Source organism: Sphingomonas sp. Ag1 (genome assembly GCF_000980895.1).
In the GTDB taxonomy this organism is placed as follows: domain Bacteria; phylum Pseudomonadota; class Alphaproteobacteria; order Sphingomonadales; family Sphingomonadaceae; genus Sphingomonas; species Sphingomonas panaciterrae.
The window spans coordinates 338383-452632 of the sequence record NZ_LAZX01000094.1 but is presented as its reverse complement, the minus strand read 5'-3'; the positions used below and the strand labels follow the sequence as shown (position 1 = coordinate 452632).

Sequence of the window (114250 nt, the reverse complement as noted above, 5' to 3'; positions counted from 1 at the left end):
ACCGGTCGCTCAGCCCTGTACCGGACGGGAAGATCGCGACGCGATCTGACAGGCGATAGCTTTGTCCGATGTTGGCCGTCGCGCTGAAGCCCGGAAGATCTAGAGCATACTCAAAGCCATAGGTCGCGCGGGTCGAGTCTTCCCAGCGATCATAGCCGTTGAAGCGGTTGAGCGCGAAGAGGTTCGAATCCTCCAGGTCGATCGATCGTGCGTCCTCGTTGGGAATATCGAGATTCTTGACCCTCGGCGAGGCGACGATCTGGAGGCGGGGCGAGATGCGTTGCGTGCCATTGCCGACCGCTCCAACAAACGGCCAGCGCACGTCCACCGCCAGGGCACCGATGGCGCGTGTGTGGAAACCGTCCAGCCCGCGATAGCTCGCGATCCGCGTCGCCGCCGTGTCGCTGGTGTTATAGGCGTCGCCCCGTGCGAATGCCGTAAAGGTGACTTCCTGGCCCCAGTTGGTCAGGCGCCTGAGATCCCATCGCGCGCTGGCGAAGGCACGCTGGGTATCCTGGCCGGCCTTGCGCCCGATCGCGAGTGTATTGACGTGCAGCTGCACCGTCCCGCCAAGCACATTTTCCTGCAGGCGCCGGCGATAGTCCATTTCCGGCAAGGCAACCGGCTGCATACCCTGGCGTTCACCGACGCGAAGTGTCTGGGTCGCCCATCCGGCAAGCGAGAAGTAGCTATCCTGATCGATCCGCTCCAGCGCCGCGGTCGTCCGCAGACGATCGGCGTTCGAGATGTCGTATCGGCGCAAGAACGTGCGATCGGTTGCCAGCCGCAGCGATCCGGAAAGGCTCCAATTCTCGTTGAACTGAAAACGTCCGACACCGTCGAGATAGCCGCGGAATGCCTGTTCGGTCGAAGAATTGAAGCCACTTGCCAGATCGTCGCTCCGCCGGCTGACCGTCCCATAGCCGGTCACGCTGAAGGCGCCCAGTTCGTCCAACTGCTCATAATTGGCCTGCATCATCGGCAACACCGCCGAATAGACGTGCGGTGTCACCGTCAGCTTTCGGTTGGGTGCGAGGCTGAACAGATAGGGTGTGGCCACTTCCAGACCGTTGACCCGGTCATAGCGGATCGTGGGCGAGAGCAGCCCGCTCGCGGTCGCTTCTCCAACTGGATGCGAGAACTTGGGGAGCGGGATCGACGGCAGCCCAAACAGATGAACCTGGGCGCCGACGTAATAGACTCGCTCCCGATCAGGGCGGTAGGTTACGCGGACCGCCGTGACCTTCCACGTCGGCTCCTTCGGGCAGCCATCCGAGCTGACGACCGAACAGGCCGTATAAGCCGCACGATCGAGCGAGATCGTCCCGTTTTCCTGCCGTGTCCCCCGCTCCGCCGCGAGCCGCCCACCACGCTCCAGCACGACGAGCATGTTGTCGATGACGCCGTCTTTCAGCGAGTCGGTCAGTTCGATCGAGTCGCCATAGGCAGTGTCGCCTTCGGGGCTGGTCACGGCGATGTTGCCGCTCGCCACGACCCTGCCGGTCTTTCGGTTCCAGACCACCTTGTCCGCACGCAGCCGCTGGCCGGCGCGGAACATCCGCACATCGGTCAGCGCGGTAACCACATCGGCTTCATAGTCATATTCGAGCGAGCCGGCGCTGAAGTCGATCTGATCCTCGTCAGTCGGCTGCGCTGAAGGGCTCGCCACCGCTTGCGGAGGCGGGGGCGGCACGGTGCGATCCTGCAGATCCTGTGCGCTGGCTGTGCCGGCGAGCAGGGCTAGCGAAAACGCGCAACTGGCCAAAAGCTCGAGACGCGTCACTCGATTACTCGCAAAACTGGAAACCCCTTTCCGAAGCCCGTCGGGGCACCGGTAGAAAGCCCTATCGCATCGTGCGCGAGCCGCTGCAACGCTTTGCCACCGGCAGGGTCAGTCCCTATCTGCGTCGCGAAACAAGAGGAAGAGCCATGAACGTCACCTTTGCCGACTCCCGCCCCACGGCATCGCCAGTGCTTGCATTCCCCGTGAAGAAGGATGCGGCCGGGACGATCTCGCTGCCTGGCATGGATGCCGAAGCAAGCGCGATCATCGCTGCTGCCGCTGCGGGGCAGCGGTTCAAGGGTGAAGCGGGTTCGGTTGCCGAGGCCTATGTCAGCTCCGGCCGGATATTAATGCTGGGCGTGGGTGAGGGCGACGACGCGGGCTATGAGCGGGCGGGAGGCGCGCTGACCGCTCGCCTGCTGACGTCAGGTGTGACGGAGGTGACCGCCGACCTCTCCGGTAGCACGGCCGTTGCCGCAGCACGGTTCGCAGCGGGTGCCGCTCAGCGGGCGTGGCGGTATGACGTTTATCGCACGAAGCTTGCCGAGGATGCGAAGCCGTCGCTCACCAATGTCACCATCGTCGGCGCACCGGCCGATGCGAAAGAGGCGAGGGTGGCGCGTGATGCGGTTACGCAGGGTCTCGCGCTGACGAAGACGCTCGTCACCCTTCCGCCCAACATTCTTTACCCCGAAAGCTTCGTCGACCTGGTGACGAAGGAAGTCGACGGGCTCGGCCTTGAAGTGACCGTGCTGGACGAGGCGGCGATGCGGGAACTCGGCATGGGTGCGCTCCTTGGCGTGTCGCAAGGCTCCCGGCGCGAGGCGCGGCTGCTCGCCTTGCGCTGGAACGGCGCGGGCGAAGGTGATCCGGCACTTGCGCTGGTCGGCAAGGGCGTAACGTTCGACACCGGCGGCATCTCCATCAAGCCTGCGGCCGGTATGGAGGACATGAAGTGGGACATGGGCGGTGCGGGCGCCGTCGCGGGCGCAATGAAGACGCTGGCCCTGCGCAAGGCAAAGGCGAACGTCATCGGCGTCATGGGCCTGGTCGAGAATATGCCCGACGGGAATGCGCAACGGCCCGGTGACGTGGTGACGTCGATGTCGGGGCAGACGATCGAGGTCATCAATACCGACGCAGAAGGCCGGCTGGTCCTGTGCGACTGCGTGACCTGGGTACAGCGCACCCACAAGGTGAAGACGATCGTCGACCTTGCAACGCTGACGGGCGCGATGATCATCAGCCTCGGCAACGAACAGGGCGGCCTCTTCGCCAACGATGATGGGCTGGCGGATCAGTTGCTGTCGGCGAGCAAGGCCAGCGGGGACGCCCTGTGGCGACTCCCGATGGGGCCTGCCTACGACAAGCTGATCGACAGCGCGATCGCCGACATGAAGAACGTCGGGCCGCGTGGCGGTGGCTCGATCACGGCTGCGCAGTTCATCAAACGGTTCGTCGAGGACGACGTTCGCTGGGCCCATCTGGATATCGCCGGCATGGTATGGTCTGAAAAGGATGGACCGACATGGGGCAAGGGCGCGACCGGCTTTGGTGTCCGGCTGCTCGATGCCTTCGTTGCCGATAATTTCGAGAAGTGATGGTCTGAGCGCGGTGCAGGTCGACTTCTATCATCTGACCAGCATGCCGCTTGAGCGCGCGCTGCCGCGGATTGCGGAGCGCGTGCTCGAAAGCGGTGCCCGCCTGCTCATCGTGGCCGGCGACGATGCGCAGCGTGCCGCGCTCGATCGGTTGCTGTGGGAATATTCCAGCGACAGCTTCCTGCCGCACGGCTGCGAAGGCGGGGAGGAAGATGCTGACCAGCCCATCCTGATCGCGGGGGATGTGAATGCCGCAAACAATGCCCAGCATGTCGCTCTCGTAGACGGAAACTGGCGCGACGATGCGCTCGATTTCGACCGGGCCTTTCACTTCTTCGATGAGGAGCGAATTGCCGAGGCACGGGCTGCTTGGCGATCGCTGGGCGAACGTGACAATGTCGAGCGGCGTTACTGGAAGCAGAATGACGCCGGGCGCTGGGAGCAGGCGGCATGACCGCGCAGCTGGATCGGGTCTGACGTCTCTGCGCGTCGGCGATCATCCCGACAGTTGCGCTGAACGCCGCTCACGGGTAACGGCGCCGCTGTTTCCGCACATCTTCAACTACAGGAGCGACCATCATGGCCGCCAATCGCACGTTTTCGATCATCAAGCCGGACGCCACCCGCCGCAACCTGACCGGCGCCGTCACCAAGATGCTGGAAGAGGCCGGGCTTCGCGTCGTCGCATCCAAGCGCATCCAGATGACCAAGGAGCAGGCAGAGGGCTTCTACGCGGTGCACAAGGAGCGCCCGTTCTTCAACGACCTGGTGTCGTTCATGATCTCGGGTCCGGTCGTCGTACAGGTTCTCGAGGGTGAGAACGCCGTGCAGCGCAACCGTGACATCATGGGCGCGACCAACCCGGAGAACGCAGCGCCGGGCACGATCCGCAAGGAACTCGCCGAGTCGATCGAAGCCAATTCGGTTCATGGTTCGGACTCGGATGAGAATGCGGCGATCGAGATCGCCTATTTCTTCAAGCCCGAAGAGATCGTCGGCTGAACCGATGACCGGGAACTGGCGGCTTCGTCGCGCCACTGCGGCTGATGCACAGGCCATGGCGATGATCGCGGCCGCCAGCTTCCTTGAAACGTTCGCCGGCATTCTGCCCGGCGCCGATATCGTTGCGCATTGCGCGCGCAACAGCTCGCCCGAGAAGTTCTCAGGATGGGCCGAAGATCCCGCAAGCATCTTGACCTTGGCAGAGCATCCCCAGGGGTTCGCGCCGGTCGGCTATACGGTCCTGACCACCCCGGACCTTCCCGTTGCGCCGACCCCCGGCGACATCGAGTTGCGCCGGATCTACGCCCTGTCGATCACGCGCGGAACCGGGCTTGGACATCATCTGATGGCTACCGTGATCGCTGATGCCCGTGCTCTGGGCGGACGACGCCTCCTGTTGGGCGTGCTTGACCGCAACCATCGCGCACGCACCTTCTACGAACGTGAGGGTTTCAGCCCGGTTGGCACCCGCCGCTTCAGCGTAGGTGCGGGCTGGTGCGATGACGTGATCTACGCGCGCTCGCTCTGACGTTTCAGTTCGTCTGCCCACAAGCGATCAACCGCTTTCGACGTTCCGCCGAGTTCGCGAACCCGCGCCGCCTCAAGCGAAAGGCTCCGCCCGCGCAGCAGGTTGCCACGGGTACGCCAGACGATCTCCACGATGGCGCTGCCGCTTCTCATTTCATTGCCTGAGCGATAGCTGGCCGTCACCAGCACAGGCAGCCGCCCTTCACGACTGTCGGCGCCGCCATCCATCGCCTGCAGCACGGCGTCGGCGAACCAATCCTTCTCGATGCGTGCCGTGGCGGGGCTCTTCGGGGCGACCTTCAGTTGCGATGGAAAAGTGATTGTTGTCTCGAGCAGGTCGTGCCGGGGGTCGACCAGTTCCACTTCGCTACCATCGCGATTGAGCGACCCTTGCAAGGAGAAGCGCGCTTCAGCTGCGGTAGCCGCCACACGCTCGGCGGCCTTTTCTGACGCAGAATGTCGCTTGTCGCTCCAGTTCATCCACAGCGTCAGCGCGCCGATGATGAGGCCGGAGACGGCGACCAACTCCGCGAGCGAGATCCATCGCCGGCGAGTTGCAGCCTGATCCGGGGTTTCGCTCAACGCCCGCCCATTTCCAGCAGGCGTCGTGGCGCCGCCAGTTCCCAGCTCTGCGCGACTCGGTCCGCTACGCGCTCCCAATCCGTATCCGGACCGCCGACCCGCAACGCGACCCAGCCCGACGGGCCAAGATACGCGGGTTTGTAGTAGAGGGCAGGATCGTTTTCGATCAGCATCGTCTGTTCATCGAGGCCGCTGGTCTTCACGACCACGGCTGTCTCACCATCCTGATGATGATCGTGCCAGAAATAGGCGAAGAACTTGCCGCCCTCGATGTAGAAGCCTGGGGAGCCGTGCGACGGGCGCTCGGCAGCCTCCGGCAGAGCGAGCGCGATGCCGCGCACCCGCTCAAGAGCCTCTTCAGATGGGGTCAGCGTGTCAGCCATTCCGCCAGAACGCGCGGATAGAGCCGATGCTCCTCGTCAAGGACGCGCGCCGCCAATGTCTCCGGTGTGTCACCGGATTGGATTGGCACACGTGCCTGACCCAGAACCGCCCCGCCATCCAGTTCTTCGGTGACGATATGCACGGAACAGCCCGCCTCCGCATCTCCTGCGGCAATGGCGCGGGCATGGGTGTCCAACCCCTTATACTTCGGCAGCAATGACGGGTGGATGTTGATGATCCGGTCGCGCCAACGGGCAACGAAGTCGTCGGAAAGCAGGCGCATATAGCCGGCCAGGGCGAGATATTCGGCGCCAGCCTCCCGCAACGCGGCGTCCAGCGCGGCCTCATAGGCTTGCTTGCCGACTTCCTTCGGCGACAGGGCGAACGTGGGGATGCCCTGCTCACGCGCCCAGATCAGCCCTTCCGCCGACGGGCGGTTCGATGCGACAACGACGACCTTATATGCGTCCGTCGCGTTAGCGACGAGCGACCGCATGTTCGATCCTCGGCCGGAGATCAGAACGCCGACGTGGGCGGTCACGCGTCGTGGCTCGCCCGCCACGGCGCGCGGGCGCTCCATGTTTCGGTCGACCCCGTCACGGTGCAGCCGCGCTCACCATTGATGATGCGCCCGATCTGGAACACCTGCTCACCGGCAGCGGTCAGTTCGGCCGCGACGGCATCGGCGGCTTCTGGCGCGGTGACGACCACCATGCCGATGCCGCAGTTGAAGGTGCGGGCCATTTCTTCCGGCTCGATCGCGCCTTGTGCCTGGAGAAAGGCCGTCAGTCGGGATTGCGGCCATGCATCGGCATTCACCTCGGCGCGAACACCTTTCGGGAGGACGCGCGGGATATTCTCCAGCAAACCGCCGCCGGTGATATGCGCCAGGCCCTTCACGCGCCCAGCGCGCAGCAGCGGAAGAAGACTGCGGACATAGATGCGAGTCGGAGCCATCAGCGCATCGATCAGCAGCACCTCGGGATCGAACAATGCCGGTCGATCCAGCTTCCACGACTTGTCCGCCGCCAGACGCCGCACAAGGGAGAAGCCGTTCGAATGGACGCCGGAGGATGCGAGACCCAGCATCACGTCACCCTCCGCGATATCGCGGCCGGTGAGCACATGATCACGTTCCACCGCGCCGACGCAGAAGCCCGCGAGGTCATAATCTCCATCGGCGTACATGCCGGGCATCTCGGCCGTCTCGCCGCCGATCAGCGCGCAGCCGGCGATCTGGCAACCCTCCGCGATCGACGCGATTACCTGCTCCGCTACCTGCGGATCCAGTTTCCCCGACGCGTAATAATCCAGGAAGAACAGCGGCTCGGCACCCTGGACAATGAGGTCGTTGACGCACATTGCGACCAAATCGATGCCGACGCCGGCATGACGGTTGTAGTCGATCGCCAGCTTCAGCTTGGTGCCGACGCCGTCGTTCGCCGCCACCAGCAGCGGATCGCTGAAGCCCGCGGCCTTCAGGTCGAAGAACCCGCCGAAGCCACCAAGGTCGGCATCGGCGCCCGGTCGCCGGGTGGCGCGCGCCAGCGGCGCGATCGCCCGGACCAGCGCGTTGCCGGCGGCGATCGACACGCCCGCTTGCTCGTATGTGTATCCGCTGTCGCTCATGTGGAGCCGCCTAGCCACAACGCGCTTGGATTTCCACGCCTCCTTCGCCAAAAGACGCGTGATTATGCGTTTGAAGCCCTTGTTCCTCGTTCCTGCTGCCGCGGCGCTCGCGCTTGGTGCGGGGGTCGGTGTCGCCCAGATCGAGGGTGGCGGCAGAGGCGTGGCGCCCGTCGACAGCTCACGCGACTATGAGATTTCCGGCATTCGCGTTGATGTCGCGGCGAAGGACGCCGATGCCGCGCGCCTGGGCGGCTGGCGGGTGGCCCAGCGGAAGGCTTGGGCACAATTATCCCAGCGGCTTGGCGGCGGAAGCCGTACGCTCCCGGATTCGACGCTCGATTCGATCGTGAGCGGCATTGTTGTTGAGAATGAACAGATCGGGCCGACGCGCTATGTTGCCCGCCTGGGCGTGTTGTTCGATCGCAACCGAGCCGGCGCGATTCTGGGCATCTCCAATTACGTGATGCGTTCGCCGCCGATGGTGGTCATCCCGATTGTGTGGTCGGGCGGCGTGGCGACGGGATTTGAACAACGCACGCTTTGGCAGGAAGCGTGGGCGCGCTACCGGACTGGGGCGAGCGCGATCGACTATATCCGCCCGACCGGTAGCGGGCCTGATCCGCTGCTGCTGAACCTCGGCCAGACCCAGCGACCCGCGCGCGGATGGTGGCGTGCCGTTCTCAATCAATATGGCGGGTCGGATGTACTGATCCCGACGGTGAAGCTGTACCGCCAATGGCCCGGTGGGCCGGTTGTTGGGGTGTTCCAGGCCCGCCAGGGGCCCGACAATCGGCTTCTTTCGCAATTCAGCCTGCGAGTCGGCAGCGTGGCTGGCGTTCCCGCCTTGCTTGATGCGGGTGTGAAGCGGATCGACGAGATCTACCAACAAGCACTGCGCGCCGGGCTTCTCCGCAGCGATCCGGGCCTCTCCTACGTGCCACCGGAAGAGGTGCCGCAGGACGACGATGAAGCTGGCGAGACCGTCGTGACAGATACGCCGTTGGTCCCCACGGCCAATGTCTCGGTCCAGTTCGATACGCCCAATGTGGCGGCTGTTACGGCGACTGAGGCGGCGCTGCGCGGCGTGCCGGGCGTTTCCGCGGCGACGACCAGCAGCCTCGCGCTGGGCGGGGTATCGGTGATGACGGTCGGGTATGTCGGGCCGCCTGAGGCGCTCAAGGCGGCGCTGGAGGCGCGTGGCTGGCAGGTATTCGGGTCGGGAATGACCATCCGCATCCGCCGCGCGCCGCGTCTGTTGCCGCAGGAGCTGGTGCCCGACAATGCGACCGCCGGATGAGGCATCGGCGACCAGCGGTGGTCGCATGATGAGCCAAATCGCCTTGCCGCTCGTCTGGCCCGCGGATCCCCGCGACGATGAGTTCCTGGTCACCGAATCGAACGCTCGCGCCGTCAGCGCGCTGGATCACTGGGCGACATGGCCGGTCATGACGTCGTTGCTGGTCGGCCCGCGCAAGTCCGGCCGCAGCCTCCTGGCGCGCATATTCGCGGCGAAGAGCGGGGGAATGATCATCGACGACGCGCCGTTGCGCGCGGAGGACGAGCTTTTCCATGCCTGGAACGACGCGCAGGCATCTCGTCGCCCACTGCTGCTGGTAAGCGATGCCGCGCCACCCGCGTGGGACATCGCCTTGCCCGACCTGCGGTCGCGGATAGCGGCGACTCCGCTCGCGGTGATCGGGCCGCCCGACGATGCGCTGCTTCGTGCGCTGCTGGAACGTGAATTCGCGCGTCGCGGCGTCGACGTGCGGTCTGACGTGCTCGACTGGTTGGTTATACGGATTGAACGCAGTCACGTGGCTGTCATGCGCACGGTGGATGCGCTTGATCAGGAGGTAATGGAACGCCGGAAGCGGTTGTCCATTCCCTTGGCCCGGGAGACGTTGCTGGCTGCAGCGTTGATCCCCTCGACACCGGAGCCGTGATGACCCGTTCCCTTCGCCAGGCCCGCCTCGACTCGGACGATGATCCCTTCGAGGAGCGCGACAATGAGCGCTATTTCAATCGCGAACTGTCGTGGCTGGCGTTCAATCGCCGCGTGCTGGAGGAGGCGTGCAACACCGAGCATCCGCTTCTCGAGCGGTTGCGGTTCCTGTCGATCTCTGGATCGAACCTCGACGAATTCTTCATGGTGCGCGTCGCCGGGCTGAAGGGGCAGCAACTGCTCGACGTGGAGGCCAGGTCAGCCGATGGCTTGACGCCCTCGCAGCAGCTGAGCGCGATCACGACGGAGGCAGACGCGCTGCTCGCCAGCCAGCAAAACGTATGGCGCGACATTCGTCACGCGTTGTCGGCGAGCGACATTGAGGTTCTTTCCTCCAGCCACATGGATTCGCGGCTCTCGCCCGAGGACATGGCATGGCTGGAGACGCATTTCCGCGAGCAGATTTTCCCCGTCATCACACCGCAGGCGCTCGACCCCGCGCATCCGTTCCCGTTCATTCCCAATGCCGGCCTGGGAGTGATGTTCGATCTGGTGCGCCTGTCAGATGACGAACCGATCCGCGAACTCGTGATCGTCCCCAACGGGATGGCGCGCTTCGTCAGGCTGCCTGGGGAGTCGGCACGCTATATTGCGGTCGAATCGATGCTGAAGCGGTTCTCGATCATGCTGTTCCCCGGTTACCGGGTGGACGGCGCCGCGGAATTTCGGGTGTTGCGAGACAGCGACATCGAGATCGAGGAGGAAGCGGAAGATCTCGTCCGCTATTTCGCCAATGCCATCAAGCGGCGGCGACGCGGGCGGGTCATCCGTCTGGAGCTGGAAACGGGCATGCCGGAATCGCTAGCCCGGGTACTGAAGGAAGAACTCGGCGAGCAGGCGCTCGTTACCGAATCCGGGTCGTTCCTGGGTATCGCTGATCTCGGCAAGATCGTTGACGAGGACCGCCCGGACCTGAAGTTCGTGCCCTTCACGCCACGGTTTCCCGAAAGAATTCGGGAGTTTGGCGGGGATTGCTTCGCGGCCATCAGCGCCAAGGACATCATCGTCCAGCACCCATATGAGACGTTCGACGTCGTGCTCGCCTTTCTGAAACAGGCGGCGAACGACCCCGATGTCGTTGCCATCAAGCAGACGCTGTACCGTGCGGGCAAACAGTCCGCCGTGATCAACGCGCTGATCCAGGCGGCTGAGGCGGGCAAGTCAGTGACCGCGGTGGTGGAGTTGAAGGCGCGGTTCGATGAGGAGCAGAACCTGCTCTGGGCGTCCGCGCTGGAGCGCGCCGGGGTTCAGGTGGTCTACGGCTTCATCGACTGGAAGACCCATGCGAAGGTCTCCATGGTGGTTCGTCGCGAGGCCGGGCAATTCCGGACCTACTGCCACTTTGGGACGGGCAATTATCACCCGGTCACGGCAAAAATATATACTGATCTCAGCTTCTTCACAGCCAATCCTGCGGTCGGACGGGATGCGGCCCGCCTATTCAACTACATCACTGGCTATGTCGAGCCGGAGGACATGGAGCGCATCGTATTGTCGCCGCGCTCACTCCGCGCCCGTTTGATCGAGGAGATCGACGCCGAGATCGCCCATGCACGCGCCGGACGACCGGCGACCATCTGGGCGAAGATGAACAGCCTGGTGGACCCAGCGATCATCGAGAAGCTCTATGAAGCGAGCGGGGCAGGGGTCCAGATCGACCTCGTCGTACGGGGCATCTGTTGCCTGCGCCCGCGCGTACCGGGGCTTTCCGAAAATATTCGGGTAAAATCCATCATAGGCCGTTTCCTTGAACACAGCCGTATCGCGGTTTTCGGGAACGGGCAGACCCTCCCAAACGATGATGCGCATGTCTTCATTTCGTCAGCGGACTGGATGCCGCGCAACTTTGACCGCCGGGTCGAATATATGCTGCCGCTGGAGAGTGGCACCGTTCACGATCAGGTTCTCGATCAGGTGATGGTTGCCAATCTCATCGATACCGAACAAAGCTGGGACCTGTACGCCGATGGCAGCTATCAGCGCACAAGTATCGGCGATAAGCCGTTCAACCTTCATCGTTATTTCATGACGAACCCCTCCTTGTCAGGGCGTGGGGCCGCCCTTGCCGAAGGGGGCGAGGTACCGAAGCTCTCGCTGCGGCGCTGATGGTGAGGGAAGCGCGAACCGCCATCATCGACATCGGGTCGAACTCGATCCGTCTGGTCGTTTATCAGGGGCCTCGGCGCCTGCCGACCGTGCTGTTCAACGAGAAGGTGCTGGCGGGTCTCGGGCGCAGCCTCGCGAAGACAGGGGCTATCGACGGGCAGGCGATGGCGCTTGCTGGCACCGCGCTGTCGCGATTTGCGGCGCTGGCGCGTGAGATGGAGTGCGATGAAGTGCGGACCGTTGCGACTGCAGCGGTGCGTGATGCCGCCAATGGTGCGGAGTTGATCGCACTGGCGGCGAAAAACGGCCTGCCCGTCGAACTGCTATCGGGTGAAGAAGAGGCACGATCGGCCGGTTATGGGGTACTTTCGGCCATTCCCGATGCTGACGGCATTGTCGGTGATCTGGGGGGCGGCAGCCTTGAACTGGTGAGGGTCTGCAAGGGCCGTGTAGATGAGCATGCCTCTTTCCCGCTCGGGGTTCTTCGTCTTGCTGATCTGCGCGCAAAGGAAGGCTTTGATCGCCGCGTGGGCGCCGTCCTGCGTGATGCGGGTTGGTCGAATGCGGGTGCCGGCAAGCCATTCTACTTGGTCGGCGGGTCGTGGCGATCGCTGGCGAGGGTAGACATTCGGGATCGGGGTTATCCGCTGCCGATCCTTCATGGCTATGCCATGCCTCCCGCGCGCATTTCGTTGCTGCGGCGCAAGCTGCCCACGCTGGAGAAAGGCTGGTTCAGAAGCGTGCCGCATCTCTCGGGTGGTCGCGTCCCGACGCTTGGCGCCGCCGCTGATCTGCTTGATGTATTGCTGCCGGTGATTGGATCACGCGAGACCGTGGTGTCGGCTTTCGGGCTGCGCGAAGGCCTGTTGTATCGGCAATTGTCCCCGGCCGAGTCTCGACTGGATCCCTTGATTGTTGCCGCACGTGACGAGGGCCGGCACCGGGGACGGTTTCCCGAGCATGGCGATCTTCTGAACAACTGGATCTCACCCCTGTTTGTGGATGAGTCGCCAGCGGATGGGCGCTTGCGCCATGCGACATGCCTGCTGGCGGATACGAGCTGGCGGGCCAACCCGGAGTTCCGGGTTGCGTTGGGGATCGAGACAGCCCTGCATGGCAATTGGGTAGCGGTCGACGGGCGCGGGCGCGTCATGATGGCGGCCGCGCTGGCCGCGAGCCTGGGTGCGCAGCCGCCTTATCCTGATCCACTGCCCGCGCTCGCAAGCCCTGACGATCTTCAGCGGGCAACGTGCTGGGGGCTTGCGATCCGGCTGGCACAGCGACTGTCGGGCGGGGTCGCGGGCCCGCTCAACCGCAGCAGCATTCGCCGCGCGGAGGGCGCGGTCGAACTGGTCTGGCACGACGCAGACCGCGCGCTGTGCGGCGAATCGGTCGAGAAACGGCTGAAAGGGCTTGGTGCCGCGCTTGGGTTGCCGGTCGGGAGCCGACTAGCGGCTGCAGGCGCCTAGGTCGATCCTGCGTTAGCCGCAGGACACCTGGGTGATAATACCCTCGGGAGTGGTCTCGATGTTCAGACGATCCTGCCGAAAATCCATCGTGAGCGCCGAGCCCGTGATGTAGGTCCGGACGACGCGAGCAGCCGCCGCACGTTGAGCAGCTTCCTGGTTTCCTTCAAGCGGCCGGCCCACGAACTTTTCCGCCGCGTTGGCGTTGCACATTGCACCCTCGGCTGAAGAGGATCCAGACGTACCGGTGGCACATCCGGAAAGCAGGACGGCCGCTGCCAGGATCGCTCTCATGCCTCATTCTCCGTTCGCGTCATCTTGAGCTTGCCGCCCAGAACAGCGAAACCAAGCCGACCCTCGACAAGATCCAGCGCGTCGCGCCCGAACTGATCAAATCGCCAGCCCTCAAGGATCGCCAGGTCGTGACGCACGCCAGCGGCGAGCGCCTCCAGCTCCTCGCTGCGGGCGAGCAATCGCGGCGCAACATCGATGTCGCGCGCGCGGATCTTGAGCAGCAGCTTCAACAGGTCGGCGACCAGCGAGCCATCCTTGCCAAGTCCAGGCTTGCGATCCTCGCGAAGCGGCATTTCGCTGGCGGGCAGCGGCTCCGCCGCTTCGATAACGCCCATCAGGCGCCGGCCGATATCGTTGCTCGCCCAGGTGGCCGAGAGGCCGCGCACCTTGGCGAGGTCGCTCTGCCGCTTGGGGGGATGGCCTGCGAGATCGGCCAGAGTCTCGTCCTTGACGATGCGGCCGCGGGGCAGGTCCTTTGCCCGCGCTTCCACCTCTCGCCAGCGGGCGATCGCCTTCAGCCGACCGAGAACGTCGGCGCGCCGGCCCGAAATGCGCACGCGCTTCCACGCGAGGTCGGGATCGTTGGCGTAGTTGGCGGGATCGGAAATGCGCTCCATTTCCTGATCGAGCCACGCCCCGCGCCCGGTCTTCTTCAGACGCTCCAGCATGCGCGGAAAGATCTTTGACAGATGGGTGACGTCACCGATCGCGTAATCGACCTGTCGCTGATCGAGCGGGCGGCGCGACCAGTCGGTAAAGCGCGCGCCCTTGTCGATCTGAATACCGAGCCAGCTGTCGACCAGGTTGGAATAGCCAATCTGCTCCCCCTGGCCGAGCGCCATCGCCGCGACCTGGGTGTCGAACATCGGATGCGGGGTCTTGCCGGTGAGATTGTAGATGATCTCTATGTCCTGCCCGCCGGCGTGGAAGACCTTCAGCACGTCCTCGTTATTGACCAGCAGATCGAGCAGCGGCTGCATATCGAGTCCAGGCGCCTTGGGATCGATCGCCGCGGCCTCTTCCGTGTCGGCGATCTGGATCAGGCAGAGTTCGGGCCAATAGGTATTCTCTCGCATGAATTCTGTGTCGACGCATACGAAGGGAGCATCGGCGAGGCGCGCGCACAGATTGGCGAGGGTGGCGCTGTCGGTAATTAGCGGGTGAACATGCATAAGTGCCGCCCCATAGCGGGGAGCGACCGGGTTGACAAAGAGAGGTTGGAAGGGGAGGGGCGCGGACCTCCAAACAAGCTTTTTCAGAGATTGCGGCCATGCACGCCTATCGCTCGCACACTTGCGCCCAGCTCAACGCCAACGACGTTGGCGCTGAAGTTCGTCTGTCCGGTTGGATCCACCGGAAGCGAGATCACGGCGGCGTGCTGTTCGTCGATCTTCGCGACCATTACGGCATCACCCAGATCGTCGCCGACAGCGACTCCCCGGCACTGCCGACGCTGGAATCGCTGCGCGTCGAGTCGGTGATTACCATCGACGGCGTGGTGAAGGCGCGGTCGGACGCGACCATCAATCCGAACCTGGCAACGGGCGCGATCGAGGTGTTTGCGCGCGGCGTGACGGTGCAAAGCCAGGCGCAGGAACTTCCGATGCCGGTTGCCGGTGAGCAGGAATATCCCGAGGATATTCGCCTGCGCTACCGCTTCCTCGACCTGCGTCGCGAAAAGCTGCACGCCAACATCATGCTGCGGTCGAGCGTCGTCTCCTCGATCCGTCGCCGCATGGTCGACCAGGGCTTCACTGAATTCCAGACGCCGATCCTGACGGCCTCCTCGCCGGAAGGCGCGCGAGATTATCTCGTTCCCAGCCGCGTGCATCCGGGCAAGTTCTATGCGCTGCCGCAGGCGCCGCAGATGTTCAAGCAGCTGCTGATGGTCGCTGGCTTCGATCGCTATTTCCAGATCGCACCGTGCTTCCGCGATGAGGATGCGCGCGCCGATCGCTCGCCGGGCGAATTCTATCAGCTCGATTTCGAAATGAGCTACGTCACGCAGGACGATGTGTTCGCGGCGATCGAGCCGGTGCTGCACGGCGTGTTCGAGGAGTTCGCCAATTGGCAGGGCAAGGGCCGCACGGTCAGCCCGCTGCCGTTCAAGCGCATTCCGTACCGGGAATCGATGCTGAAGTACGGCAACGACAAGCCCGATCTGCGCAACCCGCTGATCATCTCTGACGTCAGCGGATTTTTCTCGGGTTCCGGATTCGGGCGCTTTGCCTCGATCGTTGAGGCCGGCGATGTCGTGCGCGCGATCCCGGCGCCGAAGACGGCGGACAAGAGCCGCAAGTTCTTCGACGACATGAACGCCTGGGCGCAGTCCGAAGGGTTCGCCGGCCTTGGCTACGCAACCCGCAAGGGTGGCGAATGGGGCGGGCCGATCGCCAAGAACCACGGTGACATCGGTATGCGCGAACTGGCCGAGGCGCTCGGCCTTGGGCCGGATGATGGCGTGTTCTTCGCCGCCGGCAAGGAAGCACAGGCGGCGAAGCTCGCCGGCCTGGCGCGCACCCGCATCGCCGAGCAGCTGGACCTGATCGACAAGAACCGCTTCGAGTTCTGCTGGATCGTCGACTTCCCGATGTTCGAATATGACGAGGAAGCGAAGAAGGTCGACTTCAGCCACAATCCCTTCAGCATGCCGCAGGGCGAACTGGAGGCGCTGGAGACCAAGGATCCGCTCGACATCCTCGCCTACCAATATGACATCGTCTGCAACGGTATCGAGCTGTCCTCCGGTGCGATCCGTAATCACCGGCCGGAGATCATGTACAAGGCGTTCGAAATCGCCGGGTACACGCAGGCTGATGTAGACACGAACTTCGCCGGCATGATCAATGCGTTCAAATATGGCGCGCCGCCGCACGGCGGCTCGGCCCCCGGCATCGATCGTATCGTCATGCTGCTGGCTGACGAGCCGAACATCCGCGAAGTGATCGTCTTCCCGATGACGCAGAAGGCGGAGGATCTCATGATGGGCGCGCCCAACTTTGCCACTGCCAGGCAATTGCGCGAACTCAACATCCGCGTAACCGCGGATACGGCGAAGGACACAAGCAAGCTGGTGGCGCCCGACGCGGGCTAAGGGAACCGCGCGCGGTGGTAAGCGCTGAAAGCCTATGTCGCTTACCGCCTCGCGAGCCGCACTTCTCCATATCGCGCTTCAGGATCTGCGTGCCGGCAAGCAATTGCTGGTCACGCGGCTGGAGCCGCTGGCGGATGCGGCCAGCGATCCGGCGCTACAGGAAGTGATTGAGCGGGACCGCTTCAATGCGAAGCGCCACGCCGCCCGATTTGATGAGATGGCGACGCTGGATGGCGCGCCGGAAAACCTGTGGATGACCGGGATCCTGAACGATGCGGATCGCGATGCGCAGTCGCATCAGCGCGGGCCCTTGCTCGACACGGCGCTGATCGGCGCGTTGCGCAAGGCGAAGGCCGCGGAAATCGTTTCGATCGAAACCGCAATGGCGCTGGCGGCGAGCGAGGCGCCGGCGATGATGCCGGCGCTCACCGCCAATCATGCCGAGGACCGCGCGGTAGAGATGCGGCTGGCGCGTCTCCTGGGAACGATCGGCGGTCACATACCGGTGATTTGAGGCAGAGGCGTCAGCTCGCCGGCGCGAAGGCGCCGTCCTCCCCCATCACCCACAAGACGCCTTCCTTGATCGAGAACCAGGCACCGTGGAGCGATAGCTGCCCGGCATCTTCCGCAGCCCGCACGAACGTGAAGGTGCGCAGGTTGGCGATGCTGACCTTCACCGTTTCGAGTTCCAGCGCACGGATCGCGTCCTCTCCAGTGCCGTGATCGGTGGTGATCCGGTCGCGTGCCTCATCCAGCAGGCCGATCCAATTGGCGATGAAGCCGCCCTCGCCAGGCGTGGCCTCGGCAAAGCGCTTCGTCATTGCCGCATAAACGCCGCCGCACATGCCGTGGCCCATGACGACGATTTCCTGGACCTTCAGCTGGGTCACCGCAAATTCCAGTGCGGCGGACACGCCGTGGCGGCCGCCGCCCACCTCGAACGGGGGGACCAGATTGGCGACGTTGCGCACCACGAAGATCTCGCCGGGCGACGTGTCGAACACGGTGGTCGGATCGGTGCGGCTGTCGGAGCAGGCGATCACCATCACCCGGGGTGACTGCCCCTCAGCGAGGGTCGCCCAGCGATCCCGCTGGGTTGCCCAGCCCTGCTGGCGGAAACGGCGGTATCCGGCGATCAGATCAGTGAAGACGGTCATGCATCCTCCTTACCGCGTTGTTTCGTCCCGCGTCAGTCGCTATCTCGCGCCCGACATGACCGAAACACTGCCTCTCGCCCGGCCCGAGCGCGCCCGCAAGCCTGACTGGATCAGGGTCAAGGCGCCGACCTCCGTCGGTTTCGCCGAAACCAAGCAGCTGATGCGTCGGCTGAACCTTGCCACCGTGTGCGAGGAGGCGGCCTGTCCGAACATCGGCGAATGCTGGACCAAGAAGCACGCGACAGTGATGATCTTGGGGGACACGTGCACCCGGGCCTGCGCCTTCTGCAACGTGAAGACGGGCATGCCGCGCCCGGTTGATCCGCTGGAGCCGGAGCATGTGGCGGTCGCGGCCGCCGAAATGGGTCTGCAGCATATCGTCATCACGTCGGTTGATCGTGACGACCTGCCTGATGGCGGCGCGGCGCAGTTCGTGAAGGTGATTGAGGCGCTCCGCCGCAACACGCCGAGCACCACGATCGAGATCCTGACGCCGGACTTCCGCAACAAGACGCAGGCGGCAGTTGAATCGATCGTTGCGGCCCGGCCGGACGTGTACAACCACAATCTGGAGACGGTGCCGCGGCTGTACCCGACCATCCGCCCGGGCGCGCGCTATTATGCCTCTCTGCGGTTGCTGGAGAGCGTTAAGCGGCACGATCCGTCGATCTTCACCAAGTCGGGCGTGATGCTGGGCCTCGGCGAAGAGCGGTTGGAGGTTCACCAGGTGATGGACGACATGCGTTCCGCCGACATCGATTTCTTGACCATGGGGCAGTATCTGCAGCCGACGCCGCGGCACGCCAAGGTCGCCGATTTCGTGACGCCCAAGACGTTCGACGCCTACGCCGCCATCGCGCGTGCGAAGGGGTTCCTGCTGGTAGCGTCGTCGCCGCTCACCCGTTCGAGCTACCACGCCGGCGACGACTTCGAGAAGCTGCGCGCGGCGCGTGAGGTCCAGCTTGCCAAAGCATAGCGAAACGCGGGCCATGCCATACACGCCCGAGCAGATGTTCGATCTGGTCGCGGACGTGAAAGCCTATCAGGATTTCTTGCCGTGGGTCGTCGCGATGCGCGTTCGGCAGGACAGCGCGGAGGAAACGCTGGCCGACATGATCGTCGGGTTCAAGGGCCTGCGCGAGACGTTCACGTCGCGGGTCGAGAAGCATCGGCCCGATCGGGTGTACGTCGATTACGTCGACGGCCCGATGAAGTATCTGCACAACGAGTGGCGGTTCCGCCCGGACGGCGATGGCTGCCTCGTGGATTTCAGCGTCGACTTCCAGTTCAAGAACCGGATGTTCGAGATGCTGGCAGGGCAGGTATTCGGCCTGGCCCTGCGCAAGATGATCGGCGCCTTTGAGGATCGGGCCCGCGCGCTCTACGGTGAGGGCTCGTCCGACGGCGGCATCAACAGGTCGAGCGCGCACAGCGCCGCCTGAAGGCGCACGCCGGAGCGGCCGAGATCGCCAAAGGCGCGCTTGTCGGCGACCACGTCGGCGGGATCGCCGCCGCGTTCGGCGCGCGCAAACACCACGGTGCCGACGGGCTTCTTTTCTGAGCCGCCGCCGGGGCCGGCGATGCCGGTGATTGCCACCGCAACATCGGCACCGGTCGCCTCAAGCGCGCCCTGTGCCATGCTCCAGGCGGTGGCGATCGACACCGCGCCAAATGTCTCCAGCACATCGGTCGAGACGTGAAGCAGCCGCTGTTTGGCCTCATTGGAGTAGCTGACGATCGAGCCTTCGAGCACGTCGGAGGATCCCGGCACTTCGGTTAGGGCCGCCGCCACCAGCCCGCCGGTGCAGCTCTCTGCCACGGCGATACGGCGGCCTTTTGCGCGATTGGCCTCGATCACGCGCTGCGCAGCGTCGACGAGGTTCTGGGGGAGCAGGCTGTCGCTCATCGTTTCGCCGTGCAGACCGGCAGATCGGGAACGTTGGCCACAGAGGCTGTGCCCCGCGCCTTTTCCGCCTTCAGATGCTGAATCGTTGCGACAACGATGCCAGCGGTGTTGCGCGCGGGAAGGGGCTCCAGCAGCGTGACGATCCGGTCGATCGTGCCGCAATCGCTCTGCTGGATCTGCCCGACGACCATCGGTGCGATCAGGGAGGTGATCAGCGGGCGCGCGTAGTCCGACTGAAGGAGCAACATGGAGACACGCGGATCGCTCAGCTTCGCAATCGCCTGACGCGCCGTCGGCCAGGCGCGATCCGCCTCGGCCTGATAGCGCGCAAGGAACGGGCCGGAGGTACGTCGTACGATGCTTGTGGCAGGAAGCGCGGTACAGACACGCCCGGTTTCCAGGATGATGTCCGGAAACGTGACCGCTGCAACCGCCTCTGCTTCGGCTGCATTCAGGCACGGCGTCTGCGCCAGCGCGGTGGTCGGTACGGCAACCGCCGCCAGGGTGGCGGCGCACAGGTAGCTGAAACGCCTCATTGCGCGACTCCCGGCAGCCGAATGGTTGCCGCTGCCTGTGCCGCAATGCCTTCGCCTCTACCAGTGAAGCCCAGCCGCTCGGTCGTTGTCGCTTTCACACTCACGCGATCGGTTGGCAGGCCAAGAAGTTCCGCGACACGATGCTGGATGGCCGAACGATGCGGGCCGATTTTAGGCGCTTCGCACATGATGGTCAGATCGACGAATATGATCTGCCCGCCGCGCGCCGCGATGAGATCGGCCGCATGACGCAGGAACTGCCCGGATTCGGCACCGCGCCACTGCGGATCGCTAGGCGGGAAATGAAGCCCGATATCGCCCGCAGCGATGGTGCCCAACAGAGCGTCGGTCAGCGCGTGAAGTGCGACGTCCGCGTCACTGTGGCCGCTAAGCCCCTGATGATACGGAATCTTGACGCCGCCAAGCCACAGGTCGGCATCATCGACCAGGCGATGGACATCGAAGCCGGTCGCCATCCGCGTTTCCCAACCGATCCGCGCCTCGGCGGAGGCCAGGTCACCGGGCCAGGTTACCTTCTCAAGCATGGCGTCGCCCTGCACCATGGCGACGGATCCGCCAAGCGCCCGGACCATCTGAGCATCATCGGTTGGTTCACCACCCTCCCATTGGGTGTGGGCGCGGGTGAGGATGGCGCGACGAAAGGCTTGCGGCGTCTGCACGCGGGACAATTGCTCCCGAGGCAGCGTCGCACCGTCGATCGATATGATCGTGTCGGTGACCGGAAGGGTGGGGATGGCGCAATCTGCTGTCTCAAGCGCCCGCAGCAGGCGGTCGATGACATCCGCGGCAAGGAACGGCCGCGCCGCATCGTGCACAAGGATGCGATCCGCGTCCGACACTGCCGCGAGTCCGCGCGCCACCGACTCGCGCCGTGTTGCTCCGCCAAGTACAAAGCGTGCGTTCGGCAGGCAGTCGGCTAGCAATTGTTCCTGACCGGCGCCGATGACCAGCACGATCTCGTCGACAGCGGGATGGGCCGCTAAGGCTTCATGGCTCCACAGGAGCATTGGGCGGCCGGCAAGGTGCGCGAATTGCTTGGGCAGCGTGCCACCAGTGCGTTCTCCCTTGCCAGCGGCAACAATCAGGGCGACGGTTTTCATGCGCGGGCGCCTAGCGAGAAGCGCGACGCCTTGCCAGCGCCACGTTGATCGCCTACCTGCCCGTTTTTCAGGCAGACTGTTGATGCGTAAGCTCGCCCCTATCCAGATCGGACCCGTGCGGATCGACGAGCCGGTCGTGCTCGCGCCGATGACTGGCGTCACTGATCAGCCGTTCCGGACGCTGGTGCGGCGCTATGGGTCGGGCCTGAACGTGACCGAGATGATCGCCAGCCAGGCGGCGATCCGCGAGACGCGGCAGTCGATTCAGAAGGCGGCGTGGCATCTGTCCGAAGAGCCAGTCTCGATGCAGCTGGTCGGTTGCACGCCCTATGAAATGGCGGAGGCGGCCAAGCTCGCGGAGGAAAAGGGCGCCGCGATCATCGACATCAACATGGGCTGCCCCGTGCGCAAGGTCACCAGCGGGGATGCGGGATCTGCGCTGATGCGTGATCTGAAGAACGCGGGCGCGATCATCGACGCGGTGGTGAAGGCCGTGTCGGCGCCGGTGACGGTGAAGATGCGCATGGGTTGGTGCCACGACAGTCTGAACGCGCCAGAGCTTGCCCGCATTGCGCAGGATCTCGGCGCGAAGATGATCACGGTTCACGGCCGTACCCGGAACCAGATGTACAAGGGCTCCGCCGACTGGAGCTTCGTCCGGCAGGTGAAGGACGCGATCGAACTGCCCGTGATCGTCAATGGCGACATCTGCTCAATCGCCGATGCAGAGGCGGCGCTGGACCAGTCCGGTGCCGATGGTGTGATGATCGGGCGTGGTGCTTATGGTCGTCCCTGGCTGCTCGGGCAGGTGATGGATGCGCTGGCGGGCAGAACGCCGCGTGCGGACCCGTCGCTCGACGAACAATATCGCGTGATCGTAGAGCATTATGAGGCAATGCTGAGTCACTATGGCACGGTGACTGGCGTCAACATGGCGCGCAAGCATATCGGTTGGTACACCAAGGGAATCCACGGTTCTGCCGAGTTCCGCAACGCGGTGAACCAGCAGGCCGATGCGCAGCGCGTGCTCGCCATGCTGGCAGAATTCTACGCGCCATATCGCCTGAACGCCGCTGCCTGATGCAGGCGCGGCGCGGTCCCGATCCGGCCGATCTGTTGGCAGCCTTGCCAGTCGCCGTGATGGTCGTGGACCCGGAGACCAGGATCGCACAGGCTAATGCCGAGTGCGAGTTGCTCCTCAACCTTTCCGAACGGGCGATGAGGGGGCGGGCGCTCGGCGACGTACTGCCATTGCCGGATGAGGTGGACGGGCAGGAGGGAAGGGCATTCGCGGCCTTTGACCTCGCGTTGACGACGGCACGCGGCCAGCGGCTGCGCGTTGATCTGGCGGCGACGGAATTGCTGGACCAGCCCGGCTGGCGGGTCATCACGCTCCATAATGCCGCGACATCCCGGCGCCTGGGCGTATCCGCCGATCGCGCCGCGGCCGCGCGCTCAGCGGTCGGGGCGGCGGCCATGCTGGCGCATGAGATCAAGAACCCCTTGTCGAGCATCCGCGGCGCAGCGCAGCTGATCGCGGATGGTGCGGAGCCGGCTGAACTGACCCGCCTGGTGATCGATGAGGTCGATCGGGTGACGGCGCTGATCGACCGGATGGAGGATTTCACCGACACGCGTCCGCTCGCCGTGGAGCCGCTCAACATCTATCCGTTGCTGGCGCACGCGCGCGATGCGGCAAGTGCCGGGTTTGCCCGGGGGATCACGATCGAGGAGCGCTTCGATCCGTCGCTCCCCCCGGCGCTCGCAAATCGCGATGCCTTGTTGCAGGTCCTGCTCAACCTGATGAAGAATGCGGCCACCGCCCTTGGCCCGATCGGCGAGCGGCGGATCACGCTGACCACCTCGTTCCGGCTCGGCATGTCGGTTGCCCCTGCGCCGGGCCGCCCGCGCACGCCATTGCCCATCGAGATCTGCGTGATCGATAGCGGTCCGGGGGCGCCCGAGGATATTGCCGAGCATTTGTTCGATCCGTTCGTGTCCAGCCGTCCGGAGGGGAAGGGCTTGGGCCTCGCGCTGGTCGACAAGCTGGTCCGGGATATGGGCGGGATCGTCCAATATTCGCGTGAAGGCATACCGAACGAGACGGTGTTCCGGATCCTGCTGCAGCGGGCCCCCGACTGATGGCGGGCGGCGCGATCCTGCTGGTTGATGATGATGACGCGATCCGGGTGGTCGTGGCCCAGGCGCTGCGACGTGCTGGTCATAATGTGCGCACCGCGTCGAACATCGCCGACCTGGACCGCGAACTCGCCGCCGGCCGGCCGGATGTTCTGCTGACCGACGTGGTGCTGCCCGATGGCGATGGCATCGACGTGACCGAGCGCCTGTCCCGCGAGTTGCCGAACCTTCCCGTCATCGTTCTCTCCGCCCGCAACACGCTGACCACCGCTGTCCGCGCGAACGAGGCTGGCGCCTATGATTACCTGCCGAAGCCCTTCGATCTCGAAACGCTGACTCGCACCGTCGCAGCCGCTCTGGCTCGTCGTCGCGAGCTTGCACCGCGCAGCGAGGACGGGGAGGACGCCAGCCTGCCGCTGATCGGCCGTTCGCCGGCGATGCAGGAGGTTTACCGCGTCATTGCCCGAGTCGTCTCGAATGACCTGACGGTTCTCATTTCCGGTGAGTCGGGGACGGGCAAGGAGTTGGTTGCGCGCGCCATCCACGACTTGGGACCGCGCCGTTCCGCGCCCTTCGTGGCGATCAACATGGCTGCAATCCCGCGGGACCTGATCGAGGCGGAGCTGTTCGGGTATGAACGCGGCGCGTTCACAGGCGCGGCGCAGCGCACGGCGGGGCGGTTCGAACAGGCCGCGGGGGGCACATTGTTCCTTGATGAGATTGGCGACATGCCGATCGAGGCGCAGACGCGATTGCTGCGCGTGCTTCAGTCCGGCGAGTTCACGACGGTGGGCGGTGCGCGGATCATGCGCGCCGACGTCCGGATCGTCGCGGCCACCAATCGCGCGCTCCAGCAGGCCGTTGCCAACGGGCAGTTTCGCGAAGACCTCTATTACCGCCTGAACGTCGTTCCGATCGATCTTCCCGCGCTACGCGAGCGGCGCGAGGACATTGCGATCCTGGCCCGCCATTTTCTCGAGCGCGCAGCGGACGCAGGCTTGCCGCGCAAGGTCCTCGATGATGACGCGGTGACATCGCTGGCTGAGCATGACTGGCCGGGCAATGTCCGCCAGCTCGAAAACCTGATGCGACGCCTGGCGGCGCTGTCACGGGACGAGAGGATTTCGGCGGGCGAAATCGCGGCCATGCTGGGGCAGGGCGGGGGGCAGGCAGTCTCGCTGCCTGCCGATCTCGGGCTGGAGGCTGCGGTCCGCGCCTTCATCGAACGGCTGGCCCGCTGTGATCCGAGGGCGCTGGACGATGGGACGCTCTATGACCGGCTGCTGGCCGAGGTGGAGCGTCCCTTGATCGAGGTGATGCTGGCTCGCCACGGTGGCAATCAACTCCGCGCCGCTCGGGCGATCGGATTGAACCGGAACACCCTGAGAAAACGGCTGGATACGCTTGGGATAGATCCCGCCGCCCGCCCACCCGCACCAGAGGCGCGGTGAACGCACGTATTATGTGTTTTCTCTGCAACACTCTTGTTGTAGCGTTACCGGGATGACTGCCGGCACGGCACCTCGAACAACCGACCTGGTCGCCCTGCCGCGCCGCTGGAGCGTAACGCCTGCGGTCGAGATCGGCGTTCTTGCGATTGCCATCGGCATAGCGTTCGCGACGTATGTCGTCGTGGCCCACACGGGCCGTCCGGAGGGGCTGATCGCGCCTGCGGTTGTGGCACTGTTGCTGGTCGCCAATCTTGTCCCCGGCGTGGCGTTGATGATGCTGCTGGGGCGCCGGATCGCACGCCGCCGCGCGGCGCGCTCGCCGGTTGGCGGCGAGGGGCGGCTTCACGTCCGCCTCGTCGCGCTCTTCTCGATCGTTGCCGCTGTGCCGATGGTACTCGTCACCATCGCGGCCTCCCTGTTGTTCCAATATGGCGTGCAATTCTGGTATTCGGACCGCGCGCGTGCGGTGTTCGAGAACGCGACGACGCTGACCCGCACCTCCTACAACCAGATCCTCCAGCGGTGGGAAGAAGCCACCGTCACGATGGCGAGCGATATCTCGACCGAACTGAACGAGCGGCCGATCGAGGACCCCCAATTCCGCGCGTTCCTGTTCCAGCAAACCTATTTCCGCAGCCTGTCCGAGGCGTTGCTGTTCCAGGTGGCACCGAATGGCGAGTTGCAGACGCTCGCTTTCGTCAACCCCTATGACCTGGATCTGGCACGTCAGGTGTCGGCAGAGGCGGTACGAAAGTTGGCGCGCGGTCAGCGCAGTGTAGTGACAGTGACGGGCGACCGGATACAGACGGTGACGCGGCTGCCGGGGTCGAGCCGCGTGTATCTCTACGCAGCACGCGTGACCAACCCGAAGGAAATGACCACCCAGACCGAGCGGGCCGAGGCCGCACTGGCCAATTATCGCCAGCTTCTGGTGCGCGCCCGCACGCTGCAACTGCGCTTCAACGCTGCGCTGCTCCTGCTGTCGCTGTTGATCGTCGGGGTCGCGGTATGGATCGCGCTGGCCGTCGCGGACCGGCTGGTCCGCCCGGTCGCGGAACTCGTCAACGCGGCGCGGCGGGTGGAAGGCGGCGACCTGACTGCGCGTGTGCCCGAAACGCAAGAGCGGGACGAGGTTGGCACTTTGTCGAACGCGTTCAACCGCATGACAGAGCGCATCGAGGAGCAGAATACGGCGCTGGTTACCGCGAACGCCCAACTCGACAGCCGTCGCTCGCTGATCGAGGCCGTTATGTCGGGGGTCTCCGCTGGCGTCATTTCGATCGCGCCTGATCGGACGATCCGGCTGATCAACAATTCGGCGCAGATGCTGCTGGGTCTCAGCGATCCACCGATCGGCATGCCGCTGTCCGTCGTCGCGCCGGAACTGGCAGCGTTGCTCGACGGGACAGCGCGGGAGGCGATCATTCAGCTGGCAGCGGCCGGCGAGGCGCGCACGCTGGCTGTACGGATCGCCCGTGTTCCAACCGGCCCGATCCTGACCTTCGACGACATCACTCAGCAGTTGCTGGACCAGCGCCGCGCGGCGTGGTCGGATGTCGCGCGGCGTATTGCGCACGAGATCAAGAACCCGCTGACCCCGATCCAATTGGCTGCCGAGCGCCTGCAGCGCCGTTATGGCGCCAAGGTGGAGGAAGGGGACACGACATTCAGCCGGCTGACCGAGACGATCGTGCGGCAGGTCGGCGATCTGCGCCGCATGGTCGACGAATTCTCGTCCTTCGCGCGGATGCCCAAGCCGGTGTTTCGTGAAGAGTCGCTGGTCGACGTCGCGCGTCAAACGATGTTCCTGCACGAGGTCGCGCATGCGGGCATCCGCTTCGAGATGCGACATGACGAACCGGGACCGGTCCTCGTCTGTGATCGCCGCCAGGTCGGACAGGCGCTGACCAATATCGTGAAGAACGCGGTAGAGGCGATCGAAGCGACCGGGCGAGGGGAGGGCACGATCCTGATGACCCTGACGCAAGAGGATGGCCGTGCAGTGATCACCGTCGCTGACGACGGCATTGGGCTGCCCCCTGAGCGCGATCGTATCGTCGAGCCGTATATGACCACCCGCGCGCGCGGCACTGGCCTCGGCCTCGCCATCGTGAAGAAAATCGTGGAGGAACATTTCGGAACCATCACCTTCACCGACCGTCCCGAGGGCGGCACGCTGGTGACCATGACCTTTGACGTGGTCATGCTGGCCGGCGTCGCCGGACGAGAAGACGATCAATCTGAGACCGAAGGCGGCAGTTTCGCCGCCCTGACTCGCAATCGGACCGCATAAGCCATGGCGTTAGACATCCTTGTCGTCGACGATGAACTCGATATCCGCGAACTCGTATCCGGTGTGCTCGAGGACGAGGGGTATGACACCCGCACCGCGGCGGACAGCGATGCCGCGCTGGAAGCGATCTCTGCGCGCCGCCCCAGCCTGGTCCTGCTTGACGTGTGGCTTCAAGGCTCGCGTCTCGACGGCCTGGAACTACTCGCCGAGATCAAGCGGCGGGACTCCTCGATCCCGGTCCTCGTCATCTCGGGCCATGGCAATCTCGACACGGCCGTGGCAGCGATCCGGCAGGGTGCGGCCGACTTCATCGAAAAGCCGTTTCAGGCCGAACGCCTGCTGCTGATGGTGGAGCGGGCAACCGAAACCGAGCGTCTGCGCCGCGAAGTGGCAAATCTTCGCGCCTCCGCCGGCAGCGATACCGACCTGACGGGCAGCTCCAGCGCGATCAATGCCGTCCGCGCCACGTTGAAGCGCGTGGCGGCGACCGGGAGCCGAGTGATGATCGTCGGCCCCGCGGGTGTCGGCAAGGAAGTGGCAGCGCGGCTCCTCCACGGCTGGAGCCAGCGAGCCGCAGCGCCCTTCGTTGTGGTCAGTGCCGCCAACATGACGCCCGAACGTGTCGAGGAGGAATTGTTCGGCGTGGAGGAGGGGGGCGATCTCGTTCGACCCGGTCTCTTGGAGCAGGCCCATGGCGGCACGCTGTTCCTCGACGAGATCGCTGACATGCCGATCACGACGCAAGGGCGGATCCTGCGGGTGCTGACGGATCAGAGCTTCACGCGGGTCGGCGGGACGCGCGTGGTGAAGGTCGACGTGCGGGTGGTGTCGGCGACCGGCCGGGATCTGACGCAGGAGATCGCCGATGGGCGCTTCCGCGAGGATCTCTATTACCGGCTGAACGTGGTGCCGGTCGTCATCCCGTCGCTGGCGGAGCGGCGCGAGGACATCCCCGCGCTGGTGGAGCATTTCGTCGCGCATTATGCGGCACAGCGCCGGGTTACGACGCCGGAAGTCGCAACCGACGCGATGGTGGCGCTGCAATCCTATGATTGGCCGGGCAACGTGCGGCAGCTGCGCAACGTCGTCGAGCGGACCATCATCCTTGCCCCGGGCGATCGCATCGCGCGGATCGATGTCGACCTGTTACCTGGGGAGGTGCTCGGCGATCAGGGGGGCGGCGGTGCGAACACGATCATGGGCGCGCCGTTGCGCGAAGCACGTGAGACGTTCGAGCGGGAATATCTGAAGGTGCAGATCCGCCGGTTCTCGGGCAACATTTCGCGGACGGCGACCTTCATCGGAATGGAGCGCTCCGCATTGCACCGCAAGCTGAAGCTGCTGGGGATTACGGACACGCGCGAGGATTGATCGATCTGGACCAGTATCGGGCGGCTCCCTACATAGGGCGAAGCGTGCCGTTTGGGCCGCATCCGACGCCGGGCACCGGCGCATCGCGGGGAAAACCTCGCCAAAAAAACGAAAGGGCATCGAACGATGGCCGATAAGCAAAGCTCTCTTCAAGATCTCTTCCTCAACGCCCTGCGCAAGTCGAAGACCCCGGTCACGCTTTTCCTCGTGAAGGGCGTCAAGCTTCAGGGCATTGTCACCTGGTTCGACAATTTCTCGGTCCTCCTGCGCCGCGACGGACAGAGCCAGCTCATCTACAAGCACGCGATTTCCACGATCATGCCGGGCGCGCAGATCGATGTGGCCGCAATCGTCGATCAGCTGGGCGAATCGACCAAGAAGCAGCCGCTGCTGCAGGAGATTTTCCTCAACGCGGTGCGTCGCTCCGAGGATTCGGTAACGATGTTCCTGGTCAACGGCGTGATGCTGCAAGGCCAGATCGCCGCCTTTGACTTGTTCTGCATGCTGCTTCAGCGCGATGGCACGTCGCAGCTGGTCTACAAACATGCGGTGTCCACCATCCAGCCGGCTCGCGCGCTGAACCTGGCGGACGAGAACAGCGGGTCTGACGAGGATTGAGCACCGGTTTTGACCGCGATCGCGAGGAATTCGCCCGGGGCGCGCGCGCTATCGTCGTGTACCCCGATCTTGGTGGCTCCTCGCGCGATGCCGATGCGCGGCTTGAAGAAACCGCCGGCCTTGCTGCCGCCATCGGCGTCGATGTCGTCGAACGGCACGCCGTTCGCGTGCGCACGCCGCGTGCTGCCACGCTGATCGGATCGGGGCAGGTTGAACAGCTGGCGACACTCGGGCGGCAGGAAGAGGCCACCTTGTTCGTGTTCGATGCGGCGCTCTCCCCAATCCAGCAGCGCAACCTGGAGACTCAGCTAGAGGCAAAGGTCATCGACCGGACCGGTCTCATCCTGGAGATCTTTGGCGAGCGCGCTGCGACTGCCGAAGGTCGGCTGCAGGTGGAGCTGGCACACCTCGATTATCAGGCGGGCCGGCTGGTACGCAGCTGGACTCACCTTGAGCGTCAGCGCGGCGGCTTCGGCTTTCTCGGTGGCCCCGGCGAAACGCAGATCGAGGCCGATCGGCGACTGATCCGGGATCGCATGGCACGGTTGCGGCGCGAGCTCGATCAGGTGACGCGTACGCGCGGCCTTCACCGGGAACGCCGTCAACGCGCGCCTTGGCCGGTCATCGCGCTTGTCGGATATACCAACGCGGGTAAATCGACGCTCTTCAACCGCCTCACCGGCGCGCATGTAATGGCCGAAGACCTCCTCTTCGCGACGCTCGATCCGACGCTTCGTCAGATCAGCCTTCCGGGCATCGACAAGGCGATCTTGTCGGACACCGTCGGCTTTGTGTCGGAACTGCCGACTCAACTTGTCGCGGCGTTCAAGGCAACGCTGGAAGAGGTGATCTCCGCTGACTTGCTGGTCCATGTCCGCGACGTGGCACATCCCGATACGACTGCGCAGAAGGCGGATGTGGAGGCGGTGCTGGCAGAGATCGGGGTGTCGGAGGCGACGCCGCGGATCGAGGCTTGGAACAAGATCGACCTGCTTGATGGACCCGATCGGGATCATCTGCTCGCCGAGGCGGCGCGTCGCGATGATGTGGTTCCCCTGTCCGCGATCAAGGGGGAAGGGGTCGATGAACTTGTCCGGCTGTTATCCGACCGGTTGACGCAGGGGCATCAGCGATACTCGATCCGTCTCGCCACCAGCGACGGCGCCGGTGCGGCGTGGCTGCACCAACATGGCGAGGTCATCGATCAGGTGATCGAGGGTGATACAGCCATCTATGAAGTGCGCATGGCGCCCGGTGACTTCGCCCGCTTCAACGAGCGTTCCGCAGGAGCGGCAGAGACCTGAAAGGGGGGCGGGGCACGATGCTCCGCCCTCTAGTCTTTCACGGCCGCCTTTTCAGCCTGCTTCACTTCGGACCAGAGCGATTCCTGACCGTCGAGGTCAAGTGCCGCGATCGAACCGCCAGCGGCTGTTTCCATGGCCCGGAAGCGCGTTTCGAACTTGGCATTGGCGGATCGAAGCGCGGCCTCGGCATCCACGCCTAGATGCCTGGCCCAATTCACTACCGCGAATAAAAGATCACCGATCTCTTCCTTGCGGTCCTGATCGCTCGCTTCGATAACTTCCTCTATTTCCTCATGGATCTTTTGAAGCGGACCGGTCGCGTCGGGCCAGTCGAAGCCGACGCGGCCGGCGCGCTTTTGCAGTTTCTCGGCCCGCAGCAGCGCCGGCAGACCAAGCGCAACCCCAGCAAGCGCACTGCCGTCGTCCTTCGCGGCGCGTTCTTCAGCCTTGATCGTTTCCCACAGGTGATGCCCGCCATCGGGGGCGTCCCCGAAGATGTGGGGATGGCGCCGCTCCATCTTGTCCGCGATCGCCGCAGCAACGTCCTTCAGGTCGAAATGGCCCGCTTCCTCAGCCATTCGGCTGTGGAACACGACCTGTAGCAACAGGTCGCCGAGTTCATCCTTCAGCTCATGCATATCGCCGCGGTCGCACGCGTCGGCAACCTCATAGGCTTCCTCAATGGTGTAGGGCGCGATCGATTGAAAGGTCTGCACCTTGTCCCATTCACAGCCCGCAACAGGATCCCGCAGTCGGGCCATGATTGCCTGAAGTCGCACGAGAGCGGAGGGTGCATCTGACATAGGCGGGCGATAAACCGGCCGCACCACTTCCGCAAACGTAGGCCCAGAGCCTAAGTCGAGTAATGCGATAATATATATTATGTTAAATCACGGATATCGAGCGTTGCGGCCCTCTTACGTGGCGCACGCACTGCGTTACCGGGCAAACTGCTCGAGCTGCGTGAACACCAGCGTCACGACCGCGAACAGCACAATCCAGATAAGCGCGAGCTTTATTGACCGACGCATGGGCAACCGCCGCGCAACGAGCGCCGAAATCGGCAGGATCAGCATCAATGCAAGCAGCCACACCTGCGCGCCGCCGGTCACAAGTCGAACTCCAGGCCGTCATATCCCGGCTCAACGTGCGGCGGCAGTTCCGCTCGAAGCGTCGCATAGTCCATCGACTGATCCATGTGCGTGAGAACCGCGTGGCCGGGCGCTAGCTCCTCGATCCATTGCAACGCCTTGCCGAGATGCGGATGGCTCGGGTGTGGTTTGCGACGCAGCGCATCCACGATCCAGAGATCGAGGTTTCCGTAAAGCGCGCGCATCTCTCGCGTCATCCCGCTGAGGTCTGTCGCGTAACCGACAGACTTTCCACCGTGCTCGAACCGCAGCCCCGCCGAGGCGATCCTTCCATGCGGTTGATCCGCCGAACTGATGGTGAGCGGGCCAATGTTGATCCGGTCGGGCAGAGCGCTCAGGGAAACGGTCGGCGGATAACCGCCACGTCCATGAAAGACGTAGCTGAACATGTCGTCGAGGCGCTCGCGCGTCGGTGAACGGGCGTAAGCCGGTACTGGTTCACCACGCTGGTGGAAAATCTGTCGCAGGTCATCGATGCCGAATACATGATCGGCATGTTCGTGCGTCCAGATGACTGCGTCCACGATCCCGACATCGGCCGCCAGCAACTGCTGTCGCATGTCCGGCCCCGTATCAACGAGAACGCGCGTCCCCTCGGCTTCCACCAGCAACGAAACGCGGGTGCGACGGTTGCGCGGTACGTTGGGGTCGCATTCGCCCCAGTCGTTCCCGATCCTCGGCACCCCGGTGGAGGTGCCGCTACCGAGAATGCGGACCTTCATGCCAGTGTTTTATTGAAGAGTTTGTGGAAGTTACGCGCGGTAACCTCTTGTAGTTCGGCGACATCGTCTCCCCGTAGTTTCGCCAGGAAGGCAGCCGTGTCGGCAACGAATGCCGGTTCGCCGGTCTTTCCACGATGGGGAACGGGAGCAAGGAAGGGCGCGTCGGTCTCGATCAGCAGGCGGTCCGCGGGGAGCCGGGCGGCAATCTCCTGAAGCGCGGCAGCGCTCTTGAAGGTGACGATCCCGGAGATCGAAATGTAAAATCCCAGATCCACCGCGATGTCCGCGAAATCACCGGTTCCCGTGAAGCAATGAATGACGCCGGTGAAGGCTCCCTTCTCCAGTTCGTCACGAAGAATCGCAGCGGTATCATCCTCCGCATCGCGCGTGTGCACGACGATGGGCACGCCAGCCTCTCGCGCGGCCGCGATATGGGCACGGAAGCTGCGCTGCTGCTGCTGACGATCCGAGTGGTCGTAGTGATAGTCGAGGCCACATTCGCCAATGCCGACAACCCGCGGATGCTGCGCGCGTTCTGCCAGCCGCTGGGAGTCGATGTGCGGGTGCTGGTCCGCCTCATGCGGATGGATGCCAACGGTGGCCCAGACATCCGGCTCGCGCTCGGCGGTCGCGAGAACATCCGCCCATTCGCTCTCGCGGGTCGCGATGTTAAGCATCGCCGTCACGCCGCGCGCGCGGGCGCGCTCGAGGATGGCTTGCTGTTCCTCCACCAACCCCTTGTAGTTCAAATGGCAATGGCTGTCGGCGAGCATCAGGCCGCCTCCGCCGGGATCTCGAGCCGCGGGAACACGGGCGATGGTGCGGCAACCGGGGCGCCCTCGGCCACACGACGCGCATACCAGCCGTCGTCATCGATCGCGGCATGATCACGATCATCAGCGGCGACGCCGAGCTGGTCGAGGATCGCGCTCGCACCGGCGGGGATGACCGGCATGATTGCGATGGCAAGGATGCGGATGGCCCGCACCAGCGTCCGCAGGACGGCATTCATCCGCTCGGGGTCGGTCTTGCGCAGCGCCCACGGGGCCTGAGCGTCGATATACTGGTTGCAGACAAAAACGCCGCGCATCCATGCCTCAATCCCGTGGCTCAGCATCAGGTCGCCGAACGCCGCCTTCAGCCCGGCGGCCGCCACGATGACTTCCTCGATCAGGATGCCGTCGGCCTCTTCTGCGCGTCCGTCCGCAGGCAGTGAGCCCAGGTTCTTGGCGATGAACGACAAGGTGCGTTGCGCCAGATTGCCGAACGAATTGGCCAGTTCCGCATTGACCCGCGCCACAATCGCCTCGGCCGAATAGCTCCCGTCCTGTCCGAAGCTCACCTCGCGCAGCAGGAAATAGCGCAGCGCATCGACCCCGAATGCTTTCGCCAGGTCGCCCGGATCAATGACGTTGCCGAGGCTCTTCGACATCTTCTCGCCGCGATGGAGGACGAAGCCGTGGCCGAACACCGTCTTGGGCAAGGCGATGTCGGCCGACATCAGGAAGGCGGGCCAATAGACCGCATGAAAGCGAACGATGTCCTTGCCGATCAGGTGAAGATCGGCCGGCCAGTGCTTCATATCGCCATCGGGGTAGCCGACCCCCGTCAGATAGTTCGTCAGCGCGTCGACCCAGACATACATGACGTGCCCCGGACTGTCCGGCACCGGCACCCCCCAGTCAAAGCTGGTGCGCGAGATCGACAGATCCGACAGGCCACCCTCAACGAAGCGCATCACTTCATTGCGGCGCGATTCCGGACGGATGAAGTCCGGATTGCTGGTGTAAAAGTCCAGCAACGGCTGCTGATACTTGGAGAGGCGGAAGAACCATGTCTCCTCCGCGGTCCAGGTCACCGGCGTGCCCTGCGGGGACAACTTCTCGCCCCCTTCCCCCTCGGTCAGCTCCTTCTCGTCGTAGAACGCCTCGTCGCGGACCGAATACCAGCCTTCATAACGATCGAGATACAGGTCGCCGGCCGCTTCCATCGCCCGCCAGATGGCCTGGCTGGCGGCATAATGATCCGCATCGGTGGTACGGATGAAGCGGTCATAGGAAATGTTAAGGCTGTCGCACATCGCCTTGAAATGTGATGACATCTCGGTGGCTAGATCAGCAACCGGTACGCCGCGATCGCGCGCTGTCTGGACCATCTTCAGCCCATGTTCGTCGGTGCCGGTCTGGAAACGCACGTCGCGCCCTGCCTGCCGTTGAAAGCGAGCAATCGCATCGGCGGCGATCGCCTCATATGCGTGGCCGATATGTGGCCGCCCGTTAGGGTAGCTGATTGCGGTGGTGATATAGAACGGGTCGCCCATAGACCCCCGCCTCTACCCTCGCGCGAGCCGCGCGACCACCCCTGCCAGTTCAAACACCGTCCCGCCCGCGTCGAGCGACAAGGCGCGCGCACTAGAGGCGATCTGCCGGGCATCATCATAGGCGTCCAGTGCAGTACGCAGCGCCTGACCGCTACGATACGGCGCCTGCTCCGCGAGGAAGGTGGGAACACGATCAAGGAATGCTTCGTAGCGTGACTGCGCGGCCTTCAGCGAAAGCGCGCGCATCAAGCGAACCCGTTCTGCATTGTCGCGATCCCCGTCTCGCGCGATGCGTTGCAGCGCCTCGTCGATCTTCTCGAGCCCTAGCCCGGCGAAGCGAAGCGCCCGCCCCGGCGAGCCCATCCCGACACGGATCAAGGTGTCACGCTCGTCCGATGTCGCTTCTGGCAGAAGGGCCTCGAGGGCTGCGGCCATGTCTTCCCGATCCAGCGGCTCGAACCGGAGCAGCCGGCACCGCGACCGAATCGTCGGCAGAAGCCGCCCCGGCGCGTGGCTGATCAGCAGGAAGATCGTGCCGGCGGGCGGCTCCTCCAAATTTTTCAGCAATGCGTTCGCGCCCGACCGCTCGAGATCGTCGACCGCATCGATCAGGATGACCCGCCGTGAGCTCAACGATGGCGTGGTCGCGAACAGGGGATTGAGGCTGCGCACCTGAGAAATCGTGATGCTGCGCGCTAATTCGGCGTCGGGCTTGCCGTCCTTTGGCAACCGCTCCAGCACGCGGAAATCAGGGTGCGACCCCGCCTCGATGAGGGCACGGGTTCGCGCGCCACCCAGGTCCCGTGCGGCTTCGCTCAACAGGCTGGTCGCAGCCTCGCGCGCGAAGGTCGACTTGCCAACCCCCTGCGGGCCGGTGAGCAGCCAGGCGTGGTGCAGCGTTCCGCCATCCATCGCGGACCGGAAAAGCGCTTGCGCCGCCGCATTGCCGCGCACCCGGCTCACGGCAGCAGGTCGCTCAGCTCCGCCAGCAGCATGGCGGTCACGTCGCCCGTCGCCCGGTTGGCATCCACGATGCGGAACCGTCCGGGTTCCCGCGACGCAAAGCTGCGGAAGGCGCGTGCCACATTGGCGTGGAAGTGCTCCCCGCGCATGGCGAAGCGGTCCGCCATCTCGCCGTCGCGCATGGCGGCGCGACGCGCACCCTCCGCAACCGGCACGTCGAGCACGAAGGTCCGGTCCGGCAACAGCCCTCGCGTCCCGAAGCCGTGTAGCGCGAGGATCGCGGCGTCATCAATGCCCCCGGCGACGCCCTGATAGGCGCGCGTCGAATCGATGAATCGATCGGTGATCACCCACGTCCCCGCTTCCAGAGCAGGGCGGATGACCTTTTCGACGTGATCGGCGCGGGCAGCGGCGAACAGCAGGGTTTCGGCATGCGCGCTCCAGCGGGCCACATCGCCCTGCATCAGCAGCGCGCGGATGGCCTCCGCACCTTCGCTGCCGCCGGGTTCCCTCGTCACAAGCACCGAAAGACCACGCGCCTTCAGCGCGGAGGCGAGCGCCCGTACCTGCGTCGACTTCCCCGCCCCCTCTCCGCCCTCAAGCGAGAGGAAGCGCCCGCTCAACTGAACAGTCCAGTGAGCCCGGCCCAGGCGCGACCGAAGAAGCCGGCTTCCTCGACATCGGTCTCGGCGACCAAGGGCAGAACCTGCTCGGGCAATCCGGGCGAGGTCACGACCAGGTCGGCGACATGCGTCCCCGCCTTGATCGGCGCCTTGATCGGGCCCTGATACACCACCTTCGCATTCATCGCCGGCACCGCACCCGCCGGAAGCGCAACCTTCAGGTCACGCGGGGCGACCAGCCCTACAGTGGAGGAATCGCCCAGTTGCACGGCAGCGTCTGCCACCTTGCGCCCCTGCTTCACGACCGGTTTTGCCTGCCAGGCGCGGAAGCCCCAATCCATGAAGCGGACTGACTCGCTCGCACGCTGATTAAAGGTATTGAGCCCGGCCAGGACCATCACCAGACGTCGACCGTTCTGTTCCGCCGATCCGGTGAAGCCATAGCCCGCTTCCTCGGTATGACCGGTCTTCAGGCCATCGGCGCCGGCAACGCGGCCGAGCAGCGGATCGCGATTGGCCTGCGTGATCGCGTTCCCCGAGCCCAACGTCTTGCCCCAGGTGAATTCACGCCGCGAATAGAATTGCTTGTAGAGCTTGGGATGCTCCTCGATCGTCGCACCTGCTAGCTTCGCGAGGTCGCGCGCCGTGACATAGGTGACGCCATTGTCAGGCCAGCCGTTCGAGTTGCCAAAATGGCTATTGCTGAGGCCGAGCTTCTGCGCCGCCTCGTTCATCCGCTGGACGAACGCTTCCTCGGTGCCCGAAACACCCTCGGCCAGGACGACACACGCATCGTTGCCCGACAGGACCACCACGCCGTACAGCAGGTTCTCGACCGAAACCTTCTCGCCCGGCGACAGGAACATGGTCGAGCCCGCAGACGGGCCATGCCACTTGCGCCAGGTTTCCGGGCGAACCTCGAACTCCTGATCCAGCTTCAGGTCGCCGCGCTTGATCATGTCGAAGATGACATAGGCCGTCATCATCTTCGCCATCGAGGCGGGTGGCATCCGGCGATCGGCGTCCTTGGCGAAGAGCACGGCGCCCGACGACAGATCCTTCATGAAGGCGACGGGCGCGACGGTCTGGAACTGCGGCGCAGCGGCCACGGAGGGATAGGCGACCGACAGCGCGATTGCGGGCACGGCCAGGTAGGACATTAGCTTGGTCATGGACGCTCTACTCGGTGATATCAGGGCTGAACGATGATGGCAGCATCGCCATAGCCGCGGCGAACGGCGGCGTCACGCGCCCGTTCGGCGTCGATGCGCGACGAAAATGGGCCAAGACGGATCCGGAACAGCGCGCCGCCGCGCTGGGCAGTACCGCCCAACTGCTTGGCGATCGCCTCGGCGCGCGCCTGGTTGCTCAGCGCGGCCACCTGCACGGCGTAGGACCGACCATTTGGTGAGGGGGGCGGCGCAGCTGCCGCAACTGGCAGCGCTCGGGCCGCAATGGGTTCGGGACGGCTGACCGGAGGAACGGTTGCAGGACGCGCCTGAGCAGCGGGCAATTGCCGCCGGAGCGCCGCCAATAATGCTGGCGGCGCATCCAGCTGCGCTGCTGATCCGCCGCCGGCGAGGCTTCCCTGAGGCGTGACGCCGCGCACCCGAACCGCCGACGTCCCTTCTTGCGACAGCGCGAGCATCCGGGCCGCTTCTGGGGAGAGGATGATCTCGACACCTGCCGGCAAGGTGGACCGCTCAGCGACCCGGGTGACGATGGTGCGGCCAGTATCCAGCGACGTGATCTCCACCGCGCTGCCCGGGGCCAATATCGCGTGTGCCGTCACGCCTGCCCCCGCCTTCGACGCGGCATCGGTGCCGCCCACTCCCCCGGCCGTGCGGGCGTAGCCGACGCGATCGTAGCGTGCCGGTCCTGCGCCTGAGGTGCCGACTGGCCCTTCCACCTGCCCGGCTTCGGGCGGCAGAGGAGGACGCGGTGCCCCCGTTTCCTGGTTGCTGGGCGTATCCTGCAGGCCCATCGCCGTTACGGGATACGCCAGCCCGAGCATCAACGACCCGGCAAGGGTCCTAGCGCTCGACCGCATCGGCCAGCAGCCCCACGGACAGCGCGTAGAAATTGGAGCAATTATAGTCCAGGATGACACGATAGTTGCTGGTCAGCAGATAGGCCGTCTGTCCCGGGCCATCAGGCTCCATCAGGGTCGCCAGCACATCGTCCGCTGGCCAGCTTCGGCCCTGCGGCATGATTCCGGCCGCGCGCCATTCCGCCATCGTGCGCCAGTTGCTGTGACGCTCAAATACGCGCGGACACCGCGGGGACACCAAGCGGTTGGTCAGCGTGGCGCGATCGAAGCTCGCCGGGACGGATACGGCAAAGCCCCAGGGCTGCCCCGCCCGCCAGCCGGCGTTCAGCAGGTAATTGCCGATCGATGCCAGCGTGTCGGCCTGGCTGTTCCAGATGTCGACCCGTCCGTCGCCGTCCCCGTCGACGGCGAGGCGCAGGTACATGGAGGGCAGGAACTGTGGATTGCCGGTGGCCCCTGCCCAGCTTCCCTTCAACGTCTCGCGCGGGATCCCTCGATCCATGATCTTGAGCGTCGCGACGAACTCGCCCGCGAACAGCTGCCGCCGGCGCCCTTCATAGGCGAGCGTCGCGAGGCTGCGGAGCAGGTCGAAGTTGCCGGTATAACTACCGTAATTCGTCTCGTGGCCCCAGATCGCCACCATGATCGATTCGGGGACGCCGGTGGTGGCCTCGACCCGCGACAGCTTTGCCCGATTGGCCGCATAGGCCTTCTGCCCGCGTCCGATGCGCGCGGCATCGACATGCCGCGCCTTGTACGGCGCGAACGGGGGGATGCGGGTGGATTGCGGGTTTCCCGGCTGTCCACGATCGAGCTCTACGACGCGCGCATTGTACGTCAGCGTGGGAAGGACGGAGTCCACCGTCGCCGGGCGAACGCCCTCGCGGATCGCCTGCGCCCGAAGCTGCGGCAGATAGGCCTGAAAGCCTGCCTCGTCCTGGGCGACGGCGGGTGCCGCTACGGCAAGCGCGCCTGCACAAGCTGCCAGGGTCGAGAGACGAACGATGAAGTTGGAAACGTGCACCACCTCTGTGTGGCACAGCCACCAGTTCGGCGGAACCGGCAATTGTCGTTGCTGCGGCACAAGTCACCGCACCCTTCCCTCGCCGCGGATCTGTGCCCTTGTGCCATCTGGATCGCTACGATCCGGCGCCATTCACGATGACCGGCACGTCACCGGGCGACCAGGGCGGAAGACGGAACATGATCCGCTCGAACGTCTCGGAGGCGAGATGCTGCGCCAGCCACGCCTTCACCTTGGACAGCGGGAGCGTAGCGAACCAACTTAGGTCGACGGCCGCAAACTGTCGGACGAACGGCATGATCGCCGCATCCGCCAACCCCGGCGCATTCCCGCAAAGCTGCTCGTGCCTGGCGAGACGCGCCTCAAGCTGACGGAGAAAGCCCAGGCCATTGTCGCGGTGAGCGGTCGGATCAGACCCGTGGCGATCGGGATATTTGTACCGATCGAGATCATGTTTGAAGGCCGTGTCATTCGCGTCGATCAGCGCAGGGCCATCCCGCTCAAGCCACCCTTGCGGATCATTCTCGGCCAACGCCCAGCGCATGATCGCGAGGCTTTCATCGATCACCACGCCATCGGACCGCTTCAGTACGGGCACCGTTCCCTTGGACGAAGCCGCAATCAGCTCTTCCGGCTTCTTGGACAGCCGAACCTCGCGCACTTCGTAGCGAATGCCGCTGGCCGACAGCGCAAGCCGCGCACGCATGGCATAGGGGCAACGTCGAAAGCTGTAGAGGATGTGCTCGACCATCAGCGGCTTACTTATAGAGAAAGCTTGGATGATAGTAACTGCTGGCCGCTACCCCGCCGCAGTGAGCCGATCTGACTCCAGCTGACGCTCGGCCGCGGCCAGGACGATATCCAGATCGGCCGCACGCAAGCCGCTCTCCACATCCACCTCGTCCTCATCGTACAGGTTGGCACGAAATCGCTGAAGATGGGCGATAGCCGCCTGTAGTGTCTCCACCTCAATCATGACTGTGCCTCAGGCCGGCTGTCCATTGCCGCCGCTCGCCCCGAATATCTGACCGGTGGAGAAACTGAGTGCTGGATCGGCGGCAGCTACGTAAAGTGCCGCGATTTCCGCCGGTTGCCCCGGTCGGCCGAGCGGCGCGCTCGCGCCAAAGGTGCGTTGCTTCTCCGGAGTGGCGCCGCCGCTCACCTGGAGCGGTGTCCAGAAAGGCCCCGGGGCAACCGCGTTGACGCGGATACCGCGTGACGCCAGCTGCTTTGCCATTCCCTTGGTGAAGTTCAGGACCGCCGCCCGGGTCATCGCATAGTCAACAATATCTTTGGACGGATCGCCCGCCTGTTCAGATGACGTATTCACGATGACAGCGCCGGGACCCATCTTCTCCAGTGCTGCCTTGGTCAGCCAGAATGGCGCGTAGACGTTGGTCTTCATCGTATCGTCGAAATCCTGGCTGGATATGTCGGCGATCGTAGGACGCGTTTGCTGTCGGGCGGCATTGTTGACGAGGATATCGAGCCCGCCGAGTTGCGCGGCCGCTTGTTCGACCAGGCGGCGGCAAAACCGTTCGTCACGCAAATCGCCAGGGATCGCAACGGCTTTCCGACCTTCCGCCGCGATCAGCGCTACGACTTCACGAGCGTCCGGCTCCTCGGCCGGCAGATAGTTGATCGCCACGTCGGCGCCCTCGCGCGCGTAGGCGATCGCGGCCGCACGACCGATGCCGCTGTCGCCTCCGGTGATCAGCGCCTTCTTGCCCGCCAATTTGCCCGAGCCCTTGTAGCTCTGCTCGCCGTGGTCCGGCCGGGGCGTCATCTTCGATGCCAGGCCGGGCCAAGGTTGCCGCTGAACCGGGAACGGCGGCTTGGGATAGGCCGCGGCTGCCGGGGTCATCGCAGCTGGCCGCGACTTGCTCTCCTGCGCTGCTGCCGACGTCGCGGACGCGGCCGACAGTGCGGCAACACCGGCAACAAAGGAGCGACGGTCGGTATCGGGCATGGGGAAGCTCCAGCAAAACGTGCCTCCACAGCGCTCGCGCGATCACAGTAGTTCCCTTGATACCGCAAATACTTGGCGTTTTGCTGGTGCGGCAAAGGAGAGGTGTCCCCAGCTTTGCCACCTGCTCCAGACGAAGCTCAACACCTTTGACGCAAGGGCGCTGTAACTTGGCACCAGCATCATTTTCGAAGGGCCATGATCCAACGCAGGAACGTTCACACTTCACTGCTGTTTGGCACCGTGAGGAGCTTCACATGAACGCCAATGCGCGCCTGACTACCCTGACCCGGATCGGCTTCGCGGCGCGGGGACTGCTATACATCGTCATCGCGGTGCTGGTCCTGCGTACCGGGCGGGCAGAAGACCAGAGCGGCGCGCTGGAATATCTTCGCGAAGGCGGCGGCCAATTCCTGCTGGGCGCGATGGCGGCGGGACTCGCCGCCTACGGCATATGGAGGCTGACCGATGCCGCCTTTGACCTCGAACGCCACGGATCAGACCGTAGAGGCGTTTTCGAGCGGCTGGGGGCCGGAGCCAGCGGTGTCGTGCACCTTTTCTTCAGCTGGCAATCGGTCCGTCTGATGCGCGGCGTGGCGCTGTCGGGTGACGGTACGCAGGAAGGCACACAGACTGCCCTGCAGATGCCGGGTGGATGGGCACTCGTCATCGTGGGCGGCATCATCCTGCTCGCGGTCGCCGCAGTACAGCTCATGAAAGCGGTAAAGGGATCATTCCTGCGCTACATTGACCCATCGATTGCCCGCCGTCCCTGGGTGCAATGGTGCGGTCGTGCCGGCTACGCCGCGCGTGGTTTGGTGTTCTTGATCAGCGGCTACTTCCTTGTTCGCGCCGGAATGGAAGGCCAGGCAGACGAGGCCGGCGGCATGGCGCGTGTCCTCGCATGGCTCAGCAGCCCCTTTGACGTGATCATCAGCGCAGGCCTGCTCGCATTTGGGTTATTCACCCTTGTCGAAGCGCGCTATCGCAGGCTGCACGACGTGCCGGTCGACCAAGCGATCCGCCGCGCGACAAGCTGGTCGTAGCGGGCTGCAGGCGCGTCGACCTCGGCGACGCAACGTGATGGCGGACGGGGTGGGATTCGAACCCACGGTAAGCGTAAACCTACGGCGGTTTTCAAGACCGCTGCCTTAAACCACTCGGCCACCCGTCCGGGGACGGCTCTCCTATCCTGCGATCAAGACAAGCGCCACTGCGTTGTCATCTCCGACAAGCGATTGTGCACAAAATAAAAGGGCCGGCCCATCAAAGGTGCCGGCCCATATGTCAGCCGAGACGAAAAGTCGCGGCTCCTGCGATCAGCAGGTGGAGGTTACTTGCGAAGCGTAAGTCCGCCACCGAAGCGCTTGTTGAAGCGCGCCACCTGACCGCCGGTGTCGAGCATCTGGCCCTTGCCACCGGTCCATGCCGGATGCGCCAGCGGATCGATTTCGAGCGTCATGGTGTCGCCTTCCTTGCCCCAGGTGGAGCGGGTTTCGTACACCGTGCCGTCCGTCATCTGGACCTTGATCATGTGGTAATCGGGGTGGATATCTTTCTTCACAACTCAATCTCCGACGTGGCTGGTTACCGACCAGCCGAAAGGAAGCGGCGCGCTTAACAGAGGAGCGCGGCCCACGCAATCATTGCTATGGTCGCTGCCGATCAGGCCGCAGGTGGATCCGCGATCATGGCGGTGAACTCACACTCGGCCGCCAGCTCGCCTTCGATCAAGGCACGTCCCGCGAACTTGCACACCCGCGCACGCTTTTGAACGAAGCTGACTTCCAGCCGAAGCAAGACACCGGGTTCGACCGGCTTCCGGAACTTCACGCCGTCGATCGACATGAAATAGACCAGCTTACCCGTGCCGGCGAGGCCAAGGCTTTCGACCGCAAGCACGCCCGCCGCCTGTGCGAGCGCCTCGACGATCAACACGCCGGGCATGATCGGCCGACCGGGGAAATGCCCCTGGAAGAATCCCTCGTTGATCGTCACCGCCTTGATGGCGACGATCGACTGATCAGGCACGAGCGTTTCGACCCGGTCGACGAGCAGCATCGGATAGCGATGCGGCAGCGCCGCCATCACCCGCGTCACATCTAGCGGGCCGATGGCGGCCTTGGTCTGCACGTCGGTCATCCCGAGCTGGCTCAGCGGCCCTGCGTCTGCGCAGCAGGAGCCGGTGCGGCGCCCTGCTGGCCCTGGCCGCCCGGATGCCAATTCGCCGGCGGGGTGATCCCGACGCTCGGCACTGCCTTGTCGAGCTCAGCGGTGATCGACGAGGTGATGTCAGCGGCCGGCTGGGCGAAGAGCGCAGCTTCGGGACGCAGCAGCAACGACACGTTGCGGGCGCGCACGGCGGCCTGAACGGCGTCGTTCAGCTTCGCGCTGATCTGCTCGATGGCATAGGCCTCTGCGCGCTGCGCCGGCTGCGTCAGGCGGGTGAGTTCCTGCTGCGCTGCCTGCTGCTTGGTCTGGATCGCCTGCGCCTGCGGACGCAGCGATGCTTCGGTCGCGCCGGGCGCGCGCGCTGCCGTCTGATATGCGGTCACGAGCGGCTGCAATTCGGCCTGAATCGCGTTGCGGCGCGTGTTCGCCTGATCCAGCTGAGTCTTGTACGTCGATTGGATCTGTGCGCGAGCCGCAGTCCACGCCTTCGAATTGGCGACGGCCTGTTCCGGGTTCGCGACAGCGATGCCGGACACCTGCGCAGCGGCGCCGCCGGCAGCAAACGTACCGGGGACTGCGATCGCGGCAGCCATCAGCATGAGCTTGAACTTGGTCATCAGAACTGAGTCCCTACGTTGAAAGTGATAAGCTTGGGGTCATCGCCGCGCTGCTTGATGAGAGCGCGGGCGACGTCGATGCGAAGCGGACCGAACGGCGACGTCCAGTTCACACCAAAACCGATCGACAGACGCGGCTTTGCGGAATTGCCGAGGAAGGTCTCGACAAAGGGCTGAGACGCGATCTGCGGCGAGTTCGGGATGATGCCGTTACAACCGCCGCTGCCATCCGGAATACCGGCGGCGCAGGTGGTCGAGACGTTCGCGCCGGCCGGCGTCGAGTAGAAGTAGAGCGGGTTGCCCGCGGCGTCCTTGAGCGGAAGCGGCAAGACGACGGTGTTGCCGTTCGCATCCGTGGTGGTCGGGAATACCGCGGTCGGTTCCGGTCGTGTGATATTGAACAGACTGCCGGCCTGCACATAAACGGACGGACGCAAGCCCAGCTCGCGCGCGCCCGAACCCAACGGGATCTCGAGTTCGATGCGGCCAAGATAATAGGCTTTGCCGCCCAGCGCGTCGTCGATGATCTGGTCGCGATCGGTGATCAGGACCTGCGCGCCGTTGGCGTCGGTCGTGAAATACTGGCGCAGCACGCGCGGGCCGACGCCGCGGATGTCGAAGCCGCGGAACTGCGGCTCACCCAGATAGAAGCGGTCGGTAATCCGGATCGGATCTACGCCGGGACGCGGGCTGCTTTCAAGCGCGTGAATGTAGCCGCCTTCAGCGAGCGCCGAGAGAATGAACCCGCCGCCGATGCCCCAATATTTCGCCGCGTCAGCGCGCGTCCGCAGGTACTTCACGTCACCGCCCAGCCCGGCGAAGTCCTGGCTGAAGGTAAAGCGCTGCCCCGCCGACGGCCGCAGGCGGCTGTTCAGGCTGTCGTAGATCAGCGAATAACCGACCGACGACGTCAGACGATTGCCCAGAGCGTCGCAGAGATAGCGACCCGCGAGCAGCGGATCGCACTGACCATCGCGGAAGAACGCGGTACGATCCAGCGTCACTTCGTCATACGACAGCCCGTAACGTGCCGAGAGCGACCAATATTCGGTCAGCGGCACGCCGGCACGAACCTGGAAGCCGGTGGACACCTGGCTATACGTGGTTTCGCGGCGGTTGTTGACGAAGTTGAATGCGTTGAAGTCGCGCCGGAACACGTCGACGCCGACGGCGATGTTCTTGTCGAACAGATAAGGCTCGGTGAAGCCGAGCTCGACCGACTTCGAATAACTAGAATAGTTGACGCCGAAGCGCAGTTCCTGGCCCTTGCCGCGGAAGTTGCGCTGCGTCAGGTTGAACTGAAGGATGAAGCGCTCGAGGCTGGAGAAGCCCGCGGAGAGCTGCAGTTCGCCCGTGGCGCGCTCTTCGACGTTGGCGCCCAGGATGACGCGATCCGGCGCTGAACCCGGCGTCTGCTTGATCTCGAACTTGTCCTGGAAGAATCCCAGGCTGTTGATGCGGTCCTGCGAACGCCGCACCTGGAAGCTGTTGAACGCGTCACCTTCCGCAAGACGGATCTCGCGGCGGATCACCTTGTCCTGAGTCTGCGTATTGCCGGTGATGTCGATTCGCTCGACGTAGGTGCGCTTCGCCTCGCCGATGTGGAAGTTGATCGACATGGTCAGCGAGTCGCGATCGCGCTGAAATTCAGGGCTGATCTCGGTGAAGGCGTAGCCGAACAGACCCGTGGTCTGGCTGAGGCTGTCGACCGTGTCCTCGACCAGCTTGGCGTTGTACCAATCACCCTTCTTCAGCGGCAGCGTCTTCGCCAGCGCCTTGTCGTCGAAGTCGCGGATGTCGCTGTCGACCGTGATGTCGCCGAATTTATAGCGGGGCCCCTCCTCCACCACATAGGTGATGATGAAGTCTTCCTTGTCCGGCGTCAGCTCGGCTACTGCGCTCGTGACGCGGAAGTCGGCATAGCCTTCGGTCAGATAGAACTGGCGCAGCTTCTGCTGGTCATAAGCCAGTCGGTCCTGATCATAGGTCGTGTTGGACGACAGCAGGCGGAAAAAGCGCGCCTGTTTCGTTGCCATCTGCTCGCGCAGCTTGTCGTCGTCGAACACCTCGTTGCCGATGATGTTGATCTGACGAACCTTGGACTTGGGCCCTTCGCTGATCTCGAACACCACGTCGACGCGGTTCTGATCAAGCGACACCATCTTGGGCTCGACACTCGCGCCGAACCGGCCCTGGCGGCGATAAAGCTCGACAATACGCGCGACGTCCTGACGCACGGCACTGCGGGTGAAGACCTGCCGCGGCTTAAGCTTGATTTCCTTCGTGATCTTGTCGTCCTTGAGGCGCTTGTTGCCCTCAAGGATCACGCGGTTGATGATCGGGTTCTCACGCACCCGAAGCACGATGTCGCCGGTCTCCGCCCCTGCGACGGTCACATCGGCGAACAGGTCGCTGGCGTACAGATCCTTGATCGCCTGATCGAGCGACTCGTTGGTGTACGGCTGTCCGATCCGCAGCTTCGTGTAGCTGAGCGCCGTATCGGGCTCGATACGCTGCGAGCCTTCGACTCGGAGCGAGCGAATCGTCCGCTCCACCGGCGTAGCGCTAGGTGCCGGCGCGACCTGCTGCTGAGCCGCCGCACCAGGCTGGGCCGTAGCGGGCGCACCTTGCGCAAGCGCGACCGACGGAATGCCGGTCAGCATCGTGCAGCCGAGCAGCATGGCCGCAGCGCGCGGTCGAGCAAACGAAGTGTTCAAAATAGTCACCATTCCACCCCGGTAAGCCCAAACAAGCCCCTGCACGCGCCCTGCCCTCGAATCGTTAGCCGATCAAGCTTGCGAGACTTTGCCACAGTCCGAAATTTCCCAGATCATTGAAGGTCACCAGCAACATCAGGCCGAGAATTGCCGCCAGCCCTCCGCGAAATGCCCATTCCTGCACCTCGGGCCCGACCGGCTTACGACGGACCGCCTCAATGGCATAGAACAGCAGGTGTCCGCCATCCAGCATCGGAACTGGCAGCAGGTTGATGAACCCAAGGTTGATGGACACCAAGGCGATCAGGAACACGAAGGCGTCCGCGCCCAGGGTGATCTGTTCGCCAGAGACCTTGGCGATCGATAGCGGCCCACCCAATTCCTTCACCGATCGCCGACCGGTGATGATCTGGCCGATCGTTTCCACCATCATGGACACGATCTCCCCGGTGCGTCGAACCGCCACCACCGGTGCCTCGAACAAGCTCACGGGAACGGTGACGCGGTCGCCGCGTGCGATCCCGAGCATGCCGATCCGGTAGTTGTTGCCGAACCGGTCGGTCTGCTGGTCCACCCCGATCGTGACCGGGAGCGTCTGAACCTGACCATTCCGTTCGAAGGCGACCGTCGTCTTCTCTGCCGGATGAATGCGGGTGTACGACAGCATGTCCTCGAAGACGTGGATGTCACGATCGCCGAGCCGAACAATGCGATCACCGGGTTGCAACCCTGCCCGCGCGGCTGCGCTGTTTTCCAGCACCGTGCCGACAACCGGCGGTGTCCGCGTGTCGCCATAGGCCATGGCAAAACCGCCAAGGATCAGCATGGCCAAGAGGAAATTCACGACTGGCCCAGCTGCTACGATGATCGCGCGCTGCCATACCGGCTTTGCCTGGAACGTCTGGTTTCGCTCCTCTTCGGGGAGCGCGAGCCATTCGGCGGAAGGCTGGCTCACCGCGTTCATGTCCCCGGCGAAGCGGACGTACCCACCGAGCGGCATCCAGCCGAACTTCCATCGCGTCCCGCGTCGATCGGTCCAGCCGGCGATTTCGCGGCCGAAACCGATAGAGAATGCATCGGCTTTCACACCGAACCAGCGCGCGGCAAGGTAGTGCCCCATCTCGTGCACAAACACGAGCGGGCCAATGACCAGGACGAAGGCAAGCAGCGTAAGCAGCAGGCCAGGAGATTCGATCAAGCGGCGCGTCCCTTCACACGCTTCTCCGCAATAACCCTCGCCTCACGGTCGACTTCAAGGACCGCTTCAAGCGTGTCGGGCGCTGCCGGGGAGAAGCGATCAAGCGTATCGGAAACGATTGCGGCAATTTCGAGGTAGCTGATCCGGCCGCCAAGAAACGCTGCGACGGCAATTTCATTGGCAGCGTTGAGGATGGCCGGTGACCCGCCGCCCTCATTAAGCGCGGCGCGCGCTAGGCGCAGAGCGGGAAAGCGTTCCTCGTCAGGTGCTTCGAAATCGAGCCGCCCGACCTTGATAAGGTCGAGCCGCTCACCAGGTGTCGGCATCCGGTCCGGCCACGCCAACGCACAGGCGATCGGCGTGCGCATGTCCGGCGTGCCGAGTTGGGCCAGCACCGACCCATCGACATATTCCACCATGGAATGGATCACCGACTGCCGGTGGACGACAATCTCGATCTGTTCGGATGTCACCGGAAACAGGTGAAACGCCTCGATCAGCTCGAGGCCCTTGTTCATCATGGTTGCGGAATCAACCGAGATCTTAGCGCCCATCGACCAGTTCGGATGCGCAACCGCCTGCGCGGGTGAGATGTCCTGCATCGCCGCGAGCGAGCGATCGCGAAACGGACCACCGCTGGCGGTCAGGATGATGCGGCTGACCCGCTCCGCCATCCGTGCATCGAGGCACTGGAAAATTGCGCTATGCTCGCTGTCGACCGGCAGCAACGTTGCCCCGCTCTGTCGAACGGCGCGGTTCATCACGTCACCGGCCGAGACCAGCGCTTCCTTGTTGGCGAGGGCCAGCGTCCGGCCCTGCTCCACCGCCGCCATGACAGGTTTCAAACCCGCGCAGCCCACAATTGCCGCTACTGTGATGTCCGCGTCCATCGACGCTGCTTCCTCAACGGCAGCAGCGCCGCCGGCAGCCTCGACGCCAGTCCCTGACAAGGCATCGCTGAGGGCCGTCAGGCATCTTTCGTCCGCGACGACCGCACGCTTGGCATTGGTCCGAATAGCCGCGGCGGCCAGCCGTTCGACATCGCAATTGGCGGTGAGCGCGACCACTTCGAACATCTCGGGAGAGCGTTCGAGCAGGTCGAGCGTCGATGTGCCGATCGAGCCGGTGGCGCCCAGGATCGTGACGGTCTTCATCGGTAAAGGTACGGCGCCACGACGAGGAGAGCTGCGACAGGCGCGACCGGCACGACACCATCGAGCCGATCCAGCAGCCCGCCGTGGCCAGGCAGGATGTTTCCGGAATCCTTCACGCCCGCACGCCTTTTGAGCCAACTTTCATATAGATCGCCTCCCTGCGCAAGAACCGCCAGGAACGGCGTAGCAAGCGTCATCCGCCATGGCAGACCATATTGGACGTGAAGCACAATGGCCAGCAGGCTCGCCGCGACAATGCCACCGATCAGCCCGGCCCATGTCTTGTTCGGCGAGAGCTTCGGCGCAAGCTTCGGTCCGCCGATCGAGCGACCGGCGAAGAACGCGCCGATATCCGTCGCCCAGACGAGCGACAATGCCCAGAATGCCCATAGCAACCCCTCATCCTGGCGTCGCAGAAAGATGAGGGCCAGCACCGGCAACCCGCAGTAGATCACCCCCTGCGCCAGCGACCGTCGGCGGGTCACGATGGCGACGAAGAACGCCGCCCCGACCAGAAGCCCCAAGGCGAAGAAGTCGTGCACTTCCAACACCAGGGTGGCAGGCGCCATCACCGCCAGTGGGACAGACAGGCTATATTGCGCCAGGCGCTTCTCGCGCGCGGTCGCTTTCTGCAGATCCGACCACTCCGCCATCATGAACAACGAGATGACCACCGCCAGCAGCCAAAATGCAATGTCGCCGAACAGCAATGCCATGCTGGCCACCGCAATCATGACCACGCTCGCGATCATCCGCATCCGCAGATTGGACGGCGTTCGCAGCTTCGCGTCGGGGGTCGTCACAACCCGCCAAACCGCCGCTGCCGATTGCCGAAGGCGGCGACGGCCGCGTCCAGATCGGCCGGGCCGAAATCGGGCCAGAGCGTGTCCACGAACAGCAGCTCGGCATAGGCCGCCTGCCACAGCAGGAAATTGGACAGCCGATGCTCGCCGGACGTCCGGATCAGCAGGTCGAGTGGTGGAAGGTCGCGGGTTTCCAACTCCGCCTCGATCGCGGCTGCGTCAATCTCTTCAGGAGCCTTGTGTTCCGCCAGGCGGCGTGCGGCGCGCACCAGTTCTGCCTGCGCACCATAATTGAGCGCAATCGCTAGCACGGGGCCAGTGTTCGCCTTGCAGCGCGCGACGGCGTCGTCGATCAATGCAACCACGTCGCTGGGAAATTTGCGGTAATCACCCAGGATTTTCAGCCGCACATTCTCGCGGATCAGCTCGGCGAGATCACTGCGGATGAACAGCCTGAGCAGACCCATGAGGTCGCCCACCTCTTCAGCCGGCCGTCGCCAGTTCTCCGACGAGAAGGCGTAGATGGTCAGCGCCTCGATGCCGATCGCACGAGCATGGCGAGTCACACGGCGCACGGCCTCGACCCCTGCCTTGTGGCCGGCAGCACGCGGCAGAAGCCGCTTCTTCGCCCAACGGCCATTGCCATCCATGATGATGGCAACGTGGCGCGGCAACGGAGCCGTCCTTCCGCTCGCGAGGACAGGCGCGACGCTCACCGCGACGTCCCCGACGCTCGGGCGGCAGAGGCATGCCCCCTGCACGCCCCCAACAGCAGACGCTGCAGGCCCGTCACTTTCCGAGGATTTCCTTTTCCTTCGCGCTCGCCGCCACATCGATCTCGGCGATCGTCGCGTCTGTCAGCTTCTGCACCTCAGTCTCGTGTCGCTTGCGCTCGTCCTCCCCGAAGACGCCCTTCTTCTCGTCCGTCTTCAGGTTGTCCATGCCGTCGCGGCGGACGTTGCGCACGGCAACCTTGGCCTTCTCCGAGTAAGAGCCGGCCAGCTTGGCGAGTTCCTTGCGGCGTTCTTCGGTAAGGTCGGGGATCGGCAGGCGCAGCGTGGTGCCATCGTTGATCGGGTTGAGGCCAAGGCCAGCCGAACGGATCGCCTTTTCAACGGGACCGACGTTGCTCTTGTCCCACACCTGCACGCTGAGCATCCGGGGTTCGGGCACCGACACGGTGGCCACCTGGTTCAGCGGCATGTGCGAACCGTAGACCTCGACCGTCACAGGGTCGAGCAAAGCGGTGGACGCACGCCCAGTGCGAAGACCTGCCAGATCGCTCTTCAGGGCTTCAACGGCACCGGCCATGCGGCGCTCGAGGTCCGCCTTGTTATACGCGGGCATCGATCATCTCCTGTTCGTTGGTGACGATCGTCGATACGCCCTCACCTCGCAGCACGGCAGCGAAATTGCCATGCTCCCGGATATTGAACACGACGATCGGAATGTTGGAATCGCGGCACAAGGCGACCGCGCTAGCGTCCATCACCTTCAGGTTCTTGGACAAGACATTGTTGTACGAGATCGTCTCGTACCGCGATGCGCCGGCGACCTTCTTGGGATCCGCATCGTAAATGCCGTCGACGCTGGTACCCTTGAAGAGAGCATCGCAGTTCATCTCGGCAGCGCGCAGGGCGGCGCCGCTGTCGGTAGTGAAGAAGGGCGACCCAACACCGGCGGCGAAGATCACAACCCGGTTCTTCTCCAGGTGGCGAACGGCGCGTCGCCGGATGAAGGGCTCGCACACTGACTGCATCGGGATCGCCGATTGCACGCGGGTGTCGACACCGATCTGCTCAAGGGCGTTCTGCACCGCGAGGGCATTCATGACCGTAGCAAGCATGCCCATATAATCAGCCGTTGCGCGCTCGAACCCTTGCGCTGCCGCGGCAAGCCCCCGGAAGATGTTGCCGCCGCCAACGACGACGCACAGCTCATACCCTTCCGCCTTCACGTCAGCGATTTCCTCGGCAACCCGGGCCGTCACCGTCGGATCGATGGACACCCCGTCCGGCCCCATCAACACCTCACCCGAGAGTTTCAGGAGGATACGCTTGTACGTGGGACTGGTCATGGGTTCCGATGTGACTTGGGAAGAGCGGAGCGGACCTTAGGGATGCGATTGCAGGCTCGCAACCACTGTGTCGCTGGCGAGAGTGGTGACGGCGGAAACGAAAATCGGGCCGCCCGCCGCCGCCTGCTCCATGAGAGCAAGCCAGCGGCGGGCGAACCCGAATGATGGCCGTTCACTCGCTTTTCAGCGGAACGGCCGTCAGATCGCGCTATCAGGCGGCCGGTTCGGCCTGCTTGCTCTGCGGCACACCCGAGGCTGCAGCGACTTCGGCAGCGAAGTCAGATGCTTCCTTCTCGATGCCTTCACCAAGCTGGAAGCGGACATAGTCCTTCAGCACGATCGGGGTGCCGGCGTCCTTTCCAGCCTTTGCCACGACGTCGCTGATCTTGGTCTTGCCGTCCATCACGAACAGCTGGCTGACCAGCGCGTGCTCCTTGCGGTACTTGGCGATCGAGCCTTCCACCATCTTGGCGATGATGTCGGCCGGCTTGCCGCTCTCGCCTGCCTTCTCGGCCGCGATGGCGCGCTCGCGTTCGATTTCCGCCTCGTCGAGATCCTCTTCGTTCAGCGCCTTCGGGAAAGCGGCGGCGACGTGCATCGCCAGCTGCTTGCCGAGAGCCTGAAGGACGTCATGGGCCGCTTCGCTCTCCAGCGCGACGAGCACGCCGATCTTGCCCAGGCCAGGTGCCTGCTGATTGTGGACGTAGCCGACGACAGCGCCCTTCGACACTTCGAGCGTCTTTGCGCGACGAAGCGACTGATTCTCGCCGATGGTCGCGACGTTGTTCGTCAGAACCTCGTCGACCGTCTTGCCGCTCGGCATCTTCTCGCCCTTGAGCGCCTCGACGTCGCCGCCGGTCGCTAGCGCGATTTCCGTCACTTCGCGGACGAACTGCTGGAACTGGTCGTTCTTGGCGACGAAGTCCGTCTCCGAGTTCACCTCGACCGCAGCGCCCTTGGTGCCACGAACCGCGATTCCGACCAGACCTTCGGCTGCCGTCCGGCTGGACTTCTTCGCCGCTGCGGCGAGGCCCTTGGTGCGCAGCCAGTCCATCGCCGCGTCCATGTCGCCGCCGGTCTCGTTGAGCGCCTTCTTGCAGTCCATCATGCCGGCGCCGCTCTTTTCGCGCAGCTCCTTGACCATTGCTGCCGTGATATCGGCCATCGTCCTAGTCCTCTTTATCGATCCCGTCGGCAGGATCAGCTCATATGAAAACCCGTTCGTCCGGACCTGTCGAAGTGCCATCTATCTGCGCCGCACAGCGAAGGAAGGATGGTGCCCCGACAAGCCCGGCACGAACGGTGAAAAGCTTGCCGAAGCTGACGCTTATGCGTCGATCTGGCGCGACTCTTCGGTGGCAGCGGCAGGCACGACCGGATCGCTGCCCAGCGATTCCTCGGCCGGCGGCTCAGCCATGGCGCCCAGGTCCGCACCACCACGGCGCTGCTGCTCCGCGTTGCCGCGGGTCGCGGCGATCGCCACTGCCTCGCAATACAGACGGATGGCGCGCGCAGCGTCGTCATTGGCGGGAACCGGGAAGGCAATGCCGTCAGGCGAGACGTTCGAGTCGAGGATCGCCACCACCGGGATACCCAGCGTGTTGGCTTCCTTGATCGCCAGCTCTTCCTTGTTCGCGTCGATCACGAACATGATGTCGGGAATGCCGCCCATGTCGCGAATGCCACCCAGGCTCATTTCGAGCTTGTCGCGCTCACGGGTGAGTTGCAGCACTTCCTTCTTGGTCAGGCCATGCGTGTCGCCCGACAGCTGCTCTTCGAGCGCCTTCAAGCGCTTGATCGAGTTAGAAATCGTCTTCCAGTTGGTGAGCATGCCCCCCAGCCAGCGATGGTTGACGAAATGCTGACCCGAGCGGCGCGCTGCTTCTGCGACCGGCTCCTGCGCCTGGCGCTTGGTGCCGACGAACAGAACCTTGCCACCCGACGCGACGGTCGAGCTGATGAACTCCAGCGCGCGTGCGAAAAGCGGCACCGTCTGCGACAGGTCGATGATGTGAACGCCGTTGCGATCGCCGAACAGATACGGCTTCATCTTCGGGTTCCAGCGGTGAGTCTGGTGGCCGAAGTGCGCGCCGGTTTCAATGAGTTGCTGCATCGAGACGACAGGTGCCGCCATGATCATTCTTCCTTCCGGTTAGGCCTCTGGGAAGCGGCTGGTGCGAGCCTGAAAGGCCGGCACACCGGTGGTTTGATGCTTCCCATGCGGAGTTGAGGCCGCGCGGTTAGCGCCAAAGGCCGGAAGATGCAAGGGCAATGTCCACTTGACGAAGTAGAACAGGAGTGGAACAAGCGTGTTGAACATAGAGTGAACGCAACGGCGGCCCGAGATGAAACGAGCGCTTCGTTGGTCCAATTGTTGTCCCGTGGCGGACTAGGATCGGAACGAGGCGTGTTTCCAGCGGTTTATGGCCCACGGTTCGCAAGTCGAGTTGGAGGCGAGCAATGGTAACGGTACTGAGTTTCGCTGTCTTTGCCGGAACGTTGGGAGTGTCGATCTACGCGCTTGTAGTGACGATTGCGCCGCGAATGGACCGTATCATTGGAGCCTTGCGTGGTCAGCCGGCCCATCGCCATCCACTTGCTACGCTGGTGCGCGCGGAGCAGCGGATTGCCGTCAGGCGATGGGCGGCAACCCCTGTACGCTCGTCACCCTCGTCTTCGCGCGCAGCCGCTTGACCTTGCCATAAGCTGCGATGCTGAATGGGATCGCCAGTAGATAGGCAATGCTGATCGCACTGACGGTGTGCCAAGGCGCCGTAACGGCCGCCGCGGCGATGATTACCACCACCGCCAATGCCTCGAACCGGATGTTGCGACGAAGCCGGAGCGATCCCCATGACCAGGTTGCGATGCTGGACACCATCAGGATCGCGGCGAATGCGGTCCAGGGTGCGACAACATAGGATGAGCGTAGAAGCGGCTCATCGGTCCAGAACCACAGGAACATGGGCAATAGGGCAAGGCCAGCTCCAGCGGGCGCAGGAACACCTGTCAGAAAGCCTGCGGATTTGTGCGGCTGCTCGTCAGAGTCGATCGCCGCATTGAATCGGGCGAGCCGCAATGCGGCAAACACCGCCAGCATCAGCGCGGCGATCCAGCCGAAGCGCGGCAGGGACGACAGCGACCAGAGATAGAGGATCAGCGCGGGCGAGACGCCAAAGGAGATGGCATCAGCCAGCGAATCCAGTTCTGCTCCGAAGCGGCTCTGTCCATGAAGAAGCCGCGCAATCCGCCCATCGATGCCATCGAGGAGACCTGCGATCAGGACGAACATGACCGCAAGCTGCCAGTGAGTGCCGATGCGATCGTGCAGGGCGGCGTATTCCGCGCCGCGCTGGAGCAGCAGATCATTCTCCATCATCCGCGCCTTGATCGCGAACTGCACCCCGCTGAGCCCGGAGCACAGCGCCAGGGCAGTGATCGCGTTCGGCGCCACCGCGCGAAGCGGAATTCCCCGACGGGGGCGAACCGGCCGCCTCATTGCGTCACACCCGAAACAGGAATTGCGCCCGCACGCGCTAGCACAGTCTCGCCTGCAATCGCACGCTGCCCAAGGGCGACCTGGGGTGAATAACCCGCAGGCAGGTAGACGTCGACGCGGCTGCCGAAGCGGATCAGCCCAATGCGCTGACCGGCTGCCACCATGTCGCCTACTTTGACGAAGCCCATGATCCGGCGCGCCACCAGCCCGGCGATCTGGGTGAAGGCGACCTTGCGGCCATCATGCCCTTCTACGACGAAATGCTGGCGCTCATTGTCTTCCGAAGCCTTGTCCAAGTCGGCGTTCAGGAACTTGCCCGAAATATAAACCACTTGCCGGATCGTACCCGCAATCGGTGCGCGATTGATGTGAACGTCGAATACACTCATGAACACCGAAACGCGCGTGAGGCGCTCAGCGCCCAACTCACCGATCAATTCACGCGGTACCGGCACCTCGGCAATCATCGTCACCAGGCCATCCGCCGGTGACACGATCAGGTCTTCCCCGCGCGGCGTGGTGCGGATGGGATCGCGAAAGAAGGCCGCTACCCACACGGTAAGGCCGAACAGCGGCCAGAAGAAGATGTTGTGGACGATCGTCATCAACAGCGTGATGCCGAACGCGATCGCGGTGAACTTCTGACCTTCGGGATGGATGGCGGGGAAGCGCCATCTGACGGTGGTGGTGACAGGCAGACCCTGCTCTTCGGGCTTTGGTAAGGACGGCATATCATCCGTGTAGCCCTGGCGGCCGCAGGGCACAACGCACTCGGCGGGCAGGTCGCGCGGTTGACAACCCTGGCGGTTGATCCCCCGCCTCCTTACCCTTATCGACCGCGCCAAACCCTCCCCTTCAAAGGATACGGACAATGGCGAAGATCAAGGTAAAAACGCCCGTCGTGGAGATCGACGGCGACGAAATGACGCGAATTATCTGGGAATGGATCCGCGAACGCCTGATCAAGCCGTACCTCGACATCGAGCTCGATTATTACGACCTTGGGATGGAGCATCGGGACGCCACCGACGACAAGGTGACGGTCGACAGCGCCAAGGCAATCCAGAAGTACGGCGTTGGCGTTAAATGCGCCACCATCACCCCCGACGAGGCGCGCGTCGAGGAGTTCGGCCTGAAGAAGATGTGGAAGTCGCCGAACGGCACGATCCGCAACATTCTGGGCGGCGTTGTTTTCCGTGAGCCGATCGTGATCAAGAACGTTCCCCGCCTGATCCCGGGCTGGACGCACCCGATCGTGGTGGGTCGTCACGCATTCGGCGACCAGTATCGCGCGACCGACTTCAAGGTGCCGGGCGCGGGCAAACTCACGATGAAGTGGACTGGCGAGGACGGCCAGGAGATCGAGCATGAAGTGTTCGACTTCCCGGGCGCCGGCGTCGCGATGGGCATGTACAACCTTGACGAGTCGATCCGTGATTTCGCTCGCGCGTCGCTGAACTACGGCATCAACCGCAACTGGCCGGTGTACCTGTCGACCAAGAACACCATCCTCAAGGCTTATGACGGCCGCTTCAAGGACATCTTTGCCGAGATCTATGAGGCCGAGTTTGTTGAGAAGTTCAAGGAACTGGGCATCACCTACGAGCACCGCCTGATTGACGACATGGTCGCGTCGGCACTGAAGTGGAACGGCGAGTTCGTCTGGGCCTGCAAGAACTACGACGGCGACGTGCAGTCCGACCAGGTCGCGCAGGGCTTTGGCTCGCTGGGCCTGATGACCTCTGTGCTGATGACGCCCGATGGCAAGACGATCGAGGCGGAGGCCGCGCACGGCACCGTCACGCGCCACTACCGCCAACACCAGCAGGGCAAGGCGACGTCGACCAATCCCATCGCGTCGATCTTCGCCTGGACGGGCGGTCTCAAGTTCCGCGGCAAGTTCGACGGAACGCCTGATGTCACCCGCTTTGCCGAGACGCTCGAGCAGGTCTGCATCGAGACGGTCGAGAACGGCGACATGACCAAGGATCTCGCGATCCTGATCGGCCCGGATCAGAAGTGGATGACCACCGAGCAGTTCTTTGAAGCTGTTCGCGTCAACCTCGAGAACAAGATGGCGACCTGGGCATAAGCCTGCATAAGTCATCGACAGTGAAAGGCCCCGGCACGTTGCCGGGGCCTTCATCGTTGCAGCCTATCCTCCGTGAAGAGCGGATCGATATCCTTCGTGGATGGGCGCTCATCACCATACTGATTAATCACCTGAGCCAGGTTGTCGAAGCCGACGGCCTCACCGCGTGGTTGATCCCTACACCGACCCGATACGGCTATTCCACCGCAGCCGAGCTGTTCGTGGTGATGTCCGGCTATATGGTGGGCCTGGTCTATCTCGCGCGTGCCAGTGCCGCGCGGGCAGTCATCCGGCGCGCAGGAACGCTGTGGCTGTACAACCTCGCACTCCTCGGGCTCGTTCTCCCGCTGGCCCTATTCATGTCTCCAGCGGAACTGCGCTTCTGGCGGCTGGGGCCGTTCCTCGCTGATCCGCTGCAGGCGACGCTGCAATTCATGACCTTGCAGAAGGCGCCGCGGCTACTCGACATTCTGCTGCTATATGTCACGCTGATGCTCATCGCGCCGTTCGCAATCGCGCTTCATCGTCGCTCGCCGCGGCTGCTCCTGATGGCTTCGATCGCCATTTACCTGGTGGCGCAGGTGCTGACGATCCGGCACGTGTCTGCCGATCCGAGCCATAATGATGACGGCATTCTGAAGCTGATGAGTTGGCAGCTCCTGTTCTTCGGGGCGATGGTGCTCGGTGCGTGGCGCGTTCACATGCCCTTGTTCAGATGGCTCGATGGCAACTGGCGGATCTTGGCGCTGCTGTTGGGGGTGTTCGCGGTCGGCGCGGTCGCGAGGGCCGACGATGTGGCCCGGCCAGAGTGGTTCACCGGCCGCTATGGTCTCAACCTCCTGCGCCTGAGCCACACGATCCTCATGCTGCTGCTATATGCCAGCCTGCTTTCGGTTGCCCGCCGCTTTCTCCAGTCGGCTCCTTTGCGATCAATGGCGCTGATCGGCCGCCACAGCCTGGATTGTTTTGCCGCAGGCCTGCTCGCCACCTATGTGCTGGGACTGTTGTGGGAGCGCTTAGGCGGGGGTCTTATCCTGTACTATGCCGCCGTCCTGGGGGGATTGGCGATAACGCTTGCCGTGGCGAACATGCGTGAGTCGCGAAAGAAGGCGGTGAAACACGGCTGCTGACAAGCCGGGACGCAGTCTGCACAATGCGTCATGGCAATAGGTCTCGACAATCCCGGCTTCTCTGACGCGCTGGTAGTTCTAGGGGCGGCGGGATTGGTGATCCCGGCCTTCGCCAGATTCAAGATCAGCCCGGTTATCGGCTTCATCCTGGTCGGGCTGTTGGTCGGACCAGCCGGTCTTGGGACCCAGATTGATCGCGCACCCTGGCTTTATTATGTGACGATTTCCGACCCCGAGTTCGTCAGGCCCTTTGCTGAATTCGGAATTATTCTGCTGCTGTTCTCGATCGGGTTGGAGCTGTCGTTCCGGCGCTTATGGGCTATGCGGCGGCTTGTCTTTGGAATCGGCCCGGCCGAATTGCTGGGCTCTGCGCTCATCGTCGGCATTACGCTTCATTATGTCGGGCAAAGCTGGCCTGGTGCAATCGGGCTGGGTCTCGCACTAGCGCTTTCCTCCACCGCGCTCGTCTTGCCACTAGTCGGATCTGTCAGCGCGGTCGGACGGGGCGCCTTCGCCATGCTTTTGTTCGAGGATTTGGCGCTCGTTCCCATCATCTTCGCGCTCGGTGCACTGGCGCCCTCGGCGGGTGAAGGCGGGTGGGTGAACATCGGGATGGTTGCCCTGAGGGGCGGGCTGACCGTGGTGGCGATGTACGTTGCCGGGCGCCTGATCCTGCCGCGATTGTTCGGTCAGGCCGCCCGAACAAAAAGCCCTGAGCTCTTCCTCGCGGCATCCCTGTTGGTGGTGATCGTCGCCAGTGTCGCGACCACTGCGGCCGGCCTCTCGCCCATCGTTGGGGCGCTTCTCGCCGGCTTGCTGATCGCCGAGACCGAATATCATACTGAAGTCGAAGTCATAACGGCGCCGTTCAAGGGGCTGGCTCTGGGCGTTTTTCTGATCACGGTAGGAATGAGTCTAGACCTGCGATTGATCACCCAGAATTGGGATGAGCTTCTGCTTGCGGTGGCAGCGGTGGTCACGATCAAGGCGATCGTCACCTATTTGCTCCTTCGCGTGGCCAACGTGGGTCGTGGTGTCGCTGCAGAGACTGGGCTCCTGATGGGCAGTCCTTCCGAAACGACGCTGATCGTACTTGCGACGGCAGCGCAGGCCCAGCTTATCCAGCTTTCCACGGCGGCGTTCTGGCAAACGGTGACGGCGATTGGCTTGACCATCACACCCCTTCTCGCCTTTGCCGGACGCGTCATTTCACGTCGTATCGAAGGCCGGGGAGAGACGCTCGACGAGCCGCCCCAGGATGGCAAACGGGCGATAATCATCGGCTTTGGTCGCGTCGGGCAGCTCGTCGCAGAGCTCCTGGCGGTCCACGATCAACCGTACTTGGCCGTAGAGGCCAACATCGATGCGGTGAAGGCCGGGCGCGCGGCCGGCCATCCCATAATATTCGGCGACGTTGTTCGCTCGCAGTTCGTCGACCGGCTGGACCTGCCCAATGTACGCGCGCTCATCCTAACCATGGATGATCCGCCCTTATCTGTTCGACTGGCGCGCAGGATTCGTGCGCTGGCACCCGACCTTCCCATCATCGCCCGGGCCCGTGACGCAGCGCATGCCGCCGAGCTCTATCGTGCTGGCGTAACCGATGCGGTGCCGGAGACGCTCGAAAGCTCGCTCCAATTGTCGGAGGCTGTCCTCGTCGACCTTGGTGTCGCCATGGGACCCGTGATCGCATCGATCCATGAGAAGCGGGATGAGCTGCGGCAATCGATCCGAGAACAGGCGGAGCTCAGCCGGGAGCCGCGCATTCGCCGCCTTCCCCGCTTGTCGGATCTACGGAGCCTCAGCGGATAATAAACCTTTGCCCCGTGATCGCCGCAATCGAGCGGTAGCGGCGCGCCATCATGCAGCCGTCGGACCTTCGTGTCGCGCTCTTCAGCGGCAATTACAACTACACCCGTGATGGCGCCAACCAGGCGCTCAATCTTCTGGTTGGCCACCTGCTCTCGCGGGGCGCTCAGGTGCGCGTCTATTCGCCAACCGTGGACCAACCGGCCTTCCCTCCCACCGGCGATCTCGTCGATGTGCCGGCATTGCCACTGCCGGGTGAACGCGGTGAGTATCGGCTTGCACGCGGCCTTCCGGCCCAGGTGCGACGTGACCTGAAGGCGTTCGCGCCCAATCTGATCCACGTATCTGCGCCTGATATCCTGGGGCATCGCGCGATCAGCTACGCGCGGCGGAACGGAATAGCACGCGTGGCATCGCTCCACACTCGTTTCGAAACGTACCCGCGCTACTATGGTCTTGGCTTCCTTGAGCCGATGGTCGAGCGGCTCCTCACGCGCTTCTACAATCGGGCGGAACGCGTGCTGGTGCCGGGGCTTCTGCTGGGCGAAATCCTGCAAACCTGGGGGGTGCGTACGCCGACTGCCGTTTGGTCGCGCGGTGTTAATCACGATCGCTTCTCCCCTGCCCGCCGTGATCTCGCCTGGCGCCGGCACCTTGGCATCGGCGATGACGAGGTGGCGGTCGGGTTCCTCGGGCGACTGGTCAAGGAAAAGGGTCTCGACATCTTCGCCAATGTCGTCGGCGAGTTACGGCAACGCAATGTGCGCCATCGCGTGCTGGTGATCGGAGAAGGCCCGGCGCGTGATTGGTTTGCGGAGCAGGTTCCGGACGCGGCATTTGCCGGCTTTCAGTCCGGCGATGATCTGGGCCGCGCAGTTGCGTCGATGGACGTCTTCTTCAACCCAAGCGTTACCGAGACCTTTGGCAACGTCACGCTGGAGGCGATGGCTGCCGGGGTTCCTGTTGTTGCGGCGCGTGCATCAGGCGCGGTTGGGCTGGTGGACGAAGGCGAGACCGGTCGGTTAGTCGAGCCGCGCGACGTACCCGGCTATGCGGACGCGATTGCCGAGCTTGTCGCGTCCCGCGATGCGCGGTTGCGGATGGGACGCAACGGAACCACCAAGGCCGCCGGATATCGTTGGGAAATGATCAACGAAGCGGTGCTGTCGGCCTACCTTCAGGTGCTGGAGGAACGAAGCCGCCCCTGAGACGGACAGATGTGACTGCCGTGCGACGAAACGAGGCTTATCGGAGCCAATCCGTTCATCGCTCGTTCCGGGTTTATTATTTAGGCTGAGGTCAGCTTCCGCCGATCTGGCGGGTATCGGAGATGACACAATGAGCATGAACCGTACCGGTCGTAGCCTTTTCCTGGCGGCGGCCGCTTCCGGCGCGTTGCTGGTGGCAGGTTGCGCGACCGAGACGCCGTATCGCCCTGCCACCGGTCAGGGTTTCAATCGTACCGGCTTCAGCGATCAGCGGATCGAGGCCAATCGCTTTCTCGTCACCTTTGCCGGGAACACGGTCACCGATCGTGACACGGTGGAGCGCTATCTCCTTTATCGTGCTGCCGAGCTGACGCTGCAGAACGGCTATGACTATTTCATCACGGTTGATCGCCAGACCGATCGCCAGGCACGTACCTATGCGACGCCGGGCGCTGGCTTCGGCCCGGGTTGGGGCTATGGCGGCTGGGGTGGCTATTGGGGCCCCTCATGGCGCTTCTACGGTCGTCCCTGGGGCGGCTGGGGCGGCTGGGGCCCGTGGGGCGGCGGCTTCAATGACTTCGATGTACGGACAGTTGACCGCTACGAGGCATCGGCCGAGATCGTGATGGGCAAGGGCGCACCGCCAAGTGGCGAGGTGCGAGCTTTCAACGCACGGGATGTCGTCGAACGGCTGGGGCCAACGATCCGTTTGCCCGAGCAGCGCCGCCGCTGACCTGAGATCCACACAAAACAGAAGGGGCTTCGTCACTAAGGTGACGAAGCCCCTTTCGTACCTGCCGGCAGAAATAGCGAGGTGCGGGCGAGATCTGGAACGGTCCGCCCGCGAGCCAGGCTCAAACCGCGCCGTGGCAGTGCTTGTACTTGCGCCCGGAGCCGCACGGGCACGGCGAATTGCGGCTGACCACGCCCTTCCAGCTCTCCGGGTCCTCGCCAACCTCGACGCCGGTAGGCTGCGGGATCTGCATCGGCGGCACCTGCGTCTGAATTAGGCCCAGCGTGCCCGCATCCACGTCCGCCGAATTGTCCTCACCGGAGAACGGGTCGAAGTGGGTCGTAATGAAGTCCGGAAGATCCGGCAGCGGCGGCGGCGCCTGCAGCTGGAACTGGGCATGCGCGATCGTCTTCGTCACGTCCTCGCGAATGGCATCCAGCATCCGCTGGAACAGCGCGAAGGCTTCCTGCTTGTACTCGTTGATCGGCGTCTTCTGCGCATAGGCACGCAGGTGAACCACCTGACGCAACGCGTCCAGCGTCGCGAGATGCTCCTTCCAATGATGATCGAGGTTCTGGAGCAGGATCGACTTCTCGACCTGAGTCCAGGTTTCCGGCTCAAGCTCTGCCGCCTTGGCCGCCACCATCGCGTCCGCCTCAGCCTGCACACGCTCCGTGATCATTTCCGGATCGACCGCGTCCTCGCCGAGCCAATCGTCGATGCGCGGCGTGAGGTTCAGGATCTCGGCAAGCCTGTCCTTCATCCCCTCAACATCCCACTGCTCCGGATAGGAGCCAACCGGGCACGCATCGCCCACGATCGCATTGACCGTTTCCGCGCGCATGTCGGTTACGACGTCACCGACGGTCTCGGCATCCATGATGTCAGCACGCTGCTCGTAAATGACCTTGCGCTGGTCGTTCATCACGTCGTCATATTCGACGACCTGCTTGCGGATGTCGTAGTTGCGCGCCTCGACCTTCTTCTGCGCTGTCTCGATTGCCTTCGTCAGCCACTTGCTGCCGATCGCCTCGCCGTCCTCGATATTGCTGCGCATCATGCGCGCGAATAGCGTGTCGGGTCCGAAGATACGCAGCAGATCGTCGTCCAGGCTGAGATAGAAGCGGCTGAGGCCGGGATCGCCCTGCCGGCCCGAACGACCGCGCAGCTGATTGTCGATACGCCGACTTTCGTGACGCTCTGTACCTAGCACGAAGAGGCCGCCCGCTTCCAGCACCTTCGCCTTTTCAGCCGCGATTTCCGCCCGGATCTGTTCTATTGCGGCGTCACGGTCCGGCCCCTCCGGCATGCCAGCGAGTTCGTCCTCCACGCGGAATTCCAGGTTACCGCCGAGCTGAATGTCGGTACCGCGGCCGGCCATGTTGGTCGCGATCGTCACCGCGCCCAGTCGGCCCGCCTGCGCGACGATGTGCGCTTCCTGTTCGTGGTACCGGGCATTCAGGACGGAATGGTCAACGCCTTCCTGCTTCAGGAACTCGCTGAGCATCTCCGACTTCTCGATCGACACGGTGCCGACGAGAACCGGCTGCCCCTTCTCTGCATGCTGGCGGATCCGCTTGGCGATGGCGCGGAACTTGTCGTGCGTGTCCTTGTAGAACTCATCTTCTTCGTCGACGCGGCGAATGGGATTGTTCGTCGGGATGGTGACGACGTTCATCTTGTAGATGTCGAAGAACTCGGCAGCTTCGGTGGCCGCCGTGCCGGTCATGCCGGCAAGCTTCGGGTACATGCGGAAATAGTTCTGGAAGGTGATCGAGGCCATGGTCTGGTTCTCAGGCTCGATCTGAACCCCCTCCTTCGCCTCGACCGCTTGGTGCAGGCCATCGGACCAGCGGCGCCCGTCCATCATGCGGCCGGTGAATTCATCGATGATGATCACCTTCCCGTCCTTGACGATATAGTCGATGTCCCGCTTGAACATGACGTTCGCACGAAGCGACTGGTTCAGGTGGTGCACCACCTGCGTATTTTCGAAGTCGTAGAGGTTCGCGCCCTCTAGAAGACCGGCCGCCTCCAGCAATCGCTCGACCCGCTCGGTGCCTTCTTCCGTCAGAACGATCGTCTTTTGCTTCTCGTCCTTTTCGTAATCGTCCGGCGTGATCTGCTTCACCACGGCATCAACCGCGATGTACAGTTCGCTTTTGTCGTCCGTCGGGCCCGAGATGATCAGCGGCGTGCGGGCTTCGTCGATCAGCACCGAGTCGACCTCGTCGACGATGGCCATGGCGAACGGCCGCTGCACCATCGACGCGCGATCATATTTCATGTTGTCGCGCAGGTAATCGAAGCCGAACTCATTGTTCGTGCCGTAGGTGATATCGGCAGCATAGGCGGCACGGCGTTCATCATCCGAAAGGTTCGGAACGATCACGCCCACCGTGAGGCCAAGGAAGCGATAGACACGTCCCATCCAGTCCGCGTCACGCGCGGCGAGATAGTCGTTGACGGTGATGACGTGAACGCCCTTTCCTGGCAGCGCATTCAGATAGGTCGCGAGCGTCGCCACCAGCGTCTTGCCCTCACCCGTGCGCATTTCGGCGATCTCGCCGCGATGAAGCACGATGCCGCCGATCATCTGCACATCATAGTGGCGCTGACCAAGAACGCGCCTCGCAGCTTCTCGGACGGTCGCAAAGGCCTCGGGCAGCAGACTGTCGAGCGTTTCGCCGTTCGCCAGGCGCTCGCGAAAGAGCGCCGTCTGGTTGGCGAGCGTCGCATCATCCATCGCCTGCAGCGTCGGTTCGAACGACGCAATCTTGGCGAGAATGGGATTGAGTGAGCGCACGTAGCGATCGTTGGACGAACCGAAGAGCGATTTGGCGATGCTGCCGAACATGGGTCTGTTCCTGATATCATAGCGGCGCGACGGCCACGAAGGCGCGCGCAGAGAAAAGCGATTGCGGTCCGGCTGACCGGACGACGCGCTGGCTTATTCGCGCCGGCGGCCCGCAAAGACCGGCTCGCCCGGGGCAAGAACAAGGGGCTCTCGGCCCGTCAGCCTCGCCGCCTCGGCAAGCGTGATCGATGCCGCGAGCGGACGCCAAGTGGCGACGCGCGTTGCGGTGGCGGTGCGTGCAACCGCAATCGAGCCCTCAGCCACCGCACGTGCTTGCTCCTGCGCACGCGCACTGTTGCTTACGCCGGTGAGCGCAGACAGCAACGCAGAGAGAAGCAGCAGGATGTTCACGCGCCGGGACATAGGGTGGCATAACGATGTGGCCAACCCAAAATTCGCGCTGCGCCGTCCGAGACCGGCGGCGATTTCGTAGAGGGCAGGCGAACACGGGCGGTGCACGGCGTTCGTTAGCGGTCGCGACTGCCGCCGTTGCAGCGCCGATCGCGCGAGATCGGGAACATCCGTGATGACTCTTTTCCCCGATCGCGGCATGGCGCAGGAATGTCTTACGCCGTCTCTCCGCTCGCCCTGCCCTTCCCTGAGTTGCCCGTGATCGCAGGTGCGATCCCGCATGTTGCGCGCGCCCAATACAAGACATGGGATCGCTGCGACCTCACCTTTGTCGCGCTGGAGCCAGGAACGGCGGTCGCCGGGGTAGTGACCCAGTCGAGATGTCCGTCGCCGGAGGTGGAATGGTGTCGCAGCGCCCTTGTCCTCGGTGAAGCGCGGGCGCTGGTGGTGAACGCCGGCAATTCCAACGCCTTCACCGGCGGGCGCGGGCGCGCGGCTGTCGAGGCAATTGCCGCGCGCACGGCCGCGCATCTGAATTGCAAACCGTCCGACGTTTTCGTCGCCTCGACGGGCGTCATCGGCGTTCCCCTGCCAATCGACAAGGCTGAGGCTGGGCTCGACGCTGCCTTTGCAAGCCAGCCGTGCAGTTGGCGTGACGTCGCGGAAGCGATCGGGACGACAGACACCTTCACGAAGGGAGCGACGACGACGGCGATCGTCGACGGCAAGACGGTAACACTGGTCGGCGTGATCAAGGGATCGGGGATGATCGCGCCGGACATGGCGACCATGCTGGGGTTCATCTTTACCGACGCAGCGGTCGATGCCGCGTTCCTGCAGGCCGCGCTTTCCGACGCAAATGCCCGTACCTTTTCCTGCATCACCGTCGATGGCGACACGTCCACCAGCGACACCGTGCTGGCTTTTGCGACCGGTCGCGCGAAGAACGCGCCTTTGACGGGTGATGAGAGTGCCGGCGCCGACGCATTCCGCGCGGCGCTGGCGGACCTGTGCCACCAACTGGCGCATCTGGTCGTGCGCGATGGCGAGGGCGCAACCAAGCTGATCGAGATAACCGTAGAGGGAGCGGAGAGTGACCGCTCAGCCTACCGCATCGCCATGTCGATCGCCAACTCTCCGCTGGTTAAGACCGCCATCGCTGGGGAGGACGCCAATTGGGGGCGTGTGGTGATGGCCGTTGGCAAGGCTGGCGAGCCAGCGGAACGCGACCGTCTGTCGATCCGCTTCGGCGCGACGCAGGTCGCAAAGGACGGTCTGGCGGTCGAGGGTTACGACGAAACCCCAGTGGCGGCTCACCTGAAGGGCCGTGAAGTCACTGTCGGCGTCGAACTAGGTCTGGGCGAGGGCCGCGCGACCGTCTGGACGTGTGATCTGACCCACGGATACATCTCCATCAACGCTGACTATCGCAGCTAGGAGATCAAGGCGGCGACGGCCCCATCTAAGGATCGTCGCCGCCAGTTGAGTATCAGGCGAGCTCACCCTCGAGCCAGGCCTTGATCCGGCCCTTCGGCTCCGCACCGACCTTGGTGGCCGCAGGGTTGCCGCCCTTGAACAGGATCATCGTGGGAATACCGCGCACGCCGTAGCGGCCCGGTGCGTCTGGGTTTTCGTCGATGTTGATCTTCGCGATCGTGACCTGCTCGCCAAGCTCCTCGGAAATCTCCTCCAGGCTCGGGCCGATCATCTTGCACGGGCCGCACCACTCCGCCCAGAAATCGACCAGCACCGGCTTGTCCGACTGGATGACATCGGCGTGGAAGCTGTCGTCCGTGATCTTCTTCGTGGCCATGCTTCAAATCTCCTTTGCGCTCCATTTAGGGGTGCGCAGCCGGACACTCAACGACCCGTGATGAAGCTTTGCTCCGCTCCCGAATAGCCCGGCTTGTGTCGGGCCAGCAGCTCTGGCGGCAAGGTGATGATCCGCGGGCCTGCGGTATAGAGCAGCCCGGCCTCGATCGAGCGCCCGGGGAAGATGACGGCGAGTGCCGCGGCATAGGCCGCCATTTGTCGGATGTGATAGATCGGGACATCTTCGATACGCTCGGGCGCCACTCGCCCCGTCTTGAAGTCGACGACATGCACGCGATCAGGGGTGATCAGCAGCCGGTCGACGGTTCCCGCGATCACCAGGCCGCCATGAATCACCGCACTGATCGGCGCCTCACCGAGTGAACCCGGGCCAAACAGCGCGGCGAAGCGATCATCTGACAGGATACCGCAGACCAGCTGGGTGAGGTGCTGGCGCTCTGCGGGATCCTCTATCCCGCCCACCTGCCGCAGCCAGCGATTGGCGGCGTCTTCTCGCTCCGCCTCCGCCACGCCGGGCAGGCGTTCGAACAGGCCATGGATCAGCCGGCCGCGTTCGGCGGCGGCACGCATTGCCGGCGTGGGCGGTGGATCCGCGACCTCGTCTTCACCGATCGAGGAGGGTGCAAGCGGCCGCGGGGGCCTCGCCTCTGGCGGTGCTACCTCCCGTGCCCAGCCTGGTAGCGGAGTCGGTTCGGCCATTTTTCCTATGGTGCTGGCCTTGGACGCAACGGGCGCCGCGGGCGGATCGCCACGGAATATGCGTGTAGCGCGTTCGCCTGCGTCGTCGGCTGCCACGCCGAGCGCGTCGAGCGCGCGGGCGGCGGCGCGATGCCAGCTCTGCTCAGGTGCGCCGCTGTTGCGGTACTTGGGGCCCAGCGAGCCGGTGATGACCAGCCGTTCCTCGGCGCGGGTCGCGGCGACATAGAACAGGCGCCAATGCTCCTGCCGTTCGCGCAGCGCCGCCGCGGCCGCGAGCTCCGCGATCGGCCCCGCCCGCTCCGTTAGGCGCGGCGGGAGCACGGGGATCGCGCCGTCAGCGCCATCCGGGGTCCACATCAGGTTGCCGCCGCGCGTGGAATCGGGATCAGCAGCGGCGTCGGCCATGATCACGACAGGCGCCTGCAGCCCCTTGGCACCATGCGCGGTCATTACCCGCACCGCGTTGAGGACCCCTTCCGCCTCGCGCTTCACTTCCACCTCGCCGCGATCGAACCAGTCGAGGAAACGCTGAAGCGATGGGGTGGCGGTTGTTTCGAATTCCAGCGCCGCGCTCAGCAATTCCTCGATCGGGTCGCGCGCTTCTTCGCCGAGGCGGGCAAGCAGCCGCTGCCGTCCGCCGAGCGGGCCGGAGAGCAGTTCCTCCAGGAAACGATAAGGTGTCGTGAAGTCGGCTCGGGCCAGCATCGCGTCGAGTGGTGCCAGCAATTCGCGATGATGTTCCGACAGGTGGCGCCACAGACTGCCCGATCGCGGCACCGCGCGCGCGAGCAGCTCCTCCTGCGTCCATCCGATCAGCGGTGACACGAGCAGGCTGGCGAGGCTGAGGTCATCGTCCGGCTGCAGAACGAAACGGACGGCGGCAAGCAGGTCCTGCACCGCGAGCGGCGCGTTCAATCGCAGCCGATCGACACCGGCGACGGGCACCCCTTCGGCATATAGGCGCGCCACGATCAGCTGGGCGATCTCTCCGCGCCGTTTGACCAGCACCATGATGTCCTCTGGCCGGATCGGACGCCCCTTGCTTTCCAGCATCACGCCCCGGTCGATCCAGTCGCGGATCTGCCGCGCGATCCGGGCGGCGTTGCGGCGGACCGCATCGTCGATCCAGTCCTCCGGCCCATCATCTTCCACCTCGCCCGACACGATCGGCGGCCAAAGCTCCACGATGCCGGGCCCCGGCACCTCACTGGCATGTTCGCGAAGTTCGACGCCTGGCCCGAGCGCATCAGGCTCAAGCGCGGCGATGGCCGCGTCGACGAACTGCAGGATGGGACGGGTCGAGCGGAAGGAGGAAACGAGCGACAGGCGCTCGAACGGGAGGCCGCGCTCATCATCCGGCATGCGATCGTCGCCGCGCACCTCGGCAGCCTTGCGCGAAAAATGCATTTCGGCCGCGCGGAAGTTGATTGGGTCAGTGCCCTGGAAGCCGAAGATCGCCTGCTTGTGGTCGCCCACCGTGAACAGCGTGCGGACCGAGGGCGCATAGACTCCGCGGCCGACGAAATATTCGTCGACCAGCGCACGCACGATGCGCCATTGCGCGACGTTGGTATCCTGAGCCTCGTCGATCAGCACGTGCTCCGTCGTCTGATCGAGCTTGAAGCGAACCCATTCACCGATGCCAGGCTGATCAAGAAGGCCGATCGTGGCAGCGATCAGATCATCAAAATCGACGAGCCCGCCGCGACGCTTTGCCGCCGTATACGCGCGCGCATAGTCCCGCCCGACCGTCAGCCCCTCGGCGAGCAGATCGGCATAAGCGGCGCGAACCCTGAGGCTGAGCAGCTCCGAACATTGCCCGTGCAGGCGGGATGCGAGATCGGCATAGGCGGGATCAGGCGGCGCCTGCCCCTTGCCGAACGATCGAGGGTCCCCGTCGACCTTGGCCCATGTGAGGTGAAGCTGATCGAGCGTTTGCGCCCGTTGTTCACTGCCCGCGGCGAGCCAAAGAGCGATTGCCTCTGCGCGGGCCAGCCCACTCTTCGTTCCCCAGGCCGCGTTCAGCCGACCGACCGCCTCGATCGCCGCGCGATCGATCGCATCGTCCCCGCAGGCAGAGCGGATGTGCTCTTCTATATCGCCAGCCGGCAGGTCCAGCTCGCGGCGGAGCCACGGTTGAATGCCGCTGGGGAGCTGCTCCAGCGCGCTTGCCGCCCGCGCGCAATCATTCAGGAATTGTTCGGCACCCGCCTCGCCCAGCCGAAGGCTGAGCTTTCCGATCGCCTCTACCGGGCCAGCGCGCCCTTCCCGCTCCGCCTGCACCAGCAGTTCGGCAAGGGTGGCGCGGGCAAGCACGCCTTCTTCGCGCGCCTCCATCGGGCGAAAGCCGGGCACCAGTCCCGCCTCGGTCGGGAAGGCCGCAAGCAGGCTCTGGCAGAAACCGTGGATCGTCTGGATACGCAGTCCACCGCCCGGCGCATCGAGCACCTTGGCGAACAACGTGCGGGCGCGGTCGCGCTGGACCGGATCGGCTGCCTCGCCAAGCGCCTGGAGATCGGCGAACAGGTCACGGTCCTTCATCCGGACCCAAGCGGCCAATCGCTGGCTGACGCGCGCTGCCATCTCGGCCGCGCCGGCCTTGGTAAAGGTGAGGCACAGGATGGCGGCAGGATCAACGCCCCGGAGCAGCAGCCGGAAGACGCGGGCGGACAACACCTGCGTCTTGCCCGTGCCGGCGGAGGCCGACAGCCACACGTGCGCATCGGGTGCGCTCGCCCGGCGCTGCTCACCGCGCAACGGCGGGAGCGGACGGATGCCCGAGGCGCTACTGGTCACGGCCGTACCATTCGTCGCGACGCATCAGCTGATCATATTCCGTATAGGGCGCATATTCGGGGTGGAGCTTGGCCTTGAACGGCTCGTCGCCCAACAGCCAGAGTTTCGCCGCCTCGGTGAATTCGTGCCGCGCGCGGCCGACGAATTCCGATGTGACGACACGATCGCCCTTTCCGACGGGATCGACCGGGCTCGTCACGCTGCCGAAGCTGTCGCGGTAGCGGGCCAGCGACCAATATTCGAAGGCGCCCGCCGTGCCGCTGATCCCCGCGAAGCCGCCGTCCTCGGCGATCGCGCCGAGCAATCCGAGTTGCATCGAAAACCCCGCGCGAACCGCGGAGGCCGAGGGCGCCTTGCCTGTCTTGTAGTCGACGATCGCGAGCGTGCCGTCACCGAGGCGGTCGATACGATCGAAGCGGCCGGAAAGCTCGATCCCGGCGATGGTGGTCCCACCCTTCCCCTCCGCGGCCAGCACTGTCCGACCGCCGGCCTGCTCGGCCGCCATGCGCTGCGCGATCCATTCGACCGCAGCGAGGAGGCGCGGCTGCCACAAGGCGCGTAGCAACGGGTGCGTCGTGGGATCCGCCAGCATTTCGATCGCGCGCGGCGCCAGAAGGTCGACGCGGCAGGCGTCGTCACGCGCCCACGCCTCCAAAATGGCGTGAACCGCAGTCCCGCGCCAGGCGGCGGTGGGATCGGCATCGACCGGGTCCAGCATGCGCAGGCGAAGGATCTGCTGGGCGTAGAAGGCGAAAGGATCGGCCTTCAGACGGTCCACTTGCGTGACGGACATGGCGGTGGGCCGAAGCCGCCGCGGCGGGCAAGGCGCAGGCCGCTCCGCCGGCTGCGGCGTGCCGCCGTCATCGATCGCCCGGGTCCATTGTTCCAGCGCGACATCACGCGCTCGGTCAAATTCGTCGCCCGCCATTGCGGCGAGGCGAAGCCACAAGCGCGAGGGGATCGCAGGAGAACGCGCGTCGCGGCGGGCGCGGGTGATTAGCACCTCGCGTGCGCCCAGCGCCTGCCCGAAATCATGCGCCGCCACGCCGATCGCCCGTTCCAGACCGGGGAGCCCAAGCATCGCGCGGATGCGGGGCGCCAGCCAGGGATCGGGTGCCGCTGCCCCCGGCCAGACGCCCTCATTAAGGCCGCCGAGGATCATGAGGTCGGCCGATTGCAGTCGCGCCTCGATGAGGCCGTAAATCGCAACGCGGGCATGCCCCCCCTGCGGCCGCACGGCGACCTTGTCCATGAGCAGGCGCAGCAAGGGCCCGAGACCGGATGCCGCCACGTTGGATGGGCCGCGATCCGCTTCCGCCTCAAGTTCCGCCAGAAGATCGGCGGCGGCGCGCCCGGCGGGACCACGCCACGCTTCATCACCAGCGAGTGCTGTTGCCGCATCGCGCAGCGCCGCGATCAGCGTGCCAAGCGAATGCCGCTCGTTATCGAACGCCTCGGCGAGCGGCCCGAGCAGGCCGCGTAGCTCGTGCCACCATGCATCGGCAGTGTCGCCGAGGTGCCCCTCCATGCCGGCGAGCCCTGGCGCGGGCCGCGGTCCGCGCAAGCGGCGGTCGAGCCGGCGCACGCTCTCCAGCCAACGGCCACGCTGCTCACCCGCACGGACCAGCGGGTGCTTCAGCAGGGTCAGCAGGGCGAGTGGCGCGAACCCTTCGGCGGCGGCCTCCACGATGGCGATCAGCAAGGTGCCGGGCGGGAGGATCGACAGGGGGCGACCGGCGCTGTCGTCGACCGCGATATTCCAGCGGGCGCAGTGTGCCGACACCCGGCGCGCGAGGGCGCGGTCGGGGGTGACGAGTGCGGCGGTGCGTTCCGGAACCTCAAGCGCCTGACGCAGGGCGAGCGCGATCGCCTGCGCCTCCTCTGCCGGCGTGGCGAGTTCGGCGATGCGGACGCCGGCGAGCTGGCGTTGCTGGGGCCTGAGCTCCGTCCAGCGGGCGGTATATTCGGCCGGCGCGAGGGCGGTCGCGATCGTCCGGCCGCGTGCCGCCGAGGCGTCGTGATCGCTGCCATCGGCCCACAGGGCAACATCGTCGCGCGCCATGCCCATGCGGGCGAGCAGCTGCTTCAGATGGAATTGGGGGTGCACCTCTATGGCGCGTTCGGAACGTTTCGTGATCGGATCGGCCTCATGCGGGCCCAAGGCGGCCCATTCGTCGTCGGGCATGGCCCGATCCAGTCCAGCGAGCACGACGAGGCCGCGATCCATCACCGCGACGCGCCCCATCATCGCCGCAACGGAGGGGGCCGCATCGGTAATGCCGGCGGCGCAGACGAACCCGTCGGGCGGTGTGGTGCGCCAGCGATCGGCCAGGCGCCGCAACAGGATCACGCGGCGCGCACTCGCGTCGATGCGGCCGAGACGTTCCAACTCGCGCGGCCAGCGTTCGATCACGATGCGGAAGAGGTCGAGTGCCGCGCACCAATGGTCGGTGAGCTCGCCGAGATCGAGCGTGGCGAGCCGGGCCGGATCGACTTCCTCGACGATCAACTGGTCGAGCGCTCGGGCAAGTTCTCCGGCGAGGCGGACCGCTTCGGAGGCCTCCAGCGACGGGCGCTCCTCTTGCACCAGCCGCGCCAGGATCATCTGGCGCGCCAGCGGAGTGATCGCCGGGGGCGGCGGATCGGCATCGGCGGGATCGAGCGCAGCGCCGATCGATTCGCCAATGTCGTCCGCCCCGATCGCGACCAGCCGCGGCAGGATCAACGCGCCCCCGCGGGCGCGCACGAAGGCATTGTTGACCGCGAGCTTCGCGCGGTTGTTGGGCAGGAGGATCAGGCCGCGGGCAAGGCCAAGCGGATCATCGCCAAAGCGCCGGACCAGCCCGGCGACCAGCGCATCGGCGAAGGCCCGGTGCGCGGGGATGGTGTAGAGCCGCGGCCGGCGCCGCTCAGCCATTCTCGAGCAATTCCTCCGCACGGGCGACGGCCCTCGGCGTCCCCACGTCGACCCAGAGCCCCTGATGCACCACGCCATAGGCGCGTCCCGCCGCCATTGCGCGTTCCCAGAACACCATGGTGGAGAACGGCGCCTCAGGCGCGTCGACGAGGATCGCCGGATTCAGGATCTGGACGCCGATGAAGACATAAGGCGCCACGCGCCCCGGCTTGCGCCGCGAGATGATCTTGCCCGCGGCATCGATATGAAAATCACCCTGCCCGCCATGGCAATGCGCACGGGCGAGTGGTACCAGCAGCAAGAGGACATCCATGATCGCCGGGTCCCAGCGATCGGCCATCAGCGACAAGGCGTCGATCGGGCCATCGAGCCAGAAATTGTCGCTGTTGACGACGAAGATCGGGTCATCGCCAAGCAGCGGGCGTGCCTTCATCAACCCGCCGCCGGTTTCGAGCAGCTGGCCACGCTCATCCGACACTTCGATGTCCAGCCCCGCGATCGTCTCGAGATGCGCCTCCAGCGTGTCGGCCAGATAATGAACGTTGACGACAGCGCGCTTGACCCCGGCGGCGCGCAGATGGTCGAGCGCATGGTCGAGCAGCGGCTTGCCCGCAACATGGATCAGCGGCTTGGGCCGGGTGGCCGTGAGCGGGCGCATCCGCTTGCCGAGGCCGGCAGCCATGACCATCGCGGTGGTCGGCACCTTGCCGGGAAGACGGGGACGGATGGCGCGCGGCTTGGTCATCGTGCGCTCAGCTGCAGCGGATCGCCGCGGAGCGACGCGGGGATGTTGGCATCGAACCAGGCAGCGACCGGAGCAAGCGCAGGCTGCGCCAGATCACGCTCCAGATAGGTCCAGACGCGCGGGCAGAGCCCCGGATAGCGGGGCTTCCCATCGCGCTTCCACAGGCGGGTGAAGATGCCGATGATCTTCGCATTCCGCTGCGCGCCGAGCACGTGATAGGCGCGCATGAACGCCTCCCCCTCACCGGTCACGTTGCAATAGCGCTCGATCATCGCGTTTTCGAGTTCGGGCGCCACGTCGCGGCGGGCATCCTGCAACAGCGATACAAGATCATAGGCAGGGTGACCGGCCAGCGCGTCCTGGAAGTCGAGCAGGCCGAGCCGGTGCGGATCGCCCACCAGCATCAGGTTTTCGACATGATAGTCGCGCAGCACCGTGACCGGCCGGGCGAAGATCGCATGATCGAACACCGCGTCCCAGGCGGCGGTATAGCCCGCCAGATCGACGTCGAGGCCGAGCGCCGGGCAATACCATTCGACCAGCAGCGCGGCCTCACGATGCAGTTCCGCACGGTCATAAGGACGCCAGTCACCCGCCGGACAACCACGCAGCGCGATGAGCACGTCAACGGCATTCTGGTAGAGGCCCTCGGTCGCGGCGGGATCGCGATCAATCGCCTCGCGCATGCGATTGTCACCGAAATCCTCGAGCAGGACGAGGCCGCGATCATCATCGGAGGCATAGATGGCAGGCGCGCCAAAGCCGTGATCGGTCAACCAGTTAGCCACCGCCAGGAACGGACGCGGATCCTCCTGCGGCGGCGGCGCGTCCATCAGCACGGCGCGGCGCGTGCCGTCCACCACGCGGAAATAGCGGCGAAAGGATGCATCGCCGGCAAGCGGGAGAATTTCCGCGTCTCCCCATCCATTGGCCGTCAGAAACGGGCGGGCATGCGGGGGCGGAATCATATCGAGGGCCATCGCCGCTCCCATGCCGCCGGCGCTTCCCAAGTCAAGCGCCGCGCGCCATCCGGTTCGATGGAAAGCGCGAGGCGAAGCGCGTCGGGCCATGCCGATGGGCCAGCGCGATCAGGCCATTCCACGATCAGCGCACTGTCGTACAGCGCGTCGTCCAGTCCCAATTCCGGCAGCTCCGACGCATCGTCGAGCCGATAGAGGTCGACATGGAGCACCGGCAGCCGCACCTCCGGCACGTCATAGGGCTGAACGATCGCGAAGCTGGGGCTTGGTGCCTCACCGACGAGGCCGAGCGCCGCAAGCAGGCCGCGCGCGATGCTGGTCTTGCCCGCACCGAGCGGCCCGTCGAGCAGCACCACGTCGCCGGGGCGAAGCACGCTGGCGATTTCTGCGCCGACCGCCTCACTGTCGGCGGCAGTCGCCAGCCGGCGTTCGCCCTTTGTCATCGTGGAAGCTCCACCGTTACCAGCGACCCCATGCTGGGTTCGCTCACCAGGGTGATCGTTCCGCCATGTGCCTCGACGAACTGCTTGGCCAAGGGAAGGCCGAGGTCGGGGGTGCGGCCGTTTTCGGTGTTCGCGGCCTGCGCGAAACGGTCAAAGGCGCGGCTGACCGCATCGGCATCGAGCCCGGCGCCATCGTCTGACACGATGATCCGGGCGGTATTCGGGTCGCCCTCCGCATGCAGCAGCACGCGCCCGCCACTGGTGGTGGCGTTCAGCGCATGGCGCAGGAGGTGATCCATCGCCTCGCGCAGGCGGCCGGGATCGCCGGTCACCTGTCCGACGCTGGCATCGAGCGCGGTGACGAGTTCGATGGCGCGCAGATCGGCATCGCTGCGCCGCGCCTCCGCCGCGCCGGCCAGCAACGCGGGAAGGTCAACCGCCTCTCGCACCAGCGGCGCCTCTCCCTCCGCCTGCGTCAGGTTCAGCACATCATCGATCAGCAGGCCGAGCCGCTCGACCGACTCCAGGATCGCGCCGACATATTGGGTGCCCTGTTCCGACAGGTCGCCCGCATAGCCCGCATGCAGCATCTCCGCGAAGCCGCTGATAGAGGTGAGCGGGGTGCGCAATTCGTAGCTCATGTTCGCGACAAAGGCGGTTCTCACCTTGTCGGCTGCCTCCAGCGCGGCGGCGCGATCGCGCAGCGCCTGCTCCGCACGGCGACTGTCGGTGATGTCGAGCATGGTGAACAGTGCATTGCCATCCGGCAGCGGCACCGCCGCAAATTCGTAATGGCGGCCATCCGCAAGGGCAACGCGGCCACCACGCTGCTGGCGATCGGTGGTCGCGGACCGCACCAGATCAGTGACGAGCTTGGCGCGGTTGGGCGTACGCAGCTTCGGCGCGATCTTTTCCGCCACCGCGTCCACGCGGGGATGGCCGTTGAGGAATTCCTCTTCCAGCTCCCACAGGGCGCGAAAACGATTGTTCCACAATTGCAGCCGGCCATCCGCGGCGAAGACACCCAGCGCCTCGAAGAGATTGTCGAAGGTGGCGGTGCGGACGCGCAGCAAAGTGTCACGCGCGGAGGCGAGCTGCACCTCCTCGGTCCGATCCTCGAAGATCAGCAACAGCCCGCCGTCGGGCAGCAGCTGCGCCACGACGCGGATGTAGACGCCGTTGGGCAGGTGCCACGTCTCCTCGACGGCGGCGTCGGTGCGGGTGAACCATTCGCGACGCTCAGCCTTCCAGCCCGGAAAGTCACGGACCTCGGGCAGCCTGTTCGCCTCGCGCATCCGCTCGATCACGCGATCGAACTCCGGCCGGTCGGACAGCCATTCGCTGCGCATCGCGAACATGCGGCGGAACGGCTGGTTGCAGAAGACGAGCGAACGATCGCGGCCGAACTGCGCCACGCCGGCGGACAGGCGATCGAGCATCGCGCGCTGCGCATCGGCGAAGCGGCGCTCGCGTGCGCGGGCCTGCTCAAGATCCTCGATGTCGATCGCAAAGCCTGCGACGCCGCCATTGGGCAAGGGCACGTCGTGGAGAAGCATCGACCGGCGCGCGCCGCCGATCGTGGCGGGCAGGACCCGCACCTCCGGCCGCCCGGTCTCGCGCGCGGCGATCGCGCCGGCGAGCGGGCCGCCATGCCCAGAACCCTCGATCAATTCCACGCCGCGCGCGACCACGTCGGCGGCCGCGTTGCCCTCCACACCCTGGACATAAGCGGTGTTGACCATCGCCAGCCGCAGGTCGGGCCCACGATACCACATGGGCATGGGCGCGGCCTCGATCAGGCCGGTCAGCGCCTCGAACGCTTCACGCACCTGCGCCTGCTCATTGGCGAGCCGCTCTACCTCCGCCTGCGCGTCGCTTGCGTCATGGACCCAGAGGACCATGTCGGTGCCCTGGCCATGGGTGGGCGAACGTTCGCCATGCAGGGTGAGCGTGCGGGCGGCGCCGCGGGGGCGAACCTGACGCACGAAGGGGCGCCCCGAGCGTTGCAGGGCGAGCAGATCGGCCATGATCCGTTCGACATCCAGCGGATCAAGGCCACCGCCAGCGGAGCTCAGCCCGTCAAGGTCGGTCGCCGGCTGGACGAGGCCGAACAGGTCGGCGACGCGGGGCGGCATGTCGAGGCGCAGGTCCGACCGCACCAGGATCGGCTGCATCGGCGCATGGGCCAGCAGCGCTCGGGCGGCCAGCCACTGTTCACGCTCCCGCGAGGCGGCACCGCTCAGCCGAAGCCCATGGTAGAGCGCTGCGGAAGCGCCGGCGACCAGCAGCAGCAGGATCAGGCCCGCAACGATCAGCATGGGAGTGGTCAAGGAAATCGGCGTGTCCGTTCGGTCGTTCCTCTTTCTACGCGCGGAACGACTAATGTGAACAGCTTACATCTCACCCCGTGCGCGGCGGATGGCATACCATTTGGCGACATTGGCATTGTGCTGCTGCAGCGTGTCGGCGAACACATGCCCGCCGGTGCCGTCCGCCACGAAATAAAGCGCTGAGCTCGTCTCCGGATCGAGCACCGCATCGATCGATTCGCGGCCGGGGTTGGCGATCGGCCCGACCGGCAGGCCGGCGCTGGCGTAGGTGTTGTAGCCGTTCTTCGCCTGAAGCTCCGACCGCAGGATGCGGCGGCCGAGCGGCTTGCCCTTGGTGATCGGGTAGATGACCGTGGGGTCCGCCTGCAACGGCATGCCGCGCTTCAGCCGGTTCGTATAGACCGCGGCGACCATCCGCCGCTCGGACGGCTTGCTGGTTTCCTTTTCCACGATCGAGGCGAGGATCACCGCCTCCTCCGGGGTGGAGACCGCGATGCCGGGCTTGCGCTCCTTCCAGGCGGCGGCGAGGTAATCGGCCATCGCCTTCTGCATGCGGGCGACGACCGCGGCACGGGTGTCGTTCAGCTGATAGGCGTAGCTGTCGGGCAGAATCGACCCTTCGGCGGGGACCGGCACCTCTCCCTCCAGCCCTTCGGCACGCATCAGCGCCTCATGAACGAGGATCGAGGGATAGCCTTCGGGTACTGGCACAAGGCGCTGGCGGACCTTGCCTTCCTCAAGCAGGGTCAGGATGTCGGCTGCGCTGGCGCCCTTCGGAATCGCATATTCGCCGGCCTTGATCGGACGGCCCGTGCCGAACACACGCGCATAGCCGCGGAAGCGCCAGGCGGAACGGAGTGCGCCCTCCTTCTCCAGCTGCGCGGCGGCCCGGGCGAGGCTGGCGCCTTCGGGTACGACGACCGCCAGCGGCTTGGTCGCGGGGCCAGGACCGGACCAGTCGCGCGCGATCCAGAACAGGCCGGCGATCAACGCCAGCCCGATCAGCAGTCCGAAACACCCCGTCTTGCGCATGCCTATACCCTGGTGAGGACGCGCGGCGGAGGCGGGCGGCGTTCTGCCGTCCGCTCACCCCGCCTGCGCGCGGTCGGTCAGATCGCCTTCATCACCAGCGATGCGTTGGTGCCGCCAAAGCCGAAGCTGTTGTTGAGCACGGCACGAACCTGACGCTTCTTCGCGACATGCGGCACGAGGTCCACGCCCGCGCAATTGTCGCTCGGGTTGTCGAGGTTGAGCGTCGGCGGCACGATCTGGTCGCGCATGGCGAGGATGCAGAAGATGCTCTCCACCGCGCCGGCACCGCCGAGCAGGTGGCCGATCGCCGACTTGGTCGAGGACATGGACAGCGAGCCGATATGGTCGCCGAACAGCCGGCGAACCGCGCCAAGCTCCAGCTCATCGCCGAGCGGGGTCGAGGTGCCGTGAGCGTTGATATAATCGATGTCCTCAAGCCGGAGCCCCGACTTGCGCATCGCCATCTCCATCGAGCGGAACGCGCCCGACCCTTCCGGATGCGGCGCGGTGACGTGATAGGCGTCGCCCGAAAGGCCATAGCCGATCACTTCGGCATAGATCTTGGCACCGCGTGCCTTGGCGCGCTCATATTCCTCGAGCACGACGACGCCGGCACCCTCGCCCATCACGAAGCCATCGCGGTCCTTGTCGTAAGGGCGGCTGGCCTTTCCAGGATCGTCGTTGAAGTTGGTGCTGAGCGCGCGCGCCTGGGCGAAGCCGGCGATGCCGAGCGGGCAGATCGCGCCCTCCGAACCACCCGCGAGCATCACGTCCGCATCGTCCATCGCGATCATCCGCGCGGCGTCGCCGATCGAATGCGCGCCGGTCGAACAGGCGGTCACGACCGCATGGTTCGGGCCCATCAGGCCGTATTTGATGCTGACCTGACCCGAGATCAGGTTGATCAGACGACCGTGAACAAAGTGCGGGCTGACGCGGCTGGGACCTTTTTCATGGCGAACGATCGATTCGCTTTCGATCCCCGGCAGCCCGCCGATCCCTGCGCCGATCGAACAGCCGGCACGATAACGCTCCTGCTCCGACATCTCGGTGAGGCCGGCGTCCTCGAGCGCCTGGCCAGCCGCATCGATGCCGTAGACGATGAACGGATCGACCTGGCGCTGGATCTTGTGATCGACCCGCTTGCCGGCGTCGAAGCCGTAGGGGTGATCGGCCGGCTTCACCTCGCAGGCGATGCGGCACTTCTGGTCCGAGGCATCAAATCGCGTGATCGGGCCTGCGCCCGACTTGCCAGCGATGATATTGGCCCATGCTGTTTCCACGTCTGCCCCAAGCGGGGTGACGAGACCAAGACCTGTGACAACGACGCGGCGCATTGCGCAACTCCATGAACATTACAACGAAACGGCCCCCCGCCCTCTAGCCGGGGACGGGGGGCCGCTCAAATCCGGTGCGAAGCAGGAGCGAACGTCATGCCGCCCCACCCCGCGGGCGATCAGCCCTTGTGCTCGTCGATATAAGTAATCGCATCGCGCACGGTGGTGATCTTCTCGGCAGCGTCATCGGGAATTTCCACCCCGAACTCTTCCTCGAACGCCATCACCAGCTCGACAATGTCGAGGCTGTCCGCGCCGAGATCGTCGATGAAGCTCGCGTCCTCGGTCACCTTGTCGGCCTCGACGCCGAGATGCTCGACGACGATCTTCTTCACGCGGTCGGCGGTCTCGCTCATAATAATTCCCTTTGTTTCGTCGGGGGGTTGTAGAATCCTGAACGCAGGTAGAACGGGCCTCGCTGCGATACAAGTCTGCTTTAAATCATCGCCATGCCGCCGTTGACGTGCAACGTCTGCCCGGTGACATAACCTGCCTCGCGCGATACAAGGTAGACGACGGCGGCGCCAATATCCTCGCCAGTACCAAGATCACCAGCCGGAATCTTCGTCAGCAGGGCAGTCTTTTGCGCGTCCGGCAGCACATCGGTCATGGCGGAACGGATGAAGCCCGGCGCGACACAATTGACCGTGACGCCGCGGCTGGCGAGTTCCTGCGCCACCGCCTTCGACATGCCGACAAGCCCGGCCTTGGACGCGGCATAGTTCGCCTGGCCGGGGTTGCCGGTCTGGCCGACCACCGAGGTGATCGACACGATGCGGCCGAAACGCTGCTTCATCATCGGCTTGGCTGCCGCGCGGATGAGGCGGAACGCGGCCTCGAGGTTGACGCGGATCACCTGATCCCATTCGTCATCCTTCATGCGCATGGTGAGGTTGTCGCGCGTGACGCCGGCATTGTTGACGAGGATGTCGAGCCGGCCACCAAGTGCCTCGACCGCGGCCGGCACAAGCGCGTCGACGGCGGCCGCATCGGAGAGATTGGCCGGCACCGCGACGTGATCCGCGCCGAGGCTGGCGCGGAACGCCTCCAGCTTCTCGACATTGGATCCCGATACCGCCAGTCGTGCGCCCTGCGCGGCGAGCGCCTGCGCAACGGCCGATCCGATCCCGCCCGACGCGCCGGTCACCAGCGCCGTCATGCCCGTGAGGTCGAACATCAGATTTCCTCCTTCACAGCGCCTTCAGCAGCGCTTCGATATCATCCATGGACACGATGCTGATCGCATTCGCATCCGGCGAAATGCGCTTCACCATCGGGCCGAGCACCTTGCCGCCGAACTCGACGAAGTCGGTCACCCCCGCATCGGTCAGCGCCAGCACCGATTCGCGCCAGCGGACCATGCCGGTGACCTGTTCCACGAGCAGCCGGCGGATCGTGTCGGGGTCGCTGACCGGCGCGGCTAGGACGTTGGCGTACACCGGGACGAGCGGCGCGGCGATCGCAGCGTCTGCGAGCGCGGCGGCCATCGCGTCGGCCGCGGGCTGCATCAGCGAGCAATGGAACGGTGCGGAAACCGGGAGCGCGATGCCGCGCTTCGCACCGTGATCCTTGGCGATCGCGATGGCGCGATCGATCGCGGCCTTCGTTCCCGAGATCACGACCTGCGAGGGGTCATTGTCATTGGCGACGGTGCACACATCGCCTTCCGCAGCGGCGGCAGCGATCGCCTGTGCCTTGGCCAGATCGGCACCGAGGAGCGCGGCCATGCCGCCCTCACCCACCGGCACCGCTGCCTGCATCGCCTGGCCGCGCAGCTTCAACAGGCGCGCGGTCGTCGCAAGATCGAAAGCACCGGCAGCGCACAGCGCGGTATATTCGCCCAGGCTGTGGCCAGCGACGACATCGGCCTTGTCGGCCAGGCGCACGCCGCCTTCCTTTTCCAGCACACGCAGCGTCGCGATGGCATTGGCCATGATCGCGGGCTGCGCATTCTCGGTCAGCGTCAGTTCGTCAGCAGGCCCTTCGGCCATGAGGCGGGAGAGATTCTGGCCCAGCGCCTCGTCAACCTCGCCAAAAACCTCGCGCGCGGCGGGGCTGGCGGCTGCCAGTGCCTGGCCCATGCCGACGGCCTGGCTGCCCTGGCCCGGAAAGATGAACGCTCGCATCGGTCGCTCCTGAATTGGAAGAGGGGCGCGGTAGGCGTGGCAGGGCGCAGCGGTCAACCGCCGGTGGTGCGGACCAGTACCATTTCGGTGCCCGGCGCGAACATCCTGCGGGCGATCGACGCGGGTACCAGCGGCTCCAACCCAAGGGTGCGGAGCAATGATCCGAGCCGTGTCGGCGGCGGCGGATAGCGGGCGATCACCTGACCGGCCGGTGCCTGATCGACCTGCGCTACCACGAGGTGCGGCGCGGCCTTGTCAGAAGGATCGCGGGGTAGCGCGCGCACGTTGCTCTGCCCGATGAAGGCCATCGATATGTCGGCGCGGCGCACGACGTCGGCATCAGCGGCGATCACCTCCCGGGGATGTGCCTGCGCGGCACGCACCAGCGCCTCCATCGGCCAGCGGGGATGCGCGTTGCCGACGCTCATCAGCAACAGGTTCGTCGACACGAGCAGCGCGATGGTCAGCGCGCCGAGGCGGCGATCGAGTCGATCGAGCCAGATCGCCAGCACGATGACCGCGACGATCGCGGCGAGCATGAAGTAGCGCGGGTTCAGGACCAGTTTGGTGTACAAGGCCGCGACGAGAAGGAAGCTCACCCCCGCCATCGCCGCAAGCAGCGTCAGCGGAGCGCGGCGCTGAGGCGCGGTGAGCGACCATGCGCCGCGCCACAATGCGGCTCCGGCAAGCCAGAAGAGCAAGCCGAAGTCATCGTTGACCAGAAGGACAAGCACGGGGTCGATCGGCGGCCAGAGAAGGAAATTGCCCTCCCGGTTTGCGGCGCGGTTGATGTGCTCGTCGTGATGAAAGGCGATGGTGTAGCGGCGCAGTGGATCGCCCGTCAGGGACCATTGAAACAGCGCCTCACCCGCCAGCACCGCTGCTGCACCGAGGCCGCAGGCGATCAGGAGCCGGCGCGACACGGGTCGGCCGAGAAGAAGCGCAGGGCCGAGGGCGGCGAGCGCGAGCACGCTCGTCTCGCGGCACAGCACTGCCGTGCCGAACAGCGCGCCGCCGAGCGCCGCACGGGTCAAGCCCCGGCGATCGTCGCTGGCGCTGCCGACCAGCCATGCGCCACCGATCAGCGCCGCCACCTCGATAAGATCGACACTGACTGTGGTGGCGTCCGTGACCACTACCGCGAGCGTGGCGGTGAGCAGGGCCGCGATCCAGCCGCTCCGCTCGCCTGCAAGCTGCGCCGTGAAGCGACCGACGACTGCCACCAGCAGAAGGTAAAACAGGACCGCGGTGACCCCGAACGCCGCATAGTTGCGGCCGACCGCTGCGAGCACCGCGGCAAAGCTCACCGTCAGCGGAAAGCGGGTGGACCAGTGATCGCTGCCGGCAAAGGGCGGGTCGGTGAGCCAGCGAACGGCGCCGGCATAATAGAGCGAATCGTCGGACGCCATGAAGCCGACCCAGCCGACGAACAATGCCGCAGCGATGCCGGCCAGCAGGAGCAGCGCCCAGCGCAGCCGCGCACGGGCATCGACCAACGGCATTGCCGACGCCGGTGCACGGGCCGCCCTGCCCCTTCCTTCACACGCAAGAAGAATCGCCATCGCGCCGCTTCTAGGCCGATCCGGTATAGAAATGCTTGTATTCTGAACGTCGATTCAGCTTCGCAACGATCCTGCGACAAATCGCGACCATTTCGCCCGCTCACTGTGACAGGTCGGATACATCCCTGCCCCAGATAGGTCTCCGACGCCGCGCTATCGGCGCCTGCAAGAGAGTGAAGAGGAGCAGTCAGATGTTCAAGAAGCTGATCAAGGCGACGGTTGCAGCCTCGCTGGTCGCCACGCCGGTGATCGCCAGCACCGCATCGGCGCAGCATCGCGAGACCACCACCCGCACGGTTCAGCATCGCGGCAACGGCACGGTCGTGAAGCACACCACCGTCACGCGTCAGCCGACCTATCGCAACTGGCGCAAAGGCGAGCGGTTCGACCGTCGATATGCCCGCAACTATCGCGTGGTCGATTATCGCCAGTTCCGCGGCAAGCGCCTTTATGCGCCGCAGCGCGGACAGCAGTGGGTCCGGTCTGGCCACGACGCCCTGCTGCTGGGCCGCAACGGCCAGATCGTGACGATCGTCCGGGGCGCCTTCCGCTAAGGCTTGCAATTTGACCCGCTCCCGGTACAGGAGCGCAGAGCATGGGCGGGGAGCGTCGACTCCTCGCCTTTTGCTGTTGTGGACGACAGCCGGAGGGGCATGGCACGGGGCCATGTCAGCGATCGGCCAACGAAGGAAAGCACATGGCTCTTTACGAGCACGTGTTCCTTGCGCGCCAAGATTTGGCACAGGCGCAGGTGGACGCGATGGCGGAAGCCGTCACCAAGATTGTCGAAGATCATCAGGGCAAGGTCGTCAAGACCGAGACCTGGGGCCTGCGTTCGATGGCATATCGCATGTCGAAGAACCGCAAGGCTCACTATGTCATGCTCGAGATCGACGCGCCCGGTGACACCGTCGCCGAGATCGAGCGTCAGCATTCCATCAACGAGGACGTGATCCGCTACATGACCGTCAAGGTTGACGCGCATGAGCAGGGCCCGTCGGTGATGATGCGCAAGCAGGAACGCGACCGCGAGCGCGGCCGTCGTCGTGAAGAGGAGAACGCATAATGGCACGCCCCTTCTTCCGTCGTCGCAAGAGCTGCCCCTTCTCCGCGAAGGACGCTCCCCGGATCGACTATAAGGACGTGCGTCTGCTGCAGGGCTTCGTGTCCGAGCGTGGCAAGATCGTTCCGTCGCGTATCACCTCGGTGAGCGCCAAGAAGCAGCGCGAGCTCGCCCAGGCGATCAAGCGCGCCCGTCACCTGGGCCTGCTGCCCTACGTCGTTAAGTAAGGAGAAGAGCAGATGGACGTCATTCTGCTTGAGCGCGTCGAGAAGCTCGGCGCCATCGGCGACGTGGTGAAGGTGAAGGATGGCTTCGCCCGCAACTACCTCCTGCCGAACAAGAAGGCGCTGCGCGCCAACGAAGCGAACCGCAAGGTCTTCGAAGCCAACCGTGCTCGCATCGAGTCGGAAAACGCCAACCGTCGTGGCGAGGCCGAGAAGGAAGCGAAGAGCTTCAGGGACGCACAGGTCACCATCATCCGCCAGGCGTCGAACGTCGGCCAGCTGTACGGCTCGGTCGCGGTTCGCGATCTGGTCGAGGCGCTGAACGAGGCTGGCCACAAGGTCGCCAAGTCGGCCGTCGTGCTCGACCGTCCGATCAAGTCGATCGGCGTGTACGACGTGAAGGTCGCGCTGCACCCGGAAGTGTCCGTGACGGTCAAGGTCAACGTCGCACGCTCGCCTGAAGAGGCAGAGATGCAGGCGGCTGGCGTGGACGTCATGGCGCAGGTCTTCGAAGAAGGCCGGGACCAGGGTGGCTTCCTGGAGAAGTTCGACCCTAACGCAGAGCCCGGCGCCACCGCCGAGGCCCGCGACGAGGCCGAGGAGCCGGCGCAGGGCTGATCGGCTCTTCGCTGTGCGATGCTTGAAAACCCGTCCGGCATCACGCCGGGCGGGTTTTTTCTTGTCTGACGCCCCCCGATTGGCGGCTAATCTCAGGTGCGGAGGAACCGGACCATGTTGATGCTGCTCGTCCTGCTGCTGTTCGTCGCGACAAGCAGTTGCGTCGCCCTCCGCGCGAACAAGCGCTTCCACAGTGCGGATCGCCTTCCAATGCAATGGAGCCTGATGGGCGAGGTAAACTGGTCTGCGCCGCGACGGGTAGCGCTTGCCTTCATGCCCGTGCTCGTCGTTCTCCTGCTCGGCTTCGCGACCGGGTTGTCGCTGTCGGTCGCACCGCGCCCAGGACAAGAGCATTTCGCCCTGCCCGTGCTGGTACTGATGGGCGCGGCGCTACTCGCTGGTCAGCAACTGCATCTCTGGCTGGCTTGGAGGGCGCTGAACCGCGGAAAGTAGCAGCGGCTCTGAAATCAAAACCTGCCCGGGCGGCTGCCGGCACCAACCATTTACCGCACGTCAGCTTTGCCCAGTCAAGCCTTTTCGTTCGCAGAGACGGGAGCGCACAGCCCCTGCCCTTAGGGCCGTTCGGTTACCCCCTGCCAGGCGCTGCGCATCATGCGCTGGACGCGGGCGCGGCTGCGTTCGGACAAGGCGCGTAGCCGCTCGCCAGCGGCCGAGATGCCCGACGATCGATCCAGCCCCTCGACCTGCATCACCCACAAGGCGCGGAAGGCGCCATCCGGGCGGCGCAGCAATTGCTGCGGTGGGCCATCCTCGATCACCCGTCCCTCCGATACGACCACCACGCGGTCGAAGTTGACGATCGTAGAGAGGCGGTGCGCGACGGCGATCACGGTGCGGTTCTGGATCAGAGCCTCCAGCCCGTTCTGCACCTCAAGCTCGGATTCGGAATCGAGCGCCGACGTCGCCTCATCGAGAAGGACGATCCGGGCATTCTTCAGGAAGGCACGCGCGATGCCGATTCGTTGCCGCTGACCGCCGGACAGATTGGTGCCGCGTTCGCCGACGATGCTGTCATAGCCATGCGGCAAGCGGCGGATGAAATCATCGCATCCCGCCGCCTCCGCGGCGCGGAACACCTCCTCATCGTCCGCGTCGGGGCGGGCGAAGCGGATGTTCTCCATCACCGAGCGGTGGAACAGCAATACCTCCTGCGGGACCACGGCGACCGCATCGCGCAAGCTTTCCTGCGTGACGCTGTCGACGCGTTGCCCATCGATCAGCACGTGCCCGGCCTGTGGATCGTGGAAGCGCTGAACCAGCTGCAACATCGATGACTTGCCGGCCCCGGACGGACCGACGATCCCGACCTTTTGGCCGGCGGGGATCTCCAGCGACAGATCGTGCAGGATCGGGTGGCGCGGATCATAGCCGAAGGTGACGTGGTTGAATTCCACCCTGCCCTCACCCACGCGCAGCCGCGTCGCGCCCGGTGCATCGCTCAGCGTCTGCGGCACGCCAATGATATCGAGCGTCTCACGCAGATAGCTGAACTGCTGGCTCACATCGATCAGCGCCATGGCAAGATCGCGCGAGCCGTGGAGGATACGGAAGGTAAGCGTGCTGATGACGACGACGTCGCCGGTCGTGATGTTGCCATCAGACCAGCGCCCGATTGCCCAGATCAATGTCCCGCCGACGAAGATCGCCAGCGACAGATCGTGCAGCCCGCGCATCCGCTCGACAAAGAACCAGCCGCGGCGCTGGGCGATCGCCTCGTCATCGAGGAAGCCGCGCAAACGGGACATCTCACGCTCGCCGGCAGCAAAGGCCTTCACCACCCAGATGTTGCCGATGAAGTCGACGAGCTCACCGCCCACCGTGCCGGCGTGTTCGGCAAACGCCTTGTGATGGACATGGCCGCGCAGCCCGAGCAGCACGAGGCCGAGTGTCACCACCACGAAGATCCCGCCGAGGACGATCGCCATGCGCACGTCGATCGTGATGAAGATCAGCATCGCGCCGGCAAATACGATCAGCGGCGGCGTCACCTCCTGCAGCAGGCGGTGGATGATGGCGCCGAAGATGCCCGCCAGCCCGGAGATACGATGCCCCAGCGAGCCAGCGCGCTGGTTCTGGAAAAACGGCATCTGATGGCCGGTGAGATAGTTCACCATGTCGAGCCGGATGGCGACGCCGGACACGACGGTGGCCTGGCCGAGCGTCAGCGCGGCGAGCCGCTGCAGCAGGCTTTCGATGATGACGAGGCCGAGGAACGCTGCCAGCGCGGCATAGACCGCAGACCGGATGCGATCATCGCCGGTCATGGTGTCGATCAACACCTTCATCGCATATTGGACGCCGATCGAACTGACCGACGCGCCAGCGACCAGAAGGCCCAGCAGCAGGAATATCCAGGGTCGGGCCGCCACATAATGCAGCAGGAATCGCGTGGGATTAACCAGAAAGGGCATTGCTAGATCGTAACTGTTCATCAACGGTAAAGCCCGAGCGAGACGACCGATGCCAAGACGCGAAAGAAACGTTGCGCTTGATCATCAAGGCAACACAACTTCGCTTTATTTCATTGGTTTCGCGCATGCAGGGCAGCATCGCGCCGCCCGCTGCCTCAGGTCGCGCGAAAAGACCAACAATTTGTGCTGAATTGCCGCCACGCCGTGCGTCCGTTGCGACGAGTCAGCGGCGCGGTTGGGGAAGCGGGTAAAACGGACGCGCTTGATCGGACGGTGATAAGGGACGGCTCTGCCGACGGGCAGAGCCGTCCTTTTGTCAGCGCGTCGATACGTTGAGCGCCACGTCAACATTGCCCCGCACCGCGTTGGAATAGGGGCAAATTGCGTGCGCGGCCTGAACAATCTCTTGGGCCTGCGCTTGGTCCACACCAGCGATGGTGACGTCAAGCGCCACGGTAAGCGCGAAGCCCCCGCCGGCCGCGGGCTGAAGCCCCACATCAGCGATCACCTCGATATCGTCGTCGCGGACCTTCACGGCCTTTCCGCGGGTCACATGGATCACGGCGTTTTCGAAACATGCGGCGTAGCCGGCAGCGAACAATTGCTCCGGATTGGTCGCTCCACCCTTTCCACCGAGTTCCTTTGGCATCGCGAGCGAAAGATCGAGGATGCCGTCCTCGCTTCGCACGGTGCCACTGCGGCCCCCGACAGCCGTTACCTTCGTCGTGTACAATGCGCTCATCTCGTTCCTCCAAAGCTTCCGAGAGGCTATATTCGGTTGCGCGCAATGTAATAGCAAGGGTGACCATAAGAACAACGCCCGCCCTTGAGGATCAAGGACGGGCGTCGCTCCATGTCGATGTAATGGCGGATCAAGGAACCGTGACGCACGCTCCCACCACGGCAGCAAGCGGGATCAGGGCGAGCACGATCGGAACGATCTGTTTCATCGAAGCAACCTTGAGTAACGTTTCCGCTACAATGCGGCACTGCCGCAAAGGTTGCGCTAAGCTTAACGACACCTGCCGCGGGCGGGTGGTGCCGACGCCCCGAAGGGCGCCGGCGGGAGCCGTCAGGCGGCCTTTGCGGCCTCCTCCTGGCGCTTCATCAGAACGCCTGCGCGCCAGTAGTGGAAGATGCCCCACGGCGTCAGCATCGCCACCGAGAACATCGCCCAGCGGAGCGATTCACCACCATAGGTGGGCCGCAGGAGATCGCTGATCTGACCGACCGCGAACGGCCCGAGGCCGAGGCCAAGCAGGCTGGTCGCCAGCAGCGTCAACGCCGCCCAGGTGGCACGCAGCCGCAGCGGCGCGAGGTGCTGGATCATGGCGTAGGTCGGGCCGATGTAAGCGCCGGCAAAGATCGCCGCGACGAAGTACGAGCTGAGCGCGAGCCACAGGTGATCGACAAAGTAGAAGCCCAGCGCGAAGGGAAAGGCGATGATCTTCAGGACAACGACGACATAGCTTTGGGCATAGATGCCCTTGCTCTTTGCCACGCGGTCACACAGCCAGCCGCCCAGCATGGCCGAGAAGCCGGCGATCAGCGCCGCGGGCAGTGCGACATATTTGGACACGTCGAGGATCGACATGCCGAGCGAGCGCTGCATGTAGCTGGGTCCCCAGCCGGTCACGGCATAGCCGACCAGCGAGGTGATGGTGATCGCCGCGACGAGGTGGAACGCGGCCCGATTATGCCACATCGAGGCGATGCCCTGCCACATGCCGATGACCGGCGCATCGGCGGGGGCCGCGGGTACCTTTCCGTCGGCGAGGCCACGGCGCGGCTCGACCACGAACAGCTTCATGATGATGGCCAGCACGATCCCGGGAAGGCCAACAACCATCAGCGCCACGCGCCAGCCGTAGGAGTGCGCCACAAACCCGCCGATCACCATGCCGAGCCCACCGCCAAGCAGAACGCCGAGCGAGTAGATCGCCATAGCGCTTGCGCGCTTCTCGGGGGGATAGAGATCGGCGATGATCGACTGGCTGGGCGGGCCAAACCCGGCCTCCCCGATGCCGACGCCAATACGGGCGAACATCAGATGCACGAAATTCTGCGCGAAGCCGCACAGCGCCGTCATGGCGCTCCAGAAGGCAATGCTGATTGCGATGATGTTGCTGCGGCTTGATCGATCCGCGAGGCGCGCGATCGGCAGGCCGAGGGTGGCGTAGAAAATGGCGAACACGAGGCCGGACAGCAGCCCGAGCTGGGTGTCCGAGAGGTGCAGGTCCGCCTTGATCGCCTCCAGCAGGATCGCGAGGATCTGCCGGTCCATGAAGCTGAAGAAATAGGCCGTGGTCAGCAGTGCCAGCGTCCATCCGCGACGGCTGAGTGCCTTCCTGTCACGGTCATCATGCACCCATGTGGTGCTGGCATCCATATCGCTCTCCTACGCTTGTATACGCCCTTCGATCTTTAACGAGGCGAAAGGAATACACCAGTGGCATTGGTACGGGCAGCAATGTTTCGCAACAATGCTGCCCGCCGAAGGTCAAAAGGCCTGTGAAACCGCCGCTTTCAGGGTGAACCCGAGCGGCGACGCAGTGAAGCTGTCGTAATTGGGGTCAAGGCGCGCAAACGGCGGGTCGCGGTTGAAGATGTTGACCGCCGCAAGCGTGAAGGTCGTGCCGGTGTCAAGCGCCAGACGGTACGTCGCGTCGAACGTCCGCCAAGATCCGATTTCCTTGCCGCGGGTTACCGACGCTCCAGCCAGTGCACCCGCGTTGGGCCCGAAAATGGCGGGACCGCGCTGATCGGTATAGCCGTCGACATAGTTGAACTGGAGCCTCAGCGAATGTGGCCCGGTGTCCCCCTGCACGTACCAGTTCCCGCGCCATTGCGGGATCGGGTATGCGGTGGTCTGAAAATTCAGCTTTCCGACCGCGTCGAACGCTGGCTGCACCAGAATGCCTTCGACGAACAGATCCTTGATATCATAATCGATGACATAGGTCGCAGCGCCGCCCACGGTGAGTTCGACGGGGCCGAGTTCACCCCGATAGCTGGCGGTGAAATCAAGGCCGGACGTCTTCACGTCTGCGCTGTTGAACACCTGCGTACGCAGGCGGCTGACATTGTTGATGCCGCAACCCGCTGCGTTGAAGGTGAAGCGCGACTGGAGTGCGGCAAAGGCCGGATTGCCGCAATTGGCGGTGCCACTCGCGCCGAACAGCGCATTGGCCAGCCCGGACACCGGCTCCGATTCGATCGGCCCCTTCAGGTCGTAGCGCCAATAGTCGAGGCTGGCGTTGAACGGCCCGCGATCGATCAGGATGCCGCCATTATAGGTGGTTGCGCTTTCCGGGCGCAGGTTTGGATTGCCGAAGATCTCCACCGCGCGGAAACCGGTGCCGATCACCTGCAGCGACACGCCGGAGCCCGACAGGTTCTGAGGCGGCGGCCCACGGAAACTGGTGCCGACGCCGCCGCGGATGCCGAGCCAGTCGGTCAGCTCGATCTTCAGGCGCGCCTGCGGATCAAAGGTGGAGCCCACGTTGCCGCGGTAATCCTCATACCGCGCCGACAATTGCAGGTTGATCGCGTCGATGATCGGGATCTGCAGCTCGGCGAACAGGGCGTACACATCGGCGTCCGCCGTGCGTTCGGGATTGGTGCCGAGGAAGCCGAGCGCCCCGGTTTGCGGGTTACAGGTCGCATTCGGGTTGAGCGGCGTTCCCGGGCACGGCGTCACAGCGATATTGGCGTCGTTGTTGAGCAGCGTCTGGAACGTGTTCTTGCGATACTGGCCGCCCACCGCAAATCCGATATCCCTGTCGGCCCACAGCCGGATGCCGGTACGGCCCGAAAGCGCGACGTCGCCGACATATTGCTGGGTACGAACCTGCGTGTTGGGCGTGCGGAAGAACAGGTCGATGGTCGCCAGGTCATTGATGAGGCCAGCGCCGGGCGAGAGATTGAAGCCGGCAGGATTGCGCGTGCCCGCGAAGTTAGGGTTGAGGATGCCGGTGACTGCGTTGGCCGGTATCGCGGTCGAGAAAGGGTTGAAGAACGTACAGCCGTTGGTGCCCGCAAGGCCCGCCAGCTGCGCCGGGGTCAGCCCAGCGCGCGAGGCGGTTGACGCATAGGCGCAATTGGGCCCGCCGAAGCCCGCCATCGCGTTTTGCAGCAGATCGCCGAAGGTGTCGGTGCCGTCATAGTCGCGATGATATTCGCTGAAGGTGAAGCCCGTCGTGAAATCGATGTTGCTGCTGACTTCGATATGAAGGTCGGCGGTGAAGCGCATCGCCTCCGTCTCGCGCTTCGACACGGCGGAGCCGCGATCGTTGCTGCGGCTTTCGAACAAGGGATTGCCGCCGAGCAGGAAGGGCCGGAACAGCACCGGCAGCGCGACCGCGCTGTCGAGTGCGCCGGACGCAGAGCGCGAGCACCCCGCCTGCGCGCCGTACAATGCGCAATAGTCACGCAGCGCCGGTGCATAGCCGGGGATGACGAACAGCGAGCCATTGCCGAACGCCGCGTTTGTCGATGGCGGCAGTGTCGGCAGGTAGCTGGGCGAGCTCGTCACCCGGGTGTTGGTGAACGAATACAGCCCCGTCAGGCGAAGCGACGCATTGTCAGCCACGTCGAACTCGGTGTCGAGGAAGGCCTGGAAGCGCTCCTCCGGCTCGATCAGATTATCGAACTGGCCGAATTGCGTGAAGCAACGGTCGGTGTTGGAGCCGGGCGCGCTGCGGAAGCCGCCGAGCCCTTGGCAACCGAGATCAGTCGTGAGATTGATGCCGCCGACCGTACCGTTGAAATCGAAGTTGCCGGGGCTGCCGCCCCCGGTCCACGCACCTTGTGGGTTGGTGGGATAGGGCTGCACCGCGTAATCACGATCGGTGAAGCGAAGCTCGGAGCGCCGCTGATAGCCGATCGAGGCAAAGACACGAAAATTGTCCTGTTTGTGCCCGTACGACGCCGCCGCGCCGTAATCGCCGTTCGACCCCTTGATCCAGCGATAGTCACCGGAAACGAGGAAGCCTTGCTGATCAGTGCGCGTGATGAAGTTCACCACGCCGGCGATGGCGTCCGACCCATAGGTCGCCGCGGCGCCATCTTTCAGGATTTCGACCCGGCCGATCGCGGAGGTCGGGAACATGTTGACGTCGACGATCGGGATGCCGAGCCCGGATGGCACCATGCGCTTGCCGTTGAGGAGCACCAGGGTACGCTGCGGCCCCAGACCACGCAAGTTGACCGAGGCAACACCTTCGGAGCCTTGCGCGCGCGTGTCGAACTGATTGGCGTCACCCACCGTGCCGTTCGCCACGGTCAGGTTCTTGAGCAGATCGACCGCCGTCGGTGCGCCCTGCTTCGCCAGTTCCTCGCTGGAGATGACATCCACCGGCACGGCCAAATTCTCCGGCGTGCCGCGGATCAGCGTGCCGGTGACGACGATGTCTGGTGCTGCCGTGTCGTTGGTGGCCGGTGCCGACTGGATGGCCGTGGGGTCGCCGCCGATCTGTGCGTGCGCCGTTCCGGCGGTGAGAAGGGCCCACGCGAGCGCCGAACATGCGGTGCCGCGGACGAAAAGCGCTTTCGCCATCATCTCTCTCCCGATGCGGTCAGCCTCTATTCGGGCCGTACCGTATCATCGAATAGACGACGCACTTTCCGTAAGGTCAAGCGACAATGCGGCTCACCAGCGTTCGGCAAGTATAAATATGGCGGGTGTTGCAGAGAACACCCGCCTCCATACCGGAATTACTGTAACGTGTTTTAATATCCGTTGAGCCGCGCAAAACGGTCACGATGGTAGCTGGCATTGCCCCACATCGTCTCCAGCACGGCGGAGCGCTTCAGATAGAGGCCGGCATCATATTCGTCGGTCATGCCGACGCCGCCGTGCAGCTGCACCATCTCACGGCTGACAAGACGCAGCGTGTCATTCGCCACCGCCTTTGCCAGGCTGACCGCCTGGTCGACGTCCGAACGATTTGCGTCGATTGCTTCCAACGCGCCCTCAACGGCGGACCGCATCAGCTCGATTTCGGTCTTCATCTTTGCCATGCGGTGCTGCAGCGCCTGGAAGGTCGACAGGACCTGGCCGAACTGCACGCGCTGCTTGAGGTAGTCGAGCGTCTGGCTGAACGCGTTCTCCGCCATGCCAAGCATTTCCGCTGTGGTGACGGCAGTGGCGCGATCGACAATGGCGCGGCTGAGCTCCGGCCCGCCGAGCTTCTCAGCCGGCGCGTTGGTGAAGGTGACGTCGGCATGGCTGCGGCTGTCCGCCATGCGGCGCGTGTGGACGGTGACCCCCTCACCCTTCGCCACGACATAGAGGCCATCAGCAGCGGCCACGACGAACACGTCAGCGCCGTCACCCTCGGCGACGAACTTCTTGGCACCACTCAGCGAACTGCCCGACACGGTAGTTTGGAGATTATCGACACCGGTGTGCAGCGGGCCTTCATCGATCGCGAGCGTGGCAACCGCCTCGCCGCTGGCGAGCTTGCCCAGCCAGTCGGACTTTGCCGCGTCGGACGTGCCCGTCGCGATCGCGCTTGCCGCGACTGCGGTCGAAGACAGCGGGCTCACAGCCAGATTGCGGCCGAGCTGCTCGACCACCAGTCCGAGCGATAGATAACCGAAGGCAGAGCCACCGAATTCCTCGGGGATGAGAATGCCCGCCCACCCCATCTGGCCAATCGTATTCCATGCCTCGGGATCGAACCCCTTGGCCGGTGCTGCGTCGAGCAGCTTGCGGAACGCGGTGGTTGGCGACTCATTGTCGGCCCACTCGCGCGCCATGTCGCGCAACATCACCTGTTCGTCGTTCAGCAACGCCATTTCTCAAACCCTTTAACGAAGGACCTGCCGGGGAGGGCGGACGTCTGTGCGCCCGCTCCTCGACCCGGCCCTCTCCGACGCGTTCGCCCGCGCCTAACCGAATAACAAACCAGCGATTACTGGTGGTCGAGCATCCCCAGGATGCGCTTCGCGATGACGTTGTTCTGGATCTCGGTCGAACCGCCGTAGATCGACACCGCCTTCCCCCACAGCCAAGTGCGGGTTGCCGCCAGTTCCTCGTTGCTGAAGCCCTCGCCTTCCCAGCCGAGGCCCTGCATGCCCATGATCTCGATCGCCAGTTCGGCGCGATCCTGAGTGATGCGGGCGCCGACGTTCTTCATCACGCTGGTGGCGGCGGACGGACCGGCATTGCCCTTGGCCTCGAGTGCCGCACGGCGCAGCGTGAGCGCGAAGGCGCGCTGGTCCATCTCATGCTTGATGATGCGGGTGCGCAGGTCGCTATCGGCCAGCTTCCCTTCGGCATCGACCCCGCGATACTTCTTCGCGATCGACGGGATCTGCTCGCCCTGGTTCATGCGGCCCTGCGAGCCGCCGCCGCCGGAAAGCGAATTACGCTCGTGCTGCAGCAGCCGGGTGCCGATGGTCCAGCCCTGCCCTTCCTGGCCGACCAAATTCTCCTTGGGCACCTTCACGTTGGTGAAGAAGGTCTCGCAGAAGGGCGAGGCGCCAGAGATCAGCTTGATCGGGCGGGTTTCGACGCCCTCGGCATCCATGTCGATCAGCAGGAAGCTGATGCCGGCATGCTTCTGCGTCTTGTCGGTGCGCACCAGCGCGAAGCACTTGTCCGCCCACTGGCCGCCGCTCGTCCAGGTCTTCTGGCCGTTGACGATGTAATGATCGCCCTTGTCCTCGGCGAAGGTCTGCAAGGACGCGAGGTCCGAACCGGCGCCCGGCTCCGAATAGCCCTGGCACCAGCGCACTTCACCGCGGACGATGCCGGGGATGTGCTTCTGCTTCTGCTCCTCGCTGCCATATTCCAGCAGCGTCGGCCCGAACATCATCACGCCCATGCCGCCGATCGGGTTCCAGGCGCCGATGCGCGCCATTTCCTCACCCAGCACGCGCGCCTGTTCGCGGGTCAGCCCGCCGCCGCCATATTCCTTCGGCCAAGTGGGCGTGCCCCAACCCTTGGCGCCCATCGCCTCGCGCCACGCCTTCTGCTCGGCGGTTTCCTCCGTCGGACCATCAACGGCCGACATGGCGTTATCCTTGCCACGCAGGCTTTGCGGGAAGTTCGCTTCGAGCCAGGCGCGCGCCTCAGCGCGGAAAGCATCAATCGTGTCTGCGGAACGGTCCAGTTCGGCGGCGCTTGCCATCAATCATTTCTCCGAAGCCGATTCTGAATATCGGGTATGGCGCATTCATGCCACGTTTCCGATGGCAAGCAAAGCGACAACTGTTACCTGTTCGTCTATGCGGTTTCGCCGGAAGGTGAGCTGATGCGATTCGATCATCCAGCCGTGCCCGTCGCGATCGCAGCGATGCTGATCGATTCCATCGGTTTCGGGATCGTGCTTCCCGTTCTGCCGGCGCTGATCGTAGAGCTCGGACGCGTCGATCTTGCCGATGCGACGCGGATCGGCGGCTATCTGCTGGCGATCTACGCCGTCACCCATTTCTTTGCCGGTCCGGTAATCGGCAGCCTTTCAGACAGATACGGCCGACGGCGCGTATTGCTGATCAGCCTGTGCTGCTTCGGGATCGACTATGCCTTCATGGCCTTTGCGCCGTCGCTCGGCTGGCTGTTTGCAGGCCGCGCCATCGCCGGAATCGCGGGTGCGACCTATGGCCCGGCCAATGCCGTCATCGCGGACGTCACGCCGCCCGAGCAGCGCGGGCGGATGTTCGGCCTGCTGGGCGCGGCGTTCGGTGGCGGGTTCATCCTGGGGCCGGCGATCGGCGGCTTGTTGGGTGACCTGGGACCGCGCGCGCCCTTTGTCGCCGCGGCGGCGCTGGCCTTCGCCAATGCGGCGCTGATCCTGGCGGTGATGCCGGAGACGCTGGTGCCGGAGAACCGCCGCCCCTTCGACTGGCGCCGTGCCAATCCGGTCGGCGCGTTTGTCCCGCTCTTTCACGCCGGCGGTGCTGCGGCGCTGCTGATCGGCGCGTTGCTGTGGCAGATCGCGCATATGGTCTATCCCTCGACCTGGACCTTTTACGTCAGCATCGCGCTGGAGTGGGACAGCAAGGCGATCGGATGGTCGCTGGCCGCGTCAGGCCTGTCGATGATGCTGGCGCAGGTGTTTCTGATCGGGCCGACGATCAAGCGGTTCGGGGAGGATCGTACGGTGCTGATCGGGCTGACGGCGGGGGTGATAGTCTTTGCGCTCTACGCCTTTGCGCAGCAGGGGTGGCAGCTCTACGCGCTGATCGCAGCCGGGGCGGTGACCGGGCTGGTCGGACCGTCGATCAATGCGATCCTGTCGACCCGCGTCGACTCCGCGAACCAGGGTGCGTTGCAAGGCGGGCTGGCAAGCCTCTCCAGCGTCGCGGCCATCGTGGGCCCGCTGGCGATGACCCAAGCACTGGCCTTTGGTGCCGAGCGCGGCCATGCGGGCGGTGCTTTCCTGCTCGCCTCGTTGCTGTGTGCCGTCACCTTTGCCGTGTTCCTGCTGGGCGTGGTGCGGCGTCGCGCGGTGCTTGCCTGATCGGCCCCAGCCCCCATCTGGCCCACGAACCACAAGGGAGAATTGCATGATCGATCTTCATTATTGGCCGACACCAAATGGGCACAAGATCACGCTTTTCCTGGAGGAAACCGGCGTTCCCTACCGGATCATTCCGGTGAACATCGGCACTGGCGAGCAGTTCAAGCCCGACTTCCTGAAGATCGCGCCCAATAACCGGATGCCGGCGATCGTCGATCATGAGCCTGCCGATGGCGGTGCGCCGATCTCCGTCTTCGAATCGGGCGCTATCCTGTTGTATCTGGCCGAAAAGACCGGGCGTTTCGGAGGGGACACCATGCGTGCGCGGGCCGAGGTGAACCAGTGGCTGATGTGGCAGATGGGCGGTCTGGGACCGATGCTGGGGCAGAACCACCATTTCCGCAATTACGCGCCCGAGAAGGTGCCCTACGCAATCAACCGATATCTGAATGAAACCAATCGCTTGTACGGCGTTCTTGATCGTCGCCTGGCAGATCGACCGTTCGTGGCGGGCGACGATTACACGATCGCCGATATGGCGAGCTATCCCTGGATCCTGCCCGAGGCGCAGGGGCAGGACCTGAGCGAATTTCCCAACATCGCGCGTTGGCACGCGGCGATCAAGGCGCGGCCGGCGACCGAGCGCGCCTATGCCAAGGGGAAGGAGATCCAGCCCGCGCCGGCGCCGATGTCCGACGAGGCGAAGAAGGTGTTGTTCGGCCAGACCGCGAACACGGGGCGCTGAGCCGGCCCGCCGTGATACCCCGCCGGCGTGCTGGCGGGGTATCATGGCCTGTTACCAGAGATTATCGGCCGCGAACCGAGACATCGCGGCCAGCAACCTTCAATTCTCCCGACCGGGACGGCGGCTGCCGCCGGTATCGAGGTGGAAGCCGGCATCGACGCGCCAGGTTTCGCCGGTAATCGCGCGGCCGGCGGGGTCGAGCAGCATCTCGATCGGGCCGGCGATATCCTCTGCCTGCGGAGCCATCGCCATCGGGGTACGGCGCGCGACATTGGCGTCGAGCTTTGCTTTGCCCTCCACGCCGAGCGACTTTTCGAACCAGCCGGTGCCGACATAGCCGGGCGCGACGGCGTTGACGCGGATCGCCGGCGCCAGGACGCGGGCGAGGCTTTGCGTCATGGTGATCAGCGCGCCCTTGGAAGCGGCATAGGCGATCGAGGAGCCGACGCCCTGGATGCCGGCGATCGAGGCGATATTGACTACGGCGCTCATCGGCCCTTCGCGCATCGCGGGCGCAGCGGCGCGGACCATCTGGAAGGCGGCAATGGTGTTCAGCCGGTAAATGTCGATGAAATCGTCGGCGTCGAGGCCGTCGAGATCCTCATGCATGACATGTTTGGTACGGCCGGCATTGTTGACGAGGAAATCGAGCCGGCCGAAGGTGTCAGTGGCGGCGGCAACGAGCTTCCGACATTCGGCGTCGTCGGCGATGTCGGCCTGTACCGCGATCGAGCCGTTGCCGACCTCTGCCGCCAGCGCCTCCGCCTCGGCACGGCTGTGCGCATAGTTGATGACGCTGCGCACGCCGCGTGCCGCGAGCCGGCGAACCACCGCTGCCCCGATCCCGGTACCCCCGCCGGTGACGATTGCCACTCCGCCGTCCATTTGACTCTCCTTTAAATTCGAATGTCGCGTATGGCATTCGGCAGCGGCGCCCGCTAGCGCAGGAATCATGGAGAGAGTTGAAGACCTGCTCGCACGGGATTTCGGCACCTTGCCGGACCTGATCCGCCGCCACGCCGCCAACCAGCCCGACAAGCTGGCGATCGCCGATGGCGACGCGCAAATCACCTATGCCGAGCTGGACCGGGCGATGGACCGCGCCGCGGCGGCGCTTCAGCGCGACGGCACGGCGCAGGGACAGGCGGTGGCGATCGTCAGCTATCCGAGCGTCGCGCAGTCGATCGTGTTCCTGGCCGCGGTGCGCGCTGGTTCGATCGCCGCGCCGATCCAGCCATCCGCCACGCCGGAGCAGATCGCCGGCATGGTGGAGGACAGCGGCGCCAACCTCGTCTCCCTCGATCGCGCCAATGCCGATGCGCTGGCCGGCCAGACGATGTCGGCCCGGATCGTCATGCTGGAGGAACTGGACCAGTGGCTGGCGCCGGAGGAGAGCACGCCGACGCCGGTCGAGATCGCGCCGCTCGACGCGTTCAACATCATCTACTCGTCGGGCACGACCGGCATCCCCAAGGGGATTGTGCAGAGCCACACGATGCGCTGGCAGCATCTGTCGCGCAACAGCACGGCCGGGTTCGACACCGCCGTCACGCTGCTGGCAACGCCGCTATATTCGAACACCACGCTGGTCAGTTTCCTGCCGACGCTCGCCTGGGGCGGCACGGTGGTGCTGATGAAGAAGTTCGATGCGCGCCGTTATCTGGAGCTGGCGCAGCAATATCGCGCGACGCACACGATGCTGGTGCCGGTACAATATCAGCGCATCATGGCGCTGCCCGATTTCGACAGTTTCGACCTCAGCGCCTTCCGCTTCAAGACCTGCACCTCAGCGCCGTTCAAGGCCGAGCTGAAGCGCGACATCCTGAACCGCTGGCCGGGCAAGCTGGTGGAATATTACGGCATGACCGAGGGCGGCGCGTCATTCATCCTGGTGGCGGACGAGAACCCCGACAAGCTGCACACCGTCGGCAAGCTGTCGCCCGGGCATGAGGCGTTGCTGCTGGACGAGGACGGCAACGAAGTGGCGCCCGGGGAGATGGGCGAGATCGTCGGGCGCTCGCCGGCGATGATGAACGGTTATCACAAGCGCGAGGGCGCCACGCGCGACGCGGAATATCATGACGCGGAGGGCAGGCGCTGGATCCGCCACGGCGACGTCGGGCGTATCGACGAGGACGGCTTCCTGATCCTGATGGACCGCAAGAAGGACATGATCATTTCGGGCGGGTTCAACATCTACCCGTCCGATCTGGAAGCGGTGCTGGCGCAGCATCCGGCGGTGGCCGATTGCACCGTCGTTGGCGTGCCGAGCGAGGAATGGGGCGAGACGCCGGTCGGCTTCTACGTCCCCCGCCCCGGCGCTGCGGCGAGCGCGGAGGAGGTTCGCGCAGCGGTCAATGAGAAACTGGGCAAAACCCAGCGACTGTCGAAGCTGTACGTCACCGACGAGCTGCCGCGCAGCGCGATCGGCAAGGTATTGAAGCGCGAGCTGCGCGATCGGCTCGCCCAGGGTGAATTCGAAGGGGTGAATGCATGACGAGCCTGAAGCAGATCCTGGACGGCCTGACCCCGCTGGGCGATGGCCCCGGCTGGCGCGGCGAGATCCCGGACGGGTGGCTGCAGGGGCGGACCGGCTATGGCGGGCTGTCGGCGGCGATCGCGCTGCACTGCGCGATGCAGTCCGACACCGACCTGCCCCCGCTGCGGTCGGCGCAGGTAAGCTTCATCGGCCCGCTGGCCGGGCCGATCCTGGTAACGGCGCACCGGCTGCGGCGGGGCAAGAATGCGGCGTTCATCCAGGCCGATATCGAGAGCGAGGCGGGGCTTGGCCTGCGCTGCACCTTCGTCTTCATGCGCGCGATCGAAAGCGAGCTGGATTATGCGGTGACGACCGTGCCCGATTTCGCGAAGCCGGGACCGGAGGAAACGACCTTCAAGGGGCATCCGGCGGTCGCCTTCACGCAGAATTTCGAGTTCCTCGACCGCCGCGACGGGCCGAACCTGCTGCCCGCCGAATGGCTGCGCTGGACGCGGCTCAACGAGCGCGAGGGTCTGGACCCGATGGTGGAATTGCTCGCGGTGGGTGACTGCCTGCCGCCGGCGGCGCTGCGACTGATCGGGCGCAACGTGCCGATGAGTTCACTGACGTGGATCCTGAACGTGCTGGGGCCGACGCCATCGACCGAGGACGGCTGGTGGCTGCTGCGCTCCAACGCCGACTATGCGCGCGCGGGCAGTTCGTCGCAGCAGATGGGCATCTGGAACAGCCGGGGCGAGATGGTCGCCGAGCAGATGCAGTCGGTGGCCGTGTTCGCCTGATTGCACATTGCCGGGCGCCGCGCGATGGCGCAGGCGCCCGGCAGGCACCCTAGCCCTGGCCGGTCATCATGCCCCAGAGCATCCAGCCGTTGAGCAGCACGATCACGGCGGCGATCCCCCAGGCAAGCGCGATCAGCCAGCGCGGGGCGGCCATCGACCCCATCAGGCGCCGGCTGCCGGTGAAGGCAACGAGCGGCAGGACCGCGAAGGGCAATTGCAGGCTGAGCACGACCTGACTGAGCACCAGCAATTGAGTCGCGCCGGAATCGCCGGCGATCAGCACGCCCGCCACCGCCGGGATGATGGCGAGGCCGCGGGTGATCAGCCGCCGCAGCCACATCGGCAGGCGCAGTTCGAGGAACCCCTCCATCACGATCTGCCCGGCGAGCGTGCCGGTGACGGTGGAATTCTGCCCGCTGGCGAGCAAGGCGATGGCGAACACCGCGCTCGCCGCGCCGACGCCGAGCATCGGGGCGAGCAATTGATGCGCCTCCTCGATCTCGGCCACTTCGGTACGGCCGGCGACGTGGAAGGTGGCGGCGGCGAGCACCAGGATCGCGGCGTTGATGAAGAAGGCGAGGCCGAGGCTGACGGTGGAATCGATCGTCGCCATCTTCAGCGCGTCGCGCTTTTCAGCGACCCCCTTCCCCACCGCGCGGGTCTGCACGATCGCGGAATGGAGGTAGAGGTTGTGCGGCATCACCGTGGCGCCGAGGATGCCGATCGCGATGTAGAGCATCAGCGGGTTGCTGATGATCTCGGTCGTCGGAATGAGGCCGGCGGCAGCGGCCGCCCAGTCCGGCCCGGCCCAGGCCAGCTCGAAGGCGAAGCAACCGGCGATGACGATCAGCAAGGCGGCGACGAACGCCTCCAGCCGGCGGAAGCCGTAGCGTTGCAGCGCGAGGATCAGGAACACGTCGACCGCGGTGACGCAGACGCCGGCCACTAGCGGCAGGCCGAACAACAGCTTCAGCGCGATGGCGGTGCCTAGCACCTCCGCCAGATCGCAGGCGATGATCGCGATCTCGCACAGCACCCACAGGACAAAGCTGACGGGCCGCGAATATTGCCGGCGGCACGCCTGGGCGAGATCCATCCCCGCGCCGATGCCGAGCCGGGCCGACAATGCCTGAAGCACGATCGCCATGAGGTTCGACAAGAGGATGACGCTGAGCAAGGTATAGCCGAAGGCCGAGCCGCCGGCGATGTCGGTGGCCCAATTGCCCGGATCCATATAGCCGACGGCGACCAGCCAGCCGGGGCCGACGAACGCGAACAGGCGGCGCCAGAAGCCGGCGCCTTCGGGAACACGGATGGAGGCATAAACCTCCGGAAGCGATCGCAACGGTTCAGTGGCGGCTGGCTTCATCGAAGCTGCCATGCGGGACGTGGAGGAGCGATTCAACCGTTTAGTCGGGCGAGTATGGCGGAATTCTGTGCGGCGAGTGCGGGATCGCAGCGGTCCGGCGCGGTGAGGATCGCGCCGTTCAGCGCCGTGTCGATTGGCGACGGGGTACGCTGCGCCGGCAGCGCGGCGACGAGGGCGCGGATCATCGACCGGGCGATGACGCCGTTCGCCGCCATCTGCGCGACGATCTCGCTCACCTCCACTGGCTGCTCATTCTCGCGCCAGCAATCGTAATCGGTGACCATGCCGACCAGCGCGTAGGGCAGCTCCGCCTCGCGTGCGAGCCGCGCCTCGGGCATGGCGGTCATGCCGATGACGTCGCAGCCCCATTGGCGATACATCTCGCTTTCGGCGCGGGTGGAGAATTGCGGGCCCTCCATCGCGAGATAGGTAGCGCCCTCGGTCACCTTGCCGCCCGCCGCCTGGACCGCGGCGCCGGCGAAGGCGGACAGCCGCTCGCACACAGGATCGGCGAGCGAGACGTGCGCCACCATGCCGGTGCCGAAGAAGCTGGCGGGACGGCCGACGGTGCGGTCGATGAATTGGTCGACGACGACGAAGCGGCCGGGCGCCAGCTCCTCGCGCAAGGAGCCCACCGACGAGACGCCGATCAGGTCAGTGCAGCCGGCGCGCTTCAGCGCATCGATGTTGGCGCGGACCGGAATGTCGCCGGGCGCGATGCGATGGCCGCGGCCGTGACGGGGCAGGAAGCGCAGGCCGACGGGGCCAATGCGGCCGAACAATATGTCGTCCGAGGTCGCGCCCCAGGGGGAGGAGACGGGCCGCCACTCAGCGTCCTCAAGCCCCTCAATCGCGTAGAGGCCGGAGCCGCCGATGATGCCGATCGTCCATTGCGTGTTCATCGCCGTCCCCTGATAAGGCGATCATGAGGATCGCCCGTCTCGCCGCGCCTGGCGCGCTCTCGCTCGCTGCGCTCACCCTTGCCGGGCCGGCGCAGGCCGCACAACCGATTGCGGGCAAATGGCTGACCCAGGATGGCAGCGCGATCGTCCAGATCGGCCAGTGCGGCGGTTCAACATGTGGGCGAATCGCCAAGGTGATCAAGGCGAAGGCGGGCGCGCCTGCCACCGATGTGAACAATCCCGATGCCGCGCTGCGCAGCCGCCCGATCGTGGGGATGCCGATCCTGAGCGAATTCAGCGATGCCGGCGACGAGTGGCGCGGCCGGATCTATGACCCGCGCAACGGCAAGAGCTACAAGTCGATCGTCACCCGCGCCAAGGACGGGTCGCTGAAGGTGAAGGGGTGCATTTCCTTCATCTGCCAGACGCAGACGTGGAAGCCGGCATCCTGATCCGGAACTGAGCGATCGGTCAGACCGGCGCTGCATCGGCATCGGCGCCGGCGCCATAATGATGCCAGGCGAAGATCGCCGCCGCGCCGCGATACGGGCGCCATGCCTCCGCCAGTTCGCGGGTCAATTTCTCGCTGGGCCGCGTCTCCTGTCCCAGAATGCGACCGACCTCTATCTGTACCGCGAGGTCGCCGGCGGGCCAGATGTCGGGGCGGCCCTCGGCGAACAGCAGGTAGATTTCGGCGGACCAGCGGCCGATCCCCTTCACGCGGGTAAGCTGCGCGATCGCTTCCTCGTCATCGAGCGGCAGGCGGTCGAAATCGAGCCGCCCGCTGGTCACTTCCTCCGCGAGGCTGCGCAGATAGCCCGATTTCTGCCGCGACATGCCGGCGGCGCGCAATTCCTCATCGGTGGCAGCCACGAGGCGGGAGAGATCGACGGGATCGCCGATCACCGCCGTCAGCTTGCGCCACATCGCGTCGGCGGCCTTCACGCTGACCTGCTGGCCGACGATCGTGCGCATCAGCGTGACGTGGCCGCGATCGCGGATGCGGGTGGGCGGATAGCCGACGCGGGCGAGCGCGGTGGCGAAGCGCGGCTCGATCGCGGCGAGCGCATCGACGCCGTCGCGCAGCGCGCGCTCGCTCAGCCCCATTGCGGGCGGCCCGCAAGATCGGCAAGGGAACGATAAACTTTCGGGGAGAGCAGCATGCCCAAGCTTATCGTCACTCTGCGTGACGGGGAAGAACGTGAGATCGACGGTTCCGCCGGCCTATCGGTGATGGAAGTCATTCGTGACGGCGGCATTGACGAGATCCTGGCGCTGTGCGGCGGGTGCTGCAGCTGCGCGACCTGCCACATCCATGTCGACCCGGAATTTGCCGCGAAACTGCCGCCGATCAGCGAGGACGAGAACGACCTGCTCGATTCCTCCAGCACGCGCGACGAATATTCGCGGCTGTCGTGCCAGCTGCCGTTCGGCCCCGATCTTGACGGGCTGAAGGTGCGCATCGCCGAGGAAGACTGACCGCCTGCCCCATGAGGGGCCGGTGATCCGGTGAACAGCAAAAGGGGGCGGGCGCCATCGGCACCCGCCCCCTTTCGTCGTTCGGGTCAGCGCGCGGCGGCGGCGTAGAGCGCGATCGCGGCGGCGTTGGAGACGTTGAGGCTTTCGACCTTGGGGCTGATCGGCAGCTTTGCCAGCTGGTCGCAATGCGCCTCGGTATTCTGGCGCATCCCCTCCCCTTCGGCGCCGAGCACGATGGCGACCTTCGCCTCGCCCATCACCTGGGCCAGCGTCTGATCGGCGTGGCCGGTGAGGCCGATGCGCCAGAAGCCGGCCTCGGCAATCTCGTCCAGCGCGCGGGCGAGATTGACCACGCGCACCCAGGGCACCGTTTCCAGCGCACCCGATGCCGCGCGGGCCAGCGCGCCCGATTCGGGCGGGGCGTGGCGATCCTGCGTGACGATGCCGAGCGCGTCGAACGCCGCGGCGGAGCGGAGCACCGCGCCGACATTGTGCGGATCGGTGACCTGATCGAGCACCACCAGTGGCCGGCGATCGTCGCGCCCCTCCATCAGCAGATCACCCAGCCAGATCTCGTCCAGCGGATCGACCTCCGCCACCAGCCCCTGGTGCGGCGCATCGGACGGGACCATGCGGCCGAGATCGGCGACATCGGCATAGACGACCGGCAACACCGGCGGCAGATCGAGCGAGGCGAGCGCCTCACGCGTGCCCCATAATTTGCGCACGGTACGATTGGGATTGGCCAGCGCAGCCGTCACGGCGTGGCGGCCCCAGAAACGGGGCCGGCCGGCCGGTGCCTGGCTGGGACGATGTCCGCGGCGTGCCATCAATTATGCTCCTCGGGGCCAGGATAAGCGAAGGGATCGGTAACCGCCGGGCGCGTCGGCATCGGCGGGCGCGGCAATGCCTTGTCGGCATTGGCGGCATTGAGCAGGAAGGCGGCGAGGATCGTCGAACCCTGGCGCAGATCCTCCTCCTTCAGGTGATCAAAGGTATCGGCGGAGGAATGGTGCGCACGGCTGTTATAGTCGAGCGGATCCTGGATGAACTGGAAGCCGGGCGCGCCGACCGACTGCATGAAGACATGGTCGGTGCCGCCGGTACGACCGATCGCGACGGTGGTCATGCCAAGGCCGTTGAACGGCGCCATCCAGCCGCGGAAGATTTCGGCCGCGGCGGGATTGTTCTCGGCATAGATGCCGCGGAACCGGCCCGAGCCATTGTCGACGTTGAAATAGGCCGCGAGGTCATTGAAGCCGGGGCGCGGGTTGATCGGCCAGCGCTTGCTCCATTCATAATAGCGCCGCTCCCCGACCAAGGGCGGATCATTGGGGCCGCCGCGCGTCGCCAGGTTCTTTTCCACCCAGGCGAGGCTGCCGAGCAATGCCTGTTCCTCGCCGTTCCACAGCGCAAAGCGGATCGTGCGCTTCGGCCGCACGCCAAGCCGCGAGAGGATGCGCGCCGCCTCCATGATGACCGCGGTGCCGGCCGCATTGTCGCTCGCGCCATCGCCCGCGACCCAGCTGTCGAAATGCGCGCCGGCCATCACATAGCCGGCCTTGGGATCGGTGCCGGGGATTTCGGCGAAGATGTTGTACGCCTGCGGATCGCTGTCGTCATAGCGCACGTCGCTGGTGATCTCGAGCGTCGGCGCCGCGCCGGTCTTCGCCAGGCGTGCAAGGCGGCGGTAATCCTCCGCCGCAATCTCGACGCCGGGCAGCGAGGGGGACTTGCCCGCCTCGAACATATAGCCTTCGCCGTGCACCAGCTTTCCGTCCCGATAGGAGATGGTGGCATAGGCGAGCGCGCCCTCCCCCTTCAGGAAGGCGTCGCGCTGCTTCTCGAAATCAGCCTCGCGCAATACCTTTGCGTCGGCGGCAGGATCGTAGCGGGGAAATCTAAATTCGGCGACCTTGCCCAATTCCTCGTCGGTGTAGCGGTGGAACGAGGCGCGCGTGCTTTCCGAGCCGGTGCCGGGCGACGACACGAGCACGATCTTGCCCGCCAGCTGGCCGCGATAGGCGGCGAAATCACGCGCGCTTTTCATCGGCGCGACGATGATCGGTGCGCTGAGCGTGCCCTGCGTCGGCGGGGTCCAGGCGATCGGGATGGCGGTAAGCTGGATCGGGCGCGGCGTGACCATGCGCACGCTGGACCCGTTGATCCACCAGCCACGGCCGAAATCGAACCCTTCCTTGTGGACGTTCTTCAGCCCCCATTCGGCGAACTTCGCCTGGGTCCATGCCTCCGCCTGGCGCATCTGCGGCGAATTGGTGAGACGCGGACCAATGACGTCGGTCAGGTGCTGCGCCGTCGTCATGACCTGCGAATGGGCCAGCCCCTCATCCATGATTCGCGCAGTGTCGTTGCGGTCCTGCGCGTGGACGGGTGCTGCAACCGCGATCGCGGCCAGAAGCAGATGGCGCATAGGTGGTAAATCTCCTGCCCGGATGGCGTGCCGTAGCTATGCGTCGAAAAGAAAGCGCGCAACCATGATGACAGTGCGTTGACAGGACGGCCGGGCTTCGGCATTGGGCGCCCTCGCTTCGACGAAGCAGCCCTGTGGAAGGGTGGCCGAGTGGTTAAAGGCAGCAGACTGTAAATCTGCCCACGCAAGTGTACACTGGTTCGAATCCAGTCCCTTCCACCAAAACTTCAAATCCGTTTGTCTCACAACGTCTCGGAACAGGGCAAAAAGCCCTGTTTTCCGGGTTGTTCGTTGTCTCACAGCATCTCACAGTGTCGCCTAACAGCAAGGCGACTTTGGGGGCACTGTGGGGGGCTTGGATTTTACCGGTGGGGGCACCGGATGCTGACGGACAAAGCGTGCCGTCAGGCGAAGGGCGCCGACAAGCCGTACAAGCTCAGCGACGCCAAAGGCCTCTACCTCTACGTCACGCCGGCGGGATATCGCAGCTGGCGCTGGAAGTATCGCTTCGCCGGCAAGGAGAAGCGGCTGACCTTCGGCCCTTATCCGGACGTGACCCTAGCAGAGGCACGGGATCTGCGGGACGACGCGGCGCGCGAGCTGCGAGCCGGCCACGATCCCTCGCTGGAAAAGCGCAAGCGCTCCGCGGCGCAGGTCGCTCGTGTCGGCGCGACGTTCAGAACGATTGCCGAGGACTGGATCGAGAGCCAGGCGTCGAGCTGGACGCCGCGGTACCTCGCGCTGATCAAGCGCAGCATGGAGCAGGACGTCTATCCGAAGCTCGGTGCCTTGCCGATCGACGCGATTACGACACCCTTGGTCATCCAGGTGCTGCGACCAATCGAGAAACGCGGCGCCGTGGAGACGGCGCATCGGGTACGCCAGCGGATCTCGGAAGTGTTCGGCCGGGCGATCGGCAGCGGAATCGCCAGCAGCGACCCGGCGGCCGCGGCAAATCGTGCGCTCGCCCGCGTGAAGAAGGGCAAGTTTCCCGCGGTTCGGACGGTGGATGCCGCCAGGAAGGTGCTGCGCAAGGTCGAGGAGCAGCCGGGTCAGCCCCTGACGAAGCTGGCGTCTCGTTTGCTGGCGCTGACGGCGGTGCGAGCCGGCGTGCTACGCCTGGCGGAACCGCAAGAGTTCGAGGGGCTGGATGGCGATGCCCCCATCTGGCGGATCCCCGCGCACAAGATGAAGCTCGTGCTCGAGCGGAAAGAGGACGTCGCCTACGAGTTCGTGGTGCCCCTCGCCCGTCAATCGGTCGAAGTGGTGAAGGCGGCGATGATGTTCTCGGGCGGGCCGCTGATCTTCCGCGGCGTTCGCAGCTTCAAGGTGCCGATCAGCGACAGCACGTTGAGCAAGGCATACCGGGATGCGGGCTTCGCAGGCATCCACGTGCCGCATGGCTGGCGATCGACCTTCTCAACCGTGATGAACGAGCTGGCCGCGGTCGAAAACCGCGTTGGCGATCGCGAAATCATCGACCTCATGCTCGCCCACATCCCCAAGGGAGTGGAGGCGGTGTACAACCGAGCCGCATACATGCCCCGTCGGCGCGAGCTGGCGCAGGAGTGGGCGGACATGCTCACAGTCGACTTGGTGCCCCCACAGGCGCTGCTAACCGGACTGCGCCAAGCGCAGCCGGGAGGCTGGCAGCATGAGCGGCGGGGCACCGTCACTTCGTGACATCAAGCAGCTGGTCAAGGGCGCCACGTCGAAGCTGAGCGGCCGCGGCTTTCGCGGCCCGGATACTGGCGAGGGTCGCCGAACGCCACGGCGCCATAGCTATGACGAGGCCGACCCGCGCGCGAAGCCTTGGGCGCGTATTCAGGACGGCTCGGTTGCAGCCGGCTTAGCTCACCGTGAGGCGATGATCGCGACGGCCGAGCAGCTGTACGTCGAACAATGGCGCAAGTTTCCGCTGCGCGAGGTTCGTGAGGCGCGCGCTGAGCGAGGCGCCGCGGCTGCAGAGCTTGAGCAGCTCGAGACTATGTCGCCCGCCGAGGTGCCGATCGGCCGCCCGGCCGTCCTGCGCCAGCGCATTGTCCAGCTCGACAGGAAATTGGCCGAGGTTGACCTTCGCCTGCACCGCATCGACGTGACGGTGCTGAAGGCGCTACTCTGCTTCCTCGACTTCAGCACCGGCAAGCTGTTCCCCGCCATCGAGACGATCGCGAAAAGAGCCGGGTGTCACCGCAATAGCGCGATTGCCGCGTTGAAGCGGCTGAAGGCGAACGGTTTCATCGACTGGGTGCGCCGCACCGTAAACACCGGCAACGAAGGCGAGTTCGCGCCGCAGCGCGAGCAGACCAGCAACGCCTACTTCTTCGACAACCGCCGGCGCATGGCGAAGGCAACCTGGTTGCGCTTCACTCAGATCCTGACGAGCAAGCTGCGCCGCCTCGGCCGGATACCGCCAGGACAGACGGCAGTGCCCGCCCTCGCTCCGTCTGCGCCAGCTGCCCCGGGCAGCATCGCGGAAGCCCTCGCCAGCTTTGACGCGGCTCTTTCACGCGCGAGCACATAGAATATGCTCTATCCAGCCTTCAGACATGAAGAGGAAAAGGCAGGTCATCCCTGAACGGGATGACGCGCTATTTGTGGTCTCCCCCTGATCAGCCAAAGCGGCAAAAACGAGCCGACAGCCAAGACCAGGCTGTCGGGACGCGGCGGCTTGCGCCGCCACGATGCTGCCGAGGGCGTCAGGGTTTGGGATAGGGCACCTATGGAGCCGAGGCCGTTTCTCGCGCTGTAAGGTCCGTGAGGCCGTGATCTTTTTACTCCGGAACACCTCGCATTGCGCACGGTCCCACTGGGCGGTGTCCGGCCCGCGAGCGCCCTGACTTTCGACCCCCCGCCCCCTATCTCACCCCCGATGGTCAATGCCCTCGTCCCGCCTGACGATGATGCCCCGGAATGCGACGGGATCGGGCATGCCTGGCGGATCCTGCCGGCCGAGGGGCACGTGCAGCACGCGGTGGCACGGTGCTGCGGCATCCGCGCTGTCTCGCGGTTCGGCGGCCCTTGGGAGCGGCTCGACGAAGACGAACCGCCGGGGTCACCCGACGAGGGCCACACCCCAGGCGTCGAAGATCCGCCGCCGTCGGTCTAGCTGCTGCGACCGGTTGTACGCGCCCTCGACCTTCGCGATCGAGCCATCCTCCGACTTCAGCGCATGGCCGAGCGCCTGGTCGATGGCGCCGCGTTCGAGCGGCATCGCCTCGTTCATGATCGTCGAGAAGGTTGCGCGCCAGCCGTGCGGCACGTGGCGGCCGGCGAACGCCGTCCGCGCATAGAGGGCACCGATCGCCGCCTCGCCCAGCGGCTTATTTGATCCGTTGCCCGCGAAGATTAGGTCGCTGGGCAGAAACTCCCGTATTTCTGCCGCATTGCTCATTTGATCGTGTTTTGATTGAGCCGCCCGCAACACCGCGACGGCCGCCGGCGACAGCGGCACGACATGGTCGTGCGCAGCATTACCCTTCTTCGCCGCTGCCAGCTTCATTCGTGCCGCCGGCACGCGCCAGGTCGGCGCATCGCCGTCGAGATCCTCGATCTCTGACCAGCGCGCGCCGCGCACGGCCGCCCACCGCATTGCCGTCAGCGCGAGGAAGCGGGACGCCAGCTTGGCCGCCGGCGCCGCCTCGAGCTGGTCGACAGCGGCCATCAGCGCCCGCGCATCGTCGATCGACACCAGCGCAGCGTGATGGCGCACGGCCGCCGGCTTCTTCAGCCCGCGGGCGACCTTCTCAGCCGGATCGCTCGAGCACCAGCCCTCGCCGATCGCCAGCTCGAACACGGCCGAGATGCGCTGACGCAGCCGCCGGGCAGTCTCCCGCGCGCCACGCGCCTCGACGGCGCGCAGCAGCTCGAGCACGTCGGCCGGCGCGATCGCGTCCAGCTGCTCGGCGCCGATCGCCGGGAAGACGTCGCGCTCCAGGCTGACCAGGACGTCTGCCGCATGGACGGCCGTCCACCCTTCGGCCTGGACAGCATGCCAGGCGCGGGCGGCCGCTTCGAACGTGTCGACCCGCGACGATCGTGCGCGGGGATCCTCGCCCCGGGCAAGCTGAGCGCGCGCGGCCTCAGCCCGGGCCCGCGCGGCGACTAGGTCGACTTCTGGATAGCTGCCGATTGTCAGCAGCTGCTCGCGGCCGCCATAGCGAAAGCGCAGCCGGAAGCTCTTCAAGCCGGTCGGCGCGATGAACAGGTGCAGGCCGGCGCCATCCGGCAGCTTGTAGGCGGCCGCGCGCGGCCGCGCGGCTTTCACCGCGGCGTTCGTAAGCATAGGTGCTCCACGATGGATGAAGGGACGAAAGTTGTGGTCGTCGCCGGCAGCGGCGGTCAGGAAGCCGCAGAGCGCTGCCGCGCGATCATCGGCACGAGAGCGCGCGTTCTGATCGTAGATGAGCTGGGCGACTGGGGTGAGGTCGGCTTGCCGCGGCCATCGGACGAGCTGGTATGGTGTGGGCTCGATCTGGCTCGGCTCGACGTCGGTCACGAGGTTGCCGTGCGTGACGTCCGCATCAAAATTCCGACGTCAGGGCAGCTGCGGAACGAGCTGAGACGAACGGTACCCTACGACCGCCGGTGAACTGCGCAGGGCCGAGCGCCGGCGCCGGCGATAGCGACGGAAGTCGCAACGGAAGAAGGCCGGTCCGTCGACCGGCCTTCCCGTGTCCCGTTGTCGAGACACCGCATTGCGCCCGTCCCAGAATTGCACGCCAGAGCAGCTTGCGCAAATTCGCAAGTTGCCCGTCACGGCGGAGGTACCCTCCGCCGTGGGCGCGCATTTCCGCCATTCGTAGAGGGTCGATACCCGCAAAGATCGGGTGCGATACCCGACCCTTGCGGCGTTCTCTTACCGCCGATTGCGAATGATCAGCTCGGTTACTTTGGTGCCGCGGCCGGTCAATCCGGTCGATAGCGTCCAGGTCGTATCGATTTCCTGAATGTCGAAGACGGCGAAGGTCTCGCGGATGAACGGGGTGTTGTTGATCGACATGACGAACTGGCCGGCGATGCCGGCGAGCTGCTCCGCCATCGCGACATAGTCATTGCGGCCGAAGCCGGTGCCGTATCCCTCGGTCTCGTCATAAGGCGGGTCGAGGTAGAACAGCGCGCCAGCACTGTCATAGCGCCGGATCACGTCCTGGTACGGCAGCTGCTCGATCGTGACGGCCTGCAGGCGCTGGTGGAGCTTGCGCAGCTCGGCACGGAGCAGAGCCGTGTTGATGCGCGACGACTGATCCTTGCGGACGCCAAAGGTGCGCCCTTCGACCTTCCCGCCGAACGCCAGGCGCTGGAGGTAGAGGAAGCGGACGGCACGCTCGATGTCGGTCAGGGTTGAAGGATCCACGCGGCGCTGGCGCTCGAACTCGGCCCGGCCGGCGAGAAGCCACGCGAATTCGTCGACGAAGGGCTCGTAGTGCCGGCGCACCACTCGGAAGAGATTCGCGACGTCGCCTGAAAGGTCGTTGATCACCTCGACCGGCGGCGCCTTGCCGCGGCGAAGAAAGACGCCCCCCATGCCGACGAACGGTTCGATATAGGCGCGATGGGGGATCTGCTCGATTAGGGCGCACAGGCGTTTGGCCAGGTTGCGCTTGCCGCCGAGATAGGCCGCCGGCGGGTTCGCGGCGATCGTCGTGGTGAGTTCGTGCTTTCGGGTAGGAATAGCTCAGCTCTCTCGGTGAGGAGCACGTCGGCTACGCGCGCTGAGTTGACGCCGATCGATGCGATCGGCGGGCCTTAGATCTCGATGATGGGAGAGGCGCATCGGCGCCGATGCAGTGGCTTCGGGGAAACGTGAGGGAGAAACCTGTCTGGCGTCCACCT

General features: G+C 64.9%; 107 protein-coding genes and 2 tRNA genes (1 of these 109 cut by a window edge). 41 read left to right on the top strand and 68 right to left on the bottom strand.

Going from position 1 to position 114250, the window contains the following annotated elements:
• Positions 1–1783 carry the 5' portion of an LPS-assembly protein LptD gene (locus XM50_RS15010; protein ID WP_046410624.1) on the bottom strand. The gene continues 467 nt to the left of window position 1, outside the view, so the window shows 1783 of its 2250 coding nt (coding positions 1–1783); the start codon lies at positions 1781–1783; its stop codon lies beyond the left edge, outside the window.
• 146 nt (positions 1784–1929) lie between these two features.
• On the opposite strand from XM50_RS15010, the gene XM50_RS15005 reads away from it, so the two are divergent.
• The 4 genes from XM50_RS15005 to XM50_RS14990 all read left to right on the top strand — a co-directional run bounded on the left by XM50_RS15005 (position 1930) and on the right by XM50_RS14990 (position 4915).
• Entirely contained in the window at positions 1930–3384 is a 1455-nt protein-coding gene (locus tag XM50_RS15005) for a leucyl aminopeptidase (protein WP_046410622.1), read from the top strand.
• 13 nt (positions 3385–3397) lie between these two features.
• Complete coding sequence (locus XM50_RS15000; protein WP_046410621.1) at positions 3398–3838, top strand: DNA polymerase III subunit chi; 441 nt, start codon at positions 3398–3400, stop codon at positions 3836–3838.
• Positions 3839–3963: 125 nt separating this feature from the next.
• Positions 3964–4386: a nucleoside-diphosphate kinase gene (gene ndk, locus XM50_RS14995; RefSeq protein WP_046410620.1), complete on the top strand. Its 423-nt coding sequence runs from the start codon at positions 3964–3966 to the stop codon at positions 4384–4386.
• 55 nt (positions 4387–4441) lie between these two features.
• On the top strand, positions 4442–4915 hold the full coding sequence (locus XM50_RS14990; protein ID WP_231621993.1) for a GNAT family N-acetyltransferase: 474 nt from the start codon (positions 4442–4444) through the stop codon (positions 4913–4915).
• Here XM50_RS14990 and XM50_RS14985 read toward each other — a convergent pair.
• From XM50_RS14985 to purM, 4 genes are read right to left on the bottom strand one after another with little or no spacing between them, the layout of a single operon-like run.
• The gene (locus XM50_RS14985; protein WP_046410616.1) at positions 4897–5496 is read right to left on the bottom strand and encodes a hypothetical protein; all 600 of its coding nucleotides are present in this window, start codon (positions 5494–5496) and stop codon (positions 4897–4899) included. The genes XM50_RS14990 and XM50_RS14985 overlap by 19 nt on opposite strands.
• Entirely contained in the window at positions 5493–5879 is a 387-nt protein-coding gene (locus XM50_RS14980; RefSeq protein WP_046411736.1) for an MmcQ/YjbR family DNA-binding protein, read from the bottom strand. Before XM50_RS14980 ends, XM50_RS14985 begins: the two co-directional genes overlap by 4 nt.
• Positions 5864–6376 carry a phosphoribosylglycinamide formyltransferase gene (purN, locus tag XM50_RS14975; RefSeq protein WP_082103242.1) on the bottom strand — a complete coding sequence of 171 codons (513 nt, stop codon included), beginning with the start codon at positions 6374–6376 and terminating at the stop codon, positions 5864–5866. Before purN ends, XM50_RS14980 begins: the two co-directional genes overlap by 16 nt.
• A 41-nt stretch (positions 6377–6417) precedes the next feature.
• Positions 6418–7509 (bottom strand): phosphoribosylformylglycinamidine cyclo-ligase, encoded by a 1092-nt coding sequence (purM, locus tag XM50_RS14970; protein ID WP_046410613.1) that lies wholly within the window; start codon positions 7507–7509, stop codon positions 6418–6420.
• Between the two features lie 64 nt (positions 7510–7573).
• Between purM and XM50_RS14965 the strand changes: the two genes are divergently transcribed.
• The 4 genes from XM50_RS14965 to XM50_RS14950 are packed head-to-tail and all read left to right on the top strand — an operon-like array spanning position 7574 to position 13086.
• A complete protein-coding gene (locus XM50_RS14965; protein WP_046410611.1) occupies positions 7574–8806 on the top strand; it encodes a hypothetical protein in 1233 nt (410 codons plus the stop codon).
• A gap of 28 nt (positions 8807–8834) precedes the next feature.
• Positions 8835–9452 (top strand): HdaA/DnaA family protein, encoded by a 618-nt coding sequence (locus XM50_RS14960; RefSeq protein WP_046411734.1) that lies wholly within the window; start codon positions 8835–8837, stop codon positions 9450–9452.
• Complete coding sequence (locus XM50_RS14955; RefSeq protein WP_046410610.1) at positions 9452–11617, top strand: RNA degradosome polyphosphate kinase; 2166 nt, start codon at positions 9452–9454, stop codon at positions 11615–11617. The genes XM50_RS14960 and XM50_RS14955 overlap by 1 nt, the downstream gene beginning before the upstream one ends.
• A complete protein-coding gene (locus XM50_RS14950) occupies positions 11617–13086 on the top strand; it encodes a Ppx/GppA family phosphatase (protein WP_046410608.1) in 1470 nt (489 codons plus the stop codon). Before XM50_RS14955 ends, XM50_RS14950 begins: the two co-directional genes overlap by 1 nt.
• A gap of 12 nt (positions 13087–13098) precedes the next feature.
• Here the strand turns inward: XM50_RS14950 and XM50_RS14945 are convergent, their stop codons facing one another.
• Both XM50_RS14945 and rnd read right to left on the bottom strand, forming a co-directional pair.
• On the bottom strand, positions 13099–13377 hold the full coding sequence (locus XM50_RS14945; protein ID WP_082103114.1) for an I78 family peptidase inhibitor: 279 nt from the start codon (positions 13375–13377) through the stop codon (positions 13099–13101).
• Complete coding sequence (rnd, locus tag XM50_RS14940; protein ID WP_046410607.1) at positions 13374–14549, bottom strand: ribonuclease D; 1176 nt, start codon at positions 14547–14549, stop codon at positions 13374–13376. The genes XM50_RS14945 and rnd overlap by 4 nt, the downstream gene beginning before the upstream one ends.
• A gap of 98 nt (positions 14550–14647) precedes the next feature.
• On the opposite strand from rnd, the gene aspS reads away from it, so the two are divergent.
• Both aspS and XM50_RS14930 read left to right on the top strand, forming a co-directional pair.
• A complete protein-coding gene (gene aspS, locus XM50_RS14935; protein ID WP_046410605.1) occupies positions 14648–16471 on the top strand; it encodes an aspartate--tRNA ligase in 1824 nt (607 codons plus the stop codon).
• Positions 16472–16505: 34 nt separating this feature from the next.
• Entirely contained in the window at positions 16506–16985 is a 480-nt protein-coding gene (locus tag XM50_RS14930; RefSeq protein ID WP_046410604.1) for a DUF892 family protein, read from the top strand.
• A 10-nt stretch (positions 16986–16995) separates the two neighbouring features.
• Here XM50_RS14930 and XM50_RS14925 read toward each other — a convergent pair whose 3' ends face one another.
• Entirely contained in the window at positions 16996–17628 is a 633-nt protein-coding gene (locus XM50_RS14925) for a carbonic anhydrase (protein WP_046410602.1), read from the bottom strand.
• A gap of 55 nt (positions 17629–17683) precedes the next feature.
• Between XM50_RS14925 and lipA the strand changes: the two genes are divergently transcribed.
• Together lipA and XM50_RS14915 are read left to right on the top strand one after the other, a co-directional pair.
• The gene (gene lipA / locus XM50_RS14920) at positions 17684–18604 is read left to right on the top strand and encodes a lipoyl synthase (protein ID WP_046410601.1); all 921 of its coding nucleotides are present in this window, start codon (positions 17684–17686) and stop codon (positions 18602–18604) included.
• Positions 18591–19070 carry a type II toxin-antitoxin system RatA family toxin gene (locus XM50_RS14915; RefSeq protein ID WP_046410599.1) on the top strand — a complete coding sequence of 160 codons (480 nt, stop codon included), beginning with the start codon at positions 18591–18593 and terminating at the stop codon, positions 19068–19070. The genes lipA and XM50_RS14915 overlap by 14 nt, the downstream gene beginning before the upstream one ends.
• Here the strand turns inward: XM50_RS14915 and XM50_RS14910 are convergent.
• Genes XM50_RS14910 through XM50_RS14900 form a run of 3 tightly spaced genes read right to left on the bottom strand, consistent with a single transcriptional unit; the run spans position 19010 to position 21191 of the window.
• Positions 19010–19534, bottom strand: coding sequence for a CinA family protein (locus XM50_RS14910; RefSeq protein WP_046410597.1), 525 nt, complete (start codon positions 19532–19534; stop codon positions 19010–19012). The genes XM50_RS14915 and XM50_RS14910 overlap by 61 nt on opposite strands.
• Complete coding sequence (locus tag XM50_RS14905; protein WP_046410595.1) at positions 19531–20070, bottom strand: hypothetical protein; 540 nt, start codon at positions 20068–20070, stop codon at positions 19531–19533. The genes XM50_RS14910 and XM50_RS14905 overlap by 4 nt, the downstream gene beginning before the upstream one ends.
• Positions 20067–21191 (bottom strand): bifunctional 2-C-methyl-D-erythritol 4-phosphate cytidylyltransferase/2-C-methyl-D-erythritol 2,4-cyclodiphosphate synthase, encoded by a 1125-nt coding sequence (locus tag XM50_RS14900; protein ID WP_046410594.1) that lies wholly within the window; start codon positions 21189–21191, stop codon positions 20067–20069. Before XM50_RS14900 ends, XM50_RS14905 begins: the two co-directional genes overlap by 4 nt.
• A gap of 82 nt (positions 21192–21273) precedes the next feature.
• On the opposite strand from XM50_RS14900, the gene dusB reads away from it, so the two are divergent.
• Genes dusB through hflX form a run of 7 tightly spaced genes read left to right on the top strand, consistent with a single transcriptional unit; the run spans position 21274 to position 30367 of the window.
• Positions 21274–22272, top strand: a complete 999-nt coding sequence (dusB, locus tag XM50_RS14895) for a tRNA dihydrouridine synthase DusB (protein ID WP_046410592.1) — start codon at positions 21274–21276, stop codon at positions 22270–22272.
• Positions 22272–23333 (top strand): two-component system sensor histidine kinase NtrB, encoded by a 1062-nt coding sequence (locus XM50_RS14890; RefSeq protein WP_046410591.1) that lies wholly within the window; start codon positions 22272–22274, stop codon positions 23331–23333. The genes dusB and XM50_RS14890 overlap by 1 nt, the downstream gene beginning before the upstream one ends.
• Entirely contained in the window at positions 23333–24781 is a 1449-nt protein-coding gene (gene ntrC / locus XM50_RS14885; RefSeq protein ID WP_046410589.1) for a nitrogen regulation protein NR(I), read from the top strand. The genes XM50_RS14890 and ntrC overlap by 1 nt, the downstream gene beginning before the upstream one ends.
• 52 nt (positions 24782–24833) lie before the next feature.
• Positions 24834–27074, top strand: a complete 2241-nt coding sequence (locus XM50_RS14880) for a sensor histidine kinase (RefSeq protein WP_046410587.1) — start codon at positions 24834–24836, stop codon at positions 27072–27074.
• Positions 27075–27077: 3 nt separating this feature from the next.
• Positions 27078–28445: a nitrogen assimilation response regulator NtrX gene (gene ntrX, locus XM50_RS14875; RefSeq protein ID WP_046410585.1), complete on the top strand. Its 1368-nt coding sequence runs from the start codon at positions 27078–27080 to the stop codon at positions 28443–28445.
• Positions 28446–28496: 51 nt separating this feature from the next.
• On the top strand, positions 28497–29063 hold the full coding sequence (gene hfq / locus XM50_RS14870) for an RNA chaperone Hfq (protein ID WP_269430575.1): 567 nt from the start codon (positions 28497–28499) through the stop codon (positions 29061–29063).
• Positions 29060–30367: a GTPase HflX gene (gene hflX, locus XM50_RS14865; RefSeq protein ID WP_046410582.1), complete on the top strand. Its 1308-nt coding sequence runs from the start codon at positions 29060–29062 to the stop codon at positions 30365–30367. The genes hfq and hflX overlap by 4 nt, the downstream gene beginning before the upstream one ends.
• Positions 30368–30396: 29 nt before the next feature.
• Here hflX and mazG read toward each other — a convergent pair whose 3' ends face one another.
• From mazG to XM50_RS14810, 13 genes are all read right to left on the bottom strand, one after another.
• Positions 30397–31170 carry a nucleoside triphosphate pyrophosphohydrolase gene (gene mazG, locus XM50_RS14860; RefSeq protein WP_046410581.1) on the bottom strand — a complete coding sequence of 258 codons (774 nt, stop codon included), beginning with the start codon at positions 31168–31170 and terminating at the stop codon, positions 30397–30399.
• A 135-nt stretch (positions 31171–31305) separates the two neighbouring features.
• Positions 31306–31479, bottom strand: a complete 174-nt coding sequence (locus XM50_RS20175) for a hypothetical protein (RefSeq protein WP_156167271.1) — start codon at positions 31477–31479, stop codon at positions 31306–31308.
• Complete coding sequence (locus XM50_RS14855) at positions 31476–32240, bottom strand: MBL fold metallo-hydrolase (RefSeq protein ID WP_046410579.1); 765 nt, start codon at positions 32238–32240, stop codon at positions 31476–31478. Before XM50_RS14855 ends, XM50_RS20175 begins: the two co-directional genes overlap by 4 nt.
• The gene (locus XM50_RS14850; RefSeq protein ID WP_046410577.1) at positions 32237–33013 is read right to left on the bottom strand and encodes a TatD family hydrolase; all 777 of its coding nucleotides are present in this window, start codon (positions 33011–33013) and stop codon (positions 32237–32239) included. The genes XM50_RS14855 and XM50_RS14850 overlap by 4 nt, the downstream gene beginning before the upstream one ends.
• Entirely contained in the window at positions 33013–34560 is a 1548-nt protein-coding gene (metG, locus tag XM50_RS14845; RefSeq protein WP_046410576.1) for a methionine--tRNA ligase, read from the bottom strand. The genes XM50_RS14850 and metG overlap by 1 nt, the downstream gene beginning before the upstream one ends.
• A 12-nt stretch (positions 34561–34572) precedes the next feature.
• Entirely contained in the window at positions 34573–35523 is a 951-nt protein-coding gene (locus tag XM50_RS14840) for an AAA family ATPase (RefSeq protein ID WP_046410574.1), read from the bottom strand.
• On the bottom strand, positions 35520–36146 hold the full coding sequence (gene tmk / locus XM50_RS14835) for a dTMP kinase (RefSeq protein ID WP_082103112.1): 627 nt from the start codon (positions 36144–36146) through the stop codon (positions 35520–35522). The genes XM50_RS14840 and tmk overlap by 4 nt, the downstream gene beginning before the upstream one ends.
• A complete protein-coding gene (locus XM50_RS14830) occupies positions 36143–37306 on the bottom strand; it encodes a D-alanyl-D-alanine carboxypeptidase family protein (RefSeq protein WP_417158957.1) in 1164 nt (387 codons plus the stop codon). Before XM50_RS14830 ends, tmk begins: the two co-directional genes overlap by 4 nt.
• Positions 37307–37338: 32 nt before the next feature.
• The gene (locus tag XM50_RS19770) at positions 37339–38160 is read right to left on the bottom strand and encodes an SPOR domain-containing protein (protein WP_046410570.1); all 822 of its coding nucleotides are present in this window, start codon (positions 38158–38160) and stop codon (positions 37339–37341) included.
• 19 nt (positions 38161–38179) lie between these two features.
• Entirely contained in the window at positions 38180–39202 is a 1023-nt protein-coding gene (locus tag XM50_RS14820) for a lytic murein transglycosylase (RefSeq protein WP_046411731.1), read from the bottom strand.
• 133 nt (positions 39203–39335) lie between these two features.
• Complete coding sequence (locus XM50_RS14815; protein ID WP_046410569.1) at positions 39336–39971, bottom strand: glutathione S-transferase; 636 nt, start codon at positions 39969–39971, stop codon at positions 39336–39338.
• A gap of 48 nt (positions 39972–40019) precedes the next feature.
• On the bottom strand, positions 40020–40196 hold the full coding sequence (locus XM50_RS20170) for a hypothetical protein (protein ID WP_156167270.1): 177 nt from the start codon (positions 40194–40196) through the stop codon (positions 40020–40022).
• A gap of 9 nt (positions 40197–40205) precedes the next feature.
• On the bottom strand, positions 40206–41189 hold the full coding sequence (locus tag XM50_RS14810) for an SDR family oxidoreductase (protein ID WP_046410567.1): 984 nt from the start codon (positions 41187–41189) through the stop codon (positions 40206–40208).
• A 254-nt stretch (positions 41190–41443) separates the two neighbouring features.
• Between XM50_RS14810 and XM50_RS14805 the strand changes: the two genes are divergently transcribed.
• Complete coding sequence (locus XM50_RS14805; RefSeq protein WP_046410566.1) at positions 41444–42232, top strand: DUF1206 domain-containing protein; 789 nt, start codon at positions 41444–41446, stop codon at positions 42230–42232.
• 38 nt (positions 42233–42270) lie between these two features.
• On the opposite strand, the gene XM50_RS14800 is transcribed toward XM50_RS14805, so the two are convergent.
• The 15 genes from XM50_RS14800 to XM50_RS14730 all read right to left on the bottom strand — a co-directional run bounded on the left by XM50_RS14800 (position 42271) and on the right by XM50_RS14730 (position 56154).
• Positions 42271–42360: transfer RNA gene (locus XM50_RS14800), tRNA-Ser, on the bottom strand.
• A 159-nt stretch (positions 42361–42519) separates the two neighbouring features.
• Positions 42520–42750, bottom strand: a complete 231-nt coding sequence (gene rpmE, locus XM50_RS14795) for a 50S ribosomal protein L31 (RefSeq protein WP_046410564.1) — start codon at positions 42748–42750, stop codon at positions 42520–42522.
• A 101-nt stretch (positions 42751–42851) separates the two neighbouring features.
• The gene (gene fabZ / locus XM50_RS14790) at positions 42852–43328 is read right to left on the bottom strand and encodes a 3-hydroxyacyl-ACP dehydratase FabZ (RefSeq protein ID WP_046410562.1); all 477 of its coding nucleotides are present in this window, start codon (positions 43326–43328) and stop codon (positions 42852–42854) included.
• A gap of 11 nt (positions 43329–43339) precedes the next feature.
• Positions 43340–43975, bottom strand: a complete 636-nt coding sequence (locus XM50_RS14785) for an OmpH family outer membrane protein (protein WP_231621992.1) — start codon at positions 43973–43975, stop codon at positions 43340–43342.
• Positions 43975–46704: an outer membrane protein assembly factor BamA gene (bamA, locus tag XM50_RS14780; protein ID WP_082103107.1), complete on the bottom strand. Its 2730-nt coding sequence runs from the start codon at positions 46702–46704 to the stop codon at positions 43975–43977. Before bamA ends, XM50_RS14785 begins: the two co-directional genes overlap by 1 nt.
• Positions 46705–46756: 52 nt before the next feature.
• Positions 46757–47890, bottom strand: coding sequence for an RIP metalloprotease RseP (gene rseP / locus XM50_RS14775; protein WP_046410561.1), 1134 nt, complete (start codon positions 47888–47890; stop codon positions 46757–46759).
• On the bottom strand, positions 47887–49044 hold the full coding sequence (locus XM50_RS14770; protein ID WP_046410559.1) for a 1-deoxy-D-xylulose-5-phosphate reductoisomerase: 1158 nt from the start codon (positions 49042–49044) through the stop codon (positions 47887–47889). The genes rseP and XM50_RS14770 overlap by 4 nt, the downstream gene beginning before the upstream one ends.
• Positions 49041–49796 (bottom strand): phosphatidate cytidylyltransferase, encoded by a 756-nt coding sequence (locus tag XM50_RS14765; RefSeq protein ID WP_231621991.1) that lies wholly within the window; start codon positions 49794–49796, stop codon positions 49041–49043. Before XM50_RS14765 ends, XM50_RS14770 begins: the two co-directional genes overlap by 4 nt.
• A gap of 47 nt (positions 49797–49843) precedes the next feature.
• Positions 49844–50521, bottom strand: a complete 678-nt coding sequence (locus XM50_RS14760) for an isoprenyl transferase (RefSeq protein ID WP_269430574.1) — start codon at positions 50519–50521, stop codon at positions 49844–49846.
• A 115-nt stretch (positions 50522–50636) separates the two neighbouring features.
• Positions 50637–51194: a ribosome recycling factor gene (gene frr, locus XM50_RS14755; RefSeq protein ID WP_046410555.1), complete on the bottom strand. Its 558-nt coding sequence runs from the start codon at positions 51192–51194 to the stop codon at positions 50637–50639.
• Positions 51181–51924: a UMP kinase gene (pyrH, locus tag XM50_RS14750; protein ID WP_046410554.1), complete on the bottom strand. Its 744-nt coding sequence runs from the start codon at positions 51922–51924 to the stop codon at positions 51181–51183. The genes frr and pyrH overlap by 14 nt, the downstream gene beginning before the upstream one ends.
• A 211-nt stretch (positions 51925–52135) precedes the next feature.
• Positions 52136–53089: a translation elongation factor Ts gene (gene tsf / locus XM50_RS14745; RefSeq protein ID WP_046410553.1), complete on the bottom strand. Its 954-nt coding sequence runs from the start codon at positions 53087–53089 to the stop codon at positions 52136–52138.
• Between the two features lie 162 nt (positions 53090–53251).
• A complete protein-coding gene (gene rpsB, locus XM50_RS14740) occupies positions 53252–54058 on the bottom strand; it encodes a 30S ribosomal protein S2 (protein ID WP_046410551.1) in 807 nt (268 codons plus the stop codon).
• Between the two features lie 498 nt (positions 54059–54556).
• Positions 54557–55423, bottom strand: coding sequence for a CDP-alcohol phosphatidyltransferase family protein (locus XM50_RS14735; RefSeq protein ID WP_046410549.1), 867 nt, complete (start codon positions 55421–55423; stop codon positions 54557–54559).
• On the bottom strand, positions 55420–56154 hold the full coding sequence (locus XM50_RS14730; protein ID WP_046410547.1) for a phosphatidylserine decarboxylase: 735 nt from the start codon (positions 56152–56154) through the stop codon (positions 55420–55422). The genes XM50_RS14735 and XM50_RS14730 overlap by 4 nt, the downstream gene beginning before the upstream one ends.
• Before the next feature lie 140 nt (positions 56155–56294).
• Between XM50_RS14730 and XM50_RS14725 the strand changes: the two genes are divergently transcribed.
• The 5 genes from XM50_RS14725 (at position 56295) to XM50_RS14705 (ending at position 62395) form a co-directional block, all read left to right on the top strand.
• On the top strand, positions 56295–57515 hold the full coding sequence (locus XM50_RS14725) for an NADP-dependent isocitrate dehydrogenase (protein ID WP_046410545.1): 1221 nt from the start codon (positions 56295–56297) through the stop codon (positions 57513–57515).
• 56 nt (positions 57516–57571) lie between these two features.
• Positions 57572–58645, top strand: coding sequence for an OpgC domain-containing protein (opgC, locus tag XM50_RS14720; RefSeq protein WP_046410543.1), 1074 nt, complete (start codon positions 57572–57574; stop codon positions 58643–58645).
• Between the two features lie 30 nt (positions 58646–58675).
• The gene (locus tag XM50_RS14715) at positions 58676–60457 is read left to right on the top strand and encodes a cation:proton antiporter domain-containing protein (protein WP_046410541.1); all 1782 of its coding nucleotides are present in this window, start codon (positions 58676–58678) and stop codon (positions 60455–60457) included.
• 50 nt (positions 60458–60507) lie between these two features.
• Positions 60508–61662: a glycosyltransferase family 4 protein gene (locus tag XM50_RS14710; protein WP_046410540.1), complete on the top strand. Its 1155-nt coding sequence runs from the start codon at positions 60508–60510 to the stop codon at positions 61660–61662.
• 130 nt (positions 61663–61792) lie between these two features.
• Positions 61793–62395: a CC0125/CC1285 family lipoprotein gene (locus XM50_RS14705; protein WP_186313943.1), complete on the top strand. Its 603-nt coding sequence runs from the start codon at positions 61793–61795 to the stop codon at positions 62393–62395.
• 121 nt (positions 62396–62516) lie between these two features.
• Here XM50_RS14705 and secA read toward each other — a convergent pair whose 3' ends face one another.
• The gene (secA, locus tag XM50_RS14700) at positions 62517–65252 is read right to left on the bottom strand and encodes a preprotein translocase subunit SecA (protein WP_046410539.1); all 2736 of its coding nucleotides are present in this window, start codon (positions 65250–65252) and stop codon (positions 62517–62519) included.
• 93 nt (positions 65253–65345) lie between these two features.
• Positions 65346–65603 (bottom strand): hypothetical protein, encoded by a 258-nt coding sequence (locus XM50_RS20900; RefSeq protein ID WP_046411724.1) that lies wholly within the window; start codon positions 65601–65603, stop codon positions 65346–65348.
• A gap of 210 nt (positions 65604–65813) precedes the next feature.
• Here XM50_RS20900 and argJ point away from each other — a divergent pair, with 210 nt between their 5' ends.
• Positions 65814–67040, top strand: a complete 1227-nt coding sequence (gene argJ, locus XM50_RS14690; RefSeq protein WP_046410537.1) for a bifunctional glutamate N-acetyltransferase/amino-acid acetyltransferase ArgJ — start codon at positions 65814–65816, stop codon at positions 67038–67040.
• Between the two features lie 52 nt (positions 67041–67092).
• Here the strand turns inward: argJ and trxA are convergent, their stop codons facing one another.
• From trxA to XM50_RS14625, 13 genes are all read right to left on the bottom strand, one after another.
• Positions 67093–67416, bottom strand: a complete 324-nt coding sequence (trxA, locus tag XM50_RS14685) for a thioredoxin TrxA (protein ID WP_046410535.1) — start codon at positions 67414–67416, stop codon at positions 67093–67095.
• Positions 67417–67463: 47 nt separating this feature from the next.
• A complete protein-coding gene (gene addA / locus XM50_RS14680; RefSeq protein ID WP_046410532.1) occupies positions 67464–70931 on the bottom strand; it encodes a double-strand break repair helicase AddA in 3468 nt (1155 codons plus the stop codon).
• On the bottom strand, positions 70921–73848 hold the full coding sequence (gene addB, locus XM50_RS14675) for a double-strand break repair protein AddB (protein WP_046410529.1): 2928 nt from the start codon (positions 73846–73848) through the stop codon (positions 70921–70923). Before addB ends, addA begins: the two co-directional genes overlap by 11 nt.
• Complete coding sequence (locus XM50_RS14670; RefSeq protein WP_046410527.1) at positions 73841–74593, bottom strand: nucleotidyltransferase family protein; 753 nt, start codon at positions 74591–74593, stop codon at positions 73841–73843. Before XM50_RS14670 ends, addB begins: the two co-directional genes overlap by 8 nt.
• Positions 74590–75561: a phosphotransferase gene (locus XM50_RS14665; RefSeq protein ID WP_197075596.1), complete on the bottom strand. Its 972-nt coding sequence runs from the start codon at positions 75559–75561 to the stop codon at positions 74590–74592. The genes XM50_RS14670 and XM50_RS14665 overlap by 4 nt, the downstream gene beginning before the upstream one ends.
• Complete coding sequence (tsaE, locus tag XM50_RS14660; protein ID WP_046410523.1) at positions 75558–76016, bottom strand: tRNA (adenosine(37)-N6)-threonylcarbamoyltransferase complex ATPase subunit type 1 TsaE; 459 nt, start codon at positions 76014–76016, stop codon at positions 75558–75560. Before tsaE ends, XM50_RS14665 begins: the two co-directional genes overlap by 4 nt.
• Positions 76013–78334: a sensor histidine kinase gene (locus tag XM50_RS14655; RefSeq protein WP_046410521.1), complete on the bottom strand. Its 2322-nt coding sequence runs from the start codon at positions 78332–78334 to the stop codon at positions 76013–76015. Before XM50_RS14655 ends, tsaE begins: the two co-directional genes overlap by 4 nt.
• 75 nt (positions 78335–78409) lie before the next feature.
• Positions 78410–79378, bottom strand: coding sequence for an endolytic transglycosylase MltG (gene mltG, locus XM50_RS14650; protein ID WP_046410519.1), 969 nt, complete (start codon positions 79376–79378; stop codon positions 78410–78412).
• A 77-nt stretch (positions 79379–79455) separates the two neighbouring features.
• Positions 79456–80715: a beta-ketoacyl-ACP synthase II gene (gene fabF / locus XM50_RS14645; protein WP_046410517.1), complete on the bottom strand. Its 1260-nt coding sequence runs from the start codon at positions 80713–80715 to the stop codon at positions 79456–79458.
• A gap of 119 nt (positions 80716–80834) precedes the next feature.
• Positions 80835–81071, bottom strand: a complete 237-nt coding sequence (locus XM50_RS14640) for an acyl carrier protein (RefSeq protein ID WP_046410516.1) — start codon at positions 81069–81071, stop codon at positions 80835–80837.
• Between the two features lie 80 nt (positions 81072–81151).
• Positions 81152–81892, bottom strand: coding sequence for a 3-oxoacyl-[acyl-carrier-protein] reductase (fabG, locus tag XM50_RS14635; RefSeq protein WP_046410514.1), 741 nt, complete (start codon positions 81890–81892; stop codon positions 81152–81154).
• A 13-nt stretch (positions 81893–81905) separates the two neighbouring features.
• Positions 81906–82841 (bottom strand): ACP S-malonyltransferase, encoded by a 936-nt coding sequence (fabD, locus tag XM50_RS14630; protein ID WP_046410512.1) that lies wholly within the window; start codon positions 82839–82841, stop codon positions 81906–81908.
• A 53-nt stretch (positions 82842–82894) separates the two neighbouring features.
• Entirely contained in the window at positions 82895–84343 is a 1449-nt protein-coding gene (locus XM50_RS14625; protein WP_046410510.1) for a glycosyltransferase family 39 protein, read from the bottom strand.
• A gap of 251 nt (positions 84344–84594) precedes the next feature.
• On the opposite strand from XM50_RS14625, the gene XM50_RS14620 reads away from it, so the two are divergent.
• The 5 genes from XM50_RS14620 (at position 84595) to XM50_RS14600 (ending at position 86761) form a co-directional block, all read left to right on the top strand.
• Positions 84595–84957: an RcnB family protein gene (locus XM50_RS14620; RefSeq protein WP_046410509.1), complete on the top strand. Its 363-nt coding sequence runs from the start codon at positions 84595–84597 to the stop codon at positions 84955–84957.
• A gap of 143 nt (positions 84958–85100) precedes the next feature.
• The gene (rpsF, locus tag XM50_RS14615) at positions 85101–85469 is read left to right on the top strand and encodes a 30S ribosomal protein S6 (RefSeq protein WP_046410507.1); all 369 of its coding nucleotides are present in this window, start codon (positions 85101–85103) and stop codon (positions 85467–85469) included.
• On the top strand, positions 85469–85693 hold the full coding sequence (gene rpsR, locus XM50_RS14610; protein WP_007403456.1) for a 30S ribosomal protein S18: 225 nt from the start codon (positions 85469–85471) through the stop codon (positions 85691–85693). The genes rpsF and rpsR overlap by 1 nt, the downstream gene beginning before the upstream one ends.
• A 12-nt stretch (positions 85694–85705) precedes the next feature.
• Positions 85706–86308, top strand: coding sequence for a 50S ribosomal protein L9 (gene rplI / locus XM50_RS14605; RefSeq protein ID WP_046410505.1), 603 nt, complete (start codon positions 85706–85708; stop codon positions 86306–86308).
• A 114-nt stretch (positions 86309–86422) separates the two neighbouring features.
• Complete coding sequence (locus XM50_RS14600; protein ID WP_046410503.1) at positions 86423–86761, top strand: hypothetical protein; 339 nt, start codon at positions 86423–86425, stop codon at positions 86759–86761.
• A gap of 119 nt (positions 86762–86880) precedes the next feature.
• On the opposite strand, the gene XM50_RS14595 is transcribed toward XM50_RS14600, so the two are convergent.
• The 6 genes from XM50_RS14595 to XM50_RS14570 form a co-directional block, all read right to left on the bottom strand.
• A complete protein-coding gene (locus XM50_RS14595) occupies positions 86881–88740 on the bottom strand; it encodes an ABC transporter ATP-binding protein (RefSeq protein ID WP_046410501.1) in 1860 nt (619 codons plus the stop codon).
• A 316-nt stretch (positions 88741–89056) separates the two neighbouring features.
• Entirely contained in the window at positions 89057–89482 is a 426-nt protein-coding gene (locus XM50_RS14590; protein WP_046410498.1) for an organic hydroperoxide resistance protein, read from the bottom strand.
• 330 nt (positions 89483–89812) lie between these two features.
• Entirely contained in the window at positions 89813–91129 is a 1317-nt protein-coding gene (locus XM50_RS14585) for a spinster family MFS transporter (protein ID WP_046410497.1), read from the bottom strand.
• 111 nt (positions 91130–91240) lie between these two features.
• Positions 91241–94297: a TonB-dependent receptor domain-containing protein gene (locus tag XM50_RS14580; protein WP_046411722.1), complete on the bottom strand. Its 3057-nt coding sequence runs from the start codon at positions 94295–94297 to the stop codon at positions 91241–91243.
• Positions 94298–94470: 173 nt separating this feature from the next.
• The gene (locus XM50_RS14575) at positions 94471–95541 is read right to left on the bottom strand and encodes an acyl-CoA dehydrogenase family protein (RefSeq protein ID WP_046410495.1); all 1071 of its coding nucleotides are present in this window, start codon (positions 95539–95541) and stop codon (positions 94471–94473) included.
• Between the two features lie 116 nt (positions 95542–95657).
• Positions 95658–96878 carry an acyl-CoA dehydrogenase family protein gene (locus XM50_RS14570; RefSeq protein ID WP_046410494.1) on the bottom strand — a complete coding sequence of 407 codons (1221 nt, stop codon included), beginning with the start codon at positions 96876–96878 and terminating at the stop codon, positions 95658–95660.
• Positions 96879–97001: 123 nt separating this feature from the next.
• On the opposite strand from XM50_RS14570, the gene XM50_RS14565 reads away from it, so the two are divergent.
• Positions 97002–98210 (top strand): MFS transporter, encoded by a 1209-nt coding sequence (locus XM50_RS14565; RefSeq protein ID WP_082103238.1) that lies wholly within the window; start codon positions 97002–97004, stop codon positions 98208–98210.
• A gap of 46 nt (positions 98211–98256) precedes the next feature.
• Positions 98257–98955, top strand: a complete 699-nt coding sequence (locus XM50_RS14560) for a glutathione binding-like protein (RefSeq protein ID WP_046410491.1) — start codon at positions 98257–98259, stop codon at positions 98953–98955.
• Positions 98956–99054: 99 nt separating this feature from the next.
• Here XM50_RS14560 and XM50_RS14555 read toward each other — a convergent pair whose 3' ends face one another.
• Positions 99055–99840 (bottom strand): SDR family NAD(P)-dependent oxidoreductase, encoded by a 786-nt coding sequence (locus XM50_RS14555; protein WP_046410489.1) that lies wholly within the window; start codon positions 99838–99840, stop codon positions 99055–99057.
• A 67-nt stretch (positions 99841–99907) separates the two neighbouring features.
• Between XM50_RS14555 and XM50_RS14550 the strand changes: the two genes are divergently transcribed.
• Both XM50_RS14550 and XM50_RS14545 read left to right on the top strand, forming a co-directional pair.
• The gene (locus XM50_RS14550; protein WP_046410487.1) at positions 99908–101452 is read left to right on the top strand and encodes a class I adenylate-forming enzyme family protein; all 1545 of its coding nucleotides are present in this window, start codon (positions 99908–99910) and stop codon (positions 101450–101452) included.
• Positions 101449–102234 carry a thioesterase family protein gene (locus tag XM50_RS14545; protein WP_046410485.1) on the top strand — a complete coding sequence of 262 codons (786 nt, stop codon included), beginning with the start codon at positions 101449–101451 and terminating at the stop codon, positions 102232–102234. Before XM50_RS14550 ends, XM50_RS14545 begins: the two co-directional genes overlap by 4 nt.
• Before the next feature lie 49 nt (positions 102235–102283).
• Here XM50_RS14545 and XM50_RS14540 read toward each other — a convergent pair whose 3' ends face one another.
• Together XM50_RS14540 and mtnP are read right to left on the bottom strand one after the other, a co-directional pair.
• Positions 102284–103603, bottom strand: a complete 1320-nt coding sequence (locus XM50_RS14540; RefSeq protein WP_046410484.1) for an Nramp family divalent metal transporter — start codon at positions 103601–103603, stop codon at positions 102284–102286.
• Between the two features lie 32 nt (positions 103604–103635).
• The gene (gene mtnP / locus XM50_RS14535; protein ID WP_046410482.1) at positions 103636–104505 is read right to left on the bottom strand and encodes an S-methyl-5'-thioadenosine phosphorylase; all 870 of its coding nucleotides are present in this window, start codon (positions 104503–104505) and stop codon (positions 103636–103638) included.
• Between the two features lie 23 nt (positions 104506–104528).
• On the opposite strand from mtnP, the gene XM50_RS14530 reads away from it, so the two are divergent.
• On the top strand, positions 104529–104957 hold the full coding sequence (locus XM50_RS14530) for a DUF2147 domain-containing protein (RefSeq protein ID WP_046410481.1): 429 nt from the start codon (positions 104529–104531) through the stop codon (positions 104955–104957).
• 19 nt (positions 104958–104976) lie between these two features.
• Here XM50_RS14530 and XM50_RS14525 read toward each other — a convergent pair whose 3' ends face one another.
• Complete coding sequence (locus XM50_RS14525; protein ID WP_046410479.1) at positions 104977–105612, bottom strand: DNA-3-methyladenine glycosylase family protein; 636 nt, start codon at positions 105610–105612, stop codon at positions 104977–104979.
• 54 nt (positions 105613–105666) lie between these two features.
• Between XM50_RS14525 and XM50_RS14520 the strand changes: the two genes are divergently transcribed.
• The gene (locus tag XM50_RS14520; RefSeq protein WP_046410477.1) at positions 105667–105984 is read left to right on the top strand and encodes a 2Fe-2S iron-sulfur cluster-binding protein; all 318 of its coding nucleotides are present in this window, start codon (positions 105667–105669) and stop codon (positions 105982–105984) included.
• 86 nt (positions 105985–106070) lie between these two features.
• Here XM50_RS14520 and rlmB read toward each other — a convergent pair whose 3' ends face one another.
• A complete protein-coding gene (gene rlmB / locus XM50_RS14515) occupies positions 106071–106814 on the bottom strand; it encodes a 23S rRNA (guanosine(2251)-2'-O)-methyltransferase RlmB (RefSeq protein ID WP_046410475.1) in 744 nt (247 codons plus the stop codon).
• The gene (locus XM50_RS14510) at positions 106814–108415 is read right to left on the bottom strand and encodes a M20/M25/M40 family metallo-hydrolase (protein ID WP_046410474.1); all 1602 of its coding nucleotides are present in this window, start codon (positions 108413–108415) and stop codon (positions 106814–106816) included. The genes rlmB and XM50_RS14510 overlap by 1 nt, the downstream gene beginning before the upstream one ends.
• Before the next feature lie 136 nt (positions 108416–108551).
• Here XM50_RS14510 and XM50_RS14505 point away from each other — a divergent pair.
• The 3 genes from XM50_RS14505 to XM50_RS19255 all read left to right on the top strand — a co-directional run bounded on the left by XM50_RS14505 (position 108552) and on the right by XM50_RS19255 (position 110939).
• Positions 108552–108637 (top strand) — tRNA-Tyr (locus XM50_RS14505).
• Between the two features lie 69 nt (positions 108638–108706).
• Entirely contained in the window at positions 108707–110098 is a 1392-nt protein-coding gene (locus tag XM50_RS14500; RefSeq protein ID WP_331386571.1) for a tyrosine-type recombinase/integrase, read from the top strand.
• Positions 110070–110939 carry a helix-turn-helix domain-containing protein gene (locus XM50_RS19255; protein WP_052742590.1) on the top strand — a complete coding sequence of 290 codons (870 nt, stop codon included), beginning with the start codon at positions 110070–110072 and terminating at the stop codon, positions 110937–110939. The genes XM50_RS14500 and XM50_RS19255 overlap by 29 nt, the downstream gene beginning before the upstream one ends.
• A 531-nt stretch (positions 110940–111470) precedes the next feature.
• On the opposite strand, the gene XM50_RS14490 is transcribed toward XM50_RS19255, so the two are convergent.
• Positions 111471–112700, bottom strand: a complete 1230-nt coding sequence (locus XM50_RS14490) for a tyrosine-type recombinase/integrase (protein WP_046411718.1) — start codon at positions 112698–112700, stop codon at positions 111471–111473.
• Positions 112701–112712: 12 nt separating this feature from the next.
• Between XM50_RS14490 and XM50_RS20165 the strand changes: the two genes are divergently transcribed.
• Entirely contained in the window at positions 112713–113006 is a 294-nt protein-coding gene (locus XM50_RS20165) for a hypothetical protein (protein ID WP_156167269.1), read from the top strand.
• 267 nt (positions 113007–113273) lie between these two features.
• On the opposite strand, the gene XM50_RS14485 is transcribed toward XM50_RS20165, so the two are convergent.
• Complete coding sequence (locus tag XM50_RS14485) at positions 113274–114056, bottom strand: DNA adenine methylase (protein ID WP_046410471.1); 783 nt, start codon at positions 114054–114056, stop codon at positions 113274–113276.
• Positions 114057–114250: the final 194 nt, after the last annotated feature.

Excerpts from the sequence above, each read along its gene's own strand:
- XM50_RS15005 (WP_046410622.1), top strand. The coding sequence starts at position 1,930 with ATGAACGTCACCTTTGCCGACTCCCGCCCCACGGCATCGCCAGTGCTT.
- ndk (WP_046410620.1), top strand. The coding sequence starts at position 3,964 with ATGGCCGCCAATCGCACGTTTTCGATCATCAAGCCGGACGCCACCCGC.
- XM50_RS14990 (WP_231621993.1), top strand. The coding sequence starts at position 4,442 with ATGGCGATGATCGCGGCCGCCAGCTTCCTTGAAACGTTCGCCGGCATT.
- XM50_RS14980 (WP_046411736.1), bottom strand. The coding sequence starts at position 5,879 with ATGGCTGACACGCTGACCCCATCTGAAGAGGCTCTTGAGCGGGTGCGC.
- purN (WP_082103242.1), bottom strand. The coding sequence starts at position 6,376 with ATGCGGTCGCTCGTCGCTAACGCGACGGACGCATATAAGGTCGTCGTT.
- purM (WP_046410613.1), bottom strand. The coding sequence starts at position 7,509 with ATGAGCGACAGCGGATACACATACGAGCAAGCGGGCGTGTCGATCGCC.
- XM50_RS14965 (WP_046410611.1), top strand. The coding sequence starts at position 7,574 with ATGCGTTTGAAGCCCTTGTTCCTCGTTCCTGCTGCCGCGGCGCTCGCG.
- XM50_RS14960 (WP_046411734.1), top strand. The coding sequence starts at position 8,835 with ATGAGCCAAATCGCCTTGCCGCTCGTCTGGCCCGCGGATCCCCGCGAC.
- XM50_RS14955 (WP_046410610.1), top strand. The coding sequence starts at position 9,452 with ATGACCCGTTCCCTTCGCCAGGCCCGCCTCGACTCGGACGATGATCCC.
- XM50_RS14950 (WP_046410608.1), top strand. The coding sequence starts at position 11,617 with ATGGTGAGGGAAGCGCGAACCGCCATCATCGACATCGGGTCGAACTCG.
- XM50_RS14945 (WP_082103114.1), bottom strand. The coding sequence starts at position 13,377 with ATGAGAGCGATCCTGGCAGCGGCCGTCCTGCTTTCCGGATGTGCCACC.
- rnd (WP_046410607.1), bottom strand. The coding sequence starts at position 14,549 with ATGCATGTTCACCCGCTAATTACCGACAGCGCCACCCTCGCCAATCTG.
- aspS (WP_046410605.1), top strand. The coding sequence starts at position 14,648 with ATGCACGCCTATCGCTCGCACACTTGCGCCCAGCTCAACGCCAACGAC.
- XM50_RS14930 (WP_046410604.1), top strand. The coding sequence starts at position 16,506 with ATGTCGCTTACCGCCTCGCGAGCCGCACTTCTCCATATCGCGCTTCAG.
- XM50_RS14925 (WP_046410602.1), bottom strand. The coding sequence starts at position 17,628 with ATGACCGTCTTCACTGATCTGATCGCCGGATACCGCCGTTTCCGCCAG.
- lipA (WP_046410601.1), top strand. The coding sequence starts at position 17,684 with ATGACCGAAACACTGCCTCTCGCCCGGCCCGAGCGCGCCCGCAAGCCT.
- XM50_RS14910 (WP_046410597.1), bottom strand. The coding sequence starts at position 19,534 with ATGAGCGACAGCCTGCTCCCCCAGAACCTCGTCGACGCTGCGCAGCGC.
- XM50_RS14905 (WP_046410595.1), bottom strand. The coding sequence starts at position 20,070 with ATGAGGCGTTTCAGCTACCTGTGCGCCGCCACCCTGGCGGCGGTTGCC.
- XM50_RS14900 (WP_046410594.1), bottom strand. The coding sequence starts at position 21,191 with ATGAAAACCGTCGCCCTGATTGTTGCCGCTGGCAAGGGAGAACGCACT.
- dusB (WP_046410592.1), top strand. The coding sequence starts at position 21,274 with ATGCGTAAGCTCGCCCCTATCCAGATCGGACCCGTGCGGATCGACGAG.
- XM50_RS14890 (WP_046410591.1), top strand. The coding sequence starts at position 22,272 with ATGCAGGCGCGGCGCGGTCCCGATCCGGCCGATCTGTTGGCAGCCTTG.
- ntrC (WP_046410589.1), top strand. The coding sequence starts at position 23,333 with ATGGCGGGCGGCGCGATCCTGCTGGTTGATGATGATGACGCGATCCGG.
- XM50_RS14880 (WP_046410587.1), top strand. The coding sequence starts at position 24,834 with ATGACTGCCGGCACGGCACCTCGAACAACCGACCTGGTCGCCCTGCCG.
- ntrX (WP_046410585.1), top strand. The coding sequence starts at position 27,078 with ATGGCGTTAGACATCCTTGTCGTCGACGATGAACTCGATATCCGCGAA.
- mazG (WP_046410581.1), bottom strand. The coding sequence starts at position 31,170 with ATGTCAGATGCACCCTCCGCTCTCGTGCGACTTCAGGCAATCATGGCC.
- XM50_RS14855 (WP_046410579.1), bottom strand. The coding sequence starts at position 32,240 with ATGAAGGTCCGCATTCTCGGTAGCGGCACCTCCACCGGGGTGCCGAGG.
- XM50_RS14850 (WP_046410577.1), bottom strand. The coding sequence starts at position 33,013 with ATGCTCGCCGACAGCCATTGCCATTTGAACTACAAGGGGTTGGTGGAG.
- metG (WP_046410576.1), bottom strand. The coding sequence starts at position 34,560 with ATGGGCGACCCGTTCTATATCACCACCGCAATCAGCTACCCTAACGGG.
- XM50_RS14830 (WP_417158957.1), bottom strand. The coding sequence starts at position 37,306 with ATGTCCTACCTGGCCGTGCCCGCAATCGCGCTGTCGGTCGCCTATCCC.
- XM50_RS19770 (WP_046410570.1), bottom strand. The coding sequence starts at position 38,160 with ATGCTCGGGCTGGCGTATCCCGTAACGGCGATGGGCCTGCAGGATACG.
- XM50_RS14815 (WP_046410569.1), bottom strand. The coding sequence starts at position 39,971 with ATGGTCGAGCACATCCTCTACAGCTTTCGACGTTGCCCCTATGCCATG.
- XM50_RS20170 (WP_156167270.1), bottom strand. The coding sequence starts at position 40,196 with ATGATTGAGGTGGAGACACTACAGGCGGCTATCGCCCATCTTCAGCGA.
- XM50_RS14810 (WP_046410567.1), bottom strand. The coding sequence starts at position 41,189 with ATGCCCGATACCGACCGTCGCTCCTTTGTTGCCGGTGTTGCCGCACTG.
- XM50_RS14805 (WP_046410566.1), top strand. The coding sequence starts at position 41,444 with ATGAACGCCAATGCGCGCCTGACTACCCTGACCCGGATCGGCTTCGCG.
- fabZ (WP_046410562.1), bottom strand. The coding sequence starts at position 43,328 with ATGACCGACGTGCAGACCAAGGCCGCCATCGGCCCGCTAGATGTGACG.
- XM50_RS14785 (WP_231621992.1), bottom strand. The coding sequence starts at position 43,975 with ATGACCAAGTTCAAGCTCATGCTGATGGCTGCCGCGATCGCAGTCCCC.
- bamA (WP_082103107.1), bottom strand. The coding sequence starts at position 46,704 with ATGGTGACTATTTTGAACACTTCGTTTGCTCGACCGCGCGCTGCGGCC.
- XM50_RS14770 (WP_046410559.1), bottom strand. The coding sequence starts at position 49,044 with ATGAAGACCGTCACGATCCTGGGCGCCACCGGCTCGATCGGCACATCG.
- XM50_RS14765 (WP_231621991.1), bottom strand. The coding sequence starts at position 49,796 with ATGATCGCGAGCGTGGTCATGATTGCGGTGGCCAGCATGGCATTGCTG.
- frr (WP_046410555.1), bottom strand. The coding sequence starts at position 51,194 with ATGCCCGCGTATAACAAGGCGGACCTCGAGCGCCGCATGGCCGGTGCC.
- pyrH (WP_046410554.1), bottom strand. The coding sequence starts at position 51,924 with ATGACCAGTCCCACGTACAAGCGTATCCTCCTGAAACTCTCGGGTGAG.
- tsf (WP_046410553.1), bottom strand. The coding sequence starts at position 53,089 with ATGGCCGATATCACGGCAGCAATGGTCAAGGAGCTGCGCGAAAAGAGC.
- rpsB (WP_046410551.1), bottom strand. The coding sequence starts at position 54,058 with ATGGCGGCACCTGTCGTCTCGATGCAGCAACTCATTGAAACCGGCGCG.
- XM50_RS14735 (WP_046410549.1), bottom strand. The coding sequence starts at position 55,423 with ATGAGGCGGCCGGTTCGCCCCCGTCGGGGAATTCCGCTTCGCGCGGTG.
- XM50_RS14730 (WP_046410547.1), bottom strand. The coding sequence starts at position 56,154 with ATGCCGTCCTTACCAAAGCCCGAAGAGCAGGGTCTGCCTGTCACCACC.
- XM50_RS14725 (WP_046410545.1), top strand. The coding sequence starts at position 56,295 with ATGGCGAAGATCAAGGTAAAAACGCCCGTCGTGGAGATCGACGGCGAC.
- XM50_RS14715 (WP_046410541.1), top strand. The coding sequence starts at position 58,676 with ATGGCAATAGGTCTCGACAATCCCGGCTTCTCTGACGCGCTGGTAGTT.
- XM50_RS14710 (WP_046410540.1), top strand. The coding sequence starts at position 60,508 with ATGCAGCCGTCGGACCTTCGTGTCGCGCTCTTCAGCGGCAATTACAAC.
- XM50_RS14705 (WP_186313943.1), top strand. The coding sequence starts at position 61,793 with ATGAGCATGAACCGTACCGGTCGTAGCCTTTTCCTGGCGGCGGCCGCT.
- secA (WP_046410539.1), bottom strand. The coding sequence starts at position 65,252 with ATGTTCGGCAGCATCGCCAAATCGCTCTTCGGTTCGTCCAACGATCGC.
- argJ (WP_046410537.1), top strand. The coding sequence starts at position 65,814 with ATGTCTTACGCCGTCTCTCCGCTCGCCCTGCCCTTCCCTGAGTTGCCC.
- trxA (WP_046410535.1), bottom strand. The coding sequence starts at position 67,416 with ATGGCCACGAAGAAGATCACGGACGACAGCTTCCACGCCGATGTCATC.
- addB (WP_046410529.1), bottom strand. The coding sequence starts at position 73,848 with ATGGCTGAGCGGCGCCGGCCGCGGCTCTACACCATCCCCGCGCACCGG.
- XM50_RS14670 (WP_046410527.1), bottom strand. The coding sequence starts at position 74,593 with ATGACCAAGCCGCGCGCCATCCGTCCCCGTCTTCCCGGCAAGGTGCCG.
- XM50_RS14665 (WP_197075596.1), bottom strand. The coding sequence starts at position 75,561 with ATGATTCCGCCCCCGCATGCCCGCCCGTTTCTGACGGCCAATGGATGG.
- tsaE (WP_046410523.1), bottom strand. The coding sequence starts at position 76,016 with ATGACAAAGGGCGAACGCCGGCTGGCGACTGCCGCCGACAGTGAGGCG.
- XM50_RS14655 (WP_046410521.1), bottom strand. The coding sequence starts at position 78,334 with ATGCTGATCGTTGCGGGCCTGATCCTGCTGCTGCTGGTCGCCGGCGCT.
- mltG (WP_046410519.1), bottom strand. The coding sequence starts at position 79,378 with ATGCGCAAGACGGGGTGTTTCGGACTGCTGATCGGGCTGGCGTTGATC.
- fabF (WP_046410517.1), bottom strand. The coding sequence starts at position 80,715 with ATGCGCCGCGTCGTTGTCACAGGTCTTGGTCTCGTCACCCCGCTTGGG.
- XM50_RS14640 (WP_046410516.1), bottom strand. The coding sequence starts at position 81,071 with ATGAGCGAGACCGCCGACCGCGTGAAGAAGATCGTCGTCGAGCATCTC.
- fabG (WP_046410514.1), bottom strand. The coding sequence starts at position 81,892 with ATGTTCGACCTCACGGGCATGACGGCGCTGGTGACCGGCGCGTCGGGC.
- fabD (WP_046410512.1), bottom strand. The coding sequence starts at position 82,841 with ATGCGAGCGTTCATCTTTCCGGGCCAGGGCAGCCAGGCCGTCGGCATG.
- XM50_RS14625 (WP_046410510.1), bottom strand. The coding sequence starts at position 84,343 with ATGCCGTTGGTCGATGCCCGTGCGCGGCTGCGCTGGGCGCTGCTCCTG.
- XM50_RS14620 (WP_046410509.1), top strand. The coding sequence starts at position 84,595 with ATGTTCAAGAAGCTGATCAAGGCGACGGTTGCAGCCTCGCTGGTCGCC.
- rpsF (WP_046410507.1), top strand. The coding sequence starts at position 85,101 with ATGGCTCTTTACGAGCACGTGTTCCTTGCGCGCCAAGATTTGGCACAG.
- rpsR (WP_007403456.1), top strand. The coding sequence starts at position 85,469 with ATGGCACGCCCCTTCTTCCGTCGTCGCAAGAGCTGCCCCTTCTCCGCG.
- rplI (WP_046410505.1), top strand. The coding sequence starts at position 85,706 with ATGGACGTCATTCTGCTTGAGCGCGTCGAGAAGCTCGGCGCCATCGGC.
- XM50_RS14600 (WP_046410503.1), top strand. The coding sequence starts at position 86,423 with ATGTTGATGCTGCTCGTCCTGCTGCTGTTCGTCGCGACAAGCAGTTGC.
- XM50_RS14595 (WP_046410501.1), bottom strand. The coding sequence starts at position 88,740 with ATGCCCTTTCTGGTTAATCCCACGCGATTCCTGCTGCATTATGTGGCG.
- XM50_RS14590 (WP_046410498.1), bottom strand. The coding sequence starts at position 89,482 with ATGAGCGCATTGTACACGACGAAGGTAACGGCTGTCGGGGGCCGCAGT.
- XM50_RS14585 (WP_046410497.1), bottom strand. The coding sequence starts at position 91,129 with ATGGATGCCAGCACCACATGGGTGCATGATGACCGTGACAGGAAGGCA.
- XM50_RS14580 (WP_046411722.1), bottom strand. The coding sequence starts at position 94,297 with ATGGCGAAAGCGCTTTTCGTCCGCGGCACCGCATGTTCGGCGCTCGCG.
- XM50_RS14575 (WP_046410495.1), bottom strand. The coding sequence starts at position 95,541 with ATGGCGTTGCTGAACGACGAACAGGTGATGTTGCGCGACATGGCGCGC.
- XM50_RS14570 (WP_046410494.1), bottom strand. The coding sequence starts at position 96,878 with ATGGCAAGCGCCGCCGAACTGGACCGTTCCGCAGACACGATTGATGCT.
- XM50_RS14565 (WP_082103238.1), top strand. The coding sequence starts at position 97,002 with ATGCGATTCGATCATCCAGCCGTGCCCGTCGCGATCGCAGCGATGCTG.
- XM50_RS14560 (WP_046410491.1), top strand. The coding sequence starts at position 98,257 with ATGATCGATCTTCATTATTGGCCGACACCAAATGGGCACAAGATCACG.
- XM50_RS14555 (WP_046410489.1), bottom strand. The coding sequence starts at position 99,840 with ATGGACGGCGGAGTGGCAATCGTCACCGGCGGGGGTACCGGGATCGGG.
- XM50_RS14550 (WP_046410487.1), top strand. The coding sequence starts at position 99,908 with ATGGAGAGAGTTGAAGACCTGCTCGCACGGGATTTCGGCACCTTGCCG.
- XM50_RS14545 (WP_046410485.1), top strand. The coding sequence starts at position 101,449 with ATGACGAGCCTGAAGCAGATCCTGGACGGCCTGACCCCGCTGGGCGAT.
- XM50_RS14540 (WP_046410484.1), bottom strand. The coding sequence starts at position 103,603 with ATGAAGCCAGCCGCCACTGAACCGTTGCGATCGCTTCCGGAGGTTTAT.
- mtnP (WP_046410482.1), bottom strand. The coding sequence starts at position 104,505 with ATGAACACGCAATGGACGATCGGCATCATCGGCGGCTCCGGCCTCTAC.
- XM50_RS14530 (WP_046410481.1), top strand. The coding sequence starts at position 104,529 with ATGAGGATCGCCCGTCTCGCCGCGCCTGGCGCGCTCTCGCTCGCTGCG.
- XM50_RS14525 (WP_046410479.1), bottom strand. The coding sequence starts at position 105,612 with ATGGGGCTGAGCGAGCGCGCGCTGCGCGACGGCGTCGATGCGCTCGCC.
- XM50_RS14520 (WP_046410477.1), top strand. The coding sequence starts at position 105,667 with ATGCCCAAGCTTATCGTCACTCTGCGTGACGGGGAAGAACGTGAGATC.
- rlmB (WP_046410475.1), bottom strand. The coding sequence starts at position 106,814 with ATGGCACGCCGCGGACATCGTCCCAGCCAGGCACCGGCCGGCCGGCCC.
- XM50_RS14510 (WP_046410474.1), bottom strand. The coding sequence starts at position 108,415 with ATGCGCCATCTGCTTCTGGCCGCGATCGCGGTTGCAGCACCCGTCCAC.
- XM50_RS19255 (WP_052742590.1), top strand. The coding sequence starts at position 110,070 with ATGAGCGGCGGGGCACCGTCACTTCGTGACATCAAGCAGCTGGTCAAG.
- XM50_RS14490 (WP_046411718.1), bottom strand. The coding sequence starts at position 112,700 with ATGCTTACGAACGCCGCGGTGAAAGCCGCGCGGCCGCGCGCGGCCGCC.
- XM50_RS20165 (WP_156167269.1), top strand. The coding sequence starts at position 112,713 with ATGGATGAAGGGACGAAAGTTGTGGTCGTCGCCGGCAGCGGCGGTCAG.